The following is a 113,788-nucleotide window of genomic DNA, read 5'->3' on the forward strand; positions in this document are numbered from 1 at the left end:
TTGACTTTTGGCACGCTGTTGAGTTCTCAAGGAACGGACACTTCCTTCGGACCGCCTTCCAGCGGGCCCTCCGGGCGCTTCGTTCTTTCGTGTTTGAAGCTTATCAGATGTTTTCCGCTCCGTTTTCCGGAGTTTCATTCATCGGATTCGCATTCCGTCGCCCCTCTCGGTGCGACTCCGGAACTGTACGGGGACCGGCCCGCCACATGCAAATCGTCCCGCCCTGCTGTCGCAGGACGGGACGATCCGCGGTCACCGGCACCGTCAGGCGCGGCCCATCTCCTCGGCGATGGCGGCCGCGAAGGCGTCGATGTCCGCCTCGGTGGTGTCGTACGAACACATCCAGCGGACCTCGCCGGTGTGCTCGTTCCAGAAGTAGAAGCGGTAACGCTTCTGCAGTCGCTCGCTGACCTCGCGCGGGAGAACCGCGAACACCGCATTGGCCTCGACCGGGCGGACGACGGTCACGCCCTCGATCCCGCGGACGGCCGCCTCCAGCCGGCTGGCCATGGCGTTGGCGTGGCCGGCGTTGCGGAGATAGAGGTCGCCCGCGAGCAGCGCCTCGAACTGGACCGACACGAAGCGCATCTTCGACGCCAGCTGCATCGAGGTCTTCCGCAGGTACTTGATGTTCCGAACCCGCTCGGGGTTCAGCACCACCACGACCTCGCCGAAGAGCAGCCCGTTCTTCGTCCCGCCGTACGACAGCACGTCCACGCCGACGTCGGTGGTGAAGGCGCGCAGCGGCACGCCGAGCGAGGCGGCGGCGTTCGCCAGCCGCGAACCGTCCACGTGCACCAGCATGCCGAGCTGGTGGGCGTGGTCGACGATGGCCCGGATCTCCTCCACCGTGTAGAGGGTGCCGAGCTCGGTGCTCTGGGTGATCGAGACCGCGAGCGGCTGCGCGCGGTGCTCGTCGCCGAAGCCCCAGGCCTGCTGGTCGATGAGCTCGGGGGTGAGCTTGCCGTCCGGGGTGGGGACGGTGAGCAGCTTGATGCCGCCCATCTTCTCCGGCGCGCCGCCCTCGTCCACGTTGATGTGGGCGCTCTCGGCCGCGACGACCGCGCCCCAGCGCGGGAGCAGCGCCTGCAGGGCGACGACGTTGGCGCCGGTGCCGTTGAAGACGGGGTACGCCTCGGCGTGCTCGCCGAAGTGGCGGCGGAAGACGTCCTGCAGGTGGGCCGTGTAGTCGTCCTCGCCGTAGGCGACCTGGTGGCCACCGTTGGCGAGCGCTATCGCGGCGAGGACCTCCGGGTGCACGCCGGCGTAGTTGTCGCTGGCGAAGCCCCGGACGGCGGGGTCGTGCCGCCGTACCGCGTCGGTGGAGGTCGGTTCGGTCATCGGGCTGTCAGCCACAGGTGCTGTCCGTTCAGTTCTGCTGCGGGGCGGTCCCAGAGGCCCGCCAGGGCGGTGGCGAGGTCGGCCGTGTCGGTGAAGCCGGCGAACTTCGCGTCCGGCTTCTCCGCCCGCATCTCGGGGCTGACCAACGCCTTGATCACCAGGATCGCAGCCGCGGCGGTGGGCTCGCCGTCCTCGGCGGTGGTCTCCTTCTTGAAGGAGTCCGCCATGGCGAGCGTCCACGCCTCGGTGGCGGCCTTGGCCGCCGCGTAGGCGGCGCCGCCGGCGGTCGGCTTGTGGGCGGCGGCGGCGGAGATCATCGCGTACCGGCCGGACTCGCTGCGGAGCAGCGCGGGCTGGAAGGCGAGCGAGGTGTGCTGGAGCGTGCGCACCACGGTGTCGTGCAGGAAGTCCCAGTCGTCGATCCGGGTGTCGAAGAACTTCTTGCTGCCGCGCCAGCCGCCGACCAGGTGCAGCAGGCCGTCGACGTGGCCGTGCTCGGCCTCCAGGTGGTCGGCCCAGTCGTGGACCTCCTGCGGGTCGAGCAGGTCGATGACCTGGCCGCTGACCCGGGCGCCGGGGACCGCCCCGCGCACGGTGTCGAGGGCCTTCTCCAGCCGCTGCGGGTCGATGTCGGCGCCGATCACGGTGGCGCCGTCGGCGGCGAGCCGGCGCAGCACGGCCTGGCCGGCCGGGCCGCTGGCTCCGGCGACGGCGATGACCTTGCCTTCGAGGTGGGTGCTCACGCGGCGACCTCCTGGATGCCGGCGCCGGTGATGCCGGTGGTGGCGGCGATGACGCCGCCGAGCTTCTTGGCGAGGGCCTCGTAGAACATGCTCAACGGGAACTCGTCCGGGTGGACGGCGTCGCACAGGGCCTTGTTGAGCGCCTTGCCGTCGGCGGTGTCCAGCGGCAGCGCGTCGGGGCCCTTCGCCCAGGTGGAGGCGGGGTGCGGGGTGAGGTAGCGGGAGACCAGCTGGTAGGCGGCGATCCAGTGGGCCGTCTTCGGGCGGTCGATGCCGTCGCGGTACAGGGTCTCGATCTCGCCGCAGAGCGCGTTGGTCACGTCGGCGACGCGGTCCCAGTCGATGCTCAGGCGGTTGTCGCGCCAGCGCAGCGCGTCGTGCTTGTGCAGGTAGGCGAAGAGCAGCTGGCCGCCCATGCCGTCGTAGTTGCGCACGCGGTCACCGCTGACCGGGAAGCGGAACATCCGGTCGAAGAGGATGGCGTACTGGACGTCGCGGCCCTGGGCGTAGCCCTCGGCCTGCAGCTTCACGGCCTCCTTGAAGGCGGTGAGGTCGCAGCGGAGCTCCTCCAGGCCGTACATCCAGAACGGGCTGCGCTGCTTGATCATGAAGGGGTCGAACGGCAGGTCGCCGTGGCTGTGGGTGCGGTCGTGGACGAGGTCCCACAGCACGAAGGTCTGCTGGGCTCGCTCCTGGTCCTCCAGCAGGCCCTCGGCGTCGGCCGGGATCTCCAGGCCGAGCTGCCGGACGGCGCTGGTGGTGACGGCGCGGAAGCGGGCGGCCTCGCGGTCGCAGAAGATGCCGCCCCAGGTGAAGCGTTCCGGCGCCTTGCGCACGGCCACGGTCTCGGGGAACAGGACGGCGGAGTTGGTGTCGTAGCCGGCCGTGAAGTCGGTGAAGGTGATCGGCACGAACATCGGGTTGTCGAAGCGGGTGCGCTCCAGCTCGGCCAGCCAGTCCGGCCAGACCACGCGCAGCAGGACGGCTTCCAGGTTGCGGTTCGGGTTGCCGTTCTGGGTGTACATCGCGAAGACGACCAGGTGCTCCAGGCCGTCCTCGCGCTGGTCGGCGGGCTGGAAGGCGAGCAGCGAGTCCAGGAAGTCGGGCTCCCGGTAGCCGGTGTCGGCCCACTTGGCCAGGTCCGCGTCGACGGCGGCGAGGTAGGCGGCGTCGTGCGGGAAGAGCGGGGCGAGTTCCGCGATCGCACTGCGGACCGTGGCGACCAGCGGGTCGACCGTGTGCCGCTGCACGGCGGACAGGTCGATCGAGCCGTCCTTGGACTGCAGCGGGCGCAGGGCCTCGACCGCGTCCTTCAGCCGGAGCCAGGCCGGGTGGCCGGCGTGGGTCGAGACCGGGGCGTCGGCCGCCACAGCGAGCCTTGGCGAAAGATTCTGCATCGTGGACTCACTTCGACAGGAGGTATTTCAACAGGACCACCATAAGTACGACAGGTTCTCCTGTTCAAGGGGGGCCCTGCCGTCGATTCTCCCGGTTCGGGGCTCCGAAACCGCTTGTCCGGCATGTGGACGGTCATCTGGATGTTCTGGACAGCCGCGCCGTGGGGATGCGAACCTCCCGCCATGCTCCCGGCGGTGATCCTGGTGGCGCGACGCCACATCGACCTGCTCCGGGTGTCTTCCAGCTGTTGTGCGCGCGGTCTCTGCCGCTGCCGCTGATCCGGCTCGGGGGCGCCGCGGACGCGGCTCCGTACGCCGACCATGCCGCCTGTGTTCCGGCGCCGCCACCGGGGGGAAGTGACCCGCCGGGGTGCCGGCCCGGCCCGCGCCCCCGCGCCGCTCGCTCCCCGCTCGTTCCGGTCCCTCTTTCCAGGAGCCCCGCCATGACCTCCCTCCGCAAGCCGTTCGCCGCCCTGCTGGTCACCGCCGCCGCGCTGACCGCGTGCGCGCCGCAGGACTCGGCGTCCGACGCGTCCGGCACGGGCGCCGCCGCGAGTGCCCCGGGGACGGCCGACGGCTGCGCGCCGGGTGCGCTGGGCACCCGCGCCGCGGGAACGCTGACGATCGGCACCGACCAGCCCGCCTACGACCCCTGGTTCACGGACGACAAGCCGGAGAACGGCAAGGGCTTCGAGTCGGCGGTGGCGTACGCCGTGGCCGAGAAGCTCGGCTACCCGAAGGAGAAGGTGACATGGGTGGCGGCGCCGTTCGGCAAGGCCACCACCCCGGGCGCCAAGGACTTCGACTTCGACATCAACCAGGTGTCGATCAGTGACGAGCGCAAGCAGGCCGTCGACTTCTCCTCCGGCTACTACGACGTGCGGCAGGCGGTGATCGCGCTGAAGAGCTCCAAGGCGGCCGGGGCGAAGAGCGTCGCCGACCTGAAGGGCGCCAAGCTGGGCGCGCAGGTGGGCACCACCAGTCTGGAGGTCGTCACCGACACCATCCGGCCGACCGTGCAGCCGGCCGTGTTCGACTCCAACGACCTGGCGAAGGCCGCACTGCGGAACGGCCAGATCGAGGCCCTGGTGGTGGACCTGCCGACGGCGTTCTACATCACCGGTGCCGAGGTGACGGATGCCCAGGTGGTCGGGCAGTTCGAAGGGGCGGCGCGGGGCGAGCAGTTCGGGCTGGTGCTGGACAAGGGCTCCCGGCTCACCGGGTGCGTCACGCGGGCGGTGGACGCCTTGCGGGCCGAGGGCGTGCTGGCGAAGCTGGAGAAGCAGTGGCTCTCCGACGCCGTCTCCGCACCCGTCCTGAAGTGAGCGGGGCCCCGATGAGCACCGAGGCCGGGGCCGGTCCCCGCAAGGCCGGCGGCGGGAGCGGCACCGGGCTGCTCCGGCGCCGGCGGACGGACCCGCCCGGGCCGGCGCCGGACGACGGCTACCGCCCGTCCGCGCGGCGGCTGGCGCACGAGGCGTACCGGCGCGGCCGCAGCCGCCGGGCCGCGCTGATCGCCGGGGCGTCGACCCTGGTGACCGCCGTGGCGCTCTCCCTGCTGGTGGTCAACTCCCCCGGCTGGGCGGCCACCCGGAGGGCCTTCTTCGACGCCGACTACGCCCGCCGGGCGCTGCCGGAGGTGCTCAGGGGCCTGCGGATCAACCTGGAGCTGATGCTCGGCTGCGGGGTGCTGATCCTGGTCCTCGGCCTGCTGCTGGCGGTGCTGCGGACGCTGCGCGGACCGGTCTTCCTGCCGGTGCGGCTGCTGGCCACGGCGTACGTGGACTTCTTCCTCGGCCTGCCGATGATCATCTGTCTGCTGGTCGTGATCACCGGCGTGCCGGCGCTGCGGCTGACCGGGGTGACCACGGATCCGATGCTGCTCGGCGGCGCCGCGCTGGTGCTGACGTACTCCGCGTACGTCTCCGAGGTCTTCCGGGCCGGCATCGACTCGGTGCACCCCGACCAGCGGGCGGCCGCCCGTTCGCTCGGGCTGAGCAACGCGCAGGCGATGCGCCACGTGGTGCTGCCGCAGGCGGTCCGGCGGGTGGTGCCGCCACTGCTGAACAACCTGGTCAGCCTGCAGAAGGACACCGGCCTGGTGTCGATCGGCGGGGCGATCGACGCGGTGTACGCGGCGAAGATCATCGCCAGCCGGTCGTTCAACTACACCCCGTACGTGGTGGCCGGGCTGGTCTTCATCGTGCTGACCGTGCCGCTCACCCGGTTCACCGACTGGCTGTCCCGCCGGATGAACCGCCGTCAGCACCAGGGAGGTGCCGTGTGACGACCAACCCGGTCCTGCGGCTGGAGTCGGTGCGCAAGAGCTTCGGCTCCCAGCTGGTCCTGCGCGACGTGGACCTCACCGTGCCCGAGCACACCGTGACGGCGCTGATCGGCGCGTCCGGCTCCGGCAAGTCCACCCTGATGCGGTGCGCCAACCTGCTGGAGCGGATCGACGACGGCGCGATCTTCCTGGACGGCGCGGAGATCACCGATCCGCGCACCGACGAGGACGCCGTCCGGCGCCGGATCGGTGTGGTGTTCCAGGCGTACAACCTGTTCCCGCACATGACGGTGCTGGAGAACGTCACGCTGGCGCCGCGCCGGGTGCACCGGCGTGGCCGGGCCGAGGCCGAGGCCGAGGCGCTGGAGCTGCTGGACCGGCTGGGTCTCGCGGCCAAGGCCCGGGAGTACCCGGACCGGCTCTCCGGCGGGCAGCAGCAGCGGGTCGCCATCGTCCGCGCGCTGGCCACCGGGCCCCGGCTGCTGCTGCTCGACGAGATCACCGCCGCGCTCGACCCGGTGCTGGTCGGCGAGGTGCTCGCGGTGGTGCGGGACCTCAAGGAGCGGGGCATGACGATGGTCGTCTCCACCCACGAGATGGGCTTCGCCCGTGAGGTGGCGGACCAGGTCTGCTTCCTGGAGTCCGGGGTGGTGCTCGAACAGGGCCCGCCGGAGCAGGTGTTCGGCGATCCGCAGCACGACCGGACCAGGCGGTTCCTGAGCCGGGTGGTCGCCTCCGGACGACTGGCGCCGTAGGCCCCGGCGCTCGGCCGGCAGGTCGCCGACCGAACGAACCGGTGCCACTCGAACGGACCAGTGCACCCGGGCCTCGGGGGTGCCTCCCGAGGAATCACTACGCCCGTCACTCCCATGCGCCCCCGTTCGCGCCCTGCTGCGCGCGGCTTCGACCGGTGATCGTGGACAGCACGTCTGTCCGCGTTCTCCGGGAGGCCGCCGTTGCACGGTCCAGTGCTGGTCAGCTGGCTGCTGGCCCTCCTCACCGCCACGTCCGGCGCCTACTGCCTCAGCCGCCTGGGCCGCACCCCGTGCGCGGCGGACGCCGGGGCGGGCCGCGGCCATGCCCACGAGTCGGACGCCGCCGAGGCCCTGATGGGGCTCGGGATGGCGGCCATGGCCCTCGCCGGGGCCGCCGTCCCCGCCGTGCTCTGGGTCTGGCTGTTCGGCCTCCCCGCGGTGCTCTTCCTGCTGGCCGCCGCCCGCGACCGGACCGGGCGCGGCCACCGGCTGCACCACGCGGTCGGCGGACTGGCGATGACGTACATGGCGCTCGCGATGGCGGCCGCGCCGGCCCACGGCCATCACCACGGCGCGAGCGCCGGGGCCCCGCTGCTGACCGGCGCGCTGCTGCTCTACTTCGGCGGCTACTCGCTCTGGGCCGGCAGCCACCTGCTGGCCGCACCGGGCGGCCAGGTGTCCGGGAGCCTGCGCACCGCCGGGCTGCCCCGGGCCTGCCGACTGGCGATGGGCCTGGGCATGTTCGCCATGCTCCTGACGATGTGAGAGCGGCCCGTGCGGCCCGGGGGCGTGGCGTTGGTCACTGGGTGGCCGAAAGCCGTTCCTCCGGACGCCGACAGCGCTTAGGTTGGCACGGAGCGCGCTGTCGCGTTCCGTGCGTACTCGGGGAGCCCATGCCATGACGGCCCTGCTCGGCCTGCTGCTGCTCGGACTGCTGCTCTCGACCGTGGCGCCCCGGCTGCTGGCCCGGGCCCGCTGGGCCGAGCGCGAACCCGTGCTGGCCCTGCTGGTCTGGCAGTGCCTGGTGGTCGCCGTCCTGCTGTGCTGCGCCCTGAGCCTGGTCCTGGCCGCCTCGGCCGCCCTGCCGGAGCTGCGGGTACTGCTCTTCACCGGCGCGCCGCACGGCGTCGAGGCCGCGTACGCGCTCCAGGACGCCGAGGGCTGGGGGCGGCTCTGTGCCGCGGTCCTGGCGGCGGGCGGCGTGCAGACCGTGCTGGCACTGACCCGCGAAGTCCGCTCGGCGAAGGCCCTGCGCAATCAGCGGCACGCCCAACTGGCGAGCCGGGCTCCCGAGTTGCCGGGGTCCATCGACACCCTGAAGCACCGCGGGGAGCGGCTGGTGGTGCTCGAGAACGTCCGCCCGGAGGCCTGGTCGCTGCCCGGCCACAACTCCCGGCTGGTGGTCACCACCGGAGCCCTCCAGCAGCTGACGGACCGGGAGTTGGCCGCCGTGCTGAGCCATGAGCGCGGACACGTCCGGGCCCGGCACCACTGGCTGTCGCAGTGCTCGCAGGCCCTCGCCTCGGGCTTCCCCGGGGTCGGCGTGTTCAGCGCCTTCCGGGACCAGGTGGGCGAACTCGTGGAGCTGGCCGCGGACGACCGGGCGGCCCGCCGGCACGGGCGGCACACCACCGCCGTGGCGCTGGCCGAACTCAACTTGGACCGCGGGGTGTTCGGCTCCTGCCCGCCGGGGCTGGCGCAGTCCCCGAAGCGGGTGGACCGACTGCTCGCCGGGCGGCCCCGGCTGCCCGTCACCCACCGGCTGCGGCTCACCCTGGCCGCGCTCGCCGCGCCGGCCGCCGCCGTCCTGCTGGCCGCCGCACCGGGGCTCTCGACCCTGTTCTGATTCCGGCGCGGGCCTACGAGCCCGCCCTCGGCGGACCGGTGACGGAGCGTCAGGCCGACGCCGGCTCCCCGCCGGGAGTGCCGGGAGAGACCGGGTCGGGGGAGACCGGGAAGCCGAGCGTGCGCGCGAGGACCTCGCGGTGCAGCGGCCGGGCCTCGGCGTAGCGCCGGCAGCCGGCCTCGGTGAGCGCCACCTGGATGCCGCGCCGGTCGTTGGGGCACATCGCACGCGTCACCAGCCCGGCCTTCTCCAGCCGGCCGATCAGCCGCGAGAGCGCGCTCTGGCTCAGATGGACGGTGTCGGCCAGCTCCTGGACCCGCAGCTGGTGGCCGACCGCGCTGTCGCGCTCCTCGACCAGGCGCTCCAGCACCTCGAACTCGCTCACGCCCAGGTCGTGGTTCTCACCCAGCTCGCGATCGAGCGCACAGGACGTCGCGGCATGGCGGGCCAGCAGGTCTCGCCATTCGGCGACCAGACCTGCCTCCGCCGGAGAGTCGAGTTCAGCCACCCGGCCACAGTACCACGTGCACATGAAACTTATGTGACCGCATTAAATTCACTTGCAATGAATGCACGTGCATGTAGTGTCCTCCCCATGACCACCGCGACCGTCCCCGCAACCGACGACCCGTCAGCCTCCGGGCTGCGCTGGACCCCCCGCCTCTGGGGCACCCTGATCGTGCTCTGTGCCGCGATGTTCCTGGACGCCCTCGACGTCTCCATGGTCGGCGTCGCCCTCCCGTCCATCGGCTCCGAACTCCACCTCTCCACCTCCGCACTGCAATGGGTGGTCTCCGGCTACGTCCTCGGCTACGGCGGACTGCTGCTGCTCGGCGGGCGCGCCGCCGACCTGCTCGGCCGGCGCCGGGTGTTCCTGGTCGCCCTCGGCGTCTTCGCGGGCGCCTCACTGCTCGGTGGCCTGGTCGACGACGGCGGCCTGCTGATCGCCGCCCGCTTCCTCAAGGGCGTCAGCGCGGCCTTCACCGCGCCCGCCGGCCTGTCGATCATCACCACCACGTTCGCGGAGGGCCCGGCCCGCAACCGGGCACTCTCCATCTACACCACCTGCGGCGCCAGCGGCTTCTCGCTCGGCCTGGTGCTCAGCGGCCTGCTCACCTCGGTCGGCTGGCGCTGGACCTTCCTGATGCCCGTCCCGGTCGCCCTGCTGGCCCTGCTCTTCGCGATCCGGCTGCTCCCCCGCCCGGTCGAGGAGCGGGCCAAGGGCGGGTACGACGTGCTCGGCGCGATCACCGGCACGCTCACCGTGCTGCTCCTGGTCTTCACCGTCACCGAGGCGCAGGGCGCCGGCTGGCTGAGCCCGCGCACCCTCGGCTCGCTCGTCGTGGTCGCCGCCCTGGCCGCCGCCTTCCTGGTCACCGAGAGCCGCACCGCCCACCCGCTGGTCAGGCTCGGCATCTTCCGCAACGGCTCGGTCGCCCGGGCCAACGTGATCGCCTTCACCATGACCGGCGCCTACGGCGGCTTCCAGTTCGTGGTCACCCTCTACCTCCAGCACCTGCTCGGCTGGTCGGCCCTGCAGATGGCGCTCGGACTGCTCCCGGCCGGTGCCTTCATCGCGCTGTCGGCCCCGTTCATGGGCCCGATCGTGGACCGCTTCGGCACCGGCCGGCTGCTGCCGATCGGCCTGCTCGCCCTGACCGCCGCCTTCGCGCTGTTCCTGCGGCTGGACGAGCACAGCTCGTACCTCACCCTGGTGCTGCCGTCGATGATCCTGCTGGGCGTCGGCTTCGCCCTGGCCTTCCCCTCGGTGAACATCGCCGCCACCGACGGCGTGGGCGACGAGGAGCAGGGCCTGGCCTCCGGGCTGGTCAACACCGCGATCCAGGTGGGTACGGCCGTGGTGCTCGCCGGGGCCACCGCGATGATCACCGCGGGCAGCGGCGGAGGGGACGGTGCCCAGGCCCAGCTGGACGGCTACCGGCCCGCCCTGGTCCTCATCACCGGGATCGCCGCGCTGGGCTTCCTGATCGCCACCGCGGGCGCCGTGCTCGACCGGCGCAAGCGGTCAACTCCCGTGTCCGTCCCGGACTATGATTATCCGTCCGTCGACCTGGCCGACCGGCGGGACGAGGTCCTGACCAAGAGCTGACCCCACCAGCCCGGCCCCGTCCTCGACCTCAGGTACGCGCCGGCTCCACCAAACCCCCGTGTCGGTGGAGCCGGCGCGCCCGTACGAGCCGATCCCCGCAGTCCCGCCCAAGTGCGGAGTTCCACGGATCGGCGGCTCGCGCCGCCAGTATATTGGCCAGGAGCCAACGAACGTACGGAGCAGACACGATGGCACCTCGCGGGGATTCGGTCAATGAGGAAATGCGTCAACGCTCCCGCCGGCGCATCATGCGCGCCACCGTCGAACTCGTCGACGAGCACGGCTACGCGGGCACCACGCTGACCGACATCGCCGAGCGGGCCGGCCTCGCCCGCGGCCTGCTCTCGTACTACTTCGACGGCAAACGGCTGCTGATGCAGTCGGCGACCCACCGGATGATGCACCTGGCGCTGTCGGCCGCCCTGGACGCGATGGAGCCCGGCTCCTCGCCGGAGGCCCGGCTGGCCCGCGCGATCGACACCGTGCTGGGGCTGGCGATGGACCACCCCCGGGTGATGCGCTCGCACCTCGCGCTCATCCTGGACCCGGACACCGGCGCCTTCGTCCAGGACCCGGAGCAGCGGCAGCTCGGCGCGATCCTCCAGGGGCTGCTGCGCGACTGGGGCGCGCCCGACCCGCTCGCCGAGCACGCGGTGCTGCGCAGCGCGCTGATGGGCGGCTGCATCGGGGTGCTGCTGCCGGGTGCCGAACTGCCGCTGGCGCTGATCCGCGCCGACCTGTTCGGCCGCTACGGCCTGGACTGGCCGCTCGGCCTCCCCCCGCAGCCGCAGCCGCCGGAACGCGAACGGCCGCCGGCCCGCGGGTGAACGCGGCGGCCGGCGGCCGTTCGGTGCCCGGTCGCCCGGGCCGGGTCAGCGCTCCTTGAGGATCGACGCCAGCAGGTCGATGGTGCGCTCCGGCGTCAGGCTGTCGACGCAGAGCCGCTCCATGACCTGGATGTACGCGTCGACGTCGTCGCGCTTGTCGAGGTAGAGCGCGCTGGTGAGCTGCTCCAGGTAGACCACGTCGGCGAGGTCCTGCTCGGGGAAGCGCAGGATCGTGAACGCCCCGGACTCCCCGGCGTGGGCGCCGAAGCGGAACGGCATCACCTGGATCACCACGTTGGCCTGCTCGGCGACGTCGATCAGGTACTGCACCTGACCGCGCATCACCTTGGGACCGCCGACCGGCCGGCGCAGGGCCGCCTCGTCGATGACCGCCCAGAGCCGGGGGCTGCTGCCCTCGGCGAGCAACTTCTGGCGGCGCAGCCGCAGGCTCACCCGCCGCTCGACCTCGTCCTCGCTGATCACCGGGCGACTCTGACCGAAAACCGCCCGTGCGTACTCCTCGGACTGCAGCAGGCCGGGGATGAACTGGACCTCGTAGGTGCGGATCAGTGCGGCGGCCTCCTCCAGGCCGACATAGGTCTGGAACCAGCCCGGCAGCACGTCGTTGAAGCTGTGCCACCAGCCGGACTTGTTGGCCTCCCGGACCAGGCCGAGCAGGGCCTCGCGCTCACCGCCGTCGTCCACGCCGTAGAGGCTGAGCAGATCGGCGACGTCGCGCTCCTTGAAGCTGACGCGGCCGAGCTCCATGCGGCTGATCTTCGACTCGGAGGCACGGATCGCATAGCCCGCGTCCTCGCGGGTGATGCCGCGCGCCTCGCGGAGGCGGCGCAGCTGGGAGCCGAGGAGGATCCGGCGGACCATCGAGCCGCCGCCCGGCTGAACTGTGGTCATGCGGTCGAAACCTCCACCTAGGGCAAACAGCGCACAGTCTGCCATCAGTTGAGCGCTCACGGTGCCGATACTGACGGATGTTCCTATCAGTTCTGCACTCCTCACACCAGGATGCACGTGCATTCGGCGCTTGCATATGCTATTTGAACGACTGCACGTGAATCGACTCTTGCATCTGCAGTGAGCGCAGAGGACGATGGTGCACGTGCACCTGCACATCCCTGGCAATCCCGCGGGCTCCGCGTCGACCCCACGCGCGACTCCGCGCACCAGCCCGGCAGCGCCCTCGCGCCACCGGGCCTTCGTGTGCGCGCGCGACTGGTCGAGGGGTCGGCCGCGCGGCCTAGCGAGTCGGAGGTGACCGGCATGACCCCGGCGGGTCCAGCCGTGTCCGCCCCCTTATGGGAGGAGCTCTTCATGAGCACCGGTACGGCCTTGGCAGTCGATCCCCATGTGGTCACCTGTACGCTCGCCCCTCGCTACGAAGCCGTCAGAACCGCGCGCGACTTCGCCAGGACCGCTCTTCAGCGCTGGGGACTGGGCGAACTGTTCGACGACGTCGCACTGGTGGCCTCGGAACTGGTGACCAATGCCCTGCGGCACGCCATCGGCGCGTGCCCCGGGGCGACGGGCGGCGCGCGCGACGACTACGACTTTCCCACCCAGCCCGCTCCCGAGGGGCGACTACCGATCCGAATAAGCCTGGTGCACCGCGCACCGCAGGTGGTCTGCGCGGTCAGTGACCCCAGCAGCACCGGGCCGGTGGCCCGGGAGGCGGACTTCGTCGCCGAATCGGGTCGCGGGCTGCACCTGGTGGACTCGTTCAGCCGGTCCTGGGGCTGGCACCCGCTGGGCGGCGGCAAGGTGGTCTGGGCTCTGTTCGAGCCCGAGGCCGGCGCGCTGGCGGAGCTCGGCGGGCGGCACCGCCGCTCGGCCTAGCCGTGCGCCGCGGCCGGCGGGAGGACGGCACCACTCCCGGGGTGCGGCACCGGGAGGACGGCACCGCTCCCGATCCGCGGCCGCGCACGCTCCTGGCGGCAGACGTGTGGTGCCCGGTCCGCAGCGGCCCGCCCGCGAGCCCCGGCCCGACGGCGACCGCCCGACGGCAGCCGGTCGCGCGATCGCCCGGTGACAGCCTCCCGGAGCGACGGCCGCACCGGCGGCACCCGCTCACGACGCCCACCACGGGGCGGCCGGGCGGAGAAGACAAAGGCCGTCGTGGTGTCAGCACCCACGACGGCCCCCCGATGGCGAAGAAGACGAAGCGGTCAGACCGCCAGGTGGTCGAACTCCCCGTCCTTGGCGCCCAGCAGCAGCGCCGCGATCTCGGCCCGGGTGTAGATCAGTGCCGGACCATCGGGAAAGCGCGAGTTGCGCATCGCCACGTCGCCCCCCGGGAGCGCGGCGAACTCGACGCAGTTGCCCTGGGAGTTGCTGTGGAGGCTCTTCTGCCAGACCACGTCCTTGAGGTCCGCAGCCGCCATCCCGTTGTACGTGTCGTACCTGTCGTGCATAGAAATCTCCCGAAGAGCTCCGGAGTAGTCGTCCAGCTCGGCGCCCCGGCTCGCAGCCGAACGACTGGGCCGGCCCCGTACCGGCCCGGCACAACGCCTCACTTGACGTGATGATAGCTCCAGTGCACGTGCATCAGCACGGGACGTTGCAGGTGCACGGGCCTTTCGTCGACAAAACGGAACTCTTCACCGCCTCGACACCTGAGGGAACGTAAGCGGACATATCCGGGGCAATCGGGAAGACTCCGATAACCGCCCGTAGGCGGCCACCCGCTGAATGTTGATCTTCGGGCGCCCGGAGTCGCACCGCCGTGACCCTCCGTCAGACCGTCCGTATGCTGTGAGACATCTCACGCGCCACCGCCGCAACGCGCGGCACCTCCTGTCACGTCTCAGGCAGAAGTGGTAGCCACATAGGGATTGATCACGGTATGTCCGAGTTTCGGGCACCCCGCCCCTCCCGGTACGGCAGCCGACTGCAGCGTTGGCCGGGGGATGTCCTACGATCTCCGCCATGAGCACCGCAGCCATCCCGGGCGCGCCACTGCCCGTCCGCACCCCAGGCTCCCGTGCGCGGGGGCGCCACCGACGCCCCGAGCGCCCCGAGATCCCGGCCGGATCCCCGGCCCTGGTGCTCGCGGTGCCCGCGACCGCCGGGCCGGAGTCCCGTTCCGTGGTCGAGGAACTGCTGTCGATCGTACGCAGCGAGCAGAACGGCGTGCAGACCGCGGCCGGTTACCTCGACAGCGGCGCGGGCGGGAGCGAGCCCGGCCGTGACGAGTACTCCGTCGCCGAACTGCTGGCGCACGCCGCCGAGTCGGGCCTGCCCGCCCCGGTCGTGGTGCCGCTGGTCCCCGGCCCGCACGGTTTCCTGACCGAACTGCACGCGCTGGCCGCCGAGTACGGTGCCCACGTCACCGATGTCCTCGGCCCGCACCCGCTGCTCGCCGAGGCCGTCCACGTCCGGCTCTCCGAGGCGGGGCTGGCCCGCGCCGACCGCGCCCGGCTGTTCGCCATCGCGACGGCCGCGGACGGCGTCGTCCTCACCACCGTCGGTGGCGAGGAGGCCGCCGCGGCGGCCGGGATCACCGGTGTGCTGCTGGCCGCCCGCCTCGCGGTGCCGGTCGTGCCCGCCGCGCTCGACGTGCCCGGCTCGGTGGCCGCCGCCGTCGCGCACCTCAAGGAGACCGGCTCCCAGCGCCCCGCGCTGGCCCCGCTGGTGATCGGCCCGGAGGCCGACTCCGAGCTGCTCGCCACGGCCGCCGAGGAGACCGGCTGCCCGAGCGCCGCGCCGCTCGGCGCCTACCCCACGGTGGGCCAGCTGATCGCCGCCACCTACCTCGCCGTGCTGCCGGCCGTCGCCCCCGAGGCGTTCGCCGCGCAGGCCGCCGCCGAGGAGGCCGCTGCCCAGGAGGCCGGGGAGCCCGCCGCCGAGTAGCGGACCCCGAACGCCGAAGGGCCCGGAGCGCACCCGCTCCGGGCCCTCGCCGTACCCCCCGCCGTACGTGTCCCCGCCGCACCGGCCCCTCTCCGTACGGGCCCGCGCCGTACCGGTCCGCGGCGCGTCGGTGCGGGCCCCGGCGGGCCCCGGCCGGCCTCAGGCCCGCCTCAGGTCCGCCCGCCCACCCGGCCGGTGGCCGCCGCCGCGTCCTTGAGCCGCAGCGCCGGGAGCTGCACCGGCCGGGACTGCGCGGCGAAGGCGGCCACCGGCACGCCGGTGGCGTTCCACGGCGACCGCCCGCCGCCACCGTCCGCCTTGCGCACCTGGAGCACCTCGGTCTGCCCCGCCCGGCGCAGCAGGATGTTCTTCGGCGGCGCGGACTCCGGGTCCATCCAGAGCTCGTTGCCGTCGAACTCGCAGTCCAGGACGAGGATGTCGTCCGGCTTGCCGTCCGGGGTGGCCCGGAAGGCGATCCCGGCCCGGCGGTGGCCGGTGAACCGGCTGCGGCTGAAGGTGACCGCCTCCCCGGCGAGTTCGTGGCGTGCGGTGGAGACGCCGTAGTCGCTCTGCCCGGCGGCGTCGATCAGCAGGCCGTCAAAGAGGGTCCCCTTGTCCCGGCCGAGCGAGTGCAGCGCCACTCCCCCGCCGCCATTGCCGTACAGCACGCTCGCGGTGTAGTCGAAGTCGTTGAGGTAGGCGCCGTGCTCGATGCCCCACCCGCCGTTGTGGTAGGCCGCGAACTCGGTGACCACGTGGTGCTGCTGGGCGTTCAGCCAGACGAAGATGCCGTCCCGCAGGTTGTTGTGGGCCAGGCAGCGCTGGAACGTCCAGACCCCCTCGCTGTTCTCCGGCCACTCGAAGCCGGAGGCGCCGTCGGCCCCCTGGACGCCGACGGCCACGCAGTCCAGCGCCTTGCCACCGGTGCCGGCGCCGAGGTTGAAGCCGGTCAGCCGGTAGGCCCGCGGGTTGGGCTCCAGCCGCGTGCGGGAGGCGACGCAGGACTCGTAGACGATGTCGTCGGAGGGCTGCTGCGGGGTGCGGGTGTCCGGCGGGCCGTCCCACCAGTAGGCGTCCTCCCAGGTGTCGTGGCTGATGCAGCTGCGGAAGGTGATGCCGTGGCTGGCGTGCGGGACGAAGGCGTGGCTCCCCGCGTCGCGGACCACCAGGCCCTCGACGACGGTGCCCCGGGTGGTGTCGCCCAGCATGTGGAAGTGCAGCCCGTACCGGCCGAGCACCGGGGCGGTCACCGGGGCGCTGCCGTCCGGGCCCTTCCAGGACTCCGCGGTGTCGGTGCGCGGGCCGACCCAGCGCAGCGCCGCGTGCCGCAGGTCGGCCCGGCGGGAGGTGGTGAGGTGGACGTGGGCGCGGCCCTCGGCGGTGCCCTCGATCCGCACGCTGCGGGTCAGGTTGAGCACCTCGGCGCCGACCGTGACGCCCCCTCCGGCGCCGACCCGGGGGTGCGCGTACGTCAGCGGCGCCTCCAGGGTGACGGTGGATCCGCTGACGGACCGGACGACGGCGAGGTCGTAGCGGGTGGAGAAGCCGTCCTCGCCGGGCGGGCCGGTCGGGGTGACGGCCAGTTCGTCGCCGGGCAGCCAACCGGTGGGCGGCGCGGCCAGGCTGACGGTGGTGTCGCCCGCCTCGAGCGCCCGGTCAGCGCGTACCCAGGCGGTCTTGGCCGCGCCGTCCAGCCGCAGGTACCCGGCGCCGGTGACCCAGAGGCCGACGTCGGTGTCGACCACCTTCATGCCGTCCCCCCGGAAGCGCCGCTCGTCGACGGCGGGGAAGCGCACGGTGTGCACGGCGGCGCCCTCGGGGGCGAGCGCGAGGGTGCCGCGGATCTCGACGTTGCCCGCGGCGGCGAGGGTGAGGCTGCGGTCGGCGGCGAAGGTGAGCGCACCGCCCGGCTCGACCAGCAGCGAGCCGATCGCGGCGTCGGTGTCGAGCAGCACCCGGTCGGTGATCCGGACGGCGCTCTGCGGTCCGGGTACCCGGCCGCCCCAGCCGGCCGGGTCCGACCAGGGGCGGCCGCCCTGGTCGGGGGTGGGTGCGGGGGCGGCTCCGGCGGTGGGCTGCCCGGGCGCGCCCGTCCCCTCGGCGGGGGCGCCGTGCCGGTGCTCCGCGGCCGGGTCGGCCGCTCCCGGCCCCGTGGCGGGGTCCTCCGCGGCGGCGACGGGCGCGGAGCGGCCGTCCAGGGAGCGCCGCAGTGCCTCCTCGCCGCCGACCGCCGCGAAGACCGTGCCGACGGCGAGCCAGCGCAGCATCGTCCGCCGGGGCAGGGGAGTTCGGGGCTCGGCGGGCGGGATGTCCGCTCTGCGGTGTTTTGCCCGGCGGTGCGTTCCACGCGGCCGCTCGGCCGGCGCGCCGGCCTCCGGACCCTCGTCCATCGCCATCGCTGCGAAGCCCTCCCCCCAGACGGCCGCGTCGGTCCTGATGCCCTGAAGCATAGGCAGTTGCCGTGACTCCGACGGGCGTTGCTCGAAATCGGTCATTTCTGATCATGGTGGACAGCCATTCAGCACGCTCCTCATAAACTGTGATGACCGTCACACATGTTTGCGGTATGAACTTAAGTCTGCTTAACGTGCTCCCCGTTCGTGGCCACACGGACCCAGCCCACCCGCAACGCCGAGTCCTGCCGTCGGGTGCGCTGGCAGCGCAGAACGCACCACGGCAGGAGCGGGGGAACCACAGGTAAGTCGCCCGGGACCGGTTCGTACCGGTTCGGGGCTAGGGGTGAAGCCGCGTCCACAGCGCGGCCGGGCAACTCCAGCCCGAATCCGACAGCTCACCTCGCAGGCGTGGGAGAGGACCGCGTCACCATGCTGCCCACCAACGGCACCCGCCTGTCCGGCCGCACCCGCCGAGCGATCGCCACCCTCGGCGTCGTCGGCATCGGCCTCACCGTCCCCTGCCTCACCGCCGGCTCCGCCTCGGCCGCCTCCGTCGCCACCTGGGACAAGGTCGCCCAGTGCGAGAGCACCGGCAACTGGAGCATCAACACCGGCAACGGTTTCTACGGCGGCCTCCAGTTCACCAACTCCACCTGGGCGGCGTTCGGCGGCACCAGCTACGCCGCGCGTGCCGACCTCGCCACCAAGGACCAGCAGATCGCGGTCGCCGAGAAGGTGCTCGCCGTCCAGGGCCCCGGCGCCTGGCCCGTCTGCTCCGTCCAGGCCGGTCTGACCAAGGGCGGCACCCCGGCCGCCGTCGACACCGCGACCGCCGCCAAGCCGGCCGCCCCGAAGGCCACCCCGGCCCCGGCGCAGACCCCCGCCCCCGCCGCCAAGCCGGCCGCGCCCAAGGCCGCCCCGAAGGCCGCCGAGACCCCGGCCGCCGACTCCGCCCAGCAGTCGCAGGGCCGGAACTGGCAGCAGTACCGTCAGGACGCGCAGGCCTCCTCCGACTACACCGTGGTCGCGGGCGACTGGCTCTCCTCGATCGCCGACAAGAACAACGTCCAGGGCGGCTGGGAGCGGCTCTACGAGCTCAACCGCGGCACCCTCGGCGACGGCCCGCACGTCATCTACCCGGGCCAGCACCTGAGCCTGGGCGACCGCGCGAAGACCCGGGCCTCGGACGAGTCCGGCCAGGGCTTCGACTGGTTCAACCGCTCCTCGGGCGCCACCGGCAAGGCCGACGGCTCCACCGCGACCGCCACCAAGCCGGCCGCGCAGACCCAGGCTCCGGCCGCCAAGCCCGCCGCCCAGGCGTCGGCCGAGGCGCCGGCCCAGGCCGCCACCGGCAGCATGGCCGCCGCGGTCTCCTTCGCCCAGTCGAAGGTCGGCCAGGCCTACGTCTACGGCGGCACCGGCAACGGCGGTTGGGACTGCTCCGGCCTGACCCAGGCCGCACTGCGCGCCGCGGGCGTCTCCGTCCCGCGGGTCGCCGCCGACCAGGCCGCCGCCAGCACCCACGTCTCGCTGGACGCCCTCAAGGCCGGCGACCTGCTGTTCTGGTCCAACAACGGCCAGGACTCGGGCGTCTACCACGTCGCGCTCTACATCGGCGACGGCAAGTACGTCGAGGCCGCCAACCCGAGCGTGGGCGTGCGGACCCAGACCATCGCCAACTGGGCCCCGGACTTCGCCGGCCGGGTCTGATCCCGCCCGCGGTCCGCACGCGGTCCGCGCCACCCGCCGCAGCCCCCGGGGAGAGTCTGGTCGCTCCTCCCCGGGGGCTCCGGCACGCCCGCGCGCGGGACGGCCCGGGCCCGGGCCCGGGCATGGCCGAACCCGGGCCCGGCGGGCATGCTGCTGCTCTGCACCCGAGGAGGAGTCACATGGCCCAGGTCACCGTCACGCTCGACGCCAATCTCGCGATCGACGCGATGATGCTCTCCGGCACCAGGAACCCGCAGGACGCCGTGGAGCTGATCCTGCGCGACTACCTCGCCCGGGGGCGGCGCACCGAGAGCCGGACCGGCGAGGCCGCCGACGGGCAGCGGACCGGACAGCAGCGCCCGACCGCGCAGGAGGGCTGAGGGCGGACAGGACGGGGCCCCGGAGGACTGGATCGTCCTCCGGGGCCCCGGTCGTCGTCTCAGCGGGCGCGGGCGCCCGTGGAACCGCGCATCACCAGCTCCGGCTGGAACATGAACTCACCGCGCTGGGCGGCGTTCGCGCCGACCTCCTCCAGCAGGGCGTCGACGGCGGCGGTGGCCATCGCCTCGACCGGCTGGCGGATGGTGGTCAGCGGCGGCTCGGTGAAAGCTATCAGCGGCGAGTCGTCGAACCCGACCACCGAGACGTCCTGCGGCACGGACAGCCCCCGCTGGCGCACCGCGCGGATCGCCCCGAGCGCCATCATGTCGCTGCCGCAGACGATCGCCGTACAGCCCTTGTCGAGCAGTGCGCCGGCCGCCGCGTGCCCGCCCTCCACGCTGAACAGCGTGTGGTGGACGAGCTCCCCGGCCTGTTCCTCGGTCCGGCCGAGGACCTCCCGCAGGGCAGCCGTGAAGCCCTCGATCTTCCGCAGCACGGGGACGTACCGCTTCTGCCCGACCGCGAGGCCGATCCGCTCGTGGCCGAGCTCGGCCAGGTGCTGGACGGCCATCCACATCGCGGCCCGGTCATCCGGCGAGATGAACGGCGCGTCGATCTTCTCGCTGAAGCCGTTGATCAGGACGAACGGCACCTGCCGGCCGGTCAGCCGGGCGTACCGGTCGTGGTCGGCGGTGGTGTCCGCGTGCAGGCCGGAGACGAACACGATGCCCGCCACGCCCCGGTCGACCAGCATCTCCACCAGTTCGTCCTCGGTGGAGCCGCCGGGCGTCTGGGTGCAGAGCACCGGGGTGTACCCGTGCCGGCTCAGCACCTGCTCGATCACCTGGGCCAGCGCGGGGAAGATCGGGTTGCTCAGTTCCGGGGTGATCAGCCCGATCAGTCCCGCACTGCGCTGGCGCAGCCTGGTCGGCCGCTCGTAGCCGAGCACGTCCAGCGCCGCCAGCACGGTCTGCCGGGTGGCGGCGGAAACGTTCGCCTTGCCGTTGAGTACGCGGGAGACGGTGGCTTCGCTGACCCCCGCCTGCGCCGCGATGTCTGATAGTCGCGCCGTAGTCACGGTCCCAGAGCCTATTGCAACCACGTCAGACCGCCCACCAGTCGGTGCTGTCCGGTCCGAGGACCGCTTCGCCGCCGGCGTCGGCGGCCTCCGGCGCCGCGTCCGCGGAGGACAGCAGCAGCCGGCCCGGCGCGGGTATCCGCACCGGCTCGGCGGTGGTGTTCACCGTGCAGACGAAGGAGCCGCGGCGGAAGACCAGGGTGCCCTCGGGGCTCGCCAGCCACTCGACCCCGGTGCCGGCGCCCAGCCCGGACTGCTCCCGGCGGATGGCCAGCGCGCTGCGGTAGAGCTCCAGGGTCGACGTCGGGTCACCGGTCTGCGCCTCGACGCTGAGCCCGGCCCACTCGGCCGGCTGCGGCAGCCAGCTGGGGCCGCCGGGGGTCGGGCCGAAGCCGTACGGGGCCTCGGTACCGGACCACGGGATCGGCACCCGGCAGCCGTCGCGGTAGCCGTCCTGGCCGGCCTTGCGGAAGAAGGACGGGTCCTGGCGGACCTCGTCGGGCAGGTCGGTGACGTCCGGCAGGCCGAGCTCCTCGCCCTGGTAGACGTACGCCGAGCCGGGCAGCGCGAGCATCAGCAGGGTGGCGGCGCGGGCCCGGCGCAGGCCGAGCGCGCGGTCGCCGGGGGTGCGGATCTGGGTGCCCAGGCCCGGCGGGTTGGCGAACCGGGTGCTGTGCCGGGTGACGTCGTGGTTCGAGAGCACCCAGGTGGCGGGGGCGTCGACCGGGCGCATCGAGTCGAGCGACAGGTCGATCACCGAGCGCAGCTCGGCGGCGTCCCAGGAGGTGCCCAGGTACTGGAAGTTGAAGGCCTGGTGCAGCTCGTCGGGGCGCACGTAGTTGGCGGTGCGCTCGACGGTCGGGGTCCACGCCTCGGCGACGCCGATCCGCTGCCCCGGGTACTCGTCGAGGATCTTCCGCCAGCTGCGGTAGATCTCGTGCACGCCGTCCTGGTCGAAGAACGGCATGACGTCGTTGCCGAGCAGCCTCAGCTGGTCGCCGCCGCCGATGTCGGGCAGGCCGGGAGCCTTGACCAGGCCGTGGGCGACGTCGATCCGGAATCCGTCGACGCCCATGTCCAGCCAGAACCGCAGGATCGAGCGGAACTCGTCGGCGACGGCCCTGTTCTCCCAGTTGAAGTCCGGCTGCTCGGGCGCGAACAGGTGCAGGTACCAGTCACCGGGGGTGCCGTCGGGGTTCTCGGTGCGGGTCCAGGCCGGGCCGCCGAAGATGGACTCCCAGTCGTTGGGCGGCAGCTCGCCGTTCTCGCCCTTGCCGGGGCGGAAGTGGTAGCGCTCGCGCAGCGGGGAGGACGGGCCCTCGCGCAGGGCGCGCTGGAACCACTCGTGCCGGTCGGAGGAGTGGTTGGGGACGAGGTCCACGATGATCCGCAGGCCCAGCCCGTGCGCGTCGCGGATCAGCGCGTCGGCGTCCAGCAGGGTGCCGAACATCGGGTCCACCGCGCGGTAGTCGGCCACGTCGTAGCCGGCGTCGGCCTGCGGGGAGGCGTAGAACGGCGAGAGCCAGACGGCGTCCACGCCGAGGTCGCGCAGGTAGGGCAGACGGCTGCGGATGCCGGGCAGGTCGCCCATGCCGTCGCCGTTGGAGTCGGCGAAACTGCGCGGGTACACCTGGTAGATGACCGCATCCCGCCACCAGCCTCTGGACGCGCCGGTGCTTGCCTCGTGGGCGGTGGCGTCGGCGGCGGGCCGGGAGGTGTCGGCCAGGTTCTGGGTCATGGACGGTATCCCTTGGGGACTAGTGGTGAGCGGGTGGCAGGTCAGGACTTCGAGGCGCCGGCGGTCAGGCCGGTCACCAGGTGACGCTGCACCAGGTAGAAGAAGAGCGCGGACGGGATCGCGATCATCACCGCGGTCGCGGCCATCAGGTTCCACTGCGAGTCGTGCTCGCTCACGAAGGTCTGCAGGCCCACCGAGAGCGTGTAGTTGTCGGAGCTGAGCATGAAGGTCGACGCGAAGGGCACCTCGGCCCAGTACGTGAGGAACGAGTAGAACGCGGCCACCGCCAGGCCCGGGCGGGCGAGCGGCAGGATCAGCCGCCAGAAGGTGCCGATCGGGCTCAGCCCGTCGACCCGGCCGGCCTCGTCGATCTCCACCGGGATGGTGTCGAAGTAGCCCTTGAGCAGCCAGGCGCAGTACGGGACGGTGGTGGTGGAGTACACCAGGACCAGGCCGAGGTGGGTGTCCAGCAGGCCGAGCGTCGACATGATCGTGTACATCGGCACGATCAGCACGGCGATCGGGAACATCTGCGTCACCAGCAGCGACCACATCAGCGGCCGGTGCCCGGGGAAGCGCATCCGGGAGACGGCGTAGCCGGTGGTGGCGGCGAACATCACGCCGATCACGGTGGTGACGCCGGCGACGATCAGCGAGTTGCCGAACCAGGTGAAGAAGTCGGTGTCGTTCAGCACCGTCGTGTAGTTCGACAGCGTCATCTTGTCGAGGATGTCGCCGGGGTGGAGGTAGTCCGTCTTGCCCGGGCCGAGCGAGACGTACAGGATCCACAGCACCGGGAAGAGCGCGATCAGGCTGGCCGTGATCAGCGCGCCGTGCGAGAGCGCGGTGGCGAGCGGGGACTTCCGGCCGCGGGGCCGTACCTTCCCGGCGGTGGCGGGGGCGCTCGCCGCGGTGGCGGCGACGCGGGGTCGTTCGGTGGTGGTACTCATCGTGCTACCTGCCTTCGTGGGTCGCTGGGGTACGGGGCGTCAGCCGTTGGCCTGCTCGTTGCGGGCCAACCAGCGCCGGTAGAAGGTGGTGAAGACGATCAGGATGGAGAGCAGGATGACGCCGTAGGCGGCGGACTGCGCGTAGTCCCGCGGCTGCTGGCCGAACCCGAGGTAGTACGCCCAGGTGACCAGCAGCTGGGCGTCCGGCGCGCCGGTGCCGAACAGCAGGAAGATCACCGCGAACTGGTTGAACGTCCAGATCACGCCGAGCAGGACGACCGTGGAGGAGACGGAGCGCAGCCCGGGCAGGGTGACGTACCGGAAGCGCTGCCAGGCGGAGGCGCCGTCCATCTCCGCGGCCTCGTACAGCTCGGCGGGGATCGACTGCAGGCCGCCGAGCAGCGAGATCATCATGAACGGCACGCCGACCCAGGTGTTGACCAGGATCGCGGCGGCCTTCTGCGCGAACGGGTCGGAGAGCCAGCTGGGTTCGGGCAGGTGCAGGAAGCCGAGGACGCTGTTCAGGGCGCCGCCGTCGGCGAGCATCAGCCGCCAGGAGAAGACGGTGACGAAGGTCGGCACGGCCCAGGGCAGGATCAGCAGCAGCCGGTAGGCGGTGCGCCCGCGCAGCTTCTGGTTGAGCAGCAGCGCGAGGGCGAGGCCGAGGGTGTAGTGCAGGGCGACGCAGATCGCGGTCCAGGCGATGGTCCAGACGAAGTGCGACCAGAAGCGGTCGTACGAGCCGGGGCCCCAGAGGATGTCGGCGTAGTTGTCGAAGCCGACGAACTGGTAGGTCGCCGGGATCTCGTTGGCGCCGATGGTGCGGGCCGAGTTGAGGCTGTTGGCGTCGGTGAGGGTGAGCCACACGCCCTGGACCAGCGGGTAGATCACCAGCACGCCCAGCACCAGCACGACCGGCGCGATCATCGCGTAGGCGTACCAGTGCTTGGCGTACGAGCGCTTGAGGCGCTCCATCAGGCCCGGACGCGGATCGCGCTCCCGGCTGCCCTGGCCGGTGGCGCCCTGCACGGCGACTGACATTGTTCGACACCTTCTCGGAGGAGGTCCGCCGCCTCGCTTCGGCGACTGCTGCTAAGGGTCTGGCCGTCCGGCCCGCCGGGAGGTGGCGGCGGGCCGGACGGCCGGGTGACTACTTGGCGAAGCCCGGGAGGAGCTTGGCGTAGTCGGTGGCGACGGTGTTCAGGCCGTCCTGGGTGGAGGTGCCCTGGACCACCTTGCCGAGGTTGGTGCCGAGCGAGGCGAACAGCGAGCTGTACTCCGGCAGTTCGGGGCGCGGCCGGGCGCTGTCCAGCACGGCCTGGAAGCCGGCGATGCCGGGGTCGGCCTTGACCTCGGGGGTGAAGGCGTCGGCGCGGGTCGGCAGGGTGGAGTTCTTCTGCGCGATGAAGGCCTGGCTCTCGGCCGAGGTCATGAAGGCGGCGAACTTCTCCGCCGCGGCCTTGTGGGCCTTGTCGGCGCCCGCGTAGACCGAGATGTTGTGGCCGCCGGTGGGGGCGCCGGACTTGCCGCTGGAGCCGGCCGGGACGGCGGCGATGCCGAGGTTGGTCTTGTCGGCGAACGCGGAGCCCTTGTAGATGTTGGTGATCTCCCAGGGGCCCTGGATGATCGCCGCGACCTTGCCGCTGTTGAAGGCGTCCATCATGTGCGCGTAGGCGTCGGTGGTGACGTCGGCCTTGGCGGTGCCCGGCGAGGTGAACATCGACTTGTAGGTCTCGATGCCCTTGACGGCCTCGGGCGAGGTGACGGTGATCTTCTTGCCGGCGGCGTCGACGGTGTCGGTGCCCTCGCCGAACAGGAACGGCATCGCGTAGTAGCCGTCGGCGGCCTTCAGCCAGAAGCCGTCCACGCCGGCCTTCTCCTTGACGGTGGCGGCGGCGGTCTTCAGCTCGTCCCAGGTCTTCGGCGCGGCGGTGATGCCGGCCTTGGTGAAGAGCTCCTTGTTGTAGAGCAGGCCCAGGGTGTCGGTGACCAGCGGGATGCCGTAGATCTTGCCCCCGTACTTGGCCTGCTGGACCAGGGTGGGCTGGAAGGCGGCGGAGTCGACGGCGGCCGGGGTGCCGTCGAGGGGCTCCAGGTAGCCGGCCTTCGCGAAGGCCGCGGTCCAGCCGACCTCGGCGCGGAAGACGTCCGGCGCGCCCTTGGCCCCCATGGCGGTCTGGAGCTTGTTCTGCGCCTGGTCGAACGGCACGTTGACGAAGTCGACCTTGACGTTCGGGTTGGCAGCCTCGAACTTCTTGGCGAGTTCCTGGTAGTTCGGCGCCTCGTTGGTCGCGTTGGACGTGTCCCAGTACGTGAGGGTGACCGGCCCGTCGGCCTTGCCGTCCGAGCTGGAGCCGCTGCTGCCACAGGCAGCCATCGAGACCGCGAGGGCCACAACGAGGGCAGAGGCCGCGATGCCACGCCGCATGAGAACTCCTTGGGAGGGGTGGGGGTGCCCGAGATGTGTGAGACAGGCGCATAATGGCTGCCTCGTCCCGACCGCACCGTTACCGCGGTCGGGCTCGGGAAGGAAGTTAACAGCGGCGCAATCGTCACCGAAAGCCCTTGCAGCAAGTTTCTGCAAGAATCGCCGATCGTTACGCCCACGTGTCCTGGACGTAGCCGCACGGTAGTTGACAGGAGAAGATCCTGAATCCTTATGTCCGGTTCGCCCCGTTACCCGACCGTCGGACAATACGCTGGGTTGCGGCAAGGCCCTTGCAGCAGACTGGACGGATGCTGATCCGAGCCGCCACGCGAGAAGACCTGCCGCTGCTGTGCGCACTGGAACGGGCCGCCGGGGCGCCGTTCGCCGCCATCGGGATGCCGGAGATCGCCGAGGACGAGCCGCCCACCCCGCAGGAACTCGCCCGCTACCTGGACGAGGGCGTCGCGCTGGTCGCGCCCGGCGCCGGGGGAACACCCGTCGCGTACCTGCTGGCCGAGCCGGTGGACGGCGCCCTGCACGTCGAACAGGTCTCGGTCCACCCCGGCCACGCGCGGCGGGGGATCGGGCGGGCGCTGATCGAGCACCTCGCGGCGGGCACCGACGCGCCCGCGCTGACCCTCACCACCTTCGCCGACGTGCCGTGGAACGCGCCCTACTACGCGCGCTGCGGCTTCCGGCCGCTCGCCGACGGCGAGATCACCCCCGGCCTGCGGGAGATCCGCCGCCGGGAGGCCGAGCACGGCCTGGACCGCTGGCCCCGGCTCTGCATGCGCCGGGAGCTCCCGGCACGCTGACGGCCCGGCCGGCCGGCTCATGGCGCGGCCGGCCGGGCTCCGGGGGGCGAGGGGCCTCACCGGGGGCGAGAGGCGCGGCTAGGGGGTCAGGGGCCGACCCGGGGTCCGGGGGACCGCCCCGGGCCCCGCGCCGCCACCGGGCCGGCTCAGCTCACGCCGAGGCGCAGCACGGTCGTCGAGCGGAACTCCTCCCCCGGCCGCAGCTCGGTGCTGGGGAAGTCCGGGTGGTGCGGGGAGTCCGGGAAGTGCTGGGTCTCCAGCGCGATCCCGGCGAACGGCCCGTACGGGACGCCGCTCGCGCCGGTCACCGCGCCCTGGAACTTGTTGGCCGTGTAGACCTGCAGCCCCGGCTCGGTGGTCAGTACCTCCAGCGTGCGGCCGCCGACCGGCTCCTCCAGCAGCGCCGCCCGGGCGGGGGTGCCGTCGGCCGGACGCGGGCGCAGCACCCAGTTGTGGTCGTAGCCGCCGGGACCGGTCAGCTGCGGGTGCTCGTCGTGCACCGACTTGCCGATCGGCCGGGCGACGGTGAAGTCGAACGGCGTCCCGGCCACCGGCTCGGTGCGGCCGTAGGGGATCTGGCGCTCGTCGGCCGGGGAGTAGGCGTCGGCGTCGAGGGTGAGCAGGTGGCCGAGGATGTCCCCGTTGCCCTCGCCGGCGAGGTTGAAGTACGCGTGGTTGGTCAGGTTGATCACGGTCGGCCGGCCGGTGACGGCGCGGTAGGCGATCGTCAGCTCGCCGGCGGAGGTCAGTGTGTAGTCGACGGTGACGTCGAGCGCGCCGGGGAACCCCTGGTCGCCGTCGGGGCTGTGCAGGTGCAGCCGGACACCGGTGGGCAGTTCCTCGGCCTCCCACATCCGGTGGGCGAAGCCGTCCGGGCCGCCGTGCAGGGTCATGCCGCCGCCGGTCGGGGCGAGCGGGTGCTCCTCCCCGTCGATGGTGACCTTGCTGCCGTCGATGCGGTTGGCGTAGCGGCCGACGACGGTGCCGTAGTGCCGGGCCGGGCCGAGGATCTCGGCCAACCGGTCGGAGGAGAGCAGCAGTTGCCCGGTCCGGCCGGCCCGGTCGGGGCCGCTCAGGGTGTGCAGGGTGGCGCCGAGGGTCAGCACGCTCGCCTCGTACGGGCCGGCCCGTAGGGTCCAGCGCTCGATCGCGGCGCCTGCGCCCGCGGGTTCGAGGGGTTCGTGCCGCACGCTGGTCGGCTGCGAGCCGTTCGCCGGGGGCGTCGACATGTCGTGCTCCTCACTGACGGCCGCGGCGTGCCGCGGCCCCTGGTACCGGGTCCGTCCGGGGCCCGCAGCCCCGTGGGCCAGCCTAGTCAGCGGGCCGGTGGCGAGGGCGCTCATGTCGCCCCCGCGCGCCGTTGTCCCACTGCCGTCCACCGGTCCCTCGCGCGCCGCTCCGACGCTCCGCCGCGTCGCGCGCACCGCCCCGGGGTACCGGTCCGACCCGCCGCTCCCCGAGGCGCCGCGTCGGCCCGTACCGCCGGGCTGGTTCGTCCTGTCGTGCCGGATCGTCCTGTCGTGCTGATCCCTGGTGCCGTACTGGTCCCTGGTGCCGTACTGGTCCCTGGTGCCGTACTGGTCCGTGCCGCCGGGCTAGTCCGCACTGCCGGGCTGCTCGGGCGGCATGCCGAGGGCGGAAGCCAGGCCGTCCGGCCCGCTGCCCGCCTTGCGGTAGACGGCCGCCAGCCGCCGGTTGACCAGGCTCAGGTGGACGCCGAGCTCCTCGGCGATCCGCTGGGCCGGCAATCCGCGGACGGCGAGCCGGGCGACGTCCCACTCGGGCTGGCTGAGGATCTCCCGGACGTCCGCCAGCCGGTTGGGCCGCAGGCCGTAGTTGGCCAGCTCGCGGCGGGCCTGCTCGACCAGGCCGTCGGCGGCGCAGTGCTGGGCCAGTTCGATGCCCTGGTACAGGTACTCCTGGGCGTCCTCCAGCCGGCCGACCCGGCGCAGCGCGGCACCGAGCTCCACCAGGGCGACGGCGTGCTCGTACCCGGCGGGCGACTGGCCGAGGTGGCGCACGGCCTGCTCCAGCAGCTCCACCGCCTGCTGGCCGTCCTCGATCTGGGCGTGCAGCCGCAGCGCGGTCCCGATCGCCGAGGCGGTGCCGAAGCGGCGGGCGTCGCGGACGGACCGCTCCGCGTAGGCGCGGGCGCTGTCAGGTTCGTCCTGCGCGAGCGCGATGGCGAGGTGGCCGGCCCAGGGCGCCCAGACGGTGTTGTGCCAGCCCCGGGCGTCCAGTTGGGCACCGGCCTGGGTGAGCGCGGCGGCGGCCCCGGCGTTGCGGCCCTTGGCGAGCAGCAGCTTGCCGTAGAGCGAGGCCGCGTCCGGCAGCACCATCGCGGTCTCGTGGTACGGCGGGCTGAACCCGAAGCCGCTGGCGAGCTCCCAGGCCTCGTTGATCCGGCCGCGGGCGATCAGGGTGTCCACCAGGACGCCGACCGCGTCCCAGGCGAGCGGCAGCTTGGGGCCGATCCGCTCGGAGAGCCGCAGCGCGCGGCGCAGGAAGTCCTCGGCCTCGGCGAGCAGGCCCCGGCGGAACCGGGCCAGGCCCATCAGGAAGTACGCGAAGCCGCGGTGCGCGCCGCTCCAGCCGGCCACCTCGAACTGGACGATGGCGTCCCCGAAGAGCCGCTCGGCCTGCGCGATGCGGTCGCTGTAGGTGTACGAGAGACCGAGCGTGGCGGGCAGTTCGAAGCCCCAGGTGTTGTCGGTCCAGCCGAGGCCCTTGGGCAGCCGGCCCTGGTCGAGCACCTGGTCCGCGTGGCGCAGCACCTCGGCGGAGGGCTCGCCGCGCAGGGTGAGGTCCCAGGCGCGCAACGCGAGGACCGCCCGGTCGGCGGCCTCGCGGCCGGTGAGGCTGCGGCAGAGCGCGCCCAGCCGTTCCGAGCGGCCCGGCCCGTCCTCCTCGGACTTGCGGTAGGCGTGCCACATGAACGAGGCGGCCTCCAGCCGGAGCCGACCGGCCGGGTCGCCGACCGTCTGCTCGGCCTCCTCCTGGCAGACCCGCGCGGCCTCGCCGAGCTGGCCGCTGTGCGCGAGGACCTCCGAGAGCCGGAAGGTGGCGTCCACCCGCAGGGCGGGGCGCAGCGGGCCCTCCTCGGGGTCGAGCGCGAGCCGCAGCTGGTTGACGGTCGCGCCGGGGTCGGTCAGCAGGGCGGAGCAGCCGAGCTCGTAGAGCACCTCGGCGCGGTCCTCGTCGTCCGGCGGCTCGGCGAGCGCGCGGTGCAGGCAGCGCTGGGCGGCCTCGGGCGCGCCGATCATCAGGTGCTCCTGCGCGGCCCGGCGCAGCTTGCGGACGGTGCGGTCGTCGCCCTCGCCGGGGAAGGTCTCCACCAGGTGGCGGGAGGCCGCGAGCAGGCCGAGTCCGGCGTTCTCGATCTCGGCGGCGGCCACGCCGTGCATCCCGGTGCGGGTGGACTCCGGCATGGTGTTGTAGATCGAGCTGCCGATCAGCGGGTGGACGAACTCCAGGTTCCCGTTGGGCGTCTGGGTGAGGACGCGCTGGCGGCGCAGCTGCTTGATGGATTCGCGGGAGCCCTCGGCGCTCTGGGTGGAGATCCGGGCCGCGAGCTCGGGCCGGATGTCGGTGCCGAGCATCGCGGCGGCCCAGGCGAACCGCAGGGTGGTCGCGCCGAGCCGGTCCAGCCAGCGCTTGAGGGTCATCCCGGTGGCGTCGACGGCGAGTTCGCGCAGTTGCTGGGAGTTCTCCTCGACCGGTTCGAGCGCCTGGTCGCGGACCTGGTCGAGCAGGGCGACGGCCTCGTAGGGATTGCCGTTGACGACGTTCCAGAACTCGTAGCAGAAGGAGTCCTCGGCCTTCGCCCCGAACTCGGCGCGGATCATGTCGGTGACGGAGACCAGCGAGAGCCTGCTGAGCTCGTGCCGGCGGGTGGCGAGCCCGGTGACGGCGCACCGCTGGTCCTGGGCCTCGGGCTGCCAGTCGGCGGCGTCCTCCCGGTAGGCGAAGACCAGCAGGACGGGCAACTCGCGGGCCCGGACGGCGAACTGGGTGAGCCAGCCGAGCGATTCGAGGTCGGCCCAGTGCAGGTCGTCGACGATCATCACCAGCGGGGCGCGCCGCGGGGCGAGCTGGGTGAGGACGTAGTCGAGGCCGTCGCGCACGCCCTGCGGATCGAGTCGGCGGGCCCCGCTCTTCGGCTGCTTGAGGCCCATGGCCGGTCCGACGACCTCTTCCCAGGTGCCCATCACCTGCCGGAACTCGTCGGGGGCGAGGTCGCCGAGGACGGGCTGGAGCAGCTGGCGCAGGACGTGGTACGGCTCGTTGAACTGGCGCTCGCCGCCGCGGGCGAAGAGCACCGTGGCGCCCTCGCGGAGCTTGGCGATCCGGCGGACCTCGTGGAGCAGGCTGGTCTTGCCGATGCCGGGCCGGCCGGAGAACGTGAGCAGCTCGCCGATCTCGGTGCCGCCGGCCGCGAACTCCCGGCAGAGCTTCTCCACCGCGGCTTCGGCCGACCGGAGTTCGGCGTCGCGGTCGCGCAGCCTGACCCGGGGTGACAGGGCGTCCGCGTCCTGCTTCTCCGCGCCGGCCGCCTCCGCCCGAAGTTCGTGTCGCTGCTCGGTCACCGTCGTGCCTCCGCCTCACCGTTCCCTGCCCGTGGAGCCGAGATTAGCGCCGCTGGGGGCGCGTTGCGCAGCATTCGCGCAGGCTGGGGCCGAGATTGAGGGTTCGGACGGCTTGCCAAGGGCAATTGCCCTATATCCCTAACGTCCGATCATTGCATCCGATACTCTACGGCATTCCCACCGAGTTGATCTTCCTTGTGGGACCCCCTGATGGAAACCCGCCGCACCAACTCCCCCACAATCAGCACGAGTACCGCCAGCGCCCCCACCCTCCGCCGCACCGGGAGTCCGATGTCTGACGACACCTCACTTCAGATTCCGTTCCCGCACCGCCGCAGCCCGCACGGCCCGCACGCCGCCGAGCTGCACCGCGCCTGGCTGACCCGGCATCCGCTGCTCCCGGATCCGGCGCACCCCTCCTACGCCCACTGGGACGTGGTCGACCTCGCCGCCCTCGGCTACCCGGACTCGGGGCCGGACGAACTCGCCCTGGCCGCAGACCTGATGGGCTTCTACTTCCTCTTCGACGACCAGTTCGACGGCCCGCTGGGCCGGCGCCCCACCGAGGTCGCCCCGATCTGCGAGCGGCTGATCGCCGTCCTGCACGGCGCGCGCCCCGATGCCTCCTCCCCCGTCGAGACGGCGTTCGCGGACCTCTGGGACCGCAGCGTGCGCGGCATGCCCGCCCGCTGGCAGGCCCGCGCGGCCTACAACTGGGAGTGGTACCTGGCCAGTCACCCGGCCGAGGCCGCCGGACGGATCTCCGCGCGCCCGCCGGACCGCGACGGGTACCTGGTGCTCAGGCGGGGCACCGCCGCGATGGAGACGATCTTCGACATGGTGGAGCGGCTCGGCAACTTCGAGGTGCCCGCCGCCGTGCTCCACCACCCGGTCCTGCGTCAACTGCGCCAGCTCGCCGCCGACATCCCCTCGCTCAGCAACGACGTCCGGTCCTTCCCCCTGGAGGCCCCGCGCGGCGACGTCAACAACCTGGTGATGATCGTGCAGCGGGAGCGCCGCTGCTCGGCCGAGGAGGCCTGCGCCGTGGTGATGGCCGAGGCCCAGCTGATGGTCGAGCGCTGCCGCCAGCTGCATGCCCAACTCCCCGACGTCTTCCGGGAGCTGGGCCTGGCCCGGGTGGAGCGGGCGATCGCCGGGCGGTACGCCGACGGCCTGGTCACCTGGCTGGCCGGCTACCTCAGTTGGGAGTCGCGCACCGGCCGGTACCAGTCCGCCTGACCGGACCGCCCCGCGCCGGCCGGGCGGTCCCGAACGCCGGGCCCCGGCCGTGGCGGGAATCGGCCGGAACGCGCACCCTCCGTGGACCCCTCCCGTACGGACGGTAGCCGCGGGGCGCCGTCCGCGGCTAGGGTGCCAGGGCGTGTCCGACACGCCCAGCGGCGGGGCGCCCCGGCGGCGCCCCGCCCGCGTGCACGGCCGCACCCCTCCGCCGGGCCGCCGGTGCGGCCCGGCGCACCGCCCGGCCCGCGTGCCGCGGCGGTGCCCCGACAGCGCGAGGAGGCACCCAGCACATGACGGTCTACCTGCCCCCGGGTCAGCCCGGAAGCATCGTCGCCTACCGGCCCCGCTACGAGCACTGGATCGGCGGCCGCTGGACGCCGCCGGTCCGCGGCGAGTACTTCGAGAACCCCAGCCCGGTCACCGGGGAGGTCTTCACCGAGGTCGCCCGCGGCACCGCCGAGGACATCGAGGCCGCGCTCGACGCCGCCCACGCCGCCGCCCCGGCCTGGGGCCGCACCCCGCCCGCCGAACGCGCCCAGGTGCTGCTGCGGATGGCCGACCGGATCGCCGACCACCTGGAGGAGCTGGCGGTCGCGGAGACCTGGGACAACGGCAAGCCGGTGCGCGAGACGCTGGCCGCCGACCTGCCGCTGGCCGTCGACCACCTGCGCTACTTCGCGGGCGCGCTGCGCGCCCAGGAGGGCGGCCTCTCCCAGCTGGACGAGGACACCGTGGCGTACCACTTCCACGAGCCGCTGGGCGTGGTCGGCCAGATCATCCCGTGGAACTTCCCGATCCTGATGGCGGTCTGGAAGCTCGCCCCGGCGCTGGCGGCCGGCAACGCGGTGGTGCTCAAGCCCGCCGAGCAGACCCCGGCCTCGATCCTGCTGCTGGTCGAGCTCACCGCGGACCTGCTGCCGCCCGGCGTGCTCAACGTGGTCAACGGCTTCGGCCTGGAGGCCGGCCGCCCGCTGGCCTCCAGCCCCCGGATCCGGAAGATAGCCTTCACCGGCGAGACCACCACCGGCCGGCTCATCTCCCAGTACGCCAGCGGCAATCTGATCCCGGTCTCGCTGGAGCTCGGCGGCAAGAGCCCCAACCTGTTCTTCGCGGACGTCGCGGCCGAGCAGGACGCCTTCTACGACAAGACCCTGGAGGGCTTCGCGATGTTCGCCCTCAACCAGGGCGAGGTCTGCACCTGCCCGAGCCGGGCGCTGATCCAGTCCGCCGTCTACGACCGCCTGCTCTCCGACGGCCTGGAGCGGGTGCGGGCGATCCGCCAGGGCGACCCGCTGGACACCGCGACCCAGGTCGGCGCGCAGGCCAGCGACGACCAGCTGAAGAAGATCCTCTCCTACATCGAGATCGGCCAGGCCGAGGGGGCCAAGGTGCTGACCGGTGGCGAGCGGGCCGACCTCGGCGGCTCGCTGGCCGGCGGCTACTACGTGACGCCCACCGTCTTCGAGGGCGTGAACAGCATGCGGATCTTCCAGGAGGAGATCTTCGGCCCGGTCCTCTCGGTCACCCGCTTCGAGGACTTCGACGACGGCATCGCCCAGGCCAACGACACCCCGTACGGCCTCGGCGCGGGCGTCTGGAGCCGGGACGGCGCCACCGCCTACCGGGCCGGGCGGGCGATCCAGGCCGGGCGGGTCTGGACCAACTGCTACCACCTCTACCCCGCGCACGCGGCGTTCGGCGGCTACAAGAACTCCGGCATCGGCCGGGAGAACCACAAGGCCTTGCTGGAGCACTACCAGCAGACCAAGAACCTGCTGGTCAGCTACTCTCCGGACGCCCTGGGCTTCTTCTAGGCCGGGCGCCGGACGCCCGGCCGGGCACCGGGCGCTCCCGACGGACGCGAAAGGCGGAGCGGGACGTCGGACCGGCCGACTTCCCACTCCGCCACCACTCCCCGTGGTCCGCGGTGCGGCGCCCCTGCGAGGCGCCGCACCGCGGTTCTCCCGAGCTCACCCGTCGAGCAGCCGCGCCTTCGCGGTCGCGAACTCCTCGGGGGTGAGCAGGCCCTGCCGGGTCAGCCGGCCCAGGTCGAAAAGCATGCCCGCGATCTGCGGCCCGACCGCCGGCTGGTTCACCGGCTCGTTCACCGGTCCGGCACCCTCGTCCACCGGCCCGCCCGGGGCCGATCCGGCCGCGGCGCCCAGCACCGGTCCGCGCACCAGCGGCGCGCCCACCGGCCGCTGCACCCGCACCGGCCGGATCGGCCCCGGGGATCGGATCACGGCGTCCTCACTTCCCGGCCGCGCGGTGCGCCTCGGCGGCGCGGACGGCCTCGTCGATGTGCTCGGGCGGGATCCGGACGCCCGAGGCGATCCGCCCGCCGACGGCGCTCAGGGCCTCGGCGGCCTCCCGCGCCCAGACGTGCTCGATCAGCACCAGCAGCGCCACCGTGCCCGGCACCAGCAGTTCGGCCGCCTCCTGCGCGTCCTCGGGCCCGATCAGCGGCAGGTCGGCGTGCCCGTCCGGGACGATGCCGCGCAGGTCCTCGTAGTCGGCGAGCTCGCCGTACGTCGCCTCCCCGTCCACGTGCCGGGTGACCACCAGCGAGTCGACCACCCGGATGTCGCCCCCGGTGCGCAGCTTGCCGAGCACGGTGGCCGCCTCGACGGTGATGGTCTGCCGGGGGAACGCCAGGACGAGCAGTTCGGCCGGACCCATGGGACTCCCTTCCGCGAGCAAATCACCCATATCGGGATCAAAGCACATGAGTACCGAAAATCACCGACGCGCCGCCGACATGCCCGGACACGCCCGGCGGACGCCTTAGACAGGAGACCCGTCCCCCTTCACCCTGGGAGAAACCGTGACCATCGCCATCGCCAAGCTCTCCGACCCGACCGTCCGGGCCGCCGTCGCCGCGATCAACGCCAACGACCGCGCGGCCTTCACGGCCCTGCTCACCGAGGACGCCACGATGTCCGACGACGGCGCCGACCGTGACCTGGCGGACTGGATCGACCGTGAGATCTTCACCAGCCGCGGCCACATGGACGTCCAGTCCGAGTCGGACGGCGGCCGCGCGCTGATCGCCAACTACAGCAACGAGACCTGGGGCGAGATGCGCACCGCCTGGCGCTTCGTCGTCGACGGCAACCGGATCAGCCGCTTCGAGACCGGCCAGGCCTGACGCCGCTCAGGACAGCCCGAGGCAGCCGCGCACCGCGTGGATCAGCCGGCGGGAGCGGACGTCTCCCGTCACCCCGGGCTGCATGCCGTTGGTGACGTAGCCGAACCCGAGGCCGAGCTCCGGGTCGGCGAAGCCGAGCGAGCCGCCCCGGCCCGGGTGGCCGAAGCTCGCCGGCGAGGCCATCAGCGCGGTCGGGCCGTGCCGGAAGAAGCCGAGGCCGAACGTCGAGTTGACGATCAGTACCCGGTCCGGCCCGCTGACCACCGGCCCGGCCGCGCGGGCCAGCACCTCCGGCCCCAGCAACGGTGCCGGCACGGTGCCCGGCGCCCCGCCCTCCCGGTCGGCCGCGCCGACGAGCGCCGCGTAGAACCGGGCCAGCGCCCGCGCGGTGCCGATCCCGCCCGCCCCGGGGATCTCGGCGGCCTGCACCGCCGGGTCGTTGAGGTCCACCCCGGGCCGCACCGAGGCGAACGCCCGGGCGGTCAGCGAGGCCGGGTCCTGGTAGGCGTCCCGGACCACCTGCTTGGGGCGCAGCCGCAGCCCGCTCGGGCCGGTCCGGGCGGCCTCCGGGGCGGGCAGGTCCACCAGCCGGCCGACCCGCGGCGCGGCGCCGGCCGGCAGCCCGATCCACAGGTCGAGGCCGAGCGGCCGGGCGATCTCCTCGGCGAAGTACTGGCCGACCGTGCGCCCGCTGACCCGGCGGACCACCTCGCCGACCAGCCAGCCGAAGGTGTACGGGTGGTAGCCGTGCGCGGTGCCGGGCTCCCAGGCCGGCGCCTGCGCGGCCACGGCCGCGACCGCCCGCTCCCAGGTGAGCACGTCCTCCAGCCGCAGCGGCACGTCCAGCGCCGGCACCCCGGCCTGGTGCGAGAGCAGCCAGCGCACCGGCACCGCGCCCTTGCCCGCCGCGCCGAACTCCGGCCAGTACGAGACCACCGGCGCGTCCAGGTCGAGCTGCCCGCGCTCGGCGAGCAGCAGCGCCGTGGTCGCGGTCAGGCCCTTGGTGACCGAGCGCAGCACCTGCGCGGTGTCCGCCGTCCACGGCACGGCCGGAGCGGGCCGGCCACCGACCTCGGGCCGGGCGTCGCCGCCCCACAGGTCGACCACCTTGCGCCCGCGCACGTAGAGCGCGAACGCCGCGCCGAGCTCGCCGTACTCCTGGAAGTTGCGCGAGAAGGCCTCCCGTACGGGCTCGAAGCCCTCGGCCGTCTCGCCCCAGATCTCCGTCACCGCGCGCCCCCGGAGTCGTCCGAATCCTGTCGTGCCCGCGTTCGAACCGGGCCCGGAAACCCTAACCTGTCCGTCATGACCAACCCTGCGGATGAACTGCTGGACGTCGTCGACGAGCACGACCGGGTGATCGGGACCGCCCCGCGCGGGGAGGTGTACCGGCGGGGGCTGACCCACCGCTGCGTGTTCATCCTGGTCCGCGACCGGACCGGGCGGATCTTCGTGCACCGGCGGACCGACACCAAGCTGTTCGCGCCCGGCTTCCACGACATGTTCGTCGGCGGCGTGGTCGGCGCCGGCGAGACGTACGCGAGCGCCGCCGTCCGCGAGGCCGAGGAGGAGCTCGGCGTCAGCGGGATCGAGCCGCGCCCGCTGTTCAAGTTCCTCTTCCGGCAGGAGGGGCTCTCCTGGTGGTGCGACCTGTACGAGGCGCGCTGGGACGGCCCGGTCGCGCCGCAGGAGTCCGAGGTCGCCTGGCACGCCTGGCTGACCCCGGAGGAGCTGGACGCCCGGCTGGCGGCCGACGCGTTCGTGCCGGACGGCCTGGAGGCGTACCGCCGCTACCGGGAGCGGCACCCGGCGCGGTAGGCCCGGTTCCCGGCCACCGGACAAGATCCACGGCAGCCGCCGGGGCCGGATAGGGTGACGCCCATGGCTTCCCGTACGCCGTCGGCGGCGCCCACGTCCCCGCGCACCGCCCGGAGCAGCGGCCGGGCCGCCGACCGCACCGGCGCCCCGGACGGCGCGACCCCGGACCTCGCGGCACCCGGCGGCACCGCCGCCGGCGCACCGGCCGGGAAGGGCGGCGAGCGCCCGCGCCGGCGGCTCAGCGTGGACGAGCGGCGCGAGCAGCTGATCGCCGTCGCCCTGGACCTCTTCAGCCGGCGCCCGCCCGAGGAGGTGTCGATCGACGACATCGCGGCCGCCGCCGGCGCCTCCCGCCCGCTGGTCTACCACTACTTCCCCGGCAAGCAGGCGCTGTACGAGGAGTCGCTGCGCCGGGCCGGCCGCGAGCTGGCCGGCCGCTTCGAGGAGCCCGCCGACGGCCCGCTCTCCGAGCGGCTGTACCGGGTGATGGGCCGCTACCTGGACTTCGTGCAGAGCCACGGTCCCGGCTTCGCCGCGCTGCTGCGCGGCGGCTCGGTGGCGGCCAGCGCCGGGACGTCGGCGGTGATCGACGAAGTCCGGCGGGCCGCGCACGACCAGATCCTGAGCCACCTGGCGGTCCCCTCGCCGAGTCCGGGCCTGCGGCTGACCGTCCGCGCCTGGATCGCCAACGCCGAGATCACCTCGCTGGAGTGGCTGGGCGAGCGCTCGGTGCCGCTGGAGGAGCTCCAGCTGCACCTGGTCCAGGAGTTCGTCGCGGCCCTGACGCTGACCGCCGCCCGGGAGCCCGCGCTGGCCGCCGAACTCGCCGGCTTCTTCGCCGCCGAGCGCCCCGCCGGCCCGGCCGGGCGGCTGGTGCGCGAACTCGGGGGCCTGTTCGCCGTTCCCGGCATCGCGGACGCGGTCGCCGCGCTGGCGGTCGAGCCCGCGGACTGAACCGGCGGACGCCGGTTCTGCCACAGCGGCGGCCTCTGATAGGAATGGGCACGGATCTGACGCCGCGCCGGTCAGGAGCGCGCCCGGATCCGCCGAACCACCAACGCACACGCAGCAGAGCGGGGGGCTCATCAGTTGACCCAGGACGGCCAGTTCACCACGGAGGCCAATCCCTTCGCCCCGGCGGAGCAGGTGTCCGCGACGCTCGGCGCGCTCACCGAAGCCCTCTTCGAGAAGCACACCTCGCGCCACCCGGCGGCCTCGCTGACGGCCCTGACCGCCGGCGCCCACCCGGCGGCCGAGGCCCTGTTCAACCTCCCACTGGCGCCCAACGGTCCGGTGCACGACGCCGTCGACCGGCTCGGCACCGTGGTCACCGCCGGGACGGCCCGCCCGGGCACCGGCGCCCCGCTGGCCGAGCTGGCCGGCGACGCGCTGCTCGCGCGGTACGGCGGCGGCCCGGTGCGCGGCGCGGTGGCCGACCGGGGCACCGCCACGGCCGCGCTGTTCGGGCTGCCGGTGGCCGGCGAGGTCGCCGCCCCCGAGCTGCGCCCGCCGTTCGCCGCCGCGCTGGCGGCGCTCGCCGCCGGACAGCAGACCCGGCAGCCGGTGGAGCTCGCCACCGGCGCCGGCGCCGAGGTCCGCCTGGTCGTCCCGCCCGGCTTCCACCCGCTGACCTCCCCGGGCGGCCCGGTCGGCGTCTCCGCCCGTACCGTGCCCGCCGGCCCGGCCGGGGCCGACGCGGTGGCCACCGCCAAGGGCGTCGACCCGGCCACCGGTGCGGCCGCCGCCGAGCTGACCGCGCACCTGGCCGAGGTCGCCGAGGAGCTGTTCAGCGGCACCGGTCCGGCGCCGCGCCGCGACTTCGCGGTGATCGCCGCGTCCCTGGCCGACACCATCACCGCCTCGGGCACGGTCTACGCCGGGGTCTGCGCCCTGGAGGTGGCCGGCCGACCGACCGAGGCCACCCTGGTGGTCTCGCTCGCCCGCCACCCGCTGCCGATCTCCGGGCTGGCCACCGAACTGGCCACCGTCCGCCGGCACGCCGAGGTCTGGACGGTGCTGCTGCCGGCCGGCCCGGCCGCCGTCCTGGTCGAGGGCCGCAGCGTCCCCGTGCCCGGTCCGCTCGCCGACGACGGCCGGCGCCGCTGGGCGGTCACCTCGGTGGTGGAGGCGTTCGTGCCGCTGCCGGACGGTGTCTCGGTGCTCTGCGTCCAGCTCACGACGGCGCAGCAGCAGGACTGGGAGCTGTACACGGAGGCCTTCGCCGAGCTGCTGAAGAGCGTCCAGTTCGGCTGGGACGGCGTGGCCGGGCAGCTGGCCCCGCCGATCCGCGCCTTCGCGCCGGCGCCCGCCGCGACCCCCGCCCACGGCGTCCCCGCCGAGCCGTACCCGGTTCCGGCCCCGGCTCCGACGCCCGTTCCGGCGGCCGAACCGCTCGCCGCGACGGCCGGGTTCGCCGCCGAAGCCGTCCCGGAGCAGGCCGCCGCGCCCGCTCCGGACGACGCCACGCAGCTGCCGGTCCACCTGCGCGGCACGCCGGTCCGGGTCCCCCCGGCCGACTTCAACCCCTTCGCCCCCGAGGCCGACCCGACGCCCGTCGAGCCCCTCCTGGTGCCGGACGACAGTCCGGAGGCGGCCGAGCGGCGCCCCAAGGGCACCCCCGTCATGGTCCCGCCGCCGGACTTCGACCCCTTCGCCCCCCAGGCCGCGACGCTCACCGACACCACCGTGCCGGAGACCGCCGACGACCCGGAGCGGGGCCCCAAGGGCACGCCGGTGATGGTCCCGCCGCCGGACTTCGACCCCTTCGCCCCGCTGCCGGCCGACACCACCGCCCCCGCCGCCCCCGAGGCCGCACCGGCCGCCACCCGGGCCGCCGACCCGTTCGGCACGGTGACGGCCGAGGACCGGCCGAGCGACCCGTTCGGCACCACCCTCCCGCAGCCGCCCGCCGCCGTGCCGCCGCCACCCTCGGCGCCGCCGACCGTCCCCGCGCCGACCGTCACCCTGCCGACGGCCGAGGACGGGCCGGACGACCCGGCGCGCGGCCCCAAGGGCACCCCGGTGATGGTTCCGCCGCCGGACTTCAACCCCTTCGCCCCGCTGCCGGCCGACATCCCCGCCGCCCCCGAGGCCGCACCGGCCGCCGCGCCGGAGACCAGCCCCTTCGGCTGAGGCCCGGACCGCCCCGCACCGGCGGCCGCCCCGCACCAGGGGCGGCCGCCGGTGCGCGTCCGCCCCCGGCCCACCGACCGGCGACCGCGCCGCCCGCCATGTCCACCACCGTCAACTGGTACAGACCTATTGCCAGTTGCCGACCGGCTCCCTACCCTCGGGGAGCACAGGATCCTGACGGCACCCCGACGGCCGGAGGTCTCCGGTTCCGCGCCGCCCGACGGCCCGGAGCTCCCGCACGCTGCTCCACGCACCTGACACCTCCCCACAGGTAACGGGGCGACCCGGCATGCCCGGAGGCCCCAGGACAGGAGCCACAACCATGCGCCGACGTCGGATCAAGCTGCCGCTGCTGGCGGCCGGGACCCTGATCGTCCCGCTGCTCGCCGTCTCCCTGCCCAGCACCGCCGCCCACGCCGCCGGGTCCGCCACCGCGACGTTCACCAAGGGCAGCGACTGGAGCACCGGCTACGAGGGCAGCTACACCATCACCAACGGCTCCAGCGCCACCCTGCCCAGCTGGACCCTGGAGTTCGACCTGCCGGCCGCCAACACGGTCGCCTCGCTCTGGAACGCGAGCTACACCACGGCGAGTTCGCACGTCACGGTCAAGAACCCCAGCTGGGCCGGCAACCTGCCGCCGGGCGGCACGTACAACTTCGGCTTCAACATCGCCTACTCGGGCGCCTACAAGCCCCTGCTCAACTGCAAGCTGAACGGCCAGCCCTGCGACGGCGCCGGCGGGGACCAGAGCGCGCCGACCGTGCCCGGCGGCCTCCAGGCCGGCAGCACCACCCAGACCACCGTCGACCTCGCCTGGACGGCAAGCACCGACAACGTCGGGGTCACCGGCTACGACGTGTTCCAGGGCGCCACCAAGGTCGCCACCACGGACGGCGCCACCACGGCGGTCACCGTCCAGGGCCTGACCGCCGGCACCGCCTACCAGTTCACCGTCCAGGCCTTCGACGCCGCGGGCAACCGCTCGGCCGCCGCCGGCCCGGTCACCGCCACCACCAAGCCGCCGACCGACCCGGACCGCCAGGCACCGACCACCCCCGGCACCCCGCTGGTCACCGGCTCGGACGCCAACAGCGTCTCGCTCACCTGGGGCGCCAGCACCGACAACATCGGGGTCACCGCCTACGACGTCTACAACGGCACCGCGCTCGCCGCCACCGTCACGGGCACCTCCGCCACCGTGGGCAACCTGGCTCCGGACACCTCGTACACCTTCACCGTGAAGGCCCGTGACGCGGCCGGCAACGTCTCCCCCGCGTCGAACGCCGTGACCGGCAAGACCCAGCCCGGCGGGAGCAACCCCGGCGCGCTGAAGATCGGCTACTTCACCCAGTGGAGCATCTACGCCCGCGGGTACAGCGTGAAGCAGCTCGACACCTCCGGCTCGGCCGGCCGGCTCACCACGCTCAACTACGCCTTCGCCAACATCCACCCGACCACCAAGCAGTGCTTCATCACCAACAAGGCCGCCGGACCGGACAACGACCCCAACGCGGGCGACGGCGCCGGTGACGCCTGGGCCGACTTCGGCAAGGGCTGGGACGCCGGCAGCTCGGTGGCCGGCACCACCGACACCTGGGACCAGAAGCTGGCGGGCAACTTCAACCAGCTGAAGCAGCTCAAGGCCAAGTACCCCAACCTCAAGATCCAGATCTCGCTGGGCGGTTGGTCGTACAGCAAGTGGTTCTCCGACGCGGCCGCCACCGACGCCTCCCGCAAGGCGCTGGTGAGCTCCTGCATCGACATGTACATCAAGGGCAACCTGCCGGTCATCGACGGCCGCGGCGGCCCGGGCAGCGCGGCCGGCATCTTCGACGGCATCGACCTCGACTGGGAGTGGCCGGCCTCCGGCGGGCACGACGGGAACATCTTCCGCCCGACCGACAAGGCCAACTACACCCTGCTGGCCCAGGAGTTCCGCCGCCAGCTGGACGCCCTCGGCGCCACCACCGCCAAGCACTACACGCTGAGCGCCTTCCTCCCGGCCGACCCGGCGAAGGTCACCGCCGGCATCGACGTCCCCGGGCTGTTCGGCGCCTTCGACTTCGCCACCATCCAGGGCTACGACTACCACGGCGGCTGGGAGATGAGCACCAACCAGCAGTCCGCGATCAAGCTCGCGGCCGGTGACCCGAGCACCCCGGACCGGCAGTTCAGCTCCGAGATCGCCATCAACGCCTACCTCAACGGCGGCGCTCCGAAGAGCAAGCTGACCCTGGGCATCCCGTTCTACGGACGCGGCTGGACGGGAGTGCCGCGCGGCACCACCAACGGCCTGTTCCAGACCGCGACGGGCCCCGGCCCGGGGACGTACGAGGCCGGCTTCGAGGACTACAAGAAGCTCAAGCAGATGGCCACCGGCGGCGGTTACACCATCTACCGGGACCCGGTGGCCGGCCACGCGTACATCTACAACGGGACCGTCCTCTACACCTACGACGACCCGATCGAGATCGCCCGCAAGACCGCCTGGATCAAGTCCCAGGGGCTGGCCGGCGCGATGGTGTGGGCCTTCGACGGCGACACCCCGAACGGCGAACTGATGGCCGCGGTGGACAACGGTCTGAAGTAGGCCACCGGTACAGCCCGGCCCAGTACGACCCGGTCCGGCGCGGCGCTCAGTCGGCGCGCCGGGCCAGGTGCACCACGTCCGGCACACCCCGGGCGACCTCGATCTCGTGGGTGACCACGTCCGAGAAGCCCGCCGCGCGCAGCGCCTCCTCGAAGTCCGGGGAGGGCTGCGCGCTCCAGACCGCCAGCACCCCGCCCGGCCGCAGCCGGTGCCAGAGCACGGCCAGCCCGTCGGCTCCGTAGAGCCCGGCGTTGGAGTCGGTGACCGTCCAGTCCGGGCCGTTGTCGATGTCCAGGCAGAGCGCGTCGTAGCGCTCGCCGTCCGCCGCCGCCAGGTACTCCAGCAGGTCGGTGTGGAGCACCGCCACCCGCTCGTCCTCCAGTGCGCCGCCGGAGAAGGCACCCAGCGGGCCACTCCGGTGCCAGTCGATGATCGCGTTCTCGCGCTCGACGATCGCGATCCGGCCCCAGCGCGCCTCGGCCACCGCGTACGCCAGCGAGAATCCGACGCCGAGCCCGCCGATCAGCACCGAGGGGCGCTCCACCGCGGGGCCGGTGCGGTCCAGCTCGTCCAGCGCCGCCTGGATCAGCAACCGCTCGGAGCGGCCGTCGGCGGTGTCCATCAGGAAGCAGCCGTTCGCGATGATCTCGAAGTGCCGTCCGCGCCGACGCAGCACCACCTCGCCGAACGGGCCCTCCCGCCGGTCGAGGGTGACGACTGCCTCCTGGTCGTCCCGTGCGGGCAGTGCGATGGACATGCGGCGATTCCTCCCGGGCTCGGGTGCAGAACGGCTCGGCGAACGAGTACCCGCCCGACAATAGCCGAGGCCACCGCCCGGCCGGTCACGTCGTGATCAGCACCCCCGCGTAGCTGACGCCGGCGACCATCACCCAGGAGGCCAGCCCCAGCAGGGCGATCCGCCCGCCGGTGCGCAGCATGGTCGGCAGGTGCACGGCGCTGCCGAGGCCGAACAGCGCGGCCGCCAGCAGCAGCTCCTGCGCGTCCCCGGCCAGCGTGAGCGCCCGGTCGGGCAGCACGCCGGTGGTCCGCAGCGCGATCATCGCGAGGAACCCGGCCACGAAGAGCGGCACGATCGGCGGCCGCTTGCCGGTGGCCCCGGGGGTGCCCCGGCGCGCCCGCCGCATCGCGACGGCGACCCCGGCGACCAGTGGCGCCAGCAGCACCACCCGCATCAGCTTGACCAGGACGGCCTCGCGCAGCGCACCCGCCCCGCCGGTCTGCGCGGTGGCGACCACCTGCCCGACGTCGTGCACGCTGGCGCCGACCCAGCGCCCGAACCCGGCGTCGTCCAGCCCGAGCGGCTGGTGGAGCAGCGGGAGGACGGCGATGGCCAGGGTGCCGCAGAGGGTGACCAGCGCGACGGAGGCGGCGACGTCCTCCTCCTCGCTGCCGGCGGCCTGGCTGACCGCGCCGATCGCCGAGGCCCCGCAGATCGAGTACCCGGTGGCGACGAGCAGCGGCTGGTCGCCCGGCAGGCCGAGCCGGCGTCCGAGCCAGACGGTCCCGGCGAAGGTGGCGGCCACCACGGCGACGACCATGGCGACGGTGGCCCAGCCGAGGCCGAGCACGTCGTCCAGGCCGAGCTTGAGGCCGAGCAGCACGATGCCGAGCCGCATCAGCCGCTTCCCGGCCGTCGAGAGGCCCGGCCGGGCCACCCCGCGGACCACCGGGCGCAGCCCGGGCAGGTGGGCGGCGGCCATGCCGAGCACCACGGCGGCGGTGAGCTTGGGCACGGCGGGCACGGCCTGGTGGATCGCGAGCGCGGCGGCCACGCCGAGGGCGGCGAGCAGCAGCCCGGGGACGTCGCCGCCGAGCGGGGGCAGTGCGCGGGTGCGGACCGGCCGGTCCCGGAGGGTCAGTGCCACGGCGGGCTCACCGCCGCCCGTCGGCGGGCAGCCGGTAGACGCGCCGGATGCTGGTGCCCAGCCGGGAGACGTCGGCGCCGTAGACGTGGATCGAGATGGCCGTGGAGGAGCAGGCGTTGCGCACCAGGTGGATGTCGCCGGGCGGGGCGAAGGCGGCGACGGTGCCGGCCGGGCCGACCACGTGCTCGGTCTCCACCAGGTGGGCGGTGCGTCCGTCGGACACCAGCCGGTAGCGGGTCTCGCTCTCCTTGCCCTGGTGGACGCCGGCCACGCACCAGGAGACGTGGTCGTGGATCGGGGTCTCCTGGCCGGGCAGCCAGACCAGCGCGACGACCGAGAACCCCCCGTCGGCCTCGGCGTGCAGGACGTGCTGGCGGTAGCGGTCGGGATCCCCCTCGCACTGCGCCTCGGTGAGCAGGCCGGCGTCCCCCAGGTGCGGGGAGAGTCGCTCACCGACCAGGTAGGCGGTGAGTTCCGGCGGCAGGCCGCGGTCCACGACCGCGCGGATCTCGCCGACCAGGGCGGTCATGCGCTCGGTGAGCCGGTCGCTGCCGACCGTGGCGGAGGGTGTCATGCCAGCAGGTTGGCCCCGGCCGACCCATCACGTCCAAGGAGGGTTCTTTCGCTCTTCCCCAAACCCCGCTTATGGATTGACCCCGGGCCGACGGGCCGGTTGTCGAACGGCGGGGATCAGCAGCCCACCCGCGAGGCCGCCGCGGACCGCAACTGGTCCAGCACCAGCGCGGTGGCCGGGATCCGGCGGTGCTCGCGGAGCACGTACGCGCTCACCTGGCGCCGCAGGTGCGGCTCGACGGCGCGCCCGGTGACCTTGCGGTGGCACATGAAGGAGAGCACCAGCGCGGGCATCAGCGCGATCCCGACCCCGGCGGCGACCAGGCTCTGCACCGCCAGGTTGTCGTCGGTGGAGAAGACGATGTCGGGTGCGAAGCCCTCCTCGGCGCAGACGTGCAGCAGGTTGGCCCGGCAGCGCGGACACCCGGCGATCCAGCGCTCGCCGTCGAGGTCGGCCAGCCGGACGGCGTGCCGGCGGCCCAGCGGGTGGCCGACCGGCAGCAGCACCGTGAGCAGGTCCTCCATCAGCGGGATCTCGTCCAGCTCGGGCGGCAGCTCGGCGGCGACGCCCGGGTAGCGGAAGGAGAGCGCGATGTCGCACTCGCCGCGCAGCAGCCGCTGCACGGAGTCGGGCGGTTCGGCCTCCAGCAGTTCGACCCGGACCCCGGGGTGCTCGGCGAGCAGCCGGGCCATCGCCTGGGGTATCAGGGTCGCGTTGGCGCTCGGGAACGCGCAGACCCGGACCCTCCCGGCGCGCAACCGGGCGAGCGCGCCGAGTTGCTGCTGGGCCGCGGCGAGACTGCCGAGGATCAGTTCGGCGTGCCGGGCCAGTGCCTCACCGGCCTCGGTGAGGCGCAGCCCGCGCCCGGCCCGGGTGAACAGCGGGACTCCGACGGACCGCTCCAGCGCCTTCATCTGCTGGGTGATGGCGGGCTGGGTGTAGCCGAGCTCGCGGGCGGCGGCCGAGTAGGAGCCGGCCCGGACGACCTCGTGGAAGGTCCTGATGTGCCGCGAGTCGAATACCGGCTCCACTGCCCCTCCACCTGCCCGCGCCCCTGGTCCCAGGAATCATAAGCAGACTTTGGAGATGCCGGAGCTATTCCCACCCGCACCTATGGTTTCTCCGGTGCGTTCCCGCCGCTCCTACTCCTCCGGGGGCAGCCCCAGCACCAGTCCGGCCTCGGCGACCGGTGCGCCGCCCTGGGTGCTCGGACTGCGCCGGGTACGGGCCTCGACCCACCGGGCCAGCCAGGAGAGCGCCAGGCACATCCCGATGTAGATCGGCGAGATCACCATCACCACGGGGATGAACGGCAGGTCGTAGTCGAGGTTGGTGGCGATCAGCTTGCCCGCGTGCAGGAACTCCTCGTAGGTGATCAGGAAGCCCAGCGAGGTGTCCTTGAGCGCCACCACCAGCTGGCTGATGATGGCCGGCAGCATCGCCCGGTTGGCCTGCGGCACCAGCACGTAGGACATCACCTGGGTCTTGCGCATGCCCAGCGCGTACGCCGCCTCGCGCTGCCCGGCGGGCACCGCGAGCACACCGGCCCGGAACACCTCGGCCAGCACCGAGCCGTTGTACAGCACCAGACCGGCCACCAGCGCCCAGAGCGGTTCCACCTTGAGCGCGACGAAGATGAAGAAGATCATCACCAGCACCGGCATGGCCCGGAAGAACTCCACCACCAGGGTGGAGAGCCAGCGCACCGCCCGGTGGTCGGAGAGCCGCCCGGCCGCGAACAGCGCGCCGAACGGCAGCGCGAACAGCACCGTCCATCCGAAGGCCTTGAGCGTGTTCCCCAGCCCGCGCAGCAGCAGGTCCTGCACGCCCTCGTACTCGAAGGCCATCCACTTCTGGTACGTGAACTGCTCGGTGTGGAACAGCATGTAGACGATCCACCCGATCAGCGCGGCGATCGCGACCAGCGCGATCAGCCCGTACAGCCGGTGCCGGGCCAGCGCCTTGGGGCCGGGGATGTCGTAGAGCGCCGAGGATTCCACCGTCATCGCGACACCGCCACTCGTCGTTCCAGCACGTTGAAGAGCGCGCTGACGGCCAGGGTGATGATCAGGTAGCCGACGGCGATCCAGACGAAGGTCCAGATGATGCTGTACCCCAGCTCGTTGATGGTCCGGTAGCTGCCGAGCAGTTCGGTCACGCTGAACGAGCCGGCGATCGCGGTGTTCTTGGCCAGCGCGATCATCACACTGCCGATCGGGGCGACCACCGACCGGTACGCCTGCGGCAGCACCACCAGGCTCATCGTCTGCCCGAAGGTCATGCCCAGGCTCCGGGCCGCCTCGCCCTGGCCGCTGGGCACGGTGTTGACCCCCGCGCGCATCGCCTCGCAGACGAACGCCGAGGTGTAGCAGCCGAGCGCGAGCACCGCGAAGGTGAAGAACGGCAGCGTGATGTCGAACCGCGGCAGGCCCAGCACCACGATGAAGAAGAGCAGGGTCAGCGGGGTGTTGCGCAACAGCGTCACCCAGACCGTCCCGAACACCCGCAGCGGCCGCACCGGCGAGACCCGGAAGCCGGCGATCAGCACGCCCAGCACCAGGGCGAGCACGGCGCTCACCACGAACAGCGAGAGGGTGCCGAGGAAGCCCTCCCAGTAGGTCGACCAGTTGTCGGTCAGCGTTTTCACGGGGCGGCCCTCTCAGTACCGGTCGATCGGCGGCGGGGTCGGCGCGGGCACCCCGGACAGGCCGAGGGTGGCGTCGTAGGCCCGCTTCCAGTCACCGTTCTCCTCGTGGTGCGCCAGGGCGTCGTCGAGCGCGTAGCGCAGCACGGTGTCGTCCTTCGGCGTCCCGATCCCGTACGGCTCCTGGGAGAACAGCGGCCCGACCACCTTGAGCTCGTCCGGCACCTTGGCCGCGTAGCCCATCAGGATCGTGTTGTCCGTGGTGACGGCGTCCACCTGGCCGGTGATCAGGTTGTCCACGCAGGCCGAGTAGGTGTCGTAGCCGATCAGCTTGACGTCGGGGTACTGCTTCTGGATCCGCTGGTACGGGGTGGAGCCCGCCGCCGAGCAGACCTTCTTGCCGTTCAGGTCCTCCGGGCCGTGGATGGTGTCGTTGTTCTCGCGCACCAGCAGCGACTGGCCGGCCAGGTAGTACGGCCCCGCGAAGCCGACCAGCTTCTTGCGGTTGTCGTTGATGGTGTAGGTGCCGACGTAGTAGTCCACCTGCCCGTTCTGCAGGGCGGTCTCCCGGTTGGCGGAGGCGATCGTCCGGAACTCGATCCGGTCGGGCGCGAAGCCCAGGTCGGCGCCGACCATCTTGGCGATCTCGATGTCGAAGCCGGAGTACTCCCCGGTGGCCGGGTTCTTCTGGCCGAGGTAGGGCTGGTCCTCCTTGGCCCCCACCACCAGGTGGCCCCGGGCGCGCGCCGCGTCCAGGGTGGGCGAACCGGTGATGCCGGCGGCGTCCCGCACCTGGTAGCTGGGCAGCGCGCTGGGCTGCGGACCCTTCGGCGGCGGGGTGCCCTCCTTGCCGCAGCCGGCCAGCAGCACGATCAGGGCCGCGGCGGCGAGCATCCACTTCCTCGTCACGGCGCCCGCCTCAGTGCTTCAGGATCTTGGACAGGAAGTCCCGGGCGCGCTCGCTCTCCGGCGCGCCGAAGAAGTCCTCGGGCGCACGGTCCTCGACGATCCGCCCGTCGGCCATGAACACCACCCGGTTGGCCGACGCGCGGGCGAACCCCATCTCGTGGGTGACCACCACCATGGTCATGCCCTCGTGCGCGAGCTGGCGCATCACGTCCAGCACCTCGTTGATCATCTCGGGGTCGAGGGCGGAGGTGGGCTCGTCGAAGAGCAGTGCCTTGGGCTCCATGGCGAGCGCCCGGGCGATCGCGACGCGCTGCTGCTGACCCCCGGAGAGCTGCGCCGGGTACTTGTCCGCCTGGGCGACCAGCCCGACCCGCTCCAGCAGGGCCCGGGACTTCGCGTCCGCCTCCGCGCGCGGCCGGCCGCGGACCTTGATCTGCGCCAGCGAGACGTTCTGCAGCACGGTCTTGTGGGAGAAGAGGTTGAAGGACTGGAAGACCATCCCGACGTCCGCGCGCAGCAGGGCGAGCCCCTTGCCCTCCGCGGGCAGCGGCTTGCCGTCGATCGAGATGCTGCCCGACTCGATCGGCTCCAGGCGGTTGATCGCCCGGCAGAGCGTGGACTTGCCGGAGCCGGAGGGCCCGATCACCACCACGACCTCGCCGCGACCCACCGTCAGCTCGATGTCCTGCAGCACGTGCAGCTCGCCGAAGTGCTTGTTGACGCCCCGCAGCTCGATCAGCGGCTCGAAGGCGGACGCCCCCGGCGGTGCCGTCACTTGGTGCTCCGCCCCTTCAGCAACCACCCCAGCGCACCACCCGCGATCAGGGTGGCGAGCAGCGCGATCCAGAGCGGCGCGGTCACGGTGAACACCCAGAACTGGATCTTCACCTTGTCGAGGTTGGCGAACAGGAACCACACCGCGAGCACGACGATGACGCCGATCCCGATGTACCGGGTGGGGACGCCACCGATCTCGCTGCGCCGGGTGCTGGAGGAACCGTCTGAAATCTTGGTCACACGCGCAGTCTGCGGGCCGATCGACCGACTTGTCCGGTTACGCGCCCGGGAGTAACCCGCACGGGGCAACCCTGCCCCGTGCGGGTTTGCGCTGTGTCACCGGGAGCGGCCAGCCACCGGTGGCCGGTCGGGGCAGCAGAGCGCCCGGGGGGCCGCTGCCGCCCCCGGTTACCGCTCGTCCCGCCAGGACCGCCAGAGCGCCGCGTACGGACCGCCCGCGGCGACCAGCTCCGGGTGGCTGCCGTACTCGCTGATCCGCCCGCCCTCGACCACGGCGATCACGTCGGCGTCGTGGGCGGTGTGCAGCCGGTGCGCGATGGCGATCACCGTCCGGCCCTCCAGCACCCGCGAGAGCGAGCGCTCCAGGTGCCGGGCGGCCCTCGGGTCCAGCAGCGAGGTGGCCTCGTCCAGGACCAGGGTGTGCGGGTCGGCCAGCACCAGTCGGGCCAGCGCCAGTTGCTGCGCCTGCGGAGCGGTCAGCGCGGTGCCGCCCGAGCCGACCTCGGTGTCCAGCCCCTGCGCCAGCGCGTCCACCCACTCCCCGGCGTCCACCGCGTCCAGCGCGGCGCGCAGCTCGGTGTCGGCGGCGTCCGGCGCGGCGAGGCGCAGGTTGTCCCGCAGGGTGCCGACGAAGACGTGGTGCTCCTGGTTGACCAGGGCCACCTCGGCCCGGACCCGCTCGGCCGGCATCCGCGAGAGCGCCGCCCCGCCCAGCGTCACGCTGCCCCGGCCGGGCGCGTAGACCCCGGCCAGCAGCCGCCCCAGGGTGGACTTGCCCGCACCGGAGGGACCGACCAGGGCGACCCGGCTGCCCGGGGCGACGTCCAGGCTGATCCCGTGCAGCACGTCGGCGCCCTCGCGGTAGCCGAACCGGACCTCGTCGGCCCGCACGTGCCGGCCGTCCGGGTGGGCGGACTCGTCGCTCTCGTGCTCGGGCACCTCGCGGACCCCGACCAGTCGCGCCAGCGAGGCCTGCCCGATCTGCAGCTCGTCGTACCAGCGCAGGATCAGGTCGACCGGGCCGGTGAGCGCCTGGGCGTAGAGCACCCCGGTGGTCAGCTGGCCGACGGTGATCCAGCCCTCCAGCGTGAACAGGCCGCCGAGCACCAGCGTCCCGAGCACGGCCAGGGTGTAGACCGCGTCGATGGTCGGGAACCAGACCGAGCGCAGCCAGAGGGTGTACCGCTCCCAGGCGAGCCACTCGCCGAGCTTGCGGTCGGTGAGCCGGACCCGGTCGTCGCCCAGGCGCAGCGTCTCGACCGTCCGCCCGGCGTCGACCGTCTCGGCCAGCACGGTGTTGACCGCGGCGTAGCCGGCCGACTCGTTGCGGTAGGACTGCGGGGCGCGCCGGAAGTACCAGCGCGAGCTGGCCAGCAACAGCGGCAGGCCGATCAGCGAGGTGAGCGCGAGCAGCGGTGAGGTCACCACTAGGGCGCCGAGCACCAGCAGCAGCGAGACCACGGCGACGGCCAGCTCGGGCACCGCCTCGCGGACCGACTTGTCCAGCCGGTCGATGTCGGTGGTGCCCCGGGAGACGAGGTCCCCGGTGCCGGCCCGCTCCAGCACACCGGTCGGCAGCGTCACCGACCGGACCAGGAAGTCTTCCCGGAGGTCGGCCAGCACCCGCTCGCCGAGGACGCTGCCGCGCAGCCGGGACCACCAGGTGAAGGCCGACTGCACCACCAGGGCCAGCAGGTACCAGGCGACGGCCACCGCGATGGTGGACCCGGCGGTGCCGGTGGCCAGCGACTCGACCAGCGTGCCGAGCACCCAGGGCCCGACCAGGCCGGCCACGGTGGCCACCGAGTGCAGGCCCACCACGGCGCCGAAGCCGGCGCGGTGCCGCCGGGCGAGCAGCCGCAGGTAGGCGCGGACGGTGGCCGGCGAGCCGACCGGCAGGGTGGTGGCCGGTCCCTGCTCCTGATGGGCGGGGGGCTTCATGCGGTGCTCCTCGGCTGGGCGGGGCGGCGGACGGGTGCGGGGCTCATACGCCCTCCCCCACGGCGACCGGTTCCTCGTCGCGGGTGACCACGGCGCGGTAGGCGGGCTCGGTGCGCATCAGCTCGCGGTGGCGGCCGGCCGCGACGGCCCGGCCGCCCTGGAGCAGCACCACCCGGTCCGCCTGGTCCAGCAGCAGCGGGCTGGTGGCGAACACCACCGTGGTGCGCCCCTCCCGGCTCGCCCGCAGCCCGGTGGCGATCCGGGACTCGGTGTGGGCGTCGACCGCGCTGGTGGGCTCGTCCAGGACGAGCACCGGCGGGTCGGCCAGCAGGGCGCGGGCCAGCGCCAGCCGCTGGCGCTGGCCACCGGAGAGCGAGCGGCCGCGCTCGGTGATCCCGGCCCGCATGGCGTCCCCCGCGCACTCGGGCGAGCCGTCCACCAGCGCGTCCAGGACGTCCTCGGCGCGGGCGGCGGCCAGCGCCTCGTTGGGGGTGACCCGGCCCGAGGCGGGGATGTCGAAGAGCTCGGCCAGGGTGCCGGAGAGCAGCACCGGCTCCTTGTCGTGGACCAGCACCGCCGCCCGGGCCTCGGCCAGCGGCACGGCGTCCAGCTCGGTGCCGCCGAGCCGGACGGAGGGCTGCGCCCGCTCCCCCTCGCCCAGCGGGACGTGCCCGCCGAGCCGGCCGGCCAGCGCCCCGGCGAAATCCGGGTCGCCGCAGACGACGGCGGTCAGCTCACCGGCCCGCAGCGTCAGCCCGGTCACCGGGTCGAACAGGTCGGCCCGGCCCGGCCCGGTGAGCACGGCCTCGGCGGTGCCGGTCGTCCGGCTGAGCGAGAGCACCCGGACGGCCCGCCCGGCGGAGACCCGGGCGACGCTCCAGGCGTGCGCGGCCTCGCCGAGGATGCGCAGCGGCGCGGCCAGGTAGGCGGTGGCGCCGTACACCGCGACGAGGGTGCCGATGCCGATCTCCCCGTCCGCGGCCAGCCGGGCCCCGTACCAGGTGACGCCGACCACGAAGAGGCCCGGCAGCAGGACCTGCTGGGCCTGCATCAGCGACCAGACCCGGGCCGAGCGGACGGCGGCCGCGCGGACCCTCTGGGAGGCCGCCCGGTAGCGGTCGAGGAACAGCTCCTCGCCGCCGATGCCGCGGAGCACCCGGAGCCCGGCCACGGTGTCGGCGGCCAGCTCCGTCGCCTTGCCGCCGAGCGCGCGCTGTTCGGAGTAGCGCCGCTCGAAGGGGCCGAGCAGCGGCCAGACGGAGGCGGCCAGCACCGGGACGCCGAGCAGCACGGCGAGGCCGAGCACGGGCTCGGCGACCAGCACCGCGGCGCTGACCGCCAGCCAGACCAGCACCGCGCCGCGGAGCCGGGCGACCAGCTCGACGTACCAGCCGATCTTCTCGACGTCCCCGCTGCCGACGGCGACGATCTCCCCGGTGGCGATCCGCCGGGACAGCCCGGCGCCCAGGTGGGAGGCCTGACGGGAGACCAGTTGGCGGACCTGGGTGGCGGCGTGGATCCAGTTCCACACCGCCTGGCGGTGCAGCATGACGGCGCCGAAGGCGGCGACGACGGCCAGGGCCAGCACGGCGGCACCGGCCCACCGGAGGCCGGCGGCGTCGCCGTCCACGGCGGCCTGGACGCCGAGGCCCACCGGGAGCGGCAGGGCCGCCCGGCTGCCCATCTCCAGCAGCGACCAGCAGGTGGCGAGCACCTGCCCGCGCCGCTGGCTGCGCTGCAGCCAGCGCAGGAAGGCGAGGGGGGAGGAGAGGTCCGGGTCGCCGGGATCGGCCAGCGGCAGGATCTTGAGCGGCATGACGCTCCGTTGGGGGTGGTGCGGGCGAATGGCGACGACGTGCTCGTCGCGCGGTGGCGCCGGGAGCACGTGGTGGGGGAAGGGGAGGAGGGGGCCGGTGCGGTCACGGCCGGGGGGCTGCTCAGGAGGTCATGGCAGCGAGCCTGCCAAGGCGACTGTGAGCTGCGCAACAGGTTTTCCGCGTCGCGCGCCGCCTCCCGGACCTCCTGCGCACGCCGGTACAACGCGTCAGAAAATTCTTTGCCCGGCCGGGAACAATCCGGACAACGGGCAGGTTGGTCCACACGAACCTATGGACAACCAGGAGGGCACCCCTTCCCGTGAGCACCATCCCCAGCGTCACCCTCAACAACGGCTCGCAGATCCCGCAGCTGGGCTTCGGCGTGTGGCAGGTCCCGGACGCCGAGGCCACGGCCGCCGTCCGCACCGCCGTCGAGTCGGGCTACCGCTCGATCGACACCGCGGCGATCTACGAGAACGAGGCCGGCACCGGCCGGGCGATCGGCGAGGCGATCGCGGGCGGCGGCGTCGCCCGTGCGGACCTCTACGTCACCACCAAGCTCTGGAACTCGGGCACCCGCGACTGGTCCGGCCCGCAGGGCCGGGACGCGGTGCTGCGCGAGTTCGACGCCTCGCTGGCCAAGCTCGGCCTGGAGTACCTCGACCTCTACCTGATCCACTGGCCGCGCCCCATGCACGGCACCTTCCCGAACGTCTGGAAGGCGTTCGAGCAGCTCCTGGCCGACGGCCGGGTCAAGTCGATCGGCGTCTCGAACTTCGGGGCCGAGCAGCTCACCCGCCTCCTCGACGAGGCCTCGGTCGTGCCGGCCCTGAACCAGGTCGAGCTGCACCCGTACTTCCCGCAGGACGAGCTGCGCGCCTTCCACGCCCGGCACGGCATCGCCACCGAGGCCTGGAGCCCGCTGGGCCAGGGCAAGGAGCTGCTCGCCGAGCCGGTGCTGGCGCAGATCGCCGAGAAGCACGGCCGCACGGTCGCTCAGGTGGTGCTCCGCTGGCACCTGCAGAGCGGCATCGTCGCGATCCCGAAGTCGGTCACCCCCTCCCGGATCAAGGAGAACCTGGACGTGGCCGGCTTCGAGCTGGACGCGGCCGACCTCGCCGCGATCGCCGGCCTCGCCACCGGCGTGCGGATCGGTCCTGACCCGCAGGAGTTCGACTGGAGCTGACACCCTCGGTGAGCACGGCGCCGTCGCCGTGCTCCTGAAGGGCCGTCAACACCGAAGGCCGCCTTCCCGCATTCGGGTCGGCGGCCTTCGGTACGTTGGCGAATCGTTTTGGCTGGATTTCGAAGGCGAAGGCTAGAGCCTGGCCGCCTTGGCGATCAGCGCCATCGCCGGTTCGTGCTCGTCCTCGTCCAGCGGACCGAGCAGCAGCCGCTGGACCTGGGCGACGCCCGCGGCCGAACGGTGCAGCAGGTCCTGACCCGCGGGCGAGAGCGACAGCAGGTTGCGCCGCCCGTCCGAAGGGTCGCGCCGGCGCTGCACCAGGCCGCGCCGGACGAGCCGGCTGACCATCTCGGCCATCGTGGCCTTGTCCAGCGAGGCCAGCTCACCGACCGTGCGCTGGTCCGCGCCCGGTTCCAGTTCGAGGGCGTCGAGCACCGCGTACTGCGGCGCCGTCAGCTCCGAACCGACGTGCTCCGACCAGAGCTTGGTGTGCACCTGCTGGCTCACCCTGATCAGATAGCCGATCGCCCGCTGGGCGTCCAGCATCGGCCGCGCGTCGGTGAGGACGGCGACCGCAGCGGGTTCAAGCCTGGCTATCTTGGCCATCACCCGGACAATCTCCAGCTGCTCCTCGGCCGCGAGCGGTTCGAAGAGCGTGCGCTGCACACGGACCACTCCGCCGGTGGCCTCGCGCACCGCCTGTGCGCCGCTCTGCGAGAGAGCGAGCAGTTTGCGCCGGCCGTCGGCCGGATCGCGGCGTCGCAACACCAGGCCGCGCCGGACGAGCCGGGCGACCATCTCGGCCATCGTGGCCTTGTCCAGCGAGGCGCGCTCGCCGACCGTCCGCTGGTCAGCACCCGGTTCGAGGGCGAGGACCAGCAGAACGGCGAACTGCGGAGCCGTGAGATCGGCTCCGACGTGTTCGGACCACAGACGGGTGTGTACCTGCTGTGCAACGCGGATCAGGTGCCCGGGCGACTGCTGCAGTCGCGCGGACACGCGGGTCGTCGGGATCTCCCCCAGCACCATGTATCCGTCCCGATGTCACACCCGGTGTGTGTGGGACACCCGGGTGGGGCAGTAACGGCGAGTGGGCGTCCCGCTGTGAGGGAGGGCGCTCCAGCCGTGCAGCCGGTGGCTGCTGGCGGACACTATACAAACGGCTGGCCCTTGCTGGCAGGCGGGGGCGGATAGTAGACGCAGGTTCGGCAACATTGGCATATTTACGCGCCGTGCCGACCCGTGGGTAACCCGTTCGCAGGAGAAAGCCGACCGGCCGGTCCTTACCCTCGGTCACCTGCGCCTTCCGCCCTGGCCGCGCACCCTACTCGCCGGTAGGGTGTGGCCCACTCAGCGGTCCACCCTCCGCCGGGCGACTCCGCGGGAGCCTCCCGGCGAGATCCGAGAGAGACGAGAGCGAGCATGACCGAGCAGAGCACCGCCCCCAGGGTCGCCGTCGTCACCGGCGCCGCACGCGGCCTGGGCGCCGCCACCGCCGAGCGGCTGGCGGCCGACGGCTACGCCGTCGCCGTGCTGGACCTGGAGGAGGCGGCCGGCCAGGACGCCGTCGACCGGATCACCGCCGCCGGCGGCCGGGCGATCGCCGTCGGAGCGGACGTCTCGGACGCCGGACAGGTGCAGGCCGCCGTGGACCGGATCGCCGCCGAACTCGGCCCGCCGGTCGTCCTCGTGAACAACGCGGGCGTGCTGCGCGACAACCTGATCTTCAAGATGTCCGAGTCCGACTGGGACACGGTCATGAACGTTCACCTCCGCGGCGCCTTCCTGATGACCCGCGCGGTGCAGAAGCACATGGTGGACGCCGGCTTCGGCCGCGTGATCAACCTGTCCTCCTCCTCGGCCCAGGGCAACCGCGGCCAGGCCAACTACTCCGCCGCCAAGGCCGGTCTGCAGGGCTTCACCAAGACCCTCGCCATCGAACTCGGCCGCTTCGGCGTCACCGCCAACGCGGTCGCCCCCGGATTCATCGCCACCGACATGACGGCGGCCACCGCCGCCCGGGTCGGGATGGAGTTCGAGGAGTTCAAGAAGGCCGCCGCTTCGCAGATCCCGGTCCAGCGGGTCGGTGTGCCCGAGGACGTCGCGCACACCATCTCGTTCCTGGCGAGCGAGGGCGCCGGATTCGTCTCCGGCCAGGTCATCTACGTGGCCGGCGGTCCCCTCGACTGAGCCATCGAACCTACACAGGGTTACCACGGAGTGGGAACCGGCGTGGCCGGTCTCCCACTCCGTGCGTTTTGCCCGCCCTTGGGAACGGGCGATCGGTGTTCGCCTGCACATTCGATGGGGGAAAATCAGGAAATCGGACCGGAGCGAGGGCGATCCGGTCATTCAAACGCCGCTCCGAAGAATTCCGAATTCCACCGGGAGTCACGCCGGTCCACTGGGTAGGGTCACCCGCGTGCGAGCGCCGAGTGAATTGCAGGAGAACCCGACCACCCGCGGCAAGCGCTCCCGCCGCACCTCCGGAGAACCCGGCTGGCCCCCGCTCGGCCGACGGCGCGCGGGGCTGCTGGCCCTCACCTCGCTCGGCTACCTGATGGTGGTCGCGGGCGTCCTCCTCGACACCCCGCTGGTCGACCTCGACTGGGCGGTGCGCCTCGCCCGCCCTTACGAGCGGTGGCCCGGGCCGCAGCCGCTGCTCGACAACTGGGTGGTGGCCGGGCAGCGCGGCCCGTCCGCCGTCGCGGCCTTCGCCTGGCTCACCTGGCGCGCCCTCCGGCTGCGGCGCCTGCGCCCGCTCCTGGTGATGGGGGCGGCCCTGCTGCTGCTCAACGTCACGGTGGGCGCGGTGAAGATCGTCACCGGCCGGCTGGGCCCCCACTACGCGCACTACGTCGGCTCGCCCGAACTCTTCTCCGGCGGCACCGTATTCCCCTCCGGACACACCGCCAACGCGGTGGTCACCTGGGGCGTCCTGGCCTACCTGGCGGTCCGGTGGCGGCGCGGCGGCGCGGTGCTCGCCGGCGCCACCGCCGCCTCGGTCGGGCTCACCACGATCTACCTGGGCACCCACTGGGTCACCGACGTCCTGGCCGGCTGGGCCGCGGGCCTGCTGGTGCTGCTCTCGCTGCCCCTGCTGGAGCCCCTGGTGACCGCCCTCGAACAGCGGACCGCCCGGCGCCGGGGGCCGGCGCTCACCCCTCCCAGCTGCGTTCCACGACCCCGTCGCGCACCACGAGGTTGAGCCGCCCCTCGCGGTGGTCCATGGTCATCATCGCCCCCGGCTGGAGGACCCGCACGGAGGTCCAGCCGTCCCGGTGGGCCAGCTCCCGCGCCCGCTCGACCCGCAGGCCGGCGTAGCCCTCCGCGTCCGCTTCCGGCATCGCCCCTCCCCCACTCGTACCCGGACGTACGCTGGAATCGTAGACCGGATCCCGTCCGACGGGAGGTGCGCGGGTATGCGAGCCACGACGCCGCGGCGCTGGCGCAGCGGCACCGAACCCAGTTCCGCCCGGAGCGACCTCAAACTGCGCTATCTGCTCTCCCTGACCTTCACCCCGCTGTTCGCCGTCGCGACGGTGGCTTTCGCGATATGGGCCGCCAACGCCCCGGCGTACGGCGCGCCCGGCCGGGGCACGCTCACCGGATTCGCGGTGGCCTGCGGGCTCCTCACCCTGTTCGCCGTGGTCGATCTCGTCATCGTCATCCGGCGCCGCCGGACCGAGCTCTGACGCGGTGTCTCCCACGGAGTGGGAAGTCGGCCCGGCCGACTTCCCACTCCGCCGCGGCCCGGCCCGCTCAGCGGTTGCCGACCGCCTGCTTCACCAGCGTCCGCCCGAAGTCCCACATCAGGCCGCTCCCGCGGTGCGCGTCGTCCATCACGTCGGTGAAGGCGTCGATGAACCGGTCCACGTCCCGGTCGGTGATGATCAGCGGCGGGATCAGCTTGATCACCTCCAGGTGGTCGCCGGAGACCTGGGTGAGGATCCGGTGCCGCTGCAACAGCGGGACGACCACCATCTGGGCGAACAGGCCCTTGCGGGCCGCCTGCAGCGCCGTCCACCCGGTCCGCAGCTTCAGCGACTTCGGCCGGCCGAACTCGATGCCGATCATCAGGCCCCGGCCGCGGACCTCGGCCAGCAGCTCGTACCGGTCGACCAGCGCCGCCAGCCGCTCCCGGAACCGGTCCCCGACGGCGCGGGCGTTCTCCACCACCTTCTCGTCCCGCATCACCTCCAGGGTCGCCAGGCCCGCCGCCATCGCCTGCGCGTTGGAGCCGAAACTGGCCGAGTGCACCAGCACCCGGTCCATCGAGGAGTAGACCTTCTCGAAGATCCAGCCCTTGCCGAGCGTCGCCCCGACCGGGACGTAGCCGCCGGACAGCGCCTTGGCCGCGCAGACCAGGTCGGGCAGCACGCCCTCCTCGTGCTGGTAGGCGAAGAACTCCCCGGTCCGGCCGATGCCGGTCTGCACCTCGTCGCAGATCAGCAGCGCCTTGTGCTCGTGCAGGAGTTCCTGTGCCGCCCGCAGCCAGCCGGGTGGCGGGGCCAGCACGCCCTTGCCCTGGATCGGCTCCACGATCAGGGCCGCGACGTCGCCCTTCTTCAGCTCCTTGGCCAGTGCCCCGAGGTCGCCGAGCGGGATCGCGGTGTCCGGCAGCAGCGGATCGAAGCCCTTGCGGAACCCGCTCTCGCCGTTGACCGAGAGCGAACCGGTGGTCAGCCCGTGGAAGGCGTGGTCGGCGTAGAGCACGCGCCGGCGCCCGGTGGCGTAGCGGGCGAACTTCAGCGCCGTCTCGACCGCCTCGGTGCCGCTGTTGCCGAAGAAGACCCGGTCCAGCCCCGGCGTGTACGAGAGCAGCCGCTCGGCGAGCAGGCCGGGCAGCGGCGAACAGTCGAACCGGACCAGGTCCGGCAGGTCGAGGTCCATCACCTGCTGGACGGCCCCGCGCACCACCGGGTGGTGCCGGCCGAGTGCGAAGATGCCGAACCCGGCGAGCATGTCGAGGTACTCGTTGCCCTCGGCGTCGTAGAAGTACGGGCCCTCGGCGCGCTCGTAGTACTTGTCGAAGCCGATGGTGTGCAGCATCCGCGGCAGCTGCGGATTCAGGTGGCGGCTGTGCAGCTCGTACCGTTCGCCCCCGCGCTCGGCGAGCAGGGCGGCGAGGTCGAAGCGGGGTTCGTTGCCGGGGTCAGCCTGCATGGCGCTGGTTCGCTCCTCGGGTCGGTAGCAGGTTCTTGGCGAAGGCCGCGGTCTGCGCGGCGACCCCGGTGCCGGTCAGCCCGGTCTCCTCCAGGATCTCGCCCCTGGCGGCGTGGCCGAGGAACTCCTGCGGCAGGCCGAGCACCCGCACCGGGACGTCCACGTCGGCGTCCCGCAGCGCCTGGGCGACCGCCGCGCCGACGCCGCCGGTCCGGCAGTTGTCCTCGACCGTGACGACCAGCCGGTGCGCGGCGGCCAGCGCGGGCAGGGCCGGGTCGACCGGCTTGACCCAGCGCGGGTCGACGACCGTCGCGGTGAACCCCTCGGCCAGCAGCAGGCGCGCCGCGTCCAGCCCGGCGCCCGCCATGGTGCCCACCGCGACCAGCAGGATCTCCGGCAGCTCTCCGGTCCGCAGCAGCACGTCGACGCCGCCGATCCGCTCCACGGCCGGGACGGCCGGCCCGATGTTCCCCTTGGGGAACCGGACCACCGTCGGCGCGTCCGTCACCTCCACCGCCTCGCGCAGCTGGGCCCGCAGCTGGTCGGCGTCGCGCGGGGCCGCCAGCCGCAGGCCGGGGACGACCTGGAGGATCGACATGTCCCACATGCCGTTGTGCGAGGCGCCGTCCGGCCCGGTCACCCCGGAGCGGTCGAGGACGAAGGTCACGCCCAGCCGGTGCAGGGCGACGTCCATCAGGACCTGGTCGAAGGCCCGGTTGAGGAAGGTCGCGTAGACCGCGACCACCGGGTGCAGCCCGCCGGTGGCCAGCCCCGCCGCACTGGTCACGGCGTGCTGCTCGGCGATCCCCACGTCGAAGGTCCGCTCCGGGTGGGCCTTGGCGAACTTGGCCAGCCCGACCGGCTGGAGCATCGCGGCGGTGATCGCGACCACGTCCGGCCGCTCGGCGCCCAGCGCGAGCATCTCCTCGCCGAACACCGACGTCCAGGAGACCCCGGCACTGGGCGCGATGGGCAGGCAGGTGTACGGGTCGATCGGGTTGACGGCGTGGAAGCGGTCCGCCTCGTCCTGCTCGGCCGGACCGTAGCCGCGGCCCTTCACGGTCAGGCAGTGGACGATGACCGGGCCGCCGAAGCCGCGAGCCTGGCGCAGCGCCTGCTCGACGGCGCCCAGGTCGTGGCCGTCGATCGGGCCGAGGTACTTGAGCCCGAGGTCCTCGAACATGCCCTGCGGGGCGAAGGCGTCCTTGAAACCCTTCTTGGCGCCGTGCAGCGCGTCGAAGATCGGCTGCCCGACCAGCGGGGTGCGCTGCAGCGCTTCCTTGCCGAGGGCGAGGAAGCGCTCGTACCCCTGGGTGGTGCGCAGCGTGGCGAGGTGGTGGGCGAGACCGCCGATGGTCCTTGCGTAGGAGCGCTCGTTGTCGTTGACGACGATCACCAGCGGGCGGTCCCGCGCCTCGGCGATGTTGTTGAGCGCCTCCCAGGCGAGCCCGCCGGTGAGCGCGCCGTCACCGATCACCGCGATGGTCTGCCGGTCGTGCTGGCCGAGCAGCTGGGCGGCCTTGGCGAGGCCGTCGGCGTAGGAGAGGGCGGTGGAGGCGTGCGAGTTCTCGACCAGGTCGTGCTCGGACTCCGCGCGCGAGGGATAGCCGGACAGGCCGCCCCTGGAACGCAGTTTCGAGAAGTCCTGCCGCCCGGTGAGCAGTTTGTGGACGTAGCTCTGATGGCCGGTGTCCCAGACGATCCGGTCGTAGGGCGAGTCGAACACCCGGTGCAGCGCGATGGTCAGCTCCACGACCCCGAGGTTCGGGCCGAGGTGGCCTCCGGTCCGGGTGACGGCATCGATCAGGAAGGCGCGGATCTCGTCGGCGAGGAGCGGGAGGTCGGCGGCCGGGATCTTTCTGAGGTCGGCCGGGGACGTGACGCCGGAGAGCAGTGGCATGTGTTCACCTCACGACTCGGAGCAGTGCTGTGGTGCCCCCCTGTGGCAGGACCGCCCGGCACGGGGGCGACCCCGTGCCGGGCGGGGCGCGGTCAGTGACCGCGGTTGGCGCCGACGGTCTCCGTGAGCGCGCGCAGCGACTCCTTGAGCGAGCCCATGGTGGCGAGGACGGCGGTCGGCTCGTAGCCGCAGTGCGCCATGCAGTTGGCGCAGCGCGCGTCCTTGCCGCGGCCGTACTTCGACCAGTCGGTCTTCTCGATCAGTTCGCGGTAGGTGGGCACGTACCCGTCGGCCATCAGGTAGCAGGGGCGTTGCCAGCCGAAGAGCGAGTAGTTGGGGATGCCCCAGGCGGTGCACTCGAAGTCGACCTTGCCCTCCAGGAAGTCCAGGAAGAGCGGGCTGTGGTTGAGCCGCCAGCGGCGCCGGTTGCCGCCGGAGAAGGTCTTGCGGAAGAGCTCCCTGGTCTGCTCCACGCCGAGGAAGTGCTCCTGGTCGGGCGCCTTCTCGTAGGCGAACGCCGGGGAGATCATCATCTCGTCGACCTTGAGGTCGTCGTTGAGGTAGTCCAGCACGTCGATGATGGTCTGCGGGGTGTCGGTGTTGAAGAAGGTGCTGTTGGTGGTGACCCGGAAGCCGCGCCGCTTGGCCTCCTTGATCGCCTCCACCGCCTCGTCGAAGGTCCCCTCCTTGGCCACCGAGGCGTCGTGCCGCTCGCGCAGGCCGTCGATGTGCACGGTGAAGGTGAAGTACGGCGAGGGGGTGAACTTGTCCAGCTTCTTGCGCAGCAGCAGCGCGTTGGTGCAGAGGAAGACGTACTTGCGGCGCGCCACCAGCTGGCGGACGATCTCGTCGATCTGCGGGTGCATCAGCGGCTCGCCGCCGGCGATCGAGACCATCGGGGCGCCCGACTCCAGCACCGCGCCGACCGCCTGGGCGACCGGCATCCGCTGCTTCAGCACACCCGCCGGGTGCTGGATCTTGCCGCACCCCTCACAGGCGAGGTTGCAGGCGAAGAGCGGCTCCAGCTCGACGATCAGTGGGAACTTGTCCCGCCGCTTGAGCTTCTGCTGCATGAGGTAGGTGCCGACCCGCACGGTTTGGCGCAACGGCATGGCCATGGCTAGCTCGCCTCCTGAGGGAGCGTCGAGGGTGTGGGGTGGTTGAGGCTTGCGGACCGCGGGCCTGCCTGCCGCGGCCGGTTCTGCTCGTGCCAGTCGACGAGCGCGGGCACGGTGGCCCGCAGCGTCCGCCAGGCGCGGACGCCGGCCGGCAGGGTGCCCGGGCGCAGCAGCTCGCGCTCGGGGGTGTCGACCACCACCCGCAGGACGGCGGCGGGCAGGGCCGGGCGGATCTCCTGGAGGGCGGCGAGGACCGCCGCGGCCTCCATGTCGACGGCGAGTGCGCCCTGCAGGTGCAGGGCGCGCCGCTCCAGACCGCGCACCACGTGGTCGGCGGTGTGGTGCACGCCGGTGTGGGCCGTCAGCCCACGCGTCTTCAGCGCCCGGCTGAGCCCGGGCCCGGAGTCGACCGCGAAGAGGTTCCCCTCGGCATCGCGCACGCCGTCCGCAACGATCACGTCACCGGGTGTTATTCCCGGCGCGACGGCCGCGCCGAAGCCGGCCACCACGACGGCGCCGTAGCCGCCGGGGGCCGAGGTGAGCAGCCGTCTGACCGTGTGGGCGGCCCGGCGGCGACCGACACCGGTGCGGACCAGTACCGGCGGCCCGCCGGCGGCGCCGCGCCAGTCCCCTCCGCGCAGGGCCCAGACCTCGGGGCCGAGTGCGCAGAGCACCAGCAGCGGAGCGGGCTTCACCGGGCCGCCCCGATCACCGGGCTGCCGCCGGCCGGGGCGCCCTTGGCGCCGGGGACGCTGTCCCGGCCGGTGGCGGGAGTGCCGTGCAGGTACCGGCCGAGCGCGGTGACCGGGAAGACCAGCCGGTAGAGGTGGTAGTTGATGGAGAAGTCCCACGGGAAGCCCGTCCCGGTGAACTGCGGCTCGTCCCAGGTGCCCTCGGGCAGCTGGGTGCGGGCCAGCCAGTCGACCCCGCGCACGACCGCCGGGTTGGCCCGGCCGTCCGGGCCCTCGCCGGCCGCGAGCAGCGCCATCAGCGCCCACGCGGTCTGCGAGGCGGTGGAGTCGCCGCGCCCGGCCCAGCGGGCCGGGTCCTCGTAGGAGCGCATGTCCTCGCCCCAGCCGCCGTCGGTGTTCTGCCGGTCCTCCAGCCAGCGGACGGCGCGGCGGATCGCCGGGTGCTCGTCCGGGACGCCGGCCGCGACCAGGGCGGGCAGCACCGAGCCGGTGCCGTAGATGTAGTTGGTGCCCCAGCGGCCGAACCAGGAGCCGTCGGCCTCCTGGTTGCGCAGCAGCCACTCCACGCCCCGGCGGGTACGGGGGTCCTTGCCCTTGCCGACCTCGGCGAGCATCTCCACCACGTGGGCGGTGACGTCGGCGGACGGCGGGTCGACCACCTCGCCGAAGTCGCAGAACGGCAGCTTGTTGGGCAGGGTGCTGGTGTTGTCGACGTCGAAGGCGCCCCAGGCGCCGTTCTTGGACTGCATGCCGAGGTTCCAGCCGACCCCGCGGTCGACCGCGCCGGTCACCTTGGCGGGATCGGGGTGGGCCACCCGGCGCAGGGCGAGCACCACCTCGGCGGTGTCGTCGATGTCGGGGTAGGTGTCGTTCTCGAATTCGAACGCCCAGCCGCCGGGGGCGAGCGAGGGCCGCTGGACGGACCAGTCGCCGCGCCGGGTGATCTCCTCGGCGAGCATCCAGTCGACGGCCGAGACCAGCGCGGGGTGATCGGCCGGCAGCCCGGCGTCGGCCAGCGCGATGGTGGCCAGGCAGGTGTCCCAGACCGGGGACTGGCAGGCCTCCAGCCAGCGCCGGCCGTCCTCGGTGTGCACGGTGAAGCGGTCGAAGGAGGAGAGCCCGGCCTGCATCACCGGATGGTCGAGTTCGTAGCCCTCCAGGTGCAGGGCGATCAGCGAGTAGACGGCGGGCGGCTGGATGCCACCCCAGCAGCCGTCCGCCTCCTGCCGTTCGACGATCCAGCGGCAGGCCTGCGAGAGGGCGAGCCGGCGCAGTGGGCGCAGCGCCCGGCGGTGGTAGGCGTGCAGCACCTTGTCCAGGCGTTCGAAGACGCCGTCCCAGGTGGTGGCGGGGGCGAGCGGGCGCTCGGGGAAGGGGTGCTCCGGGTCGGTGTGCAACTCGGTCAGCGGGAACGGCGCGGGGCGCACCGGGCGGTGCGCCGAGACGATGGTGAGCGGCACGATGGTCTGCCGGGCCCAGCATCCGAAGGCGTAGATGTTCAGCGGGAGCCACTTGGGCAGGAAGATGATCTCCGGTGGCATCTCGGGCAGCCGCGCCCAGGGCCACCAGCCGAAGAGGGCCAGCCAGATCCGGGTGAAGACCCGGGCGGCCGCGATGCCGCCGGCGGACCGGACGTAGCGGGCGGCGGCGAGCATGTGCGGGGCGTCGGGATCGTCACCGGCGAGCTTGAGGGCGACGTAGGCCTCGACCGTGGTGGAGAGCTCCGCCGGTCCGCCGTGGAAGGTGGACCAGGTGCCGTCCTCCCGTTGCTGGGAGCGGATCCACTCGGCGGTGGCCTTGGTCTGCTCCTCCGTCCGGATCCCGAGGAACTGCCGGAGCAGTAAGTCCTCGGCGTCCATGGTGACGTTGGTCTCCAGGTCGCCCTTCCACCAGCCCTCGGAGCTCTGCAGCGAGAGCAGGTGGGTGGTGGCGCGCGCCAGTGCCTCCTCGGCCGAGAGCGGACCGTCCTGCTCCTGGTCGGGCCGGTCGGCCGACCGCCCGGCGCTCAGCAGCGCCGGGGGGCGGTCGCCCACCGCGACCGGCTCGGAATCGTACTCAGGGTCGAGCCGGCCGTCCGCGGTTGCTGTCAACGTAACGTCACCTCTCTCGTACCACCACGAATTCGGCGAGTGCGACGAAGTGCTCGCGCACCACATCGGGCATGGGCACCTCGTCCAGAGCGGCGAGGGCAGTCGTGTGCTGGCGGCGGGCCTCCTCCTGGGTCCAGGCGCGGCCGCCGGCCTCCTCGATCAGCGCGGCGCGGGCGGCGAGCTCGGGCTCGCTCTCCTCGCCGCGCCCCGAGGGGTCGGCCAGCTGTTCGGCGAGCCGGCGCGAGGCCGAGCCGCCCTCGGCGAGGGCCGCGGCCACCGGCAGGGACTTCTTGCGCTGGCGGAGGTCCCCCCAGTGCGGCTTTCCGGTGACCTCGGTGGCGCCCCAGATGCCGAGCAGGTCGTCCACCGCCTGGAAGGCCAGTCCGAGGTGGTGGCCGTAGCGCTGGAGGGCGTCCGAGACCCGGTCGTCGGCGCCGGCCAGGACGGCGCCGATCGCGGAGGCGGCGGCGAGCAGGGCGGCGGTCTTGCCACCCTCCATCTCCAGGCACTCGGCGACGGTGACGCTGTCCCGCTGTTCGAAGGCGACGTCCATGGCCTGGCCGTCGATGAGCCGACGGGTGGCGGTGGTGAGGAGCCGGACGGCGCGCGCGGCGTCGGTGGGGCTCGTGCCACCGGCGGTGGCCGCGTCGAGCAGCACCTCGGTACCGAGCGTCGCCAGGGCGTCGCCCACCAGGATCGCCTGGGCCGGTCCGAAGACCGTCCAGGCGGTGGCCCGGTGCCGTCTGGTCTCGTCACCGTCCATCAGATCATCATGGAGCAGGGAGAAGTTGTGCACCAGTTCAACGGCCACCCCACCGGGCACACCGGCCTCCGCCGGGGCGCCGACGGCCTGGGCCGAGAGCAGCGCCAGGGCGGGGCGCACGGCCTTGCCGCCGTCCCCCGCGGCCGGCGTGCCGTCCCGGTCGATCCAGCCGAAGTGGTAGGCCCCGACGGTGTCCATCGGTGCGGCCAAACGGGCGACGGCGGCCCGCAACGGCGGGGTGCAGAGCGTGCGGCTGCGGGCGAGCAGCTCCGGCACCGAGACCGGTTCGGCGTGCGCCGTGCCTCCGACGGCAGTGCCGGTGCGTGACTCCACGTGCGTTCCCTCTCCCTGGTGGTGCCGGGCCGCGCGGGACGGCCGGGCGCTTGCGATGTCGATGAGACCGGTGCGGCCGGCGGTGGGGCGGCCGGATCTCGCGGGGTCGCCGGGACCGGCGGCGGGGCCCTGGGTCACCGGGGCCACCTCCCGTCGCCGCGGTCCACCGGGAGCCGGGTACCGGCGCCGGCGAGCGCCGCGTCGGCCGCGGCGTGGCCGCTGCGGACGGCGCCCTCCATGGTCGCGGGCCACCCGGTGGCCGTCCACGCGCCGGCCAGCAGCAGGCCGGGGACGTGCGTGCGGGCTGTCGGGCGGACGGCGGCCGTGCCCGGGGCCGGGTCGAAGGTGGCGGTGCGCTCGCGGGTGACGAAGAAGTCCAGCACCTCGGCCCCGCCGGCGGCGGGGAGCAGCCGGGCCAGCTCGGGCAGGTAGCGGCGGCGCAGCTCGGCCACCGGCAGGTCGATCTCGTCCTGGACGGCGGACTGGGAGAGCGCCAGGTACTGGGCCCCTGGGTGGGCCCGGCCCAGCTCGGTGGCGGCCAGCCCGGAGTGCGCGGTGCGGTCGAAGACCCACTGCACCGGCGAGCCGAGCGCGGCGAAGAACGGGCGCCGCAGCACCTTGCGGTCGTAGACCACGTGCACGTTGAGGATCGGCGCGGTGCCGAAGCCGGCCAGCCGCTGCTGGGCGTCGACGGCGTCGGGCGGCAGCAGGGCGGCGGCGGTGTCCTGGGCGCCGGCCAGCACCACCGTGTCGGCCATGAGCAGCTCGCCGCTCTCCAGCCGGACGGCGTGCTGCGGGGCGGACGGCTTGAGCTCGGTCGCCCGGGCTCGCAGCAGTACCTTCACGCCGGCGCGCTCCAGCTCGGCGAGCGCCCGGTCGTGGTGGATCACGCCGAGCGGGACGGCTGCCATGCCGATGTCGGAGGCGCCCGGATCGGAGAGCAGGCCGGTCTTGAAGACCATCGCGGCCAGCGCCAGCGACACCTGGTCGGCCCGGGCGTTCAGGGTGGCCACGCCGACCAGGTCCCAGAGCGCGGCGATGGTGCGCTCGTTCTGCCCGTTGCGGCGCAGCCAGTCACCGAACGAGACCGCGTCCAGCGCCGGATCGGCGAGGTCGAGGCCCTGGAGCGCGATCGCGCCGCGGACCACCCGGGCCCGGTCGGCGGGCGCCAGGTGCGGGTAGGTGGCCAGGCTGGCGGCCAGGTGCAGCGGGACGGGCAGGCCCGCCCGGCGGAGCCGGCCGAGCGTGCGCACCGGCGCGGCCGCGGGCCCGGACACGCCGAGCACCGGGACGTCCAGCCGGTCCTGGAGGTGGACCAGCCGGCTCGCGCCGAGCCGGTCCAGCAGGCCCCGGTAGGCGGTGCAGCAGCGCAAGTAGACGTGCTGGCCGTTGTCGACGGTCAGCTCGCCGCGCTGGAACGAGAAGGCCAGGCCGCCCAGCCGGGGACGGCCCTCGACGAGGGTGACCCGGTGGTCGGCCTCGGCCAGCCGGAGCGCGGTGGTGATGCCCGCCAGGCCGCCGCCGACCACGACGGCGGCCGGGCGCGCGGCATCGGCTCGCCCGGTCATCGGCCCTCCCCCTCGCATCCGGCGCCCGACCCGGTCCGGTCCGGGGCGCTCGTGGTCAACACGGTCGTGCCCAACACGGTGGTCAACACGGCTCTACCCATAAGTGATTCCCCGCTGACACAGCGTGACAGAAGTGCGGCGAGAATCAAGAACGCCCCCCGGCGAGCCCGGAAAGCGCCACGTACGCCTTCTCCCAGCCCGGCAGCGAGACCCGGCCGCGCAGCACCGACTCCGGGTCGGCCGCGATCCGGCCGAGCAGCCGGTGGTAGATCCCGGCCATCGCCGCGGTGCAGGCGCGGCTGCGGCGGTCGAGCATCGGCAGCAGCCGCAGGCCCTCCTCGAAGGCGGCCTGGGCCCGGGCGGCCTCGAAGGCGACCAGACCGGTGAAGTCGGCGCCGGCCGGCGGCCTGGGCAGCGCGAAGCCCCGCTCGCAGCCGAACCGGACGAGGTCCTCGGCGGGCAGGTAGGTGCGGCCGTTGAGGGCGTCCTCGCGCAGGTCGCGCAGGATGTTGGTGAGCTGGAGCGCCAGGCCCAGCGTGTCGGCGTACCGGGCCCCGCGCTCGGGGTCGTCGCAGCCGTACACGCCGAGCGAGATCCGGCCGATCGCGCCGGCGACGCAGCGGCAGTAGACCTTGAGCTCCTCGTACGTCTGATACTCGGCGCCCTTGAGGTCCATCTCGACGCCGTCGATCAGCTCGTCGAAGCCGCCGAGCGGGATCGGGAAGCGCCGGGCGGTGTCCGCCAGGGCGACCTTGATCGGGTCGGTGTCGTCCTCCGACACCGACCCCGCGCGGATCTCGTCCAGCAGCTCCCGCGTGCGCAGCAGTGCCTCGGCCTTGCGGTCCGCGGGGAGCTCGCCGTCGCCGATGTCGTCGACCCGCCGCGCCAGGGCGTACAGGGCCGACATGGCCAGCCGCTTCGGCTCCGGCAGCAGGCGGATGCCGTAGCTGAAGTTGCGGGCCTGCAGTCCGGTGACTGCCTCGCAGTACCGGTACGCCGCCATGACCTGCGCCGACGCCAGTGGTGATGCCGCCACTCGGGCGTTCACCTTCCCTTCGCGAAGATGGCCGCCGCCTTCGCTGCGAGGCGGCGCTTGTCGGGCTTCGTCTGCTGGGCGAGCACGTCGTACCCGGCGCCCTCGATGGCGGCCAGGGCCGCGTACCCGCCGGCGGTGAATCCCGCCAGGAGCAGTCGAAGCCTCCCCCGAACCGTACCTACCAACGGCGCACCGCGGTCCAGCAGGGTGCGGGCCCGTCCGACCTCGAAGGCGACCAGCTCACGCACCGCGTCGCCGGCGGACGGGGCGGCGAGATCGGCCTCGGTGACGCCGAAGCGGGCCAGGTCCTCGGCCGGGAGGTAGATCCGGCCGCTGGCGAGGTCCTCGGCGACGTCCTGGAGGTGCTCGACCACCTGGAGGCCGCTGCAGACGGCGTCGGAGAGCTCGATCCGCTCGGGCGTGGAGACGCCCGCGATGGCCAGCACCAGCCGGCCCACCGGGTCGGCGGAGAGCGTGCAGTAGCCGACCAGGTCCCGGTAGGTGGCGTAGCGGGCGGTGGTCTGGTCCACCCGGTTGGCCTCGATCAGACGGCGGAACGGCTCCGGGGTCAGCGCGTGCCGGTCCACCAGCGGGACGAGCGCGCGCATCAGCGGGTGGCGGGGCGCCTCGGCGGCCGCGGGGCGCAGGGCGGTCTCGAAGACCCGGTCGAGGTCCCGCTCCAGCCCGTCGAGCAGTGCGAGCCGGAAGGCGACCTCCTCCGGACCCGGCGGGGCGGGCTGGGCCGAAGGGGTGATGGCGGGGGGCCGCCCGGGCACCCCGAGCAGCCGGGCGGCGCCGGCCGGGTCGGCGAGGTCGCCGTCGCCGGCGTCGTCCACCAGGCGGGCGAAGCCGTAGACGGCCATCAGGTCGTCGCGCCAGGCGGCGGGCAGGAAGAACGGGGCGACCGGGAAGTTCTCCGCGCTCGCCTTGTCCAGGGTCACTCCCGCTGGACCGTCCGCCGTCCCGTCGCCGGGCCGGGACTCACTACTGGGCTGGGCCGAAGCCGACACTGCTGTCACTCCCCCGTTCTACACCGCTCGGTACGACCGGCCCGAGTCGGACACGCGTCCGATATCGGGGGTCACCTGCGACACACCACCCCCGCGCCTTACAGCCTGACACCACCGCCCGCGCCGGAAAAGGGCGCCCCACCCGGCGCGCGGGGCGCTCACCCGGGCAGCGGCGGGCCACCCGGGGGACGGCGGGCCACCCGGGGTCGGGCGGGCCGGGGAACGACGGAGGGCCGGCGGCCGGGCTGCCCCGGTCACCGGCCCTCCGTGCGGGGCCCTCGCGGTCCTACGGCCGGTCGCCGCGCTCGTAGCGGCTCACGACCTCCTCGGTCGGGCCGTCCATCACCAGCTCGCCGGCCTCGATCCAGATGGTCCGCTCGCAGACCTCGCGGATCGAGCTGTTGTCGTGGCTGACCAGGAAGACCGTACCGGCCGAGCCGCGCAGCTCGTCGATCCGCTTCTTGCTGCGCTGCTGGAACGCCTGGTCGCCGGTGGCCAGCGCCTCGTCGATCAGCAGCACGTCGTGGGTCTTCGCCGCGGCGATGGAGAACCGCAGGCGGGCGCCCATGCCGGAGGAGTAGGTGCGCATCGGCAGGGAGATGAAGTCGCCCTTGTCGTTGATGCCCGAGAACTCGACGATGTCCTGGTAGCGCTCCCGCACCTGGGCCGGGGTCATCCCCATCGCCAGGCAGCCGAGGACGACGTTGCGCTCGCCGGTGAGCTCGTTCATCAGCGCCGCGTTGACGCCCAGCAGCGAGGGCTGGCCGTTGGTGTAGATGCCGCCCTTCTCGGTCGGCAGCAGGCCCGCGATGGCGGCCAGCATGGTCGACTTGCCGGAGCCGTTGGAACCGATCAGGCCGATCGCCTCGCCCTTGTACGCGGTGAAGCTGATCCCGCGCACCGCGTGCACCTCGCGCACGCCCGCGGAGCGCTTGCGGCTGATGATCCGGCTGATCGCGGAGGTGGCGCTGCCCTTGCCGGAGCCGGCGCCGTGCACCCGGTAGACGATGTGCACGTCGTCGACGACGACGGTGGGCTCGCGCGCGACGTCGCTGTCCTGCACGGTCAGGCCCTTTCGCAGGTCGGTGTCAGCCACGGCCGTACTCCTCCTCGGCCTTCCAGAAGAAGACGTATCCGATCACGAACATCCCGACCGCCCAGGCGATGCCGTACGCCCACTGGTGCGGCGGGAGCACCTGGTGCTGGGGGACGTGCTTGTTGTAGATGACCGGCGCGAAGGCGTGCCGGACCAGGTCCATGTAGACCGAGGCCGGGTTGAGCTGCATCACCTTCTGCCAGAACTCCGGCCAGCCGTTGATCTTGTCCTGGATGCTGAACATCACGCCGGAGAGGAACATCCAGGCGCGCATCGCGAACGGGATCAGCTGGGAGATGTCACTGGTCTTGGAACCGATCCGCGCCATCACCAGGGCCACCCCGGTGTTGAACATCGACTGCAGGACGAGCGCCGGGGCCACCGCGAGCCAGGTCCGGCCGGGCTCGATGCCGCTGGCCAGCACCACGCCGACCAGCACCACCATCGAGATCATCAGCTGCTGGAGCTGGATCACCGTGAAGGCGATCGGCAGCGAGGCACGCGGGAAGTGCAGGGCCCGGATCAGGCCGAGGTTGTCGGAGATGGCCCGGGTGCCGGACTGCACCGCGTTCTGCGTGAACTGGAAGACGAAGACACCGATGCAGAGCCACGCGGTGTACGTGCCGTCCGGGAACCCGTCCTTGCTGCGCAGGATCACACCGAAGACCAGGTAGAACACCGCGCAGTTCAGCAGCGGAGTCACGACCTGCCAGAGCTGGCCGAGCTTGGCGTCGGTGTACTGGGCCACCAGGCGGGCGGTGGCGAAGGCCCAGATGAAGTGCCGGCGGGCCCACAGCTGCTTGGTGTAGGCGACGAGGCCGGGTCGTCTGCCGCTGACCGCGAGACCGTACTTGTCCGCAAGCTGCTTGGGGGTCAGGCCCGCGTCCGCCCCCCTCGGGGCTGAGAGGCTGACGGGTTCACTCACTGTCGACACATTCGTCCTTCGCGCGGGATCGTCGGGGAGGCCGGTCGACGGGGGTCCGCCGGCCTTTCGCCGAGGGGGATCCACTCGGATCACGGGGGAGTCCGGCCGGTGCGTGGTCACCGGCCGCTGCGATCGGACGACCGTACGACGACTGAACCGTACGGTTCAAATCATCGCGGGGCCGCCCGACCGTACGATCAGATGACCGGCGGTCGGCCCAGCCTGGTCAGTCGCCAAACGGTACGCCATCGCATGGGCCGCCGCGTACCGCAGGGTTCGCGCCAGCCCGCCCGGAACCCGCCCCACCAGGCCTTCAGCGCCTCCGGGGAGGGGCGGCGGGCCAGGGTCAGCAGGAACCAGGTTCCCAGATAGAGAGGCACGAACAGGGCCGGAAGGTTCCGTCTCGCGAGCCACACCCTGTTGCGGGCCACGTTGTGGAAGTACGTGGCGTGCCGGGCGGGCGAGGTGGTCGGGTGGTGGAGCACCACGTCCGCCCGGTAGTCGATGGCCCAGCCGGCGTCCAGCGCGCGCCAGGCGAGGTCGGTCTCCTCGTGCGCGTAGAAGAACTCGGCGGGCAGCTGGCCGGCCTGTTCGAACACCGTGCAGCGCACGGCGCTCGCGCCGCCCAGGAAGGTGGTCACCCGGGAGGAGCGCAGCGGGTCGCTGGCGCGCAGCCGGGGGACGTGCCGGCGCTGGGTGACGCCGGTGTCGGGGTCGGCGATCCGGAAGCTGACGATCCCCAGCTCCGGGTCGGCGCTGAAGGCCTCGCGCAGCAGCCGGGCCGAGTCGGTGCCCGGGAGCCGGCCGTCGTCGTCCAGGAAGAGGACGGCGTCGACCTCCCGGCCGTCCTTGCCGAACAGCTCGATGCCGACGTTGCGGCCGCCCGGGATGCCGAGGTTCTCCGGCAGCTCGACGCTGCGCACGCCCGGCGGTAGCGGCGGCAGCGGGGCGCCGTTGGCGACCACGGCCAGTTCGACGGTCGGGCCCTCCTGGGCGCGGACCGACTCGATCAGCGCGTTCAGCTCGGCCGGGCGGTTGCCCATGGTGATGATGACCGCGCCGAGCCGGAAGGTGTCGGCGGCGGCCGGGAGGTGCTCCGTCACGGCGCTCACCGGAGCCTGCTGGAGAGGACGATGCTCAGCAGGTGCAGCACGGTCTGCAGCATCGCGATCGCGGCCAGCACGACCACCGCGAGCCGGGTGAAGAGCAGCCCGCCGTGCACGGCGTCCGCGACGCCCGCGGCGAGGATGAGCAGCGAGGCCTCGACCGCGCCCACCAGCCGGTGGAACTTGAGGAAGGAGGCCGCCCGGCGGGCCCTGGCCACGCCGGAGGAACGCGGCACCGAGGCGCTGTCCTCGACCGCCGTGAGACCGCTGCGGGCCCGGGCCACGTCCACCAGGTCCGTCTCGGACTTGATCAGGATGGCGCCGAGCGCGGCGAGCGTGCCGAGGAAGGCCCACTCCCAGTGCGAGGCGGTGCCGCTCCGGTGGAAGAGGTCGCAGCCGCGCAGGCCGAGACCGGTCAGGAGGGCCGCCTCGGACATGTAGTGGCCGACCCGGTCCAGGTAGACGCCGGTGAGCGAGGTCTGCCGGCGCCAGCGGGCGACCTCGCCGTCCACGCAGTCCAGCAGCAGGTAGACCTGGATGAGCAGGGCGCCGAGGACCGCGCCGGTGAGGCCCGGGACGATCAGCGCGGCACCGGCCAGGATGCCGGTGAGCATCATCAGGTAGGTCAGACCGTTGGGCGTGATCGCCGTCACGGTGGAGAGCACGCGGGTGATCCGCAGCGAGATCCGCCGCATGTAGAGGCGGCCCGCCCAGTGCTCCGCGCTGCGGCGCTGGAGCATGCCCTCCGGGTGGATCACCGCGCGCAGCTCCTCGACGGAGGGGCGGCGGGTCAGATCCACCGGGGCCGGGGGCGAGCCCTTCGTGGCGGGGTCAGCTGTTGACGGCTTGGACATAGTCGGCGTACGCGTCCCTGATCGCTGAGGGGGAGAGGTCGAGGTGCTCAAGAATGGTGAAGCGGCCCGGGCGGGTGTTCGGAGCGTAGTGCACCGCCTCGGTGAACTCCGCCTCGGTGAAGCCGATCTGAGCTGCGGTCACCGGCAGGCCGTGGCGCGACAGGCGCTCCACGATCAGACCGGTCAGCTCGCGCTCGCCCCGCAGGAAGCTGGCGAAGGCGGCCCCGAGGCCGACCTGTTCGCCGTGCTGGGCGGATCGCTTGGGATACAGCACGTCCAGGGCATGCGAGATCTCGTGGCAGGCCCCCGACGAGGGCCGGGTGCTGCCGGCGATGTTCATCGCGATGCCGGACAGTACCAGGGCTTCCGCGAGCGCTGTCAGGAGGTCCTGATCCTGAAGGTTTCCTGGGTGTCGCAGCAGGTTCTCGCCCGCCGAACGGGCCATCGCCACGGCCAGTCCGTCCACCGGCTCGCCGGTCTCGGCCTGGGACAGCTCCCAGTCCGCGCAGGCGGAGATGTTGGAGACGACGTCGCCGATGCCGGCCGCCACGAAGCGCGGCGGAGCCTGCCGGATCACGTCGAGGTCGACCACGATGCCGATCGGGCCGGGCACGCCGTAGGACCCCCGGCCGGCGTCGTTGTCGAGGGTGGAGACGGGAGAGCAGATGCCGTCGTGCGCGAGGTTGGTGGCCACCGCGACCACCGGCAGGCCGACCCGCGCGGCGGCGTACTTGGCGGCATCGATGATCTTGCCGCCGCCGAGGCCGACGATCGCGTCGTAGTGGCCGCCGCGCATCGCGTCCGCCAGGCGCACCGCGCTGTCGAGGCTGCCGTCGTCGACGTTGTACCAGTCGGCGCCCGGCAGGGCCGGCTCCAGCCGCTCGCGCAGCACCGCCCCGGAGCCGTTGCTGATCGCCACCGCGATCCGGCCCGAGGTGGAGAGCCGCTGGTCGGCGAGGATCCCCCCGAGGGCGTCGAGCGCCCCCGAGCGGATCTCCACGAAGACCGGCGACGGCACCAGCCGCGTCAGTACTGGCACGCGATCTCCCGCGCCTTGGCCAGGTCGTCGTGGTTGTCGACCTCGACCCAGGAGACCTCGCCGATCGGCTGCACGTCGATCCGCAGACCGCGGTCGACCATCTCCTGGTAGCCGTCCTCGTAGTACAGCTGCGGGTCGCGCTCGTAGGTGGCGCGCAGCGCGTCGGTGAGGTCGGCGGCGGCCGACGGGTTGATCACGGTGAGGCCGATGTACTCGCCGGTCGCCTCGGCCGGCTCCATCAGCTTGGTGATGCGCCGCATGCCGGTGGCCGGGTCGACGACGACCTTCATCTCCTCGTCGGCGAGCTTCTTCACCGTGTCGAGGGCGAGCAGGATACCGGGGGCGCGGCCCTCCTCGGTGAGGCGCCGGTTGCCCTCCAGCATGGTCCGCTGGACGGAGGCCGGGTGCACGGTGTCCCCGTTGGCCAGCAGCAGGCCCTCGCCGAAGAGCTCGCGCGCGCACCAGAGGGAGTAGGCGTTGTTCCACTCCTCGGCCTTGTCGTTCTCGACCAGGGTGAGCTTCACGCCGTACTTCTGCTCCAGGGCCGCCTTGCGGTCCTGGACCGCCTCCTTGCGGTAGCCGACGACGATCGCCGCCTCGCGCAGGCCGACCTCGGCGAAGTTGCCGAGGGTGAGGTCCAGGACGGTCCGCTCCCCGTCGACCGGCACCAGCGCCTTCGGCAGGGTGTCGGTGTACGGGCGCAGCCGGCGGCCGGCGCCGGCTGCCAGAACGAGGCCGATCATGCGGGGTCTCCTGATCCGTCGTGCTGTGCTGATCCGTCGGGCCGAACGCCGCAGCCGCCCGGCGGGCTGTGCGCTGCCGCAAGCCGCCGGACCGTGCGCCGCCGCAGGCCGTCGGGGTGGCGCGCCGATGCCGGCGAGGATGCGGGCACCGTGTCATCAGTGATGGTAGGCGACCGTGGCGACCAGCCCGAACGCGGCCGGTGGCCCGGGCGGACGCCGGGTCCGGCGGCGGTGAAGGAGGGGTGCCGTCGGGGTGTCCGTTCACCGTCCGCACGCCGTCGGAATCGAACGGGCGCCGAACGCGTTCCGAACGCCTCTGCTAATCCGTCGCCCATTCCGATACCGGGAATGGTGCGGGAACGGTCATGATCCGCCCTGTTGTGTGTGGGACGCCTGCGGACCGCCACCCGTACGGCAGACTGGGGCACGACGCCACCGGTGCTCCCATTGCCCCCGAAAGAGGCCTCATGCCCCAGAGTCCGCCGACCAGCCCGACGCACTTCACCTCGGAGATCGACACCGGTCTCGACGTGGAGACCGACGTGACGGCCGACCCCCGAGCCGCGGCCGGAGCGCCCGCCGGCACCGAGATCCTGCTGGAGCTCGTCGACGACGAGGGCGTCACGATCGGCACCGCCGAGAAGCACTGGGCCCACCAGCAGCCGGGCCGACTGCACCGGGCGTTCTCGGTGTTCCTCTTCGACCGCCAGGGACGGCTCCTGCTCCAGCGCCGGGCCCTCGGCAAGTACCACTCCCCCGGCGTCTGGTCGAACACCTGCTGCGGCCACCCGTACCCCGACGAGCCGCCGTTCGTCGCCGCGGCCCGGCGCACCGCCGAGGAGCTGGGCGTCGCCCCCGCGCTCCTCTGCGAGGCCGGCACCGTCCGGTACGACCTGCCGGACGAGGCCTCCGGCCTGATCGAGCGGGAGTGGAACCACCTGTTCGTCGGCCTGGTCACCGCCGACGTCGTGCCCGACCCGGACGAGGTGGACGACTTCGCCTTCGTGTCCGCGCAGGAGCTGCGCGAGCTCCAGGAGGAGCGGCCGTTCTCGGTGTGGTTCCGGACCGTCTTCGAGGCCGCGCTGCCCGGCATCCGCGAGATCGCCGGCCGGGACTGGTAGGACCACCCGCTACCGCGCGTCCTCCCGGGGGATGGGCAGCGAGGCCCAGACCACTTTGCCGCCCTCCCCCGTCCGCTCCACGTCGCAGACCCCGCCCGCCTGCAGGGTGACGCTCTTCACCAGCAGCAGCCCCCGCCCGCCGGTCCGCCCGGCGTCGCTCTCCAGGGCCTTCGGCCGGTACGGGTCGCCGTCCTCGACCGACACCCGGACCCAGCCCGCTCCGACCACGAGTTCGGTGGTCACCTCCGGCGACAGCTCGGCGGCGTGCGTCACGGCGTTGCCCACCAGCTCCGAGACGATCAGCAGCAGGTCGTCCACCAGCTCCTGGTAGCGCACCCCCGCCATCCCCTGGGCCAGCAGCCGGTCCCGCACCGCGTGCCTGGTCCGCGGCACCGAGGCCTCCACCGCCGGCACCGGGAACCGCCACACCCCTTCGGCCGGCCCGCTCCCGGCGCGTCCGGATGCCGGGCATCCGGACGCCACACGTCTGGGCTCGGCCTCCGCCGCCCCGCTGATCTGCTCCACGTCCAGCCGCCCTTCGTCCGCGACCCCGGGAATCAGGCGTTCCGCTCATGGCGCCCTCGGTCCACAGAGGCTAGGAGAGCCGCCCCCGGCACGGCCGCACCGTCGACAACTTGCCCGTGTCGGACCACTCCCGCCCGTTCCCGACCGCCCGCCGGTCACAGTCCGACCGCTTCCCGCCCCTGAACCACCGCTTCGCTCAGTCCTGCGACCCATCCCCGCCACCCCGGTGGTCCCCACCCGGGGAAACGCAGGTGAGAAGCACTCCAGAACCCTGGTAATGTTCTCTCTGTCGCCGAGGGGGCGAGCAGAAAGCCCCCGAAGCACACACCCTGTCCGGGTGGCGGAATGGCAGACGCGCTAGCTTGAGGTGCTAGTGCCCTTTATCGGGCGTGGGGGTTCAAGTCCCCCCTCGGACACCAGAACAATTCCCCGCAGGAACTCGAAAGAGTTCCTGCGGGGAATTTCTTTTTGCCCGGACGGGTCGGCGGGAGCCTGCGCCGGCGGCTCTGCGGGAATGGGGCGGCACGGGCGGGTGCACAGGGACACAGGGGGCACAGGGAGCACAGGGGGCACTGCGGATCAAGGCCGCCCGGGGTCCGTACGTGTCCGATCTTCGGACACGAGATGGCAACAATCGGATGATCTGAGCTTCATCTGAGGTTTTCGTCCCATTTCGCACCATAGTCTGCTGTGCGTTTGTCCGGAACCCCAGGAGACAGAGGACCGATACGTTGAGCGCGCCTGAGTCGACGACGGCTTCCCATCAGCACTACCGCCGTTCGCTCGGCACCATCAGCCTCACCGCCGTGGGCCTCGGCTCGATCATCGGCTCCGGCTGGCTCTTCGGTGCCGAGCGGGCCGCCCGGCTCGCCGGACCGGCCTCGATCGTCGCCTGGGTGATCGGCGCCGCGGTCGCGCTCACCATCGCGCTGACCTACAGCGAGCTCGGGTCGATGTTCCCCAAGGCCGGCGGGATGGTGCGGTACGGGCAGTACTCGCACGGCTCGCTCGCCGGGTACCTGGCGGCCTGGGCCAACTGGATCGCCATCGTCTCGGTGATCCCCGGCGAGGCCACCGCCTCGGTGCAGTACATGAGCTCCTGGCACTTCGGGTGGGCGAAGGGCCTGTTCGACGGCGAGGAGCTATCGGTCAGCGGGGTCGCCGTGGCGAGCGTGCTGCTGGTCGGCTACTTCGCGCTGAACTGGTTCGCGATCACGCTGTTCGCCAAGACCAACACCGCGATCACCGTGTTCAAGGTGGTCGTGCCGACGCTGACCGCGGGCGCCCTGCTGCTGGCGCACTTCGACACCGCCCACTTCACGGACCACGGCGGCTTCGCGCCGAACGGCTGGAGCGCGGTGTTCACGGCGGTCGCCGTCTCCGGCATCGTCTGGGCCTTCAACGGGTTCCAGTCCCCGCTGAACCTGGCCGGCGAGGCCCGCGACCCCGGTAAGTCGCTGCCCAAGGCCGTGATCGGCTCGATCCTGATCGCCCTGGTGATCTACGTCGCGCTGCAGGTGGCCTTCCTCGGCGCCGTCCCGACGGCGGACCTCAGCAACGGCTGGAGCGGGCTCGGCTACACCTCGCCGCTGGCCGACCTGTCGATCGCCTGGGGCCTCAACTGGCTCGCGCTGCTGCTGTACGCGGACGCCTTCGTCTCCCCCAGCGGCACCGGCATGATCTACGCCGCCACCACCTCGCGCATGATCCACGGCGTGCAGGAGAACGGCCACCTGCCCAGGATCTTCGGCCGGGTCGACCCCAGGACCGGCATCCCGCGCCCGGCCCTGCTGCTCAACCTGCTGATCGCCTTCCTCTTCCTGGCGGTCTTCCGCGGCTGGGGCTCGCTCGCCGAGATCGTCTCGGTCGCCACCGTGATCTCGTACGTCACCGGCCCGGTCGCGGTGATGGCGCTGCGCCGCCTCGCCCCCGAACTGCCGCGACCGGTCCGGCTGCGCGCGATGCCGGTGATCGCCCCGGTGGCGATGGTCTTCGGCTCGCTGGTGCTCTACTGGGCCCGCTGGCCGCTGACCGGCAAGGTCATCCTGCTGATGGCCGCCGGCCTGCCGATCTGGGCCTGGTACGAGCTGCGCAAGCCGTGGGCCGAGCTCAAGCCGCACCTCAAGGCCGGCGCCTGGATGATCGCCTACCTGTTCGTGATGGCCGCCGTCTCCTGGGCCGGCAGCGCCGACTTCGGCGGCCGGGGCTACCTCCCCGAGGGCTGGGACCTGCTGATCGTCGCCCTGATCGGTCTCGCCTTCTACCGCTGGGGGGTGGCCAGCGCCTGGGCCAACCCCTCGCTGGCCGCCGTCAAGCGGGAACTGGCCGAGACGGCCGCCGCCGATGCCGCCGATGCCGCCGGCCCCGCGGCCACCCTGCCCCGCCAGACCGGCGAGGCCTCCCGGGTCTGACCGACCCGCCGCACCACGCCGAAGGGGCGTGCCGACCCGCCGGCACGCCCCTTCGGCGTGGTGCGGACGCGTGCGCCGGGGTGGTCAGCCGCGGCGGGCGCGGCGGATGGCGGCGGTGAGGACCGGGGGGAGGAGGTCGCCCGCGACGCGTTTGGCGACGTTGGCGGGGCGGCGGCGTTCGGCGGCGCGGGCGCGGCGGACGGCGAGGTCGACGTCGGCCTCCTGCTGGGCGCGCAGGGCCTCCGCCTCCGCCCGTTCCGCCTCCCGGCGGGCGGCCTCGGCGGCCAGCCGGTCGTGGTGGCGCGAGGGGCGGAACGGGGCGATGCCGTGGGAGCTGCCGCCGACCCGGACCACCCGCTGGCCGTTCAGGTGCTCGACGGCGAGCTGGACGCCCTCGGCCAGCCCGGTCCGGTCCAGCAGGGCGCGCCGGGCGGGCTCCGGATCGCCCCAGGTGCCGTAGAACTTGCTCTCGCTCAGCACGATCGGGGTGAGGCCCCCGTTGAACACCGCCTCCCAGGTGGCGGCGGCGACGCCCGGGGTGTGCGCGGAGCGGTAGTCGTCCAGGACCACCACGCCCTCCGGCTGGAGCGCTGCCCGGGCCACCCGGAGGTCGTCCACCACGTGCTCGTAGAGGTGCGAGGCGTCGATGTGGACGAAGCGGAACGCGCCGGCCGGGAGGCGGCCGTCGGCCAGTGCCGAGGTGGGCGCCTGGATGATCTCGGGCAGTGCGTCGTGGAAGGACAGGTAGTTGGACTCGAACGCCTTCCGGGTGAGCGACTTCCGGTAGGACATGGACATCTCGGCGGCGTTCTCGTCGTCCGGGGCGTCCGAGTCGAAGAGGTCGCAGACCGTGAAGGTCTCGGTGGGCTGCCGGTGGTCGCCGATCACGATCGCGCTGCGCCCCAGGTAGGCGCCCATCTCCAGCAGGTCCCCGGTGACGCCCGCCTTCTCCTGGCGGTCGAGGAACCACTCGAAGAGGTGGCGGTCGTGGTCCCAGAACCAGCCGGGGACGTCGTCGAGCCGGCCCGGCTCGGTGGGCCGGTACTGCTCGGCGCTCAGCGCGGCGTCGGTCACGAAGTTGCTCCTCACACGGTGCGGACGACCACTGGGAACGACCTCCGGCGCGGACCCGCCCGCCGCACGGGTGCGCGGGCCGGTGACGGACGTCACCGCCCGGCCTTCCGGAGCAGCCTGCGGACCGGCGTGGGCGGACGCCGTTCGAACCCGCTGCCCACGGTAGTGACGCACACCGGAGTGCGCCGCAATCTACCGTCCGCTGTCCGGAGTTGAGGAGATGTCGCACGGACGTTTTCGTCCGGTGCGCGTTTGTGAGCACTCGGCGGGACGGCGGCCCGGGAGGACCGGTTCGTCCATACTGCCGCTCGCGTGCCCGTTTTGTCACCATCCCCGGGGCGGTAGGGGCCGGAGGGCTAGGAGGCCGGGCAGCACAGGGGGCCGGCTCTTGCGCCGGGCTGCCCGGGCGGCCTTGACTGGCCCTTTGGCCAGCGACCCCCAGCGACCCCCGAGCGACCTCCGGCGGCCCCCAGCGGCGGCCCCGCGCGGCTCCTCGGGCGGACGATCCGATGAGAGGACCACCCGGTGCAGCAGGACGCGGAGCAGGGCACCCAGTACGGCGACCAGTACATCGACGGCGAATGGCGGCCCTCGCTGGACGCCGGGTCGATCACGGTACTGAACCCGGCGACCGAACAGGTGCTCGCCACCGTCCCCGCCGGCGGCACGGCCGACGTCGCCGCTGCCGCGGCCGCCGCCCGCCGGGCGGCCCGGAGTTGGGCCGCCACCTCCCGCGCGGAGCGGCTGGCGCTGCTCACCCGGCTGCGGGACGGCCTGGCCGGGTGCCAGGAGGAGATAGCCGACACGGTGGTCGCCGAGCTGGGCGCGCCGGTCGGCTTCGCGACCGCCGTGCACGCCGGCCTGCCGCTGGCCGTGGCCGGTTCCTACCTCGCGCTGCTCGCCGAGTACCCCTTCGAGGAGCGGATCGGGAACTCGGTGGTGCTCGCCGAGCCGGCCGGGGTGGTCGCGGCGATCACGCCGTGGAACTACCCGCTGCACCAGATCGTGGCCAAGGTCGTACCGGCCCTGGCGGCCGGCTGCCCGGTGGTGCTCAAGCCCGCCGAGGACGCCCCGCTGGTCGCCCGGCTGTTCGCGCGGCTGGTCCACGAAGCGGGGTTCCCCGCCGGGGTGTTCAACCTGGTCACCGGCACCGGCGCGGTGGCGGGCGCGGCCCTGGTCGGGCACCCGGAGGTGGACGTGGTCTCGTTCACCGGCTCCACCGCCGTGGGCCGGACCGTCGCCGAGACCGCCGGTCGGGGCATCAAGCGGGTCGCGCTGGAGCTGGGCGGGAAGTCGGCCAACGTGGTGCTGCCCGGCGCCGACCTGGCCCGGGCGGTCAACGTCAACGTCGCCAACGTGTTCGCCAACTCCGGGCAGACGTGCAGCGCCTGGACCAGGCTGCTGGTGCACCAGGACCAGTACGAGGAGGCGGTCGGACTCGCCGCGAAGGCCGCCGCCAAGTACCTCCCGGGCGATCCGGCCGATCCGCGGACCCGGATCGGCCCGGTGGTCAGCGCCCGGCAGCGGGAGCGGGTGCGCGGCTACATCACCGGCGCGCTCGCCGAGGGCGCCCGGCTGGTCGTCGGCGGGCCGGACGCCCCGGCCGGTCTGGACACCGGCTTCTACGTCCGGCCGACCGTCCTCGCCGACGTCACCAATGACATGACGGTCGCCCAGGAGGAGGTCTTCGGCCCGGTGCTGGCCGTCCTCGCCTACCGCGACGAGGACCACGCCGCCGAACTCGCCAACGGCACCCAGTACGGCCTGGCCGGCGGCGTCTGGGCGGCGGACACCGACACCGCCGCCGCCTTCGCCCGCCGCCTCGACACCGGCCAGGTCGACCTCAACGGCGGTCGCTTCAACCCGCTCGCCCCGTTCGGCGGCTACAAGAACTCGGGCCTCGGCCGCGAGCTGGGCCGCCCCGGCCTGGAGGAGTTCCTGCAGCTCAAGTCGCTGCAGTACTGAGCACGCCGGCACGCGGCCCGGCCCCCGCGGGGGCCGGGCCGCGCGGGTCTCAGACCAGGTCGACGCCCGGGTAGAGGGGGAAGCCCGCCAGCAGGTCGGCGGCGCGCTTGGCGACGCCCTCGCGGACCGCGTCGTCCAGGGTGTACTGGGCCTTGGACCGCGCGCCGGCGGAGGTCGCGACGGGAGTGGTGGCGCGCAGGACGGTGTCGATCAGGGCGGCGATCTCGTCCATCTCGGCGGTGCCCAGGCCCCGGGTGGTCAGCGCGGGGGTGCCGAGCCGGACGCCGGAGGTGTACCAGGCGCCGTTGCGGTCCTGCGGGACGGAGTTGCGGTTGGTGACGATGCCGGAGTCCAGCAGCGCCGCCTCGGCCTGCCGGCCGGTCAGGCCGTAGCCGGAGACGTCGGCGAGCACCAGGTGGTTGTCCGTGCCGCCGGTGACCAGCGTGCCGCCCCGGCGCAGCAGGCCCTCGGCGAGGGCCCGCGCGTTGTCGACGACGCCGCGGGCGTACGTGCGGAACTCGGGGCGGAGGGCCTCGGCGAAGGCGACCGCCTTGGCGGCCATCACGTGCGAGAGCGGGCCGCCGAGGACCAGCGGGCAGCCGCGGTCGACGTGCTCGGCCAGCTCGGCGGTGCAGAGCACCATGCCGCCGCGCGGACCGCGCAGCGACTTGTGGGTGGTGGTGGTGACGATGTGGGCGTGCGGGACGGGATCGTGGTCGCCGGTGAGCACCTTGCCCGCGACCAGGCCGGCGAAGTGCGCCATGTCGACCATCAGGGTCGCGCCGACCTCGTCGGCGATCTCGCGCATGACGCGGAAGTTCACCAGTCGCGGGTAGGCGGAGTAGCCGGCCACCAGGATCAGCGGGCGGAACTCGCGGGCGGTGGCCCGCAGCGCGTCGTAGTCGATCAGGCCGGTGACCGGGTCGGTGCCGTAGCTGCGCTGCTCGAACATCTTGCCGGAGATGTTCGGCCGGAAGCCGTGCGTGAGGTGGCCGCCGGTGTCCAGGGACATGCCGAGCATCCGCTGGTTGCCCAGCTCGTGGCGCAGCTCGGCCCAGTCCTGCTCGGTGAGGTCGTTGACGTTGCGGACCTCGGCGCGCTCCAGGGCGGGGCTCTCGACGCGCTGGGAGAGGACGGCCCAGAAGGCGGTCAGGTTGGCGTCGATGCCGGAGTGCGGCTGGACGTAGGCGTGGTCCGCGCCGAAGAGCGCGCGGGCGTGCTCGGCGGCGATCGTCTCGACCGTGTCGACGTTGCGGCAGCCGGCGTAGAAGCGGCGGCCGGCGGTGCCCTCGGCGTACTTGTCGCTGAGCCAGTTGCCCATGGCGAGCAGGACGGCCGGGGAGGCGTAGTTCTCGCTGGCGATCAGCTTGAGCGAGGCGCGCTGGTCGTCGATCTCCCGGCCGATGGCGGCGGCGATCCTCGGCTCCACCTCGCGGACGACGTCGAGGGCACTGCGGAAGGCGGTGTTGGCGGTGGCACTCGCGGCGGTGTGCGGTGCGGCGGCGTCGGGCGCGGCAGGGCTGACGGGGGTGGCCAAGGCGGTCTCCTCGTGACGGGTGGACGAGTACGGACGGCCCAGGCGCTCGGCAACTTGGCGTGCGGGTGCACGGAGCCGCTTCCCGATGGTCGGTTCCATCCGTGCGCGCCAGTCGCGGCTCACCGGGATCGTACCAATGCCCCGGCCGCTGTGGCGGAGATCTCAGAATGCGGGACGGGCCGCCTCCTTTGCCCCGGTATGACCGTTCTTCTGCAACGGCAGTATTGCGGCGGAATGAAGCCGTCACAATTCCCGAAACATTGCACCCGAACTCCGCCGGGAATGATTTGCGGAAATCCGGCGGCGTCCGATCTGATGGCGTTCGGCAGGCCGCCGGGAAACCCCCGCAGGCCGGCCGTCACATGCACACCAGCGCACCCTCACCCACGGGGCGGCGGAGAATTCGGGGAGTACGCCTCTCATGGCAGTGGTCGAGACAGTCGCAGAGCCGTCCGCCGGGACGGCGCCCGCCGCCGCGCGGGCCCCGCAGGGCCTGCTGCGCCGGATCCGCCGCGACCGGGTCGCGGCCACCGCGCTCGCGGTCGTCGTGGTCTTCCTGCTGCTCGCGCTCGCCGCCCCGCTGATCGCCACCCTCTACGGCAGGAACCCGGTCGAGCACTACGGCCAGAACACTCCCGGCCTGCTCAGCGACGGCGGACTGCCGATGGCGCCGAACGGCGGCATCTCGGCCGACTTCTGGTTCGGCCTGGAGCCCGGGCTCGGCCGCGACGTCCTCACCCAGCTGCTCTACGGCATCCGCACCTCACTGCTGATCGCCTTCGCCTCGGCCGCCGTCACCACCACGCTCGGGGTACTGGCCGGCGTCGCGGTGGGCTACCTCGGCGGGATCACGGACCGGCTCTTCGGTTTCCTCTCCAACGTGCTGCTGGCCTTTCCGACCCTGCTCCTGCTGCTCGCGCTCAGCCCCGTCATCCAGTCCCGGCTGGTCGACCCGGACACCGCCGAACCCGAGTGGATGCAGTTCCTGGTGCTGATCCTGGTCTTCTCCGCGTTCGGCTGGATTCCGCTCGCGCTTTCCCTCCGGGCCGCCGTCCGGTCACTTCGGGAAAGGGATTTCGTGCAGTCCGCCCGGGCGCTCGGGGCGAGCGGATTCCATATCGTGTTCCGCGAACTCCTGCCGAATGTCCGGGCGCAGCTCCTGGTGCACGCCACGATGGCGGTGCCGACGTTCGTCGCCTCCGAGGCGGTGCTGTCCTTCCTCGGCGTGGGCATCAACGAGCCCGTCCCGGACTGGGGCCGGATGATCGCGCGGGGCTCCGAGGTCTTCCAGGCCGACCCCACCTACATGTTCTTCCCCGGCGTGGCACTGCTGCTCTTCGTGCTCGCCTTCAACCTGCTCGGCGACGCCGTCCGGGACGCGCTCGACCCGCGCGCCGCGCGCTGAGCGCCGCCTTCCCCTCCTCCCTCCCTCTTCACCCGATCGCCCCGTCTCCGGGGCAAGGAGAGTTCCGCCATGCGCTGGATCAAACCGTCCCTCGCCGTCGTCGCCACCGCGGTGCTGGCGACCTCCTGCTCGGCCGGCGCGGGCTCCACCCCGGGTACCGGCGCCGGGGCCACCGCCCGGGAGTCCTCGCCGCTGACCGCCGCGCTCGGCACCGAGAAGGAGAGCGCCGGCCCGGCCCCCGCCGTCCCCGGCGCCCGCCCGGGCGGCACCGTGAACGTCTACAACACCACCGACTTCCGCCACCTCGACCCGCAGAAGGTCTACGCCGGCGCCGCGTACAACACCTCGCTGCTCTGGGGCCGCCAGCTGACCCAGTACCAGGTGGTGGACGGCAAGGCCAGGCTGGTCGGCGACCTCGCCACCGACACCGGGACCCCGGCCGACGGCGGCCGCACCTGGACGTACCGGCTGAAGGAGGGCGTGGCCTGGGAGGACGGGCAGCCGATCACCTCCCAGCAGGTCAAGTACGGCATCGAGCGCTCCTTCGGCAAGGGCTACGAGGTCGGCCCGCCGTACTGGCCGCAGTGGCTCACCGGCGAGGCCAGCTACGACGACGCGCGCAAGAAGTACGCCGGCCCGCAGGACGGCGACCTCGCCGCGATCGAGACCCCGGACGACCGCACCCTCGTCCTGCACTTCCCGCAGCCGCAGGCCGACGTGCCGTACATGGCCGCGCAGTCCTCCTCCTCGCCGGTGCGCAGGGACAAGGACACCGGCACGGACTACGACCGGCTGCCGTTCGCCAGCGGCCCGTACCGGATCGCCGAGCACGTCCAGAACACCCGGCTGGTGCTGGAGCGCAATCCGCACTGGAAGGCGGAGACCGACCCGATCCGCTCGCAGTACCCGGAGAGGTTCGTCTTCACCTTCGGCAAGGAGGCGCTCAACATCAACCAGGAGATCCTCTCCGGCCGGGACGGCGGCGCCGACGCCACCACGGTGGCGACCCAGCTCTCCCCCGAGCTCTACCAGAACGTGGACACCGACCCGAAGGCCAAGGAGCTGGTGGTCTCCGGCCGCCAGGGCGCCTTCGTCACCCAGCTCGTGATCAACAACGAGCGGGTGCCGGACGTCGAGGTCCGCAAGGCCCTGCACCTGGCCTACCCGCGCCAGCAGGCGCGCCAGGTCCAGGGCGGCTCCCGGGTCGGCGAGCTGGCCACCACGCTCAGCTCCCCCGCCCTGGTCGACTGGCAGAAGTACGACCTGTACCCGGCCAAGCCGGAGGGCGACCCGGAGGCCGCCAAGCAGGCGCTCGCCCGGGCCAAGCAGCCGCCGGCCGCGCTGACCTACGCCTACGCCTCCACGCCGAACGGGCAGCGGGTCGCCCAGGTGCTGGTGGAGGGCTTCGCCAAGGCCGGCATCACCATCGTGCCGAAGCCGGTCGACCCCAAGGCGCTGCTGGACGAGGCGCACCGCGCCGACTCCCCGTACGACCTGTTCGAGGAGACCAGCTCGGTCGACTGGCCGACCCCCTCCACGCTGGTCCCGTTCTCCTTCGACGGCCGGGCCAACGGCGACCTCAACTCCGCCCGCTACCGCAACGCCGAGGTGGACAGGGAGATCGACCGGATCAACCAGATCGGCGAGCCGCGCGCCAAGGCCAAGGAGCTGTACGCGCTGGAGCAGACGGTGATGAAGGACGTACCGGTGCTGCCCTTCGCCTACCCGGCCGTGAACCAGCTGCGCGGCAGCAACGTCGGCGGGGCGTTCGTCCACCCGATCTACGGCTCGGTCGGGCTGGCCTGGCTCTACCTCAAGTCCTGACCCGCCCGGCCCCGGGGCCGTCCCGGGGGCCCGGCCCGTGCCACGGGCCGGGCCGCCCGGCCCAGACCGCCCCCGCCGTGCCCCTCGACCCCGTCCCCCCTCGACCCCGGACCGGCCATGCTCTCCTTCGCCCTGCGGCGGACCCTCCAGGCCCTCGCCGTCCTGGTCGCGGTCTCCGCCGCCGCCTTCGCCCTCTTCTACGCCGCCCCCGCCGACCCGGCCCGCGCGGCCTGCGGCCCGCGCTGCGACTCCGGCCAGGTCGCGGCCGTCCGCCAGAGCATGGGCCTGGACCAGCCGCTGCTCACCCAGTACACCGACTACCTCGCCGGAGTCGTGGCCGGACGGGACATCGCGGACGTCGACGGCTCGGTCATCCACTGCGACGCACCCTGCCTCGGTTACTCCTACCGGCTCCACCAGCCCGTCACCGAGGCCCTGGTCGACCACCTGCCGGTGACCTTCTCGCTCACCGCCGGCGCGCTCGCCGTCCTGGTGCTGTTCGGGCTCGGCACCGGCTTCGTCTCCGCCCTGCGCCACGGGACCAGGACGGACCGGCTGCTCTCCGGCTTCACCCTGGTCGGCGCCAGCGTGCAGATCTACTTCCTCGGGTACGTCGCCCAGTGGGCGCTGGTCTACTCGACCGGCCTGCTGCCGCTGCCCTCCTACACCCCGCCGGCCGAGGACCCGGCCGCCTGGGCGGGCGGCATGCTGCTGCCCTGGCTCGTCCTCGGCTTCGTCAACTCGGCCGTCTTCGCCCGGCTCTCGCGCTCCCAGCTGCTGGAGACGATGAACGAGGAGTACGTCCGCACCGCGCGCGGCAAGGGCCTCGGCCGGGTGCGCACCCACCTCAAGTACACCTCGCGCGGCGCCGCCGGTCCGCTGGTGCAGCTGCTCGGGCTGGAGGCCGGCGCGCTGCTCGGCGGCGCGGTGATCACCGAGACGGTGTTCGGGCTGAACGGCGTGGGCACCTTCGCCGCCGAGGCCGTCTCCGGGCAGGACCTGCCGGCCGTGGTCGGCGCCGTCCTGCTCGCCGCCTGCTTCGTGGTGCTGTTCGTCGCCCTGGCCGACCTCGCGGTGGCCTGGCTCGATCCCCGCATCCGTCTCAGCTGACCCCTCTGGAGTACCGATGACCCCCTCCACCGAAGCGGTGCTGAGCGTCCGCGACCTCTCCGTCGCCTTCGCCGACCCGCGCGGCGGCGCTCCCGTGCACGCCGTCCGCAGCCTCTCCTTCGACCTCGCCCGGGGTGAAGTCCTCGGCCTGGTCGGCGAGTCCGGCTCCGGCAAGTCCGCGACCGGCCTGGCCGTGCTCGGCCTGCACGACCCGCGCACCACCACCGTCACCGGCTCGATCCGGCTCGCCGGCCGGGAGCTGGTCGGCGCCGGTGAGTCCGTGCTGCGCGAGGTGCGCGGCGGCCGGGTCGCCCTGGTCTTCCAGGACGCGCTCACCTCGCTCAGTCCGTTCCACGGCGTGGGTGCGCAGCTGGCCGAGATGTACCGGCTGCACCACCCGGGCGCCGGCCGTGCCGAGACCCGGCGGCGGGCCGTCGCCATGCTGGACCGGGTCGGCATCCCGGCCGCCCGGGCCGGCGACCACCCGCACCGGTTCTCGGGCGGCATGCGCCAGCGGGTGATGATCGCCATGGCACTGATGAACGACCCCGACGTGCTGATCGCCGACGAGCCGACCACCGCGCTGGACGCCCGCGTCCAGCGGCAGGTCCTCGACCTGCTGGGCGAGTTGCAGCGCGAGCACGGCACCGCGGTGCTGCTGGTCAGCCACGACCTCGGCGTGGTGGCCGGGACGACCGACCGCACACTGGTGCTGCGCGACGGCCGGCAGGTCGAGTCCGCGCCGACCGCCGAGCTGCTGGCGGCGCCGCGACAGCCCTACACCCGGGCCCTGGTGGGCGCGGCGCTGACCGCGGACACCGTGCCGGGCACACCGCTGGCCACCGTCGACGAACCGTCGCCGTCCTTCACCTTCGCGCCACGGGCGGGCGCCGCCCCCGACCGCCCGCTGGTGGAGGTCGAGGAGCTCGCCGTGCACTTCCCCGGGCGGCGGCGCCCCACCGGCCGGCGCGGCGAACCCGTCCGCGCGGTGGAGGGCGTGAGCCTGCGGATCGCGCCCGGTGAGACGCTCGGGCTGGTCGGCGAGTCCGGCTCCGGAAAGTCCACCACCTCACGCGTGCTGGCCGGCCTGCAGCCGGTGACCGCCGGCCGGGTGCGCTACGACGGGATCGACGTCACCGCCCCCGACCGGGCGCTGCGCCGCCGGCTCGCCCGCGAGATCCAGCTGGTCTTCCAGGATCCGTACGCCTCGCTCAACCCGCGCCGCACCGTCGCCCAGACCCTGGACACGCCGCTGCGCCTGCACACCGCCCTCGGCCCCGCCGAACGGCGCGAGCGGTCCGCCGAGTTGCTGGAGCAGGTCGGGCTGGCGGCCGGCCACCTGAACCGCTATCCGCACGAGTTCTCCGGCGGCCAGCGCCAGCGGATCGGCATCGCCCGGGCACTCGCGCCCGAACCGCGCCTGATCATCGCCGACGAACCGGTCTCCGCGCTGGACGTCTCGGTCCGCGCCCAGGTGCTCAACCTGCTGATGGAGCTGCGCGAACGCCTGGGCGTCGCCTTCCTCTTCGTCTCGCACGACCTCGCCGTGGTGCGGCACTTCTGCGACCGCGTCGCGGTGATGCACGGCGGCCGACTGGTCGAATCGGCCGACCGCGACCGGCTGTTCGCCGCCCCGCACACCGACTACACCCGGGAGCTGCTCGCCGCCGCGCACTGAGGGTGTGTCGGCGGCCGCCCGGCGGCACGATCCGCATACGATCGGCTACCGGCAGCGACCCCCGTCACCCCGGAAGGGGTTCCCGATGACCCTCGTCAGCCAATCCGCCACCCTGCTCCAGCTGTTGGGCCGGCTCCACCCCGAGGCCCTGGACGGCATCCGCCCGCACCTGCCCGTCCTGGGGCCCACCCGCCACGTCCACCTGGCCGCGCACGGCGGCGGGCAGGCCGGGCTCAACCCCCAACCGCTTCCGCCCGGCGCCACCGAGCTGCGGCTGGCCGTCGCCGGGACGGTCAACGCGGTGGCCAACGCGGCCATCACCGCCCGGCTGTCCGGCGCAGACCCGGGCGGCATCCTCACCGAGGTGGGGGACGACTGGTGCCCGACCCCGCCGGACCGGCGGCTGCCGTGGCCGCGGCACTGGCCGCTCCCCTGGCCGCCCGGCGAGCCGTTCCCGATCGACCCGGGCTACGCCACGCCGGCCGTCCAGGCCCAGGCGGCGCTCGCCTTCCAGGCCTATGCGAGCGGGATCGCGGACGAGGAACTGGGCACTGCCTTCGGTGAACTGGCGGAGCGACTCTGCGAGGCCGCGCTGGGGAACGCCGGCTGAGCCGGCCCGGTGCACGGGGCCCCCGACCGTCCCGTGCACCGAGACCCACCCCACGACAGCGACTCTGCGTAGTCGCGGCGGTGCTCCGCCCGGGGCCGTACCGTGCCCACCCACGGTCACCCGGCCCCCATCAGGCCCACCATCCGGCGGAAATCCCGGAGCGGGACAGGTAGCGTGGGGACGTCAGTATCCGGTGGGGGGATCCCGTGAGTGTCACGGTGCGTCACAGCGTGTCGACGCGCTCCGTACGGCCACCGCACGGGTGCCGACTGCCGCACCCGCCCGGGTGCGGTACGGACGCTCCGAGGACGCCGCGACATGCCTACCCCGACCACCGCGTACGTCGGCCGACCGGCCGTGGTCGCGGGCCCCCACCTCGTCCGCGCCGAACGGATACGCGACGACATCCTCGCCCGCAATCCCGGCTACTCGCCCCGGCAGGCCCAGACGGTACGGATGGCCCTGAGCAACCTGCCCGGCACCCGCCGGTACTTCCAGCCGTACGAGGTCGTCACCTCGCCCGACCGCACCGCCGCCGAGCGCAAGACCACCACCATGGCCGACCTGCTGGCCGCCGCCGAGAGCGCCGCCCGCGAGGCGCTGGCGAACGCGAGGGCGGGCACCGCGGACGTCGACTGCGTCGTCGTCAGCAGTGCCACCGGTGACGGGGTGCCGGGGCTGGACATCCTGCTCCAGCAGCGGCTCGGGCTCCGCCCGGACATCAGCCGCCGGCCGATGACGCAGCTGGCCTGCGCGGGCGGCGCGCACGTCCTGATCGCGGCCCAGGAGTACCTGGCCGGAAACCCGGGCGGCGTCGTCCTGGTGGTCGCGGGCGAGTCGCTCTCCTCGCTCTACCAGGACAGCCGGACGTCGATCGAGGACCAGATCTACAAGGGGCTCTGGGGGGACCTCGTCGGCGCGGCCGTCGTCACGGGCGAGCGGCGCACGCCCGGGCTGCGCCTCGGCCACCGCTTCGAGTACACCGTGCCGGGGTCCACCGACCGGTACCGCAAGCTGACCGACGACCGCGGCGACCACTTCGCCTCCACCCGAGCCTCGCTCCGCTCGGTCACCGACCTGGGGCCGGCCCTGCTCGACTGGCTGAACCGGCACGACGCCCGGGAGCTCGACTTCGGTGTGCTGCACCCGGGCGGCCCCGCGATCCTCGACCGGCTCGGTACGCTGCTCGGCGTGGACGAGGACTTCCTCCGGCACTCCAAGGCGGTGCTCGCCGAGGAGGGCAACCTGGGCGGGGCGACGGTCTTCTCCGTCCTGGCCCGGACCCACCGGACGCCCCCGGCCGCCGGTGCGCGGGGCCTGGTCTTCGGCCTCGGGCCGGGGGTCGCCCTCAGCGCCCTGCTCGTCACCTGGGCCGACGGCCCCGCCGACTGAGCGGGCGGCGGGGCGCCGCCGCCACCCCTCTCGGCGTCGACGGAAGGTCGCCAGCAGGTCTCCAGGAGTGCGAGCAGCGACGGGACGCCGAGCGGCGGCCCGCCCGCTCCCGCTAGGCGCTCGGCACGATCCGCTCGACCATCGTCCCGACCAGCGCGGCGAGGCCGTCGGCGCCCAGCACCTCGGGAAGGGTGAGGTGTTCGACCAGCAGCCCGGTCATCGCGAGGTAGAGGACGACGACCGTCTCACGGTCGCCCGGGAGGCCCTCGCCCACGTGGTAGGCGATGTTCGCCTCCAGTTGCTCGCGGATCGTGCCGGTGAGCTCGGCGCGCAGGTCCGGCCGACGGGTGGCCTCCAGCCGCAGTTCTAGCAGCGCCAGGTACCCGGCCCGCTCGGCGGTGATCCGGCCCAGCAGGTCGTGCATCAGGGCGGTGACCAGGGCGCGGTCGCGCGGGGCCCGCAGCAGCTCGGCGATGACGGCCGCGTCCGGGGTGAGCCGGTGGTGGATGTGACGGGCGGTCTGGTGGAGCAGGTCGTCGCGGTTGGCGAAGTAGTTGGACGCGGTGCCGGCGGGGACGCCCGCCTGTACGTCGACCGCGCGGAAGGTGAGTCCCCGGGCGCCCTCGCGGGCGAGGACGTCGATGGCGGCGTCGGTGAGGGCGGTACGGCGAGCGGGGTTCTGGACCACGGCCCTGATCCTCCTTCAGAAACATCTGGACAACCACTACAGACTGAGTACTATAGCCGGAGTGGTTGAGGGCGCAGGGCCTTCGACCGGGTCTCCAAGGACGTGAATGCGCAAGCTCACCTACTACGTCGCCGCCACCCTCGACGGTTACATCGCAGCCCCGGACGGCGACTTCGGGTTCTTCGACCCCTACATCCCCGGGGCCCTCCCCTTCCTGACCGGCGAGATGGGCGACGCACTGCCGACCCCCGCCCGCGCCGCGTTCGGCCTGGCGGACGCGCCCAACGAGCGCTTCGACACCGTCCTGATGGGCCGCGCCAGCTACGAGCCGGGCCTGGCCGCGGGCCTCTCCAGCCCCTACGCCCACCTGCGCCAGATCGTGGTCTCCCGCTCGCTCACCAGCAGCCCGGACCCGGCCGTCGAGGTCACCGCGGAGGAGCCGCTCGACCTGGTGCGCCGGCTGAAGCAGGAGGAGGGCCTCGGCATCTACCTCTGCGGCGGCGGCGACCTCGCCGGTCAACTGCTGCCCGAGATCGACGAGTTGATCGTCAAGCTCAACCCCGTCGCGGTCGGCTCCGGCATCCCGCTCTTCCGGGCCGGGTTCTCACCGAACGCCTTCACCCTGGTCGACACCCGGGTGCTGGCCAACGGCGTGCTCGTCCTCACCTACGCGAAGGCGTCCGGGGTGCCCGCGCCGGCAACCGGCTGACGCTGACCACCAGACAGACACCGACCACCACGATCGCCCCACCCACCAGGGTGGGGCCGGTCAGCGGTTCGGCCAGCACCAGCGAGCCGAGCAGCACGGCCACCACCGGGTTCACGTACGCGTACGTGGCGACCAGGGTCAGCGGCGCGGACTGCAGCAGCCAGGCGTAGGCGGTGAAGCCGACCAGCGAACCGACCACCACCAGGTAGCCGAGCGCCAGCCAGGACCGGGTGGAGAAGGCGCCGACGTCCAGACCCTGCTGCTCCCCCCGGGCCAGTCCGATCACCACGTTGCCCAGGCCGCCCACGATCATCTGGTACGCGCTCCCCGCGAAGACGTTGCCCGGCAACGGGATCCGCTTGGCGGCGAACGAGCCGGCCGCCCAGGTCAGCGTGGCGCAGATGACCGCGATCACGCCGGCCGGTGCGATGTCCCCGCCGATCGCGGGCGCGGAGAGCACCGCGAGCCCGGCCAGCCCGAGCAGCACCCCGGACAGTTCCACGGGCTTGGGCCGGTCACCGGTGGCCGCCGTGAGCAGCACCATCCAGAGCGGGACGGCCGCCACCAGCAGCGCCGTCAGCCCCGACGGGATGGAGTTCTCGCCGAGCACCACCAGCCCGTTGCCGCCGGTCAGCAGCAACAGGCCGACCAGCGCGGAGGAGCCGAACTGCCGCCGGTCCAGCCGGAGCCCGGCCCACCCCTCGCGGAACAGCACGAAACCGCCCAGCAGCAGCCCGGCGACGAGGAAGCGCGCCCCGGCGGAGAGGAAGGAGGGCATCGTCTCCAGGGCGATCCGGATCGCCAGATACGTCGAGCCCCACACCACGTACACCACGGCGAGCGCCAGCCAGACCGCCTTTCCCAGGCCGGCCGGACCGGGGACGGCGTCGGCGGGTCTGCCGGCCGGGGCCTTGGCGGGCGTGCGTGAGACGGGCGCTGTCATGGGTGTCCCCCTAGGACGGTACTGGCGGTCAACCGTCATGACAGCGCATCACCGCACCCGCGCGCCAGTGGGTATCACCAGACGGTCGCCGCCGCCCGGGGGCGCGCGCGGGGCGGGCGCTACGGTGGGCGCTCCCCCGGCCGGGGGAGCACGCACCGGGAGGCCCCTTGTCCGACGCACCGACAGCCGACACGCCGACAGCCGACGGGCCGACGGCCGGCCCGCCGGGCGCCCGGCCCGGCGCCCTGCCGTTCTTCGTCTACGGCACGCTCCGCACCGGCGGCCGCAACCACGCCGTGCACCTGGCCGGGCGCTGCGCGGACATCCGGCCGGCCGTACTGGAGGGTGCCGCGCTGCACGACGGCCCGGGTTTCCCGTACGCGGTGCCGGACGGCACACCGGGCCGGCGGATCCTCGGCGAGCTGGTCACCGTGCGCCCCGGCGGGTACGCCGCCGCGCTCGCGGCGCTCGACCGGCTGGAGGACTGCCGGGCCGACGGGACGGGAGAGTACGTGCGCGAGCGGCTGGCCGTCCGGACGGTGGCCGGGTCCACCGAGGACGCCTGGGTCTACCTGGCCGGCCCCGCCGTCGCCGCCCGTCTGCGGGTCCACCCGGCGCTGATCCCCTCCGGGGACTGGACCCGCCGCACCGAACGCTGAACGGGGCAGGCCTGGCCCGGGACCGGATCGCACGCGGGGGCGCGGGACACCGCGGCGTCCCGCGCCCCCGCCGACGGCCCGCTCAGGGCTGCCCACCCCGGAGGCGACCCGGTCACTCAGCGATTTGTCGACATTGCGCCAGTACTGCACCGCCCGCGCCAGCACCGGGTCGCTGACGCCGGCCTTCAGGTGGCCGACGATGTTGGACACCAGCCGCTCCCGCTGCGCGTCGTCCAGCACCTCGCGGACCTGAACCGGTACCCGGGCGCTCCGTCGAACGGCATGGCCTGGACGTACGGCGTCCAGAACGGGTGGTCGCCGCCCTCGACGGCCTCCCAGAGGTCCTGCCGGTGGAGGTCCGGATCCGGTCCGGCCAGCCGTGCGCGAGCGCTCGTCGCTCGGCACCCGGGTCCCGGTGTGTCGGTGGTGTGCGGAACCGCCGACTCGGACACGGTGCCCTCCGTTGCGCGCCGAACTGCCCCCGGACGACACTGACCGCGGCCACCGGGGCGTGCACCCTGACCGGGTGGTGGCCGTGTACCGCCAGGTAGGCTGCCCCGGCCACGCCTTCGTCGGCCGAGCGGCGCCGACGGCAGGCCGACCGACCGGCTGTGGAACACGGACCGCAGACCCGCCGACCCGCCGACCCGCCGACCCGCCGACCCGCCGACCCGCCGACCCGCCGAACGAGGAGCCCCCGGTGCCCGAGCTGCCACCGCCGATCACCGTCGTCGGGATCGGCGCCGACGGCTGGCCCGGCCTCGCCACCACCTCCCGGGCGGCGCTGAGGACGGCCGAGGTGGTGATCGGCGGCCCGCGCCAGCTGGCCCTGCTCCCCGCCGCCGAGGTGGCCGCCGAACGGGTGCCGTGGCCGTCCCCGCTGCGCCCGGCCGTCCCCGGGCTGCTCGCCGAGCACGCCGGCCGCCGGGTGGCCGTGCTCGCCAGCGGCGACCCGATGTTCTTCGGCATCGGCCGCACCCTCGCCGAGACCGTCGGCGCCGAACGGCTGCGCGTCCTGCCGCACCCCTCCTCCGTCTCCTACGCCTGCGCCCGGCTCGGCTGGCCGCTGGAGGGCACCGAGGTGGTCAGCCTGGTCGGCCGCCCCCTGGACACCCTGACGCTCGCCCTGCACGCCGGCCGCCGGTTGCTCGTCCTCGGCGCCGACGCCCGGACGCCCGCCGCCGTCGCCGCGCTGCTCACCGCACGCGGCTTCGGCACCGCCCGGCTGCACGTGCTGGAACAGCTCGGCTCCCCCGGCGAGCGGCGGCTGGACGGCCCGGCCGACGGCTGGCCGCACCCCGCGGGCGACCCGCTGAACGTCATCGCCGTCGAGCTGGCGGACGGCCCCCGGACCTCGCTGGTGCCCGGCCTGCCCGACAACGCCTACGAGAGCGACGGCCAGCTGACCAAGCGGCACGTGCGCGCCGCCACCCTGGCCACCCTCGCGCCCGCCCCCGGCGAGCTGCTCTGGGACGTCGGCGGCGGCTCCGGCTCGATCGCGATCGAGTGGCTGCGCGCCCACCGGGACAACCGGGCGGTGACCGTCGAGCGGAGCGCCGTCCGGGCCGAGCGGATCGGCCGCAACGCCGCCGCGCTGGGCGTGCCCCGGCTGCGGGTGGTCACCGGCGCGGCGCCGGACGCGCTCGCCGGGCTGCCCGCCCCCGACGCCGTGTTCATCGGCGGCGGCCTCACCGCGCCCGGTCTACTGGACGCCTGCTGGGCGGCGCTGCCGCCGGGCGGCCGGCTGGTCGCCAACACCGTGACGCTGGAGTCCGAGGCCCTGCTGACCAGCTGGTACCGGCGGCACGGCGGCGAGCTGCTGCGCCTCGCCGTGGCGCACGCCGTGCCCGTGGGCGGCTTCACCGGCTGGCGGCAGGCGATGCCAGTCACCCAGTGGTCCGCCGTCAAACCTTCGACCGATCCAGGAGCGAGCTCGTGACCGTCTACTTCATCGGGGCCGGCCCGGGCGCCGCCGACCTGATCACCCTGCGCGGTGCGCGCATCCTGGCCCGCGCCGAGGTCTGCCTGTACGCCGGCAGCCTGGTGCCGCGCGAGCTGCTGGACGAGTGCCCGGCCGGTGCCCGGCTGGTCGACACGGCCCAGCTCGACCTGGACCGCATCGTCGCCGAGCTGGTCGCCGCCCACGAGGCCGGGCAGGACGTGGCCCGGCTGCACTCCGGCGACCCGTCCGTGTTCAGCGCCGTCGCCGAGCAGATGCGCCGGCTCGACGCGGCGGGCGTGCCCTACGAGATCGTGCCCGGCGTGCCCGCCTTCGCCGCCGCGGCGGCCGCGCTCAAGCGCGAACTGACGGTGCCGACCGTCGGCCAGACCGTCATCCTCACCCGGATCGCCAAGCGGGCCACCCCGATGCCCGAGGGCGAGGACCTCGCCACGCTCGGCCGCAGCGGCGCGCTGCTGGTGCTGCACCTCGCCGCCGGGTACATCGACGACGTGGTCGAACAGGTGCTGCCGCACTACGGCGCCGACTGCCCGGTCGCCGTCGTGGCGATGGCGAGCCGCCCGGACGAGCTGGTGCTGCGGGGCACCGTCGCCAGCATCGCCGAGCAGGTGAAGGCGGCGGGCGTGGTGCGCACCGCCGTCATCCTGATCGGCCGCACGCTGACCGCCGAGCAGTTCCGGGACAGTCACCTCTACTCGGCGGACCGCGAGCGCCCGCACGAGCCCTGCGACGCGTGAGGGCCCACCTGCTCGTCCTCGGCGGCACGACCGAGGCGCGGGCCCTCGCCGCCGCCCTGGCCTCCGACCCGGCGCCGGAGGGCTCCGGGCCGAGGGTCACCAGCTCGCTCGCCGGGCGGGTCGCCGCACCGCGGCTGCCCGCGGGCGAGGTCCGGATCGGCGGCTTCGGCGGACCGGACGGGCTCGCCGCCTGGCTGCGCGCGGAGCGGGTGGACGCGGTGGTCGACGCCACCCACCCGTTCGCGGCCGTCATGTCGCGCAACGCCGCGCTGGCCGCCGCGGCCACCGGCGTCCCGCTGCTGGCGCTGCGCCGGCCCGGCTGGTCGCCGGTGGACGGCGACCGCTGGCATCCGGTGGAGTCGCTGGACGCCGCCGCCGCCGTGCTGCCCGGGCTGGGCCGGCGGGTCTTCCTCACCACCGGCCGTCAGGGCATCGGCGCCTTCGCCCACCTCGACGGCCTGCGCTTCCTGGCCCGCTCGGTCGACCCGCCCGAGCCGCCGGTGCCCGCCGCCCTCGACGTGCTGCTCGACCGCGGCCCGTTCACCCTGGACGGCGAGCGGGCGCTGCTGCGCGAGCACCGGATCGACGTCGTGGTCACCAAGGACAGCGGCGGCGCCGCCACCGCCCCCAAGCTCACCGCGGCGCGCGAACTCGGCCTGCCGGTGGTGGTCGTGGAGCGGCCGGCGCCGCCGGCCGGGGTGCCGGTCGCCGCATCGGTGCCGGCCGCCCTGGACTGGCTCGCGGCGCGCGGTCTCGCTCCCCGGTAAACCGGGCGACGGCCGGCGGCGGCCCTGCCAGGATGGGCCGATGAGAGCCGAAGAGCGCACCCGGACCGAACAGACCGCCGACGAACGCGCCACCCTGGTCAGCTTCCTGGACTTCCAGCGGGACACGCTGGCGATGAAGTGCGCCGGGCTGAGCACCGAGCAGCTCCGCGCGCGCGTCCTGCGGCCGTCCGCGCTCTCGCTGCTCGGCCTGGTCCGCCACCTCGCCGAGGTGGAGCGCAGCTGGTTCCGCAACACCTTCGCCGACGAGGCCAGGCCCGGCTTCTGGAAGCACCCCGACGGCAGCTTCGCCGAGTTCGACGTCGACACGGCCGACCCGGCGGAGGCCTTCGCCGTCTGGCGCGGCGAGTGCGACCACGCCCGGGAACTGGTCGCCGCCGCCGAGTCGTTGGACTCCCTCGGACACCACGGCGAGGAGGCCTTCTCGCTCCGCTGGATCCTCACCCACATGATCGAGGAGTACGCCCGCCACAACGGCCACGCCGACCTGCTGCGTGAGCACCTGGACGGCGCGACCGGCGAGTAGCCGGGCCACGAGCAGCGACGGAGAACCGATGCGGACCCACCGGAAGGACCACCACACCGCCGGGCCGGACGTCGCCGGCCTGCTGACCGGCCTCGACGGGTGAGGCCGGCCGGCGGGCGGCCCGTCAGATGTCGCGGAAGGTCTCGATCTGGGCGCCGATCGAGTTGAGGCGCTCGGCGAGGTCCTCGTAGCCGCGGTTGATGACGTACACGTTGCGCAGCACCGAGGTGCCCTTCGCGGCGAGCATCGCGAGCAGGATGACCACGGCCGGGCGCAGCGCCGGCGGGCAGACCATCTCGGCGGCGCGCCAGCGGGTCGGGCCCTGGACGAGCACCCGGTGCGGGTCGAGCAGCTTGATGTCCGCGCCGAGCCGGGTGAGTTCGGTCAGGTAGATGGCGCGGTTGTCGTACACCCAGTCGTGGATCATCGTGGTGCCGTTGGCGGCCGCGGCGATCGCGGCGAAGAACGGCACGTTGTCGATGTTGATGCCGGGGAACGGCATCGGGTGGATGGTGTCGACCGGCGCGGTCAGCTTGGAGGGGCGCACGGTGAGGTCGACCAGCCGGGTGTAGCCGTTGTGGGCCCGGTACTCGGGGGTGCGGTCGTAGTCGAGGCCCATCCCCTCCAGCACCGCGAGCTCGATCTCCAGGAACTCGATCGGCACCCGGCGGATCGTCAGCTCGGAGGAGGTGACCACCGCGGCGGCGAGCAGGCTCATCGCCTCCACCGGGTCCTCGGCCGGGGTGTAGTCGACGTCGCGGGTGATCTCGGGGACGCCGTGCACGGTGAGGGTGGTGGTGCCGATGCCCTCGATCTTCACGCCCAGCCGCTCCAGGAAGAAGCAGAGGTCCTGGACCATGTAGTTGGGGGAGGCGTTGCGGATGACGCTGACGCCGTCGTGCCGGGCGGCGGCGAGCAGGGCGTTCTCGGTGACGGTGTCGCCGCGCTCGGTCAGCACGATCGGCCGGTCCATCGGCGCGCCGGGCTGGACGGAGGCGTGGTAGGCGCCGGAGGTGGTGGCGACCTCCAGGCCGAAGCGGCGCAGCGCGGTGAGGTGCGGCTGGACGGTGCGGGTGCCGAGGTCGCAGCCGCCCGCGTACGGGATGGCGAAGCGGTCGGCGCGGTGCATCAGCGGGCCGAGGAACATCAGCACGCTGCGGGTGCGGCGGGCGGCCTCGACGTCCATCGCCGCGAGGTCGAGCTCGGCGGGCGGGGTGAGTTCGAGGTCGCGGCCCTCGTTGGTCCAGCGGCTCTTGACGCCGATGCTGGTGAGCACTTCGAGGATCCGGTACACCTCCTCGATCCGGGCGACCTGGCGGATCGTGGTGCGGCCGGTGGTCAGCAGCGAGGCGCAGAGGATCGCGACGCAGGCGTTCTTGCTGCTGCGGACGTCGATCGCGCCGGAGAGCTGGGTGCCGCCGGCGACCCGAAGGTGCATCGGGCCGGCGTAGCCGAGGGAGACGATCTCGCTGTCGAGGGCTTCGCCGATGCGGGCGATCATCTCAAGACTGACGTTCTGCTTGCCCTGTTCGATGCGGTTGACCGCGCTCTGGCTGGTGCCGAGGGCCTCGCCGAGCTGGGCCTGGGACCAACCACGGTGCTGACGCGCGGTGCGGATGAGGGTGCCGATACGGGTGAGGTAGTCGCCTGTCACTCGCCAGACCATATCTCATGCTTGAGATAGCAACAGGGTCGGGGGCGGGCAATGCGTCACCTTTGTCCATTTCTGCTCCGGATTGACGAGGCATCGGCACACCACCGCCACACTCCTGTCACGGATCCGGTGCCCCGCGACCTCACGGGCCGAGCGGTTCCGCCCGGCCCACGATCGTGCCGGCCCGGTCGATGCAGATGACGTCCACCGCGACCGGCGAGCCGACCAGCACCCCGAGCGCGGTGGCCCGGGCCGCCTCGGCGACGAGGTCACCGAGCGGAACGCCGGCCGCGCGGCAGAGCTGGATCGCCTCCAGGGCCGTGTTGGCGGCCGCGACCGCCGCGACCAGCTCGGGCCCGGCGCCGCCGGTGCGGGCCAGGCCCGCCAGGTAGCCCTGGTCGACCTGGGAGCGGGCCGAGTGCAGGTCCAGGTGACCGGCGGCCAGCTTGGAGAGCTTGGCGAAGCCGCCCGCGACCGTCAGCCGCGGCACCGGGTGGCGCTTCAGGTACTTGAGCACCGCCCCGGCGAAGTCGCCCATGTCGAGCAGCGCGTCCTCGGGCAGGCCGTGCACGGTGGCGGCCACCTTCTCCGAGGTCGAACCGGTGCAGCCCGCGACATGGGTGCGCCCGACGGCCCGGGCCACGTCCACCCCGCGCCGGATGGAGTCGATCCAGGCGGAGCAGGAGTAGGGGACGACGATCCCGGTCGTGCCGAGGATCGAGAGCCCGCCGAGGATGCCCAGGCGCGGGTTCCAGGTGGAGCGGGCGATCTCCTCGCCGTGGTCCACCGAGACCTCCACCACGACGTCCCCGCCGCCGCCGAACTCGGCCGCCACCTCGGCGACCGCGTCCCGGATCATCTGCCGGGGCACCGGGTTGACGGCCGGCTCGCCGACGGCCAGCGGCAGTCCGGCCTTGGTGACCGTCCCGACGCCGGGACCGGCCCGGAACACCACCCCGCTGCCCGGCTCCCCCGCCCACACCGTCGAGCGGATCAGCGCACCGTGCGTCACGTCCGGATCGTCCCCGGCGTCCTTCACCACCGCGGCCATCGCCCGGCCGGCCGCCCGCTCCTCCGCCGCCAGCGCGAAGCCGGGTCGCTGCCCCTTCGGCAGGGTGATCACCACCGGATCCGGGAAGACCCCGGTCAGCAGCGCCTGGTAGGCCGCCTTGGTCGCCGCCGTCGCACAGGCGCCCGTCGTCCACCCGGGCCGCAGCCCGCTGCTCCTCAGCTGCCCGGCCCGTCCACCGACCTCCGCCACGCCGCCCGCTCCTCACCTCGCGCGGACCTTTGAACCGGCCCGCCGGCCTCCATCGTCCCCGGCCGCCATCCTCCCCGCCGCGGGCGGGGAGGAGGGCGGGGCTCACACCTCCGGGTAGCGGCGGGGCGTCCAGACCACCTGGGTGCCGTTGCCGCGCCGGACGGCCCGGGTCTGGGAGGAGCCGATCAGCAGGATGGTGCGCATGTCGACCTCGGCGGGGTCGAGGTCCCCGAGGCGGACGGTGCGCACGCGCTCGGTCGGGCCGCCGACGTCGCGGGCCATCACCACCGGCGTCCCGGGGTCGCGGTACTCCAGCAGCAGGTCCCGGGTCAGGCCGACCTGGGTGGTGCGGGACTGCGAACCGGGGTTGTACAGGGCCAGCACCAGGTCGGCCTCGGCCGCCGCGCGCAGCCGCTTGGCGACCACCTCCCAGGGCTTGAGGCGGTCGGAGAGCGAGACCACCGCGTAGTCGTGGCCGAGCGGGGCGCCGGCCCGGGAGGCGGCGGCGTGGGCGGCCGTCATCCCCGGCACGATCCGGACCGGGACGTCGCCGTAGGCCTCCTCGCAGGCGACCTCCAGGACGGCGGTGGCCATCGCGAAGACGCCCGGGTCGCCGGAGGAGACCACCGCGACGTGGTGCCCGCGCCGGGCGAGGTCCAGCGCGAACTCGGCCCGCTCGGACTCCACCTTGTTGTCGGAGCCGTGGCGCTGCTGGCCGGGGCGCTCGGGCACCCGGTCCAGGTAGGTGGTGTAGCCGACCAGGTCGGTGGCGGCGGCGAGGGCGCCGCGCGCCTCGGGGGTGAGCCAGAGCGGGCCGGCCGGGCCGGTGCCGATGACCGTCACGCTGCCGGGGCCCGCGGCCGGCGGGGCCGGCCGCTCCAGCGGCGCGACCTTGCTGGGCAGCACGGCGACCGAGAAGTAGGGGACGCTCTCGGGGTCGACGTCGGCCAGCGGGCCGGTGCGCTCGCCCGCCATGAAGGCCCGCTCGACGTACTGGGCGTCGGCCAGCCGGCCGGCCCGCTCCAGGGCGCGGCGGACGGCGGGGAAGGTCCGGCCCAGCTTCATGATGACGGCGGAGTCGGCGGAGGCGATCCGCGCGGTCAGCTCCTCCTCGGGCAGCGTGCCCGGGATGACGGTGAGCGTCTCCTCCGCCTCGGTGAGCGGCACCCCGAGCCGGGCGGCGGCGGCGCTGACCGAGGTCACGCCGGGGACCACCTCGGTGGGGTAGCGGTGCGCGAGGCGCTTGTGCATGTGCTGGTAGGAGCCGTAGAAGAGCGGGTCCCCCTCGGCGAGCACCACCACGCTGCGGCCGGCGTCGAGGTGGGCGGCCAGCCGGTCGGCGGCCTCCTGGTAGAAGTCGTCCAGCGCACCCCGGTAGCCGCCGGGGTGGTCGGTGGTCTCGACGGTGAGCGGGTAGACCAGCTTCTCCTCGATCTGACCGCCCGTCAGATAGCGCTCGGCGATGGACCGGGCGATGGACCGGCCGTGCCGGGCGCTGTGGTACGCCACCACGTCGGCCTTGCCGATGAGTTCGGCGGCGCGGACGGTGACCAGCGAAGGGTCCCCCGGGCCGAGCCCGACCCCGTACAGCCGGCCGGTCTGCTGAGCGTCCGTCACTCTTCCTCACTCGCAATCGCGTTGATGGCCGCCGCGGCCATGGCACTGCCGCCCCGCCGGCCGCGCACCACCAGGTGCTCCAGGCCGGACGGGTGCGCCGCCAGGGCCTCCTTGGACTCGGCGGCGCCGATGAAGCCCACCGGGACGCCGATCACCGCGGCCGGGCGCGGCGCGCCCGCCTCGATCAGCTCCAGCAGCCGGAACAGCGAGGTCGGCGCGTTGCCGACGGCGACCACCGCGCCCTCCAGCCGGGGCAGCCACAGCTCCATCGCGGCGGCGCTGCGGGTGTTGCCCATCCGCCGGGCCAGCTCGGGCACCGACGGGTCGGTGAGGGTGCAGATGACCTCGTTGTCGGCGGGCAGCCGCTTGCGGGTGACACCGCTGGCGACCATGTTCACGTCGCAGAGGATCGGCGCCCCGGCGCGCAGCGCGGCGCGGGCGGAGGCGACCGCGCCCGGCGAGTACACCAGGTCCTCGACCAGGTCGGTCATGCCGCAGGCATGGATCATCCGCACCGCGACCTGGGCCACGTCGGCGGGCAGGGCGGCGAGGTCGGCCTCGGCCCGGATGGTGGCAAAGGACTGGCGGTAGATGGACGCGCCGTCCTTCTCGTACTCGATCACTTCGTGGTCCTCCTGGCCTCGGCGACCGCCTCGGCCGTCTCCTCGTTCGTCACGTCCACGGCCGCCCCGGCGGCTGCCGGACCGTTCACCGTCACCCGGTAGCCCTGCCCGGTGGCGAGCACGTCCACCCACCGCCCGGCCGGGTGGCCGCAGCGCCGTTCACAGCCCGACCAGTGCACGGGCAGGCCCCCCGTCCCGGCCGCCTCCAGGGCGCGCGCGGCGTCGGCCCGGACGTCGGCCCTGGACGACCCGCAACCGGGCAGCCCGGTACAGGCGGTGGCCCGCTCCCAGGCGGCCCCGGGCGCGGTCCGGAAGCCGGCCGCCGCCAGGTCGGCGAGCCGCCCGGGGGCGGCGCCGGGCAGCACCGCACCGCGCCACGGGGTGAGCCGCAGCTCCCCCTCGGCGGCGTCGACCAGCGCCCGCCACTGCGCGCCGGAGGCGGAGCCGAACCGCAGGGCGACCGAGAGGCCGCCGGGCACCGCGCCGAGCGGCGGCGGCGTACCGGCGAACGCCGGCAGCTTCACCGAACCCGGCGGCACCAGGTCGGGTACGTCCCGCAGGTGCCAGGCTTCGCGGCCGGTGGCGCGCAGCACGGCCACGAAGTCCCGGGCGACCGCCAGCGCCGTGTCGACGGCCCGCTCGGCGGGGACGGGCCGGGCGGTGTCCGCGCGGGCGAGGCGCAGCAGCGCGCCGCCGTCCGGGCCTGCGATCAACGTCACATCGGCGTTCAGGGTGGCCACGTCGCCGCGTCCGTCGTCCAGGGCGAACAGGAACTTGCCGGAGAGGGCGGCCGCCCAGGGGCTCGCGCACAGCTTCGCGTCCAGTTCGCGCGCCCAGGCCCGGACGTCGGCGAAGCCGCCGGCCGGGCCCGGCGAGGCGACGATGTTGCGGACCCGCTCATGGGTGTCGGAGGGCAGCAGCCCGACCGCCCGCAGCCGCCCGCCGAGTTCGGCGCCGCACTCCGAAGCCAGGCCCCGCAGCTGGACGTTGCCGCGCGAGGTGATCTCCAGGTGGCCGTCGCCCAGCGACTCGGCGGCCCCGGCCAGGGCCAGCGCCTGATCCTCCGTCAGCAGTCCGCCGGGCAGCCGGACCCGGGCCAGGGCGCCGTCGGCAGCGGTGTGCAGACGAAGCGCCCCCGGGCAGGCGTCCTCGCGGCCCCGGCCGGTCACGGCGGGGGCCGGCGCGGTCGCGTCGGGTGTGGGTGGCATGGCCGCGAGCATACAGATGATCCGATCGCTTGCCGCTGTCCCGCGGGTCACACTCTCGGCCGCTCTCCCCCTGGTCAGCCGCACCCCGTACGATGCTGCCGGGCGGCCCCGCGGGGCCGTCCGCACGCCAGCGACGGCGCAGGGGAGGAAGCCGGTGCAAACCCGGTGCGGTCCCGCCACTGTGACCACGGTTCAACCGTGGGAGCCAGGAACTCCTGCCGTCCTCCACCGGCCCGGGGCGCGGACCCCGAGGAAGGCTTGACGCCATGCGCCGCCGCATGCCCGCGACCCCGTCGTCGCACGTGCCTCCACGGGCGACCCCGTCGTCGCCCGTGACCTTGCCCTTGCCCGCCATCGAGGCCGGGAGGGCCTTCGCATGATCCTGCTGCTGTCGACGTCAGACACCGACCTGCTCAGTGCCCGGGCCGCCGAGGGCCCCGTCCCGTACCGCCTCGGCAACCCGGCCCGGCTCTCGCCCGAGGAGCTGCCCGCCCTGCTGGAGGGCGTCGAACTGGTCGTGGTGCGCCTGCTCGGCGGCCGCCGCGCCTGGCAGGAGGGCCTGGACGCGCTGCTGGCCGGCCCCCGCCCGGTGATCGTGCTCACCGGCGAGCAGGCGCCGGACGCCCAGCTGATGGAGCTGTCGACCGTCCCGGCCGGCATCGCGGCCGAGGCGCACGCCTACCTCGCCCACGGCGGCGCCGCCAACCTGGCCGAGCTGGGCGCCTTCCTCTCCGACACGGTGCTGCTCACCGGCCACGGCTTCGCCCCGCCCGCCTCCGCCCCCGCCTGGGGACCGCTGGAGCGCGAGGCCCGGACGACCGAGGGCCCGATCGTCGCGGTGCTCTACTACCGCGCCCACCACATGAGCGGGAACACCGCTTTCGTCGACACCCTCTGCCGGGCGATCGAGGACCAGGGCGCGCGCGCCAGGGCGTACTACTGCGCCTCGCTGCGCGGCGCCGAGCCGGAGCTGCTGGCCGCGCTGGGCGAGGCCGACGCGCTGGTCACCACCGTGCTGGCCGCCGGCGGCACCCGCCCGGCCGACGCGCAGGCCGGCGGCGACGAGGAGGCCTGGGACGCCGGCGCGCTGGCCGCGCTGGACCGCCCGATCCTCCAGGCGCTCTGCCTCACCTGGTCGCGCGCGCAGTGGGAGGCCAGTGACGACGGCCTCTCCCCGCTGGACACCGCCACCCAGATCGCCGTCCCGGAGTTCGACGGCCGGCTGATCAGCGTCCCGTTCTCCTTCAAGGAGCTGGACGAGGACGGCCTCACCGTCTACGCGGCCGACCCCGAGCGCGCCGCCCGGGTCGCCGGCACCGCCGTCCGGCACGCCCGGCTGCGGCACATCCCGGCCGCCGAGCGGCGGCTGGCGCTGGTGCTGTCCGCGTACCCGACCAAGCACGCCCGGGTCGGCAACGCCGTCGGCCTGGACACCCCGGCCAGCGCGATGCGCCTGCTGGCGCGGCTGCGCGCGGAGGGCATGGACCTCGGCTCGGACCTGCCGGGGCTGGACACCGTCCCCGAGAACATGCACGAGGGCGACGCGCTGATCCACGCGCTGATCGCGGCCGGCGGCTACGACCAGGACTGGCTCACCGAGGACCAGCTGGCCCGCAACCCGGTCCGCATCCCGGCCGCCGACTACCGCCGCTGGTACGCGACCCTCCCCGAAGCCCTGCGCACCCGCGTCGAGGAGCACTGGGGCCCGGCCCCCGGCGAGCTCTACGTCGACCGCTCGCAGAACCCGGACGGCGACATCGTGCTGGCCGCGGTCCGCTCCGGCAACCTGCTGGTGCTGATCCAGCCGCCGCGCGGCTTCGGCGAGAACCCGGTCGCGATCTACCACGACCCCGACCTCCCGCCCTCGCACCACTACCTGGCCGCCTACCGCTGGATCGCGGCCGCGCGGCAGGACGGCGGGTTCGGCGCCGACGCCGTGATCCACCTCGGCAAGCACGGCAACCTGGAGTGGCTGCCCGGCAAGACCGCCGCGCTCTCCGCCGCGTGCGGACCGGACGCCGTCCTCGGCGACCTCCCGCTGATCTACCCGTTCCTGGTCAACGACCCGGGCGAGGGCACCCAGGCCAAGCGCCGCGCCCACGCCACCCTGGTCGACCACCTCGTCCCGCCGATGGCCCGCGCCGACTCCTACGGCGACATCGCGCGGCTGGAGCAGCTGCTCGACGAGCACTCCAACATCGCCGCGATGGACCCGGCCAAGCTGCCCGCGATCCGGGCCCAGATCTGGACGCTGATCCAGGCCGCCAAGCTCGACCACGACCTCGGCCTGGACGAGCGCCCCGAGGACGACGGCTTCGACGACTTCCTGCTGCACGTCGACGGCTGGCTCTGCGAGATCAAGGACGCCCAGATCCGGGACGGCCTGCACGTCCTCGGCCAGGCGCCGGCCGGCACCGACCGGGTCAACATCGTGCTCGCCATCCTGCGCGCCCGGCAGATCTGGGGCGGCGTCAGCACCCTCCCCGGCCTGCGCGAGGCGCTCGGCCTGGACGAGGCCGCGCTGACGCTGGGCGCCACCGACGCGGCCGAGGCCCAGGCGCGCGCGCTGGTCGAGGCGATGGAGGCCGAGGACTGGGCGCCGGAGGCCGTCGAGAAGGTCGCCGCCGGACTGCCGGCCGCCGTCGCCGACGTGCTCGCCTTCGCCGCCACCCAGGTGGTGCCGCGCCTGGCGGCCACCACCGACGAGCTCGACGCCGTGCTGCACGCGCTCGGTGGCGGCTTCGTCCCGGCCGGGCCCTCGGGCTCGCCGCTGCGCGGCCTGGTCAACGTGCTGCCGACCGGCCGCAACTTCTACTCGGTCGACCCGAAGGCCGTGCCCAGCAAGCTCGCCTGGGAGACCGGCCAGGCGCTGGCGGCCTCCCTCGTCGAGCGCTACCGCGCCGACAACGACGGCGCCTGCCCGCCCTCGGTCGGGCTCTCGCTCTGGGGCACCAGCGCGATGCGCACCGCCGGCGACGACATCGCCGAGGCCTTCGCGCTGCTGGGCGTGCGCCCGGTCTGGGACGACGCCTCGCGCCGGGTCACCGGCCTGGAGGCGATCTCCCTGGAGGAGCTGGGCCGCCCGCGGATCGACGTCACCCTGCGCATCTCCGGCTTCTTCCGGGACGCCTTCCCGCACGTGGTCGCCCTGCTGGACGACGCGGTGCGCCTGGCCGCCGCCCAGGAGGAGGACGCCGCGGACAATTACGTCCGCGCCCACGTCCAGGCCGACCTCGCCGTGCACGGCGACGAGCGCAAGGCCACCGTCCGCGTCTTCGGCTCCCGCCCAGGCACCTACGGCGCAGGTCTGCTCCAGCTGATCGACAGCCGCGACTGGCGCACCGACGCCGACCTCGCCGAGGTGTACACGGTCTGGGGCGGCTACGCGTACGGTCGCGGCCTGGACGGGCGGCCGGCCCGCGAGGAGATGGAGACGGCGTACAGGCGGATCACCGTCGCCGCGAAGAACACCGACACCCGCGAGCACGACATCGCCGACTCGGACGACTACTTCCAGTACCACGGCGGCATGGTGGCCACCGTGCGGGCGCTCACCGGCAAGGCCCCGACCGCCTACATCGGCGACTCGACCCGCCCGGAGACCGTCCGCACCCGCACCCTGACCGAGGAGGCGGCCCGGGTGTTCCGCGCCCGGGTCGTCAACCCGCGGTGGATGGAGGCGATGCGCCGCCACGGCTACAAGGGCGCCTTCGAGATGGCGGCCACCGTCGACTACCTCTTCGGCTACGACGCCACCACCGGCGTGGTCGCCGACTGGATGTACGAGAAGCTGACCCAGGAGTACGTCCTCGACCCGGTGAACCGCGAGTTCCTGGCCGACGCCAACCCCTGGGCGCTGCACGGCATCAGCGAGCGCCTGCTGGAGGCGGCCGAGCGCGGTCTCTGGGAGCAGCCCGACCCGGAGCTGATCGAGCAGCTCCAGGCCGCCTTCCTGGAGACCGAGGGCGACCTGGAGGGCGACGAGGGCTGACGGGCGCCGACGAGACCTGACGGGCGCTCGGAAGTCCCGGGCCGGTTTCTCCCGGGGCCTGTCCTGCCAGGGTCCTTCACCCATTCGGGTGACAGGACCCTGGCAGTGATCGCCGCTGAAGCGGACAATACGGGGCATGTCCCGCCGCCTCACGCTGCCCCGGCCCGCCCTCCGGGCGCCCACCCCTCCGGACCGTGCCGTCCGGGCCCACCGCTACCGCGTGCGGGGGGCCGCCCTGGCCGCCGGGGCGCTGCCGGTGTTCGCCTTCCCGGCCCCCGGGCTGGCCGCGCTCGCCTGGGTCGCCCTGGTGCCCGGCCTCCTGCTGATGCAGCGGGCGCCGAGCGCCCGGGAGGCCGCCGTCCGGGGCTGGTGGTTCGGCGCGGGGTTCATCCTCACCGGGATGTACTGGCTGATCCCCTCCATCGGCCCGGCGCTGCCGCTGCTCGCGGTGGTCTTCGGCGTGCTCCAGGCCGGGGTCGGCCTCGCCGTCCACCGGCTGCTGCACCCGCCGCTGACCGCCCGGCGCGCGCTGCTCGCCCTGGCCGTCGTCCCCGCGGTCTGGCTGACCACCGAGTACGCCCGCTCGTGGCACGCCCTCGGCGGCCCGTGGGCGCTGCTCGGCGCCACCCAGTGGCGGCACCCGGCCGTCCTGGCGCTGGCCTCGGCCGGCGGGATCTGGCTGGTCAGCGCGGCCGTGGTGGCCGTGAACACCGGTGTGCTGATCGTGCTGACCGCCACCGGGTGGCGGCCGCGCGCCCTGGCGGCGCTGGCCACCGTGCTGGTGCTGGCGGCCGGACCGCTGCTGTTCGCGCTGCGCGCCGCGCCCGCCGGCGCCGGAGCGGTCACCGTGGCCCTGGTCCAGCCCGGCATCGTCGAGGACCCGCAGGCCCGGTTCGAGGCGAGTGCCGCCGCCACCGCCGCCCTGGGCGGGCGGCCGGTCGACCTGATCGTCTGGGGCGAGAGCAGCACCACCGCCGACCTGGAGCGCGACCCGGCCGCCGCGGCCCGGCTGAGCCGGCTCTCCGCCGTCACCGGCGCCGAGATCCTGGCCGGGGAGGACGCCCGCAAGGCCGACGGGCGGATCTCCAAGGACGCGGTGCTGGTCTCCCCCGCCGGGACGGTCGACCGCTACCGCAAGATCCGGCTGGTGCCGTTCGGCGAGTACATCCCGCTGCGCCCGCTGCTGGGCTGGATCGCCGGCGTCAGCCGGGCGGCGGGCGAGAACCGGGCCCCGGGGAACGCGTTCCACGTCCTCCCCGCCACCGACCGCACGGGGGCGCCGCTACCGGTCGGGGCGCTGATCTGCTTCGAGTCGGCCTTCCCCGACATGTCCCGGACCGCCGCCCGGGACGGCGCCCGGGTGCTGGTCTACCAGTCCTCGACCTCGACCTTCCAGGACACCTGGGCGCCCGAGCAGCACGTCTCGCTGGCCGCCATCCGCGCCGCCGAGACCGGCCGGCCGGCCGTCCAGGCCTCGCTCACCGGGGTCTCGGCCGCCTTCGACGCGCAGGGCCGCGAGCTGGCCCGGTTCGGGACGGACCGCACCGGCGCGCTGACGGTGCGGCTGCCGCTCACCGCGCCGTCGACGCTGACCTGGTACGACCGGATCGGTGACGTGGTGCCGGCCGCCGCCCTGCTGGTGACGGCCGGGGCGGTGCTGGCCGCCGGGCGCGGCCGGGTGCGCCGGGCGGGGCGGTAGCGGGGGCGGCGCTGACGCTGGGCGGCGCGGGGCGGTAGCGGGGGCGGCGTTGACGCTGGGCGGCGCGGGGCGGTAGCGGGGGCGGCGTTGACGCTGGGCGGCGCGGGGCGGTAGCGGGGGCGGCGCGGGGCGGTAGCGGCGCGGGGCGGTAGCGGGGCGGGCCTCGTTCCACGCCCGGCCGGCGCGGAAGGCCGACCGGGTGGGCGGGTTCAGCCCTCCGCGCCCGCCAGGTGCACCGCGAAGGCCGCGCCCTGCGGGTCGCGCAGCACGGCGACCCGGGGCCCGTCCGGCATCGAGGTGGGCGGCAGCAGGACGTCGGCGCCCAGGTTCCCGGCCCGGAAGGCGGTGACGTCCACGTCCGCGACCGCGAAGTAGGGCAGCCAGTGCGGCGGCACCTGCGGCGGAAACCGGTCGTCCATCGTCAGCATGCCGCCGAAGTCGGCGCCGGCCAGGCCCCACTGGGGGTAGACCTCGGACGGGCGGACCGTCCAGCCGAACACCGCCGGGTAGAACGACCGGGCGCCGTCCGGGTCCCGGGTGAGCAGTTCCACCCAGCCGAGCGCGCCCGGGTCGTCGAGCACCTCCAGGCCCGCCAGCGCGTGGCCCTGCCAGAGCCCGAACACCGCGCCGGACGGGTCGGCGGCGATCACGAACCGGCCGAGACCGAGCGCCTCCGTCGGTCCGATGACGACGCTCCCGCCGGCCCCGGTGATCCGGGCGGCGGACGCGTCCGCGTCGTCGACCGCGAAGGAGACCGTCCAGGCCGTCGGCTGCCCCTCCCCGTAGAGCGGGGCGACGGCGGCGGCGATCCTGCCGTCCAGCTTCATGAAGGTGTAGTCGCCGGCCTCCGGCGGTGCGTCGAGGTCGGCGGCCCGCCAGCCGAACAGCTCGCCGTAGAACCGCTGGGCGCCCTCCGGGTCGGAGCTGCCGTGCTCCACCCAGCAGGGCCCGCCGACCGTCACCGTACGCTGCTTCATCCCGCCTGCTCCCAGCCGATGTCGAGGATCAGTTTGCCGCGCGCGTGCCCGGACTCCACCAGCGCCAGTGCCTCGGCCGCGTGGGCCATCGGCTGCCGGCCGGTGAGGTGCACGTCGAGCTCGCCGGTCGCCGCCAGCGCGGCGAGGGCGGCGAGGCTCGCCGCGGTGGTGGCGCGGGTGACGAAACGCCCCCCGAGCTCCGCGACGGTGCCCGGATCGACGGTGGAGACCAGCTTCGAGCGGTCGGCCAGCGTCTCGGCCGCGGCTCGCAGGTCGGCCCCGCCGACCAGGTCGAGGATGCCGTCCACACCGTCCGGGGCGGCCGCCGCGATCCGCTCCGCCACGCCGTCGCCGTACCGCACCTGCACCGCGCCCAGCGACTCCACGTAGCCGCGGTTGGCGTCGCTCGCCGTGCCGACGACCCGGATGCCCCGGCTGCGGGCGATCTGCGCGGCCACGCTGCCCACGCCGCCCGCGACGCCGAGGATCAGCAGCGTCTGC

99 protein-coding genes, 1 tRNA gene, 1 pseudogene and 3 riboswitches (1 of these 104 cut by a window edge) are annotated in these 113,788 nt (G+C 73.5%); of the genes and pseudogenes, 42 read left to right on the plus strand and 59 right to left on the minus strand.

Annotation, left to right across the window (positions count from 1 at the left end):
- Window positions 1-264: 264 nt before the first annotated feature.
- From ABZ497_RS19560 to ABZ497_RS19570, 3 genes are read right to left on the minus strand one after another with little or no spacing between them, the layout of a single operon-like run.
- The gene (locus ABZ497_RS19560; protein ID WP_359806815.1) at window positions 265-1,341 is read right to left on the minus strand and encodes a low specificity L-threonine aldolase; all 1,077 of its coding nucleotides are present in this window, start codon (window positions 1,339-1,341) and stop codon (window positions 265-267) included.
- A complete protein-coding gene (locus tag ABZ497_RS19565) occupies window positions 1,338-2,084 on the minus strand; it encodes an SDR family NAD(P)-dependent oxidoreductase (protein WP_329490779.1) in 747 nt (248 codons plus the stop codon). Before ABZ497_RS19565 ends, ABZ497_RS19560 begins: the two co-directional genes overlap by 4 nt.
- A complete protein-coding gene (locus ABZ497_RS19570) occupies window positions 2,081-3,481 on the minus strand; it encodes a DUF6421 family protein (protein ID WP_329490777.1) in 1,401 nt (466 codons plus the stop codon). The genes ABZ497_RS19565 and ABZ497_RS19570 overlap by 4 nt, the downstream gene beginning before the upstream one ends.
- A gap of 183 nt (window positions 3,482-3,664) precedes the next feature.
- Between ABZ497_RS19570 and ABZ497_RS19575 the strand changes: the two genes are divergently transcribed.
- The 6 genes from ABZ497_RS19575 (at window position 3,665) to ABZ497_RS19600 (ending at window position 8,369) form a co-directional block, all read left to right on the plus strand.
- A complete protein-coding gene (locus ABZ497_RS19575; protein WP_352296849.1) occupies window positions 3,665-3,760 on the plus strand; it encodes a putative leader peptide in 96 nt (31 codons plus the stop codon).
- A gap of 164 nt (window positions 3,761-3,924) precedes the next feature.
- Window positions 3,925-4,806: an ABC transporter substrate-binding protein gene (locus ABZ497_RS19580; protein ID WP_359806819.1), complete on the plus strand. Its 882-nt coding sequence runs from the start codon at window positions 3,925-3,927 to the stop codon at window positions 4,804-4,806.
- An 11-nt stretch (window positions 4,807-4,817) separates the two neighbouring features.
- On the plus strand, window positions 4,818-5,768 hold the full coding sequence (locus ABZ497_RS19585; RefSeq protein ID WP_359806821.1) for an amino acid ABC transporter permease: 951 nt from the start codon (window positions 4,818-4,820) through the stop codon (window positions 5,766-5,768).
- Window positions 5,765-6,523, plus strand: a complete 759-nt coding sequence (locus ABZ497_RS19590) for an amino acid ABC transporter ATP-binding protein (RefSeq protein ID WP_329490772.1) — start codon at window positions 5,765-5,767, stop codon at window positions 6,521-6,523. Before ABZ497_RS19585 ends, ABZ497_RS19590 begins: the two co-directional genes overlap by 4 nt.
- A gap of 201 nt (window positions 6,524-6,724) precedes the next feature.
- Window positions 6,725-7,288: a DUF5134 domain-containing protein gene (locus ABZ497_RS19595; protein ID WP_359806823.1), complete on the plus strand. Its 564-nt coding sequence runs from the start codon at window positions 6,725-6,727 to the stop codon at window positions 7,286-7,288.
- A 133-nt stretch (window positions 7,289-7,421) separates the two neighbouring features.
- Window positions 7,422-8,369, plus strand: a complete 948-nt coding sequence (locus ABZ497_RS19600) for a M56 family metallopeptidase (protein ID WP_359806825.1) — start codon at window positions 7,422-7,424, stop codon at window positions 8,367-8,369.
- A 49-nt stretch (window positions 8,370-8,418) separates the two neighbouring features.
- Here the strand turns inward: ABZ497_RS19600 and ABZ497_RS19605 are convergent, their stop codons facing one another.
- Window positions 8,419-8,877, minus strand: coding sequence for a MarR family transcriptional regulator (locus ABZ497_RS19605; protein WP_359806827.1), 459 nt, complete (start codon window positions 8,875-8,877; stop codon window positions 8,419-8,421).
- An 87-nt stretch (window positions 8,878-8,964) separates the two neighbouring features.
- Between ABZ497_RS19605 and ABZ497_RS19610 the strand changes: the two genes are divergently transcribed.
- Together ABZ497_RS19610 and ABZ497_RS19615 are read left to right on the plus strand one after the other, a co-directional pair.
- Window positions 8,965-10,479: an MFS transporter gene (locus ABZ497_RS19610; RefSeq protein WP_359806830.1), complete on the plus strand. Its 1,515-nt coding sequence runs from the start codon at window positions 8,965-8,967 to the stop codon at window positions 10,477-10,479.
- A 221-nt stretch (window positions 10,480-10,700) separates the two neighbouring features.
- Window positions 10,701-11,306 (plus strand): helix-turn-helix domain-containing protein, encoded by a 606-nt coding sequence (locus ABZ497_RS19615; RefSeq protein WP_329490767.1) that lies wholly within the window; start codon window positions 10,701-10,703, stop codon window positions 11,304-11,306.
- 45 nt (window positions 11,307-11,351) lie between these two features.
- Here ABZ497_RS19615 and ABZ497_RS19620 read toward each other — a convergent pair whose 3' ends face one another.
- Entirely contained in the window at window positions 11,352-12,218 is an 867-nt protein-coding gene (locus ABZ497_RS19620) for a helix-turn-helix transcriptional regulator (protein ID WP_329490766.1), read from the minus strand.
- A 417-nt stretch (window positions 12,219-12,635) separates the two neighbouring features.
- Here ABZ497_RS19620 and ABZ497_RS19625 point away from each other — a divergent pair, with 417 nt between their 5' ends.
- Window positions 12,636-13,157, plus strand: coding sequence for an ATP-binding protein (locus ABZ497_RS19625; protein ID WP_359806833.1), 522 nt, complete (start codon window positions 12,636-12,638; stop codon window positions 13,155-13,157).
- 329 nt (window positions 13,158-13,486) lie between these two features.
- Here the strand turns inward: ABZ497_RS19625 and ABZ497_RS19630 are convergent, their stop codons facing one another.
- Window positions 13,487-13,732, minus strand: coding sequence for a DUF397 domain-containing protein (locus ABZ497_RS19630; RefSeq protein WP_329490764.1), 246 nt, complete (start codon window positions 13,730-13,732; stop codon window positions 13,487-13,489).
- A gap of 514 nt (window positions 13,733-14,246) precedes the next feature.
- Between ABZ497_RS19630 and ABZ497_RS19635 the strand changes: the two genes are divergently transcribed.
- Window positions 14,247-15,170 carry a hypothetical protein gene (locus ABZ497_RS19635; RefSeq protein WP_359806836.1) on the plus strand — a complete coding sequence of 308 codons (924 nt, stop codon included), beginning with the start codon at window positions 14,247-14,249 and terminating at the stop codon, window positions 15,168-15,170.
- A 170-nt stretch (window positions 15,171-15,340) separates the two neighbouring features.
- Here ABZ497_RS19635 and ABZ497_RS19640 read toward each other — a convergent pair whose 3' ends face one another.
- Window positions 15,341-17,620: a hypothetical protein gene (locus ABZ497_RS19640; RefSeq protein ID WP_359806839.1), complete on the minus strand. Its 2,280-nt coding sequence runs from the start codon at window positions 17,618-17,620 to the stop codon at window positions 15,341-15,343.
- Between the two features lie 209 nt (window positions 17,621-17,829).
- Window positions 17,830-17,988: riboswitch (cyclic di-AMP (ydaO/yuaA leader) on the plus strand.
- Between ABZ497_RS19640 and ABZ497_RS19645 the strand changes: the two genes are divergently transcribed.
- Both ABZ497_RS19645 and ABZ497_RS19650 read left to right on the plus strand, forming a co-directional pair.
- Complete coding sequence (locus tag ABZ497_RS19645) at window positions 17,975-19,276, plus strand: transglycosylase family protein (protein ID WP_359806842.1); 1,302 nt, start codon at window positions 17,975-17,977, stop codon at window positions 19,274-19,276. (Overlaps the previous riboswitch by 14 nt.)
- Before the next feature lie 179 nt (window positions 19,277-19,455).
- Entirely contained in the window at window positions 19,456-19,656 is a 201-nt protein-coding gene (locus tag ABZ497_RS19650; RefSeq protein WP_329490760.1) for a hypothetical protein, read from the plus strand.
- 59 nt (window positions 19,657-19,715) lie between these two features.
- On the opposite strand, the gene ABZ497_RS19655 is transcribed toward ABZ497_RS19650, so the two are convergent.
- From ABZ497_RS19655 to ABZ497_RS19675, 5 genes are all read right to left on the minus strand, one after another.
- Window positions 19,716-20,735, minus strand: a complete 1,020-nt coding sequence (locus ABZ497_RS19655; RefSeq protein WP_359806846.1) for a LacI family DNA-binding transcriptional regulator — start codon at window positions 20,733-20,735, stop codon at window positions 19,716-19,718.
- A 25-nt stretch (window positions 20,736-20,760) separates the two neighbouring features.
- Window positions 20,761-22,473 (minus strand): alpha-amylase family glycosyl hydrolase, encoded by a 1,713-nt coding sequence (locus tag ABZ497_RS19660; RefSeq protein WP_359806849.1) that lies wholly within the window; start codon window positions 22,471-22,473, stop codon window positions 20,761-20,763.
- 41 nt (window positions 22,474-22,514) lie between these two features.
- Window positions 22,515-23,423, minus strand: coding sequence for a carbohydrate ABC transporter permease (locus ABZ497_RS19665; RefSeq protein WP_329490757.1), 909 nt, complete (start codon window positions 23,421-23,423; stop codon window positions 22,515-22,517).
- A 39-nt stretch (window positions 23,424-23,462) separates the two neighbouring features.
- On the minus strand, window positions 23,463-24,464 hold the full coding sequence (locus ABZ497_RS19670) for a sugar ABC transporter permease (RefSeq protein ID WP_359806852.1): 1,002 nt from the start codon (window positions 24,462-24,464) through the stop codon (window positions 23,463-23,465).
- Window positions 24,465-24,573: 109 nt separating this feature from the next.
- A complete protein-coding gene (locus ABZ497_RS19675) occupies window positions 24,574-25,851 on the minus strand; it encodes an extracellular solute-binding protein (RefSeq protein ID WP_359806855.1) in 1,278 nt (425 codons plus the stop codon).
- Window positions 25,852-26,159: 308 nt separating this feature from the next.
- Between ABZ497_RS19675 and ABZ497_RS19680 the strand changes: the two genes are divergently transcribed.
- On the plus strand, window positions 26,160-26,666 hold the full coding sequence (locus ABZ497_RS19680; RefSeq protein ID WP_359806857.1) for a GNAT family N-acetyltransferase: 507 nt from the start codon (window positions 26,160-26,162) through the stop codon (window positions 26,664-26,666).
- A 146-nt stretch (window positions 26,667-26,812) separates the two neighbouring features.
- Here the strand turns inward: ABZ497_RS19680 and ABZ497_RS19685 are convergent, their stop codons facing one another.
- Both ABZ497_RS19685 and ABZ497_RS19690 read right to left on the minus strand, forming a co-directional pair.
- Complete coding sequence (locus ABZ497_RS19685; protein WP_359806859.1) at window positions 26,813-27,895, minus strand: aldose epimerase family protein; 1,083 nt, start codon at window positions 27,893-27,895, stop codon at window positions 26,813-26,815.
- A gap of 366 nt (window positions 27,896-28,261) precedes the next feature.
- A complete protein-coding gene (locus tag ABZ497_RS19690; protein WP_329490752.1) occupies window positions 28,262-31,252 on the minus strand; it encodes an AAA family ATPase in 2,991 nt (996 codons plus the stop codon).
- 291 nt (window positions 31,253-31,543) lie between these two features.
- Here ABZ497_RS19690 and ABZ497_RS19695 point away from each other — a divergent pair, with 291 nt between their 5' ends.
- Together ABZ497_RS19695 and ABZ497_RS19700 are read left to right on the plus strand one after the other, a co-directional pair.
- A complete protein-coding gene (locus tag ABZ497_RS19695) occupies window positions 31,544-32,491 on the plus strand; it encodes a terpene cyclase (RefSeq protein ID WP_352292410.1) in 948 nt (315 codons plus the stop codon).
- Window positions 32,492-32,784: 293 nt separating this feature from the next.
- The gene (locus ABZ497_RS19700; protein ID WP_359806864.1) at window positions 32,785-34,308 is read left to right on the plus strand and encodes an aldehyde dehydrogenase family protein; all 1,524 of its coding nucleotides are present in this window, start codon (window positions 32,785-32,787) and stop codon (window positions 34,306-34,308) included.
- 156 nt (window positions 34,309-34,464) lie between these two features.
- Here the strand turns inward: ABZ497_RS19700 and ABZ497_RS19705 are convergent, their stop codons facing one another.
- Window positions 34,465-34,737: an SHOCT domain-containing protein gene (locus ABZ497_RS19705; RefSeq protein ID WP_359806867.1), complete on the minus strand. Its 273-nt coding sequence runs from the start codon at window positions 34,735-34,737 to the stop codon at window positions 34,465-34,467.
- A gap of 7 nt (window positions 34,738-34,744) precedes the next feature.
- Entirely contained in the window at window positions 34,745-35,173 is a 429-nt protein-coding gene (locus ABZ497_RS19710) for a DUF6325 family protein (protein WP_329490748.1), read from the minus strand.
- Window positions 35,174-35,318: 145 nt separating this feature from the next.
- Between ABZ497_RS19710 and ABZ497_RS19715 the strand changes: the two genes are divergently transcribed.
- Entirely contained in the window at window positions 35,319-35,642 is a 324-nt protein-coding gene (locus ABZ497_RS19715; protein WP_329490747.1) for a nuclear transport factor 2 family protein, read from the plus strand.
- A 6-nt stretch (window positions 35,643-35,648) separates the two neighbouring features.
- Here the strand turns inward: ABZ497_RS19715 and ABZ497_RS19720 are convergent, their stop codons facing one another.
- Window positions 35,649-36,872 carry a serine hydrolase domain-containing protein gene (locus ABZ497_RS19720; RefSeq protein WP_359806871.1) on the minus strand — a complete coding sequence of 408 codons (1,224 nt, stop codon included), beginning with the start codon at window positions 36,870-36,872 and terminating at the stop codon, window positions 35,649-35,651.
- Window positions 36,873-36,947: 75 nt separating this feature from the next.
- On the opposite strand from ABZ497_RS19720, the gene ABZ497_RS19725 reads away from it, so the two are divergent.
- From ABZ497_RS19725 to ABZ497_RS19740, 4 genes are all read left to right on the plus strand, one after another.
- On the plus strand, window positions 36,948-37,460 hold the full coding sequence (locus tag ABZ497_RS19725) for an NUDIX domain-containing protein (RefSeq protein WP_329490745.1): 513 nt from the start codon (window positions 36,948-36,950) through the stop codon (window positions 37,458-37,460).
- Between the two features lie 63 nt (window positions 37,461-37,523).
- The gene (locus tag ABZ497_RS19730) at window positions 37,524-38,414 is read left to right on the plus strand and encodes a TetR/AcrR family transcriptional regulator (RefSeq protein ID WP_359806874.1); all 891 of its coding nucleotides are present in this window, start codon (window positions 37,524-37,526) and stop codon (window positions 38,412-38,414) included.
- 135 nt (window positions 38,415-38,549) lie between these two features.
- Window positions 38,550-40,592, plus strand: a complete 2,043-nt coding sequence (locus ABZ497_RS19735) for a hypothetical protein (protein WP_359806877.1) — start codon at window positions 38,550-38,552, stop codon at window positions 40,590-40,592.
- A gap of 322 nt (window positions 40,593-40,914) precedes the next feature.
- Window positions 40,915-43,185 carry a glycosyl hydrolase family 18 protein gene (locus ABZ497_RS19740; RefSeq protein ID WP_359806880.1) on the plus strand — a complete coding sequence of 757 codons (2,271 nt, stop codon included), beginning with the start codon at window positions 40,915-40,917 and terminating at the stop codon, window positions 43,183-43,185.
- 46 nt (window positions 43,186-43,231) lie between these two features.
- On the opposite strand, the gene ABZ497_RS19745 is transcribed toward ABZ497_RS19740, so the two are convergent.
- From ABZ497_RS19745 to ABZ497_RS19795, 11 genes are all read right to left on the minus strand, one after another.
- Entirely contained in the window at window positions 43,232-43,942 is a 711-nt protein-coding gene (locus ABZ497_RS19745) for a spermidine synthase (protein WP_329490741.1), read from the minus strand.
- An 85-nt stretch (window positions 43,943-44,027) separates the two neighbouring features.
- On the minus strand, window positions 44,028-45,065 hold the full coding sequence (locus ABZ497_RS19750) for a putative sulfate exporter family transporter (RefSeq protein WP_329492353.1): 1,038 nt from the start codon (window positions 45,063-45,065) through the stop codon (window positions 44,028-44,030).
- 13 nt (window positions 45,066-45,078) lie between these two features.
- Window positions 45,079-45,645 carry a cysteine dioxygenase family protein gene (locus ABZ497_RS19755; protein WP_359806883.1) on the minus strand — a complete coding sequence of 189 codons (567 nt, stop codon included), beginning with the start codon at window positions 45,643-45,645 and terminating at the stop codon, window positions 45,079-45,081.
- 116 nt (window positions 45,646-45,761) lie between these two features.
- Window positions 45,762-46,676 (minus strand): LysR family transcriptional regulator, encoded by a 915-nt coding sequence (locus tag ABZ497_RS19760; protein ID WP_329490739.1) that lies wholly within the window; start codon window positions 46,674-46,676, stop codon window positions 45,762-45,764.
- A gap of 111 nt (window positions 46,677-46,787) precedes the next feature.
- Entirely contained in the window at window positions 46,788-47,651 is an 864-nt protein-coding gene (locus ABZ497_RS19765) for an amino acid ABC transporter permease (protein WP_359806886.1), read from the minus strand.
- Window positions 47,648-48,292 carry an amino acid ABC transporter permease gene (locus tag ABZ497_RS19770; RefSeq protein ID WP_329490737.1) on the minus strand — a complete coding sequence of 215 codons (645 nt, stop codon included), beginning with the start codon at window positions 48,290-48,292 and terminating at the stop codon, window positions 47,648-47,650. Before ABZ497_RS19770 ends, ABZ497_RS19765 begins: the two co-directional genes overlap by 4 nt.
- Window positions 48,293-48,304: 12 nt before the next feature.
- The gene (locus ABZ497_RS19775; protein WP_359807001.1) at window positions 48,305-49,183 is read right to left on the minus strand and encodes a glutamate ABC transporter substrate-binding protein; all 879 of its coding nucleotides are present in this window, start codon (window positions 49,181-49,183) and stop codon (window positions 48,305-48,307) included.
- A 25-nt stretch (window positions 49,184-49,208) separates the two neighbouring features.
- On the minus strand, window positions 49,209-49,973 hold the full coding sequence (locus ABZ497_RS19780) for an amino acid ABC transporter ATP-binding protein (RefSeq protein ID WP_359806889.1): 765 nt from the start codon (window positions 49,971-49,973) through the stop codon (window positions 49,209-49,211).
- The gene (locus ABZ497_RS19785; RefSeq protein WP_359806892.1) at window positions 49,970-50,215 is read right to left on the minus strand and encodes a LapA family protein; all 246 of its coding nucleotides are present in this window, start codon (window positions 50,213-50,215) and stop codon (window positions 49,970-49,972) included. Before ABZ497_RS19785 ends, ABZ497_RS19780 begins: the two co-directional genes overlap by 4 nt.
- A gap of 168 nt (window positions 50,216-50,383) precedes the next feature.
- Complete coding sequence (locus tag ABZ497_RS19790; RefSeq protein ID WP_359806894.1) at window positions 50,384-52,156, minus strand: ABC transporter ATP-binding protein; 1,773 nt, start codon at window positions 52,154-52,156, stop codon at window positions 50,384-50,386.
- A 43-nt stretch (window positions 52,157-52,199) separates the two neighbouring features.
- Window positions 52,200-53,972: an ABC transporter ATP-binding protein gene (locus tag ABZ497_RS19795; protein ID WP_359806896.1), complete on the minus strand. Its 1,773-nt coding sequence runs from the start codon at window positions 53,970-53,972 to the stop codon at window positions 52,200-52,202.
- A gap of 320 nt (window positions 53,973-54,292) precedes the next feature.
- On the opposite strand from ABZ497_RS19795, the gene ABZ497_RS19800 reads away from it, so the two are divergent.
- Complete coding sequence (locus ABZ497_RS19800) at window positions 54,293-55,159, plus strand: aldo/keto reductase (RefSeq protein ID WP_359806899.1); 867 nt, start codon at window positions 54,293-54,295, stop codon at window positions 55,157-55,159.
- A 132-nt stretch (window positions 55,160-55,291) separates the two neighbouring features.
- On the opposite strand, the gene ABZ497_RS19805 is transcribed toward ABZ497_RS19800, so the two are convergent.
- Window positions 55,292-56,158 (minus strand): MarR family winged helix-turn-helix transcriptional regulator, encoded by an 867-nt coding sequence (locus ABZ497_RS19805; RefSeq protein WP_352292440.1) that lies wholly within the window; start codon window positions 56,156-56,158, stop codon window positions 55,292-55,294.
- A gap of 423 nt (window positions 56,159-56,581) precedes the next feature.
- On the opposite strand from ABZ497_RS19805, the gene fabG reads away from it, so the two are divergent.
- Together fabG and ABZ497_RS19815 are read left to right on the plus strand one after the other, a co-directional pair.
- On the plus strand, window positions 56,582-57,349 hold the full coding sequence (fabG, locus tag ABZ497_RS19810) for a 3-oxoacyl-ACP reductase FabG (RefSeq protein ID WP_329490731.1): 768 nt from the start codon (window positions 56,582-56,584) through the stop codon (window positions 57,347-57,349).
- Between the two features lie 232 nt (window positions 57,350-57,581).
- Window positions 57,582-58,367 carry a phosphatase PAP2 family protein gene (locus ABZ497_RS19815; protein ID WP_359806903.1) on the plus strand — a complete coding sequence of 262 codons (786 nt, stop codon included), beginning with the start codon at window positions 57,582-57,584 and terminating at the stop codon, window positions 58,365-58,367.
- On the opposite strand, the gene ABZ497_RS19820 is transcribed toward ABZ497_RS19815, so the two are convergent.
- The gene (locus tag ABZ497_RS19820) at window positions 58,318-58,506 is read right to left on the minus strand and encodes an I78 family peptidase inhibitor (protein WP_359806906.1); all 189 of its coding nucleotides are present in this window, start codon (window positions 58,504-58,506) and stop codon (window positions 58,318-58,320) included. The two genes, ABZ497_RS19815 and ABZ497_RS19820, sit on opposite strands and share 50 nt — an antisense overlap.
- Window positions 58,507-58,581: 75 nt before the next feature.
- Here ABZ497_RS19820 and ABZ497_RS19825 point away from each other — a divergent pair, with 75 nt between their 5' ends.
- On the plus strand, window positions 58,582-58,854 hold the full coding sequence (locus ABZ497_RS19825; protein WP_359806909.1) for a DUF6343 family protein: 273 nt from the start codon (window positions 58,582-58,584) through the stop codon (window positions 58,852-58,854).
- A 67-nt stretch (window positions 58,855-58,921) separates the two neighbouring features.
- On the opposite strand, the gene ABZ497_RS19830 is transcribed toward ABZ497_RS19825, so the two are convergent.
- The 15 genes from ABZ497_RS19830 to ABZ497_RS19900 all read right to left on the minus strand — a co-directional run bounded on the left by ABZ497_RS19830 (window position 58,922) and on the right by ABZ497_RS19900 (window position 76,598).
- Window positions 58,922-60,325, minus strand: a complete 1,404-nt coding sequence (locus ABZ497_RS19830; RefSeq protein WP_359806911.1) for an aspartate aminotransferase family protein — start codon at window positions 60,323-60,325, stop codon at window positions 58,922-58,924.
- Window positions 60,315-62,225: a 1-deoxy-D-xylulose-5-phosphate synthase gene (dxs, locus tag ABZ497_RS19835; protein WP_359806913.1), complete on the minus strand. Its 1,911-nt coding sequence runs from the start codon at window positions 62,223-62,225 to the stop codon at window positions 60,315-60,317. The genes ABZ497_RS19830 and dxs overlap by 11 nt, the downstream gene beginning before the upstream one ends.
- Before the next feature lie 92 nt (window positions 62,226-62,317).
- Window positions 62,318-63,343, minus strand: a complete 1,026-nt coding sequence (gene hpnH / locus ABZ497_RS19840) for an adenosyl-hopene transferase HpnH (RefSeq protein WP_329490725.1) — start codon at window positions 63,341-63,343, stop codon at window positions 62,318-62,320.
- Window positions 63,344-63,345: 2 nt separating this feature from the next.
- The gene (locus tag ABZ497_RS19845; RefSeq protein ID WP_359806916.1) at window positions 63,346-64,038 is read right to left on the minus strand and encodes a 1-hydroxy-2-methyl-2-butenyl 4-diphosphate reductase; all 693 of its coding nucleotides are present in this window, start codon (window positions 64,036-64,038) and stop codon (window positions 63,346-63,348) included.
- A complete protein-coding gene (shc, locus tag ABZ497_RS19850) occupies window positions 64,035-66,047 on the minus strand; it encodes a squalene--hopene cyclase (RefSeq protein WP_329492350.1) in 2,013 nt (670 codons plus the stop codon). Before shc ends, ABZ497_RS19845 begins: the two co-directional genes overlap by 4 nt.
- Window positions 66,048-66,132: 85 nt before the next feature.
- Window positions 66,133-67,164, minus strand: a complete 1,032-nt coding sequence (locus ABZ497_RS19855; protein WP_329492349.1) for a polyprenyl synthetase family protein — start codon at window positions 67,162-67,164, stop codon at window positions 66,133-66,135.
- Between the two features lie 191 nt (window positions 67,165-67,355).
- The gene (hpnE, locus tag ABZ497_RS19860) at window positions 67,356-68,789 is read right to left on the minus strand and encodes a hydroxysqualene dehydroxylase HpnE (RefSeq protein ID WP_329490723.1); all 1,434 of its coding nucleotides are present in this window, start codon (window positions 68,787-68,789) and stop codon (window positions 67,356-67,358) included.
- A 145-nt stretch (window positions 68,790-68,934) separates the two neighbouring features.
- Window positions 68,935-69,792 carry a presqualene diphosphate synthase HpnD gene (gene hpnD / locus ABZ497_RS19865; RefSeq protein ID WP_329492348.1) on the minus strand — a complete coding sequence of 286 codons (858 nt, stop codon included), beginning with the start codon at window positions 69,790-69,792 and terminating at the stop codon, window positions 68,935-68,937.
- 41 nt (window positions 69,793-69,833) lie between these two features.
- On the minus strand, window positions 69,834-70,766 hold the full coding sequence (hpnC, locus tag ABZ497_RS19870; protein ID WP_359806920.1) for a squalene synthase HpnC: 933 nt from the start codon (window positions 70,764-70,766) through the stop codon (window positions 69,834-69,836).
- 355 nt (window positions 70,767-71,121) lie between these two features.
- Window positions 71,122-71,931 carry an ABC transporter ATP-binding protein gene (locus ABZ497_RS19875; protein WP_329490721.1) on the minus strand — a complete coding sequence of 270 codons (810 nt, stop codon included), beginning with the start codon at window positions 71,929-71,931 and terminating at the stop codon, window positions 71,122-71,124.
- The gene (locus ABZ497_RS19880; RefSeq protein WP_359806924.1) at window positions 71,924-72,865 is read right to left on the minus strand and encodes an ABC transporter permease; all 942 of its coding nucleotides are present in this window, start codon (window positions 72,863-72,865) and stop codon (window positions 71,924-71,926) included. The genes ABZ497_RS19875 and ABZ497_RS19880 overlap by 8 nt, the downstream gene beginning before the upstream one ends.
- A 188-nt stretch (window positions 72,866-73,053) precedes the next feature.
- Complete coding sequence (locus ABZ497_RS19885) at window positions 73,054-73,899, minus strand: glycosyltransferase (protein WP_329492347.1); 846 nt, start codon at window positions 73,897-73,899, stop codon at window positions 73,054-73,056.
- Window positions 73,900-73,964: 65 nt separating this feature from the next.
- Window positions 73,965-74,702 carry a CDP-alcohol phosphatidyltransferase family protein gene (locus ABZ497_RS19890; protein ID WP_329492346.1) on the minus strand — a complete coding sequence of 246 codons (738 nt, stop codon included), beginning with the start codon at window positions 74,700-74,702 and terminating at the stop codon, window positions 73,965-73,967.
- Window positions 74,703-74,793: 91 nt separating this feature from the next.
- A complete protein-coding gene (locus ABZ497_RS19895) occupies window positions 74,794-75,855 on the minus strand; it encodes an iron-containing alcohol dehydrogenase family protein (RefSeq protein WP_329490719.1) in 1,062 nt (353 codons plus the stop codon).
- Window positions 75,843-76,598, minus strand: a complete 756-nt coding sequence (locus ABZ497_RS19900) for a phosphocholine cytidylyltransferase family protein (RefSeq protein WP_329490718.1) — start codon at window positions 76,596-76,598, stop codon at window positions 75,843-75,845. Before ABZ497_RS19900 ends, ABZ497_RS19895 begins: the two co-directional genes overlap by 13 nt.
- Before the next feature lie 467 nt (window positions 76,599-77,065).
- On the opposite strand from ABZ497_RS19900, the gene idi reads away from it, so the two are divergent.
- The gene (gene idi, locus ABZ497_RS19905) at window positions 77,066-77,719 is read left to right on the plus strand and encodes an isopentenyl-diphosphate Delta-isomerase (RefSeq protein WP_359806928.1); all 654 of its coding nucleotides are present in this window, start codon (window positions 77,066-77,068) and stop codon (window positions 77,717-77,719) included.
- Between the two features lie 9 nt (window positions 77,720-77,728).
- On the opposite strand, the gene ABZ497_RS19910 is transcribed toward idi, so the two are convergent.
- Entirely contained in the window at window positions 77,729-78,202 is a 474-nt protein-coding gene (locus ABZ497_RS19910) for an ATP-binding protein (RefSeq protein WP_329492345.1), read from the minus strand.
- A gap of 373 nt (window positions 78,203-78,575) precedes the next feature.
- On the opposite strand from ABZ497_RS19910, the gene ABZ497_RS19915 reads away from it, so the two are divergent.
- Window positions 78,576-78,663 (plus strand) — tRNA-Leu (locus tag ABZ497_RS19915).
- Window positions 78,664-78,975: 312 nt separating this feature from the next.
- Window positions 78,976-80,655 carry an APC family permease gene (locus ABZ497_RS19920; RefSeq protein ID WP_359806931.1) on the plus strand — a complete coding sequence of 560 codons (1,680 nt, stop codon included), beginning with the start codon at window positions 78,976-78,978 and terminating at the stop codon, window positions 80,653-80,655.
- A gap of 84 nt (window positions 80,656-80,739) precedes the next feature.
- Here ABZ497_RS19920 and ABZ497_RS19925 read toward each other — a convergent pair whose 3' ends face one another.
- Window positions 80,740-81,729 (minus strand): class I SAM-dependent methyltransferase, encoded by a 990-nt coding sequence (locus ABZ497_RS19925; RefSeq protein WP_329490715.1) that lies wholly within the window; start codon window positions 81,727-81,729, stop codon window positions 80,740-80,742.
- Between the two features lie 525 nt (window positions 81,730-82,254).
- On the opposite strand from ABZ497_RS19925, the gene ABZ497_RS19930 reads away from it, so the two are divergent.
- Entirely contained in the window at window positions 82,255-83,694 is a 1,440-nt protein-coding gene (locus tag ABZ497_RS19930) for an aldehyde dehydrogenase family protein (RefSeq protein WP_359806934.1), read from the plus strand.
- A 49-nt stretch (window positions 83,695-83,743) separates the two neighbouring features.
- On the opposite strand, the gene ABZ497_RS19935 is transcribed toward ABZ497_RS19930, so the two are convergent.
- On the minus strand, window positions 83,744-85,231 hold the full coding sequence (locus ABZ497_RS19935; protein ID WP_359806937.1) for a glycine hydroxymethyltransferase: 1,488 nt from the start codon (window positions 85,229-85,231) through the stop codon (window positions 83,744-83,746).
- A 29-nt stretch (window positions 85,232-85,260) separates the two neighbouring features.
- Window positions 85,261-85,357, minus strand: a riboswitch (ZMP/ZTP riboswitch).
- Window positions 85,358-85,652: 295 nt separating this feature from the next.
- Between ABZ497_RS19935 and ABZ497_RS19940 the strand changes: the two genes are divergently transcribed.
- The 6 genes from ABZ497_RS19940 to ABZ497_RS19965 all read left to right on the plus strand — a co-directional run bounded on the left by ABZ497_RS19940 (window position 85,653) and on the right by ABZ497_RS19965 (window position 93,250).
- Window positions 85,653-86,636, plus strand: coding sequence for an ABC transporter permease (locus tag ABZ497_RS19940; protein ID WP_359806940.1), 984 nt, complete (start codon window positions 85,653-85,655; stop codon window positions 86,634-86,636).
- Window positions 86,637-86,705: 69 nt separating this feature from the next.
- Entirely contained in the window at window positions 86,706-88,460 is a 1,755-nt protein-coding gene (locus tag ABZ497_RS19945) for an ABC transporter substrate-binding protein (protein ID WP_359806943.1), read from the plus strand.
- A gap of 117 nt (window positions 88,461-88,577) precedes the next feature.
- The gene (locus ABZ497_RS19950) at window positions 88,578-89,570 is read left to right on the plus strand and encodes an ABC transporter permease (protein ID WP_329490711.1); all 993 of its coding nucleotides are present in this window, start codon (window positions 88,578-88,580) and stop codon (window positions 89,568-89,570) included.
- A 16-nt stretch (window positions 89,571-89,586) separates the two neighbouring features.
- Window positions 89,587-91,248, plus strand: coding sequence for an ABC transporter ATP-binding protein (locus tag ABZ497_RS19955; protein ID WP_359806946.1), 1,662 nt, complete (start codon window positions 89,587-89,589; stop codon window positions 91,246-91,248).
- Between the two features lie 85 nt (window positions 91,249-91,333).
- Window positions 91,334-91,858, plus strand: a complete 525-nt coding sequence (locus tag ABZ497_RS19960) for a hypothetical protein (RefSeq protein ID WP_359806947.1) — start codon at window positions 91,334-91,336, stop codon at window positions 91,856-91,858.
- A 318-nt stretch (window positions 91,859-92,176) separates the two neighbouring features.
- Entirely contained in the window at window positions 92,177-93,250 is a 1,074-nt protein-coding gene (locus ABZ497_RS19965; protein ID WP_359806950.1) for a PhlD, read from the plus strand.
- Window positions 93,251-93,362: 112 nt separating this feature from the next.
- Here ABZ497_RS19965 and ABZ497_RS19970 read toward each other — a convergent pair whose 3' ends face one another.
- Window positions 93,363-93,938, minus strand: a complete 576-nt coding sequence (locus tag ABZ497_RS19970; RefSeq protein WP_359806953.1) for a TetR family transcriptional regulator — start codon at window positions 93,936-93,938, stop codon at window positions 93,363-93,365.
- A 106-nt stretch (window positions 93,939-94,044) separates the two neighbouring features.
- On the opposite strand from ABZ497_RS19970, the gene ABZ497_RS19975 reads away from it, so the two are divergent.
- Window positions 94,045-94,647, plus strand: coding sequence for a dihydrofolate reductase family protein (locus ABZ497_RS19975; protein ID WP_359806956.1), 603 nt, complete (start codon window positions 94,045-94,047; stop codon window positions 94,645-94,647).
- Here ABZ497_RS19975 and ABZ497_RS19980 read toward each other — a convergent pair.
- Window positions 94,601-95,590, minus strand: a complete 990-nt coding sequence (locus tag ABZ497_RS19980) for an EamA family transporter (RefSeq protein ID WP_359806958.1) — start codon at window positions 95,588-95,590, stop codon at window positions 94,601-94,603. The genes ABZ497_RS19975 and ABZ497_RS19980 overlap by 47 nt on opposite strands.
- A 167-nt stretch (window positions 95,591-95,757) precedes the next feature.
- On the opposite strand from ABZ497_RS19980, the gene ABZ497_RS19985 reads away from it, so the two are divergent.
- On the plus strand, window positions 95,758-96,249 hold the full coding sequence (locus ABZ497_RS19985) for a gamma-glutamylcyclotransferase family protein (protein WP_359806960.1): 492 nt from the start codon (window positions 95,758-95,760) through the stop codon (window positions 96,247-96,249).
- A gap of 93 nt (window positions 96,250-96,342) precedes the next feature.
- Here the strand turns inward: ABZ497_RS19985 and ABZ497_RS19990 are convergent.
- Together ABZ497_RS19990 and ABZ497_RS19995 are read right to left on the minus strand one after the other, a co-directional pair.
- A pseudogene (locus ABZ497_RS19990) lies at window positions 96,343-96,498 on the minus strand (catalase-related domain-containing protein); the annotation flags it as partial.
- The gene (locus tag ABZ497_RS19995) at window positions 96,435-96,965 is read right to left on the minus strand and encodes a catalase (RefSeq protein ID WP_359806961.1); all 531 of its coding nucleotides are present in this window, start codon (window positions 96,963-96,965) and stop codon (window positions 96,435-96,437) included. The pseudogene ABZ497_RS19990 and the gene ABZ497_RS19995, both read right to left, overlap by 64 nt.
- Here ABZ497_RS19995 and cbiE point away from each other — a divergent pair.
- From cbiE to ABZ497_RS20015, 4 genes are read left to right on the plus strand one after another with little or no spacing between them, the layout of a single operon-like run.
- Window positions 96,950-98,188: a precorrin-6y C5,15-methyltransferase (decarboxylating) subunit CbiE gene (cbiE, locus tag ABZ497_RS20000; RefSeq protein ID WP_352292485.1), complete on the plus strand. Its 1,239-nt coding sequence runs from the start codon at window positions 96,950-96,952 to the stop codon at window positions 98,186-98,188. The two genes, ABZ497_RS19995 and cbiE, sit on opposite strands and share 16 nt — an antisense overlap.
- A complete protein-coding gene (gene cobM / locus ABZ497_RS20005; protein ID WP_359806964.1) occupies window positions 98,185-98,946 on the plus strand; it encodes a precorrin-4 C(11)-methyltransferase in 762 nt (253 codons plus the stop codon). The genes cbiE and cobM overlap by 4 nt, the downstream gene beginning before the upstream one ends.
- On the plus strand, window positions 98,943-99,713 hold the full coding sequence (locus ABZ497_RS20010) for a cobalt-precorrin-6A reductase (RefSeq protein ID WP_359806967.1): 771 nt from the start codon (window positions 98,943-98,945) through the stop codon (window positions 99,711-99,713). Before cobM ends, ABZ497_RS20010 begins: the two co-directional genes overlap by 4 nt.
- 40 nt (window positions 99,714-99,753) lie before the next feature.
- A complete protein-coding gene (locus tag ABZ497_RS20015) occupies window positions 99,754-100,257 on the plus strand; it encodes a DinB family protein (protein ID WP_359806969.1) in 504 nt (167 codons plus the stop codon).
- A 124-nt stretch (window positions 100,258-100,381) separates the two neighbouring features.
- Here ABZ497_RS20015 and ABZ497_RS20020 read toward each other — a convergent pair whose 3' ends face one another.
- From ABZ497_RS20020 to ABZ497_RS20040, 5 genes are all read right to left on the minus strand, one after another.
- Window positions 100,382-101,911, minus strand: coding sequence for a UDP-N-acetylglucosamine 1-carboxyvinyltransferase (locus ABZ497_RS20020; RefSeq protein WP_329490699.1), 1,530 nt, complete (start codon window positions 101,909-101,911; stop codon window positions 100,382-100,384).
- A 142-nt stretch (window positions 101,912-102,053) separates the two neighbouring features.
- Window positions 102,054-103,172: a cobalt-precorrin-5B (C(1))-methyltransferase gene (locus ABZ497_RS20025; protein WP_359806972.1), complete on the minus strand. Its 1,119-nt coding sequence runs from the start codon at window positions 103,170-103,172 to the stop codon at window positions 102,054-102,056.
- 102 nt (window positions 103,173-103,274) lie between these two features.
- Window positions 103,275-104,789 (minus strand): precorrin-2 C(20)-methyltransferase, encoded by a 1,515-nt coding sequence (locus ABZ497_RS20030; protein WP_352292495.1) that lies wholly within the window; start codon window positions 104,787-104,789, stop codon window positions 103,275-103,277.
- Window positions 104,786-105,412, minus strand: a complete 627-nt coding sequence (locus ABZ497_RS20035) for a precorrin-8X methylmutase (RefSeq protein ID WP_359806975.1) — start codon at window positions 105,410-105,412, stop codon at window positions 104,786-104,788. The genes ABZ497_RS20030 and ABZ497_RS20035 overlap by 4 nt, the downstream gene beginning before the upstream one ends.
- On the minus strand, window positions 105,409-106,620 hold the full coding sequence (locus ABZ497_RS20040) for a hypothetical protein (protein ID WP_359806977.1): 1,212 nt from the start codon (window positions 106,618-106,620) through the stop codon (window positions 105,409-105,411). The genes ABZ497_RS20035 and ABZ497_RS20040 overlap by 4 nt, the downstream gene beginning before the upstream one ends.
- 144 nt (window positions 106,621-106,764) lie before the next feature.
- Window positions 106,765-106,835, plus strand: a riboswitch (cobalamin riboswitch).
- Window positions 106,836-106,996: 161 nt separating this feature from the next.
- Between ABZ497_RS20040 and cobN the strand changes: the two genes are divergently transcribed.
- Both cobN and lnt read left to right on the plus strand, forming a co-directional pair.
- On the plus strand, window positions 106,997-110,611 hold the full coding sequence (cobN, locus tag ABZ497_RS20045) for a cobaltochelatase subunit CobN (protein WP_359806980.1): 3,615 nt from the start codon (window positions 106,997-106,999) through the stop codon (window positions 110,609-110,611).
- A gap of 136 nt (window positions 110,612-110,747) precedes the next feature.
- Complete coding sequence (lnt, locus tag ABZ497_RS20050; protein ID WP_359806982.1) at window positions 110,748-112,310, plus strand: apolipoprotein N-acyltransferase; 1,563 nt, start codon at window positions 110,748-110,750, stop codon at window positions 112,308-112,310.
- 209 nt (window positions 112,311-112,519) lie between these two features.
- On the opposite strand, the gene ABZ497_RS20055 is transcribed toward lnt, so the two are convergent.
- On the minus strand, window positions 112,520-113,287 hold the full coding sequence (locus ABZ497_RS20055) for a VOC family protein (RefSeq protein WP_359806985.1): 768 nt from the start codon (window positions 113,285-113,287) through the stop codon (window positions 112,520-112,522).
- Window positions 113,284-113,788, minus strand: partial view of an NADP-dependent oxidoreductase gene (locus tag ABZ497_RS20060; RefSeq protein ID WP_359806987.1) — the 3' portion only. 419 nt of this gene lie beyond the right edge of the window; the window shows 505 of its 924 coding nt (coding positions 420-924); its start codon lies beyond the right edge, outside the window — the gene reads right to left on this strand; its stop codon occupies window positions 113,284-113,286. Before ABZ497_RS20060 ends, ABZ497_RS20055 begins: the two co-directional genes overlap by 4 nt.

This window comes from Kitasatospora sp. NPDC005751 (assembly GCF_040630835.1).
Classification (GTDB): Bacteria; Actinomycetota; Actinomycetes; order Streptomycetales; family Streptomycetaceae; genus Kitasatospora.

Excerpts from the sequence above, each read along its gene's own strand:
- ABZ497_RS19560 (WP_359806815.1), bottom strand. The coding sequence starts at position 1,341 with ATGACCGAACCGACCTCCACCGACGCGGTACGGCGGCACGACCCCGCC.
- ABZ497_RS19570 (WP_329490777.1), bottom strand. The coding sequence starts at position 3,481 with ATGCAGAATCTTTCGCCAAGGCTCGCTGTGGCGGCCGACGCCCCGGTC.
- ABZ497_RS19575 (WP_352296849.1), top strand. The coding sequence starts at position 3,665 with ATGCTCCCGGCGGTGATCCTGGTGGCGCGACGCCACATCGACCTGCTC.
- ABZ497_RS19580 (WP_359806819.1), top strand. The coding sequence starts at position 3,925 with ATGACCTCCCTCCGCAAGCCGTTCGCCGCCCTGCTGGTCACCGCCGCC.
- ABZ497_RS19585 (WP_359806821.1), top strand. The coding sequence starts at position 4,818 with ATGAGCACCGAGGCCGGGGCCGGTCCCCGCAAGGCCGGCGGCGGGAGC.
- ABZ497_RS19600 (WP_359806825.1), top strand. The coding sequence starts at position 7,422 with ATGACGGCCCTGCTCGGCCTGCTGCTGCTCGGACTGCTGCTCTCGACC.
- ABZ497_RS19610 (WP_359806830.1), top strand. The coding sequence starts at position 8,965 with ATGACCACCGCGACCGTCCCCGCAACCGACGACCCGTCAGCCTCCGGG.
- ABZ497_RS19615 (WP_329490767.1), top strand. The coding sequence starts at position 10,701 with ATGCGTCAACGCTCCCGCCGGCGCATCATGCGCGCCACCGTCGAACTC.
- ABZ497_RS19620 (WP_329490766.1), bottom strand. The coding sequence starts at position 12,218 with ATGACCACAGTTCAGCCGGGCGGCGGCTCGATGGTCCGCCGGATCCTC.
- ABZ497_RS19625 (WP_359806833.1), top strand. The coding sequence starts at position 12,636 with ATGAGCACCGGTACGGCCTTGGCAGTCGATCCCCATGTGGTCACCTGT.
- ABZ497_RS19630 (WP_329490764.1), bottom strand. The coding sequence starts at position 13,732 with ATGCACGACAGGTACGACACGTACAACGGGATGGCGGCTGCGGACCTC.
- ABZ497_RS19635 (WP_359806836.1), top strand. The coding sequence starts at position 14,247 with ATGAGCACCGCAGCCATCCCGGGCGCGCCACTGCCCGTCCGCACCCCA.
- ABZ497_RS19640 (WP_359806839.1), bottom strand. The coding sequence starts at position 17,620 with ATGCTTCAGGGCATCAGGACCGACGCGGCCGTCTGGGGGGAGGGCTTC.
- ABZ497_RS19650 (WP_329490760.1), top strand. The coding sequence starts at position 19,456 with ATGGCCCAGGTCACCGTCACGCTCGACGCCAATCTCGCGATCGACGCG.
- ABZ497_RS19660 (WP_359806849.1), bottom strand. The coding sequence starts at position 22,473 with ATGACCCAGAACCTGGCCGACACCTCCCGGCCCGCCGCCGACGCCACC.
- ABZ497_RS19665 (WP_329490757.1), bottom strand. The coding sequence starts at position 23,423 with ATGAGTACCACCACCGAACGACCCCGCGTCGCCGCCACCGCGGCGAGC.
- ABZ497_RS19670 (WP_359806852.1), bottom strand. The coding sequence starts at position 24,464 with ATGTCAGTCGCCGTGCAGGGCGCCACCGGCCAGGGCAGCCGGGAGCGC.
- ABZ497_RS19675 (WP_359806855.1), bottom strand. The coding sequence starts at position 25,851 with ATGCGGCGTGGCATCGCGGCCTCTGCCCTCGTTGTGGCCCTCGCGGTC.
- ABZ497_RS19680 (WP_359806857.1), top strand. The coding sequence starts at position 26,160 with ATGCTGATCCGAGCCGCCACGCGAGAAGACCTGCCGCTGCTGTGCGCA.
- ABZ497_RS19685 (WP_359806859.1), bottom strand. The coding sequence starts at position 27,895 with ATGTCGACGCCCCCGGCGAACGGCTCGCAGCCGACCAGCGTGCGGCAC.
- ABZ497_RS19695 (WP_352292410.1), top strand. The coding sequence starts at position 31,544 with ATGTCTGACGACACCTCACTTCAGATTCCGTTCCCGCACCGCCGCAGC.
- ABZ497_RS19700 (WP_359806864.1), top strand. The coding sequence starts at position 32,785 with ATGACGGTCTACCTGCCCCCGGGTCAGCCCGGAAGCATCGTCGCCTAC.
- ABZ497_RS19710 (WP_329490748.1), bottom strand. The coding sequence starts at position 35,173 with ATGGGTCCGGCCGAACTGCTCGTCCTGGCGTTCCCCCGGCAGACCATC.
- ABZ497_RS19725 (WP_329490745.1), top strand. The coding sequence starts at position 36,948 with ATGACCAACCCTGCGGATGAACTGCTGGACGTCGTCGACGAGCACGAC.
- ABZ497_RS19730 (WP_359806874.1), top strand. The coding sequence starts at position 37,524 with ATGGCTTCCCGTACGCCGTCGGCGGCGCCCACGTCCCCGCGCACCGCC.
- ABZ497_RS19740 (WP_359806880.1), top strand. The coding sequence starts at position 40,915 with ATGCGCCGACGTCGGATCAAGCTGCCGCTGCTGGCGGCCGGGACCCTG.
- ABZ497_RS19745 (WP_329490741.1), bottom strand. The coding sequence starts at position 43,942 with ATGTCCATCGCACTGCCCGCACGGGACGACCAGGAGGCAGTCGTCACC.
- ABZ497_RS19755 (WP_359806883.1), bottom strand. The coding sequence starts at position 45,645 with ATGACACCCTCCGCCACGGTCGGCAGCGACCGGCTCACCGAGCGCATG.
- ABZ497_RS19765 (WP_359806886.1), bottom strand. The coding sequence starts at position 47,651 with ATGACGGTGGAATCCTCGGCGCTCTACGACATCCCCGGCCCCAAGGCG.
- ABZ497_RS19775 (WP_359807001.1), bottom strand. The coding sequence starts at position 49,183 with ATGCTCGCCGCCGCGGCCCTGATCGTGCTGCTGGCCGGCTGCGGCAAG.
- ABZ497_RS19790 (WP_359806894.1), bottom strand. The coding sequence starts at position 52,156 with ATGAAGCCCCCCGCCCATCAGGAGCAGGGACCGGCCACCACCCTGCCG.
- ABZ497_RS19795 (WP_359806896.1), bottom strand. The coding sequence starts at position 53,972 with ATGCCGCTCAAGATCCTGCCGCTGGCCGATCCCGGCGACCCGGACCTC.
- fabG (WP_329490731.1), top strand. The coding sequence starts at position 56,582 with ATGACCGAGCAGAGCACCGCCCCCAGGGTCGCCGTCGTCACCGGCGCC.
- ABZ497_RS19820 (WP_359806906.1), bottom strand. The coding sequence starts at position 58,506 with ATGCCGGAAGCGGACGCGGAGGGCTACGCCGGCCTGCGGGTCGAGCGG.
- ABZ497_RS19825 (WP_359806909.1), top strand. The coding sequence starts at position 58,582 with ATGCGAGCCACGACGCCGCGGCGCTGGCGCAGCGGCACCGAACCCAGT.
- ABZ497_RS19830 (WP_359806911.1), bottom strand. The coding sequence starts at position 60,325 with ATGCAGGCTGACCCCGGCAACGAACCCCGCTTCGACCTCGCCGCCCTG.
- dxs (WP_359806913.1), bottom strand. The coding sequence starts at position 62,225 with ATGCCACTGCTCTCCGGCGTCACGTCCCCGGCCGACCTCAGAAAGATC.
- hpnH (WP_329490725.1), bottom strand. The coding sequence starts at position 63,343 with ATGGCCATGCCGTTGCGCCAAACCGTGCGGGTCGGCACCTACCTCATG.
- hpnE (WP_329490723.1), bottom strand. The coding sequence starts at position 68,789 with ATGACCGGGCGAGCCGATGCCGCGCGCCCGGCCGCCGTCGTGGTCGGC.
- hpnD (WP_329492348.1), bottom strand. The coding sequence starts at position 69,792 with ATGGCGGCGTACCGGTACTGCGAGGCAGTCACCGGACTGCAGGCCCGC.
- ABZ497_RS19885 (WP_329492347.1), bottom strand. The coding sequence starts at position 73,899 with ATGGGCAACCGCCCGGCCGAGCTGAACGCGCTGATCGAGTCGGTCCGC.
- ABZ497_RS19890 (WP_329492346.1), bottom strand. The coding sequence starts at position 74,702 with ATGCTCCAGCGCCGCAGCGCGGAGCACTGGGCGGGCCGCCTCTACATG.
- ABZ497_RS19900 (WP_329490718.1), bottom strand. The coding sequence starts at position 76,598 with ATGATCGGCCTCGTTCTGGCAGCCGGCGCCGGCCGCCGGCTGCGCCCG.
- idi (WP_359806928.1), top strand. The coding sequence starts at position 77,066 with ATGCCCCAGAGTCCGCCGACCAGCCCGACGCACTTCACCTCGGAGATC.
- ABZ497_RS19940 (WP_359806940.1), top strand. The coding sequence starts at position 85,653 with ATGGCAGTGGTCGAGACAGTCGCAGAGCCGTCCGCCGGGACGGCGCCC.
- ABZ497_RS19945 (WP_359806943.1), top strand. The coding sequence starts at position 86,706 with ATGCGCTGGATCAAACCGTCCCTCGCCGTCGTCGCCACCGCGGTGCTG.
- ABZ497_RS19950 (WP_329490711.1), top strand. The coding sequence starts at position 88,578 with ATGCTCTCCTTCGCCCTGCGGCGGACCCTCCAGGCCCTCGCCGTCCTG.
- ABZ497_RS19955 (WP_359806946.1), top strand. The coding sequence starts at position 89,587 with ATGACCCCCTCCACCGAAGCGGTGCTGAGCGTCCGCGACCTCTCCGTC.
- ABZ497_RS19960 (WP_359806947.1), top strand. The coding sequence starts at position 91,334 with ATGACCCTCGTCAGCCAATCCGCCACCCTGCTCCAGCTGTTGGGCCGG.
- ABZ497_RS19965 (WP_359806950.1), top strand. The coding sequence starts at position 92,177 with ATGCCTACCCCGACCACCGCGTACGTCGGCCGACCGGCCGTGGTCGCG.
- ABZ497_RS19975 (WP_359806956.1), top strand. The coding sequence starts at position 94,045 with ATGCGCAAGCTCACCTACTACGTCGCCGCCACCCTCGACGGTTACATC.
- ABZ497_RS19980 (WP_359806958.1), bottom strand. The coding sequence starts at position 95,590 with ATGACAGCGCCCGTCTCACGCACGCCCGCCAAGGCCCCGGCCGGCAGA.
- ABZ497_RS20015 (WP_359806969.1), top strand. The coding sequence starts at position 99,754 with ATGAGAGCCGAAGAGCGCACCCGGACCGAACAGACCGCCGACGAACGC.
- ABZ497_RS20040 (WP_359806977.1), bottom strand. The coding sequence starts at position 106,620 with ATGCCACCCACACCCGACGCGACCGCGCCGGCCCCCGCCGTGACCGGC.
- cobN (WP_359806980.1), top strand. The coding sequence starts at position 106,997 with ATGATCCTGCTGCTGTCGACGTCAGACACCGACCTGCTCAGTGCCCGG.
- lnt (WP_359806982.1), top strand. The coding sequence starts at position 110,748 with ATGTCCCGCCGCCTCACGCTGCCCCGGCCCGCCCTCCGGGCGCCCACC.
- ABZ497_RS20055 (WP_359806985.1), bottom strand. The coding sequence starts at position 113,287 with ATGAAGCAGCGTACGGTGACGGTCGGCGGGCCCTGCTGGGTGGAGCAC.